General features: G+C 60.5%; 93 protein-coding genes, 4 pseudogenes and 1 riboswitch (2 of these 98 running past the window's edge). Of the genes and pseudogenes, 48 read left to right on the top strand and 49 right to left on the bottom strand.

Annotated features, from left to right (window positions below):
• The 3 genes from gltB to hemE form a co-directional block, all read left to right on the top strand.
• Positions 1-4,273, top strand: partial view of a glutamate synthase large subunit gene (gene gltB / locus I5961_RS02070; RefSeq protein WP_227234188.1) — the 3' portion only. Its footprint begins 173 nt before the window's first position; the window shows 4,273 of its 4,446 coding nt (coding positions 174-4,446); its start codon lies off the left edge, out of view; its stop codon occupies positions 4,271-4,273.
• A gap of 33 nt (positions 4,274-4,306) precedes the next feature.
• The gene (locus I5961_RS02075) at positions 4,307-5,725 is read left to right on the top strand and encodes an FAD-dependent oxidoreductase (protein ID WP_007909438.1); all 1,419 of its coding nucleotides are present in this window, start codon (positions 4,307-4,309) and stop codon (positions 5,723-5,725) included.
• A 253-nt stretch (positions 5,726-5,978) separates the two neighbouring features.
• On the top strand, positions 5,979-7,046 hold the full coding sequence (gene hemE, locus I5961_RS02080) for a uroporphyrinogen decarboxylase (protein ID WP_227234190.1): 1,068 nt from the start codon (positions 5,979-5,981) through the stop codon (positions 7,044-7,046).
• 71 nt (positions 7,047-7,117) lie between these two features.
• On the opposite strand, the gene I5961_RS02085 is transcribed toward hemE, so the two are convergent.
• The 3 genes from I5961_RS02085 to I5961_RS02095 all read right to left on the bottom strand — a co-directional run bounded on the left by I5961_RS02085 (position 7,118) and on the right by I5961_RS02095 (position 10,382).
• On the bottom strand, positions 7,118-7,762 hold the full coding sequence (locus I5961_RS02085) for a retron system putative HNH endonuclease (protein WP_085701107.1): 645 nt from the start codon (positions 7,760-7,762) through the stop codon (positions 7,118-7,120).
• On the bottom strand, positions 7,759-9,027 hold the full coding sequence (locus tag I5961_RS02090) for an AAA family ATPase (protein WP_085701106.1): 1,269 nt from the start codon (positions 9,025-9,027) through the stop codon (positions 7,759-7,761). Before I5961_RS02090 ends, I5961_RS02085 begins: the two co-directional genes overlap by 4 nt.
• A gap of 77 nt (positions 9,028-9,104) precedes the next feature.
• Positions 9,105-10,382: an MFS transporter gene (locus I5961_RS02095; protein WP_085704949.1), complete on the bottom strand. Its 1,278-nt coding sequence runs from the start codon at positions 10,380-10,382 to the stop codon at positions 9,105-9,107.
• 114 nt (positions 10,383-10,496) lie between these two features.
• On the opposite strand from I5961_RS02095, the gene I5961_RS02100 reads away from it, so the two are divergent.
• Positions 10,497-11,393 carry a LysR family transcriptional regulator gene (locus I5961_RS02100; RefSeq protein ID WP_085701104.1) on the top strand — a complete coding sequence of 299 codons (897 nt, stop codon included), beginning with the start codon at positions 10,497-10,499 and terminating at the stop codon, positions 11,391-11,393.
• Here the strand turns inward: I5961_RS02100 and I5961_RS02105 are convergent, their stop codons facing one another.
• Positions 11,394-11,831: an excinuclease gene (locus I5961_RS02105; protein ID WP_085704951.1), complete on the bottom strand. Its 438-nt coding sequence runs from the start codon at positions 11,829-11,831 to the stop codon at positions 11,394-11,396. It abuts the gene before it with no gap.
• 209 nt (positions 11,832-12,040) lie between these two features.
• Here I5961_RS02105 and I5961_RS02110 point away from each other — a divergent pair, with 209 nt between their 5' ends.
• A complete protein-coding gene (locus tag I5961_RS02110) occupies positions 12,041-12,424 on the top strand; it encodes a type II toxin-antitoxin system PemK/MazF family toxin (RefSeq protein ID WP_085704953.1) in 384 nt (127 codons plus the stop codon).
• Between the two features lie 202 nt (positions 12,425-12,626).
• Here the strand turns inward: I5961_RS02110 and I5961_RS02115 are convergent, their stop codons facing one another.
• Positions 12,627-12,905 carry a hypothetical protein gene (locus I5961_RS02115; RefSeq protein ID WP_085704954.1) on the bottom strand — a complete coding sequence of 93 codons (279 nt, stop codon included), beginning with the start codon at positions 12,903-12,905 and terminating at the stop codon, positions 12,627-12,629.
• Positions 12,906-12,978: 73 nt separating this feature from the next.
• A complete protein-coding gene (locus tag I5961_RS02120; protein WP_085704956.1) occupies positions 12,979-13,308 on the bottom strand; it encodes a DUF6124 family protein in 330 nt (109 codons plus the stop codon).
• 340 nt (positions 13,309-13,648) lie between these two features.
• Between I5961_RS02120 and I5961_RS02125 the strand changes: the two genes are divergently transcribed.
• Entirely contained in the window at positions 13,649-14,251 is a 603-nt protein-coding gene (locus I5961_RS02125) for a helix-turn-helix domain-containing protein (protein WP_085704958.1), read from the top strand.
• Positions 14,235-15,114: pseudogene (locus I5961_RS02130) on the top strand (queuosine precursor transporter). The gene I5961_RS02125 and the pseudogene I5961_RS02130 overlap by 17 nt, the downstream one beginning before the upstream one ends.
• 52 nt (positions 15,115-15,166) lie before the next feature.
• On the opposite strand, the gene queC reads toward I5961_RS02130, so the two are convergent.
• From queC to I5961_RS02240, 22 genes are all read right to left on the bottom strand, one after another.
• Positions 15,167-15,865, bottom strand: a complete 699-nt coding sequence (gene queC, locus I5961_RS02135; RefSeq protein ID WP_227234192.1) for a 7-cyano-7-deazaguanine synthase QueC — start codon at positions 15,863-15,865, stop codon at positions 15,167-15,169.
• 180 nt (positions 15,866-16,045) lie between these two features.
• Entirely contained in the window at positions 16,046-16,849 is an 804-nt protein-coding gene (locus I5961_RS02140) for a hypothetical protein (protein ID WP_085704961.1), read from the bottom strand.
• 25 nt (positions 16,850-16,874) lie between these two features.
• Positions 16,875-18,101 carry a beta-ketoacyl-ACP synthase gene (locus I5961_RS02145; RefSeq protein ID WP_085704963.1) on the bottom strand — a complete coding sequence of 409 codons (1,227 nt, stop codon included), beginning with the start codon at positions 18,099-18,101 and terminating at the stop codon, positions 16,875-16,877.
• Positions 18,101-18,829, bottom strand: a complete 729-nt coding sequence (locus I5961_RS02150; RefSeq protein WP_085704965.1) for a 3-ketoacyl-ACP reductase FabG2 — start codon at positions 18,827-18,829, stop codon at positions 18,101-18,103. The genes I5961_RS02145 and I5961_RS02150 overlap by 1 nt, the downstream gene beginning before the upstream one ends.
• A 4-nt stretch (positions 18,830-18,833) precedes the next feature.
• Positions 18,834-19,301 (bottom strand): hotdog family protein, encoded by a 468-nt coding sequence (locus tag I5961_RS02155; RefSeq protein WP_227234193.1) that lies wholly within the window; start codon positions 19,299-19,301, stop codon positions 18,834-18,836.
• Complete coding sequence (locus I5961_RS02160) at positions 19,298-20,494, bottom strand: beta-ketoacyl-[acyl-carrier-protein] synthase family protein (protein ID WP_085704969.1); 1,197 nt, start codon at positions 20,492-20,494, stop codon at positions 19,298-19,300. The genes I5961_RS02155 and I5961_RS02160 overlap by 4 nt, the downstream gene beginning before the upstream one ends.
• Positions 20,491-21,087 (bottom strand): hypothetical protein, encoded by a 597-nt coding sequence (locus I5961_RS02165; RefSeq protein WP_227234195.1) that lies wholly within the window; start codon positions 21,085-21,087, stop codon positions 20,491-20,493. The genes I5961_RS02160 and I5961_RS02165 overlap by 4 nt, the downstream gene beginning before the upstream one ends.
• Positions 21,087-21,812 carry a class I SAM-dependent methyltransferase gene (locus tag I5961_RS02170; protein ID WP_085704971.1) on the bottom strand — a complete coding sequence of 242 codons (726 nt, stop codon included), beginning with the start codon at positions 21,810-21,812 and terminating at the stop codon, positions 21,087-21,089. Before I5961_RS02170 ends, I5961_RS02165 begins: the two co-directional genes overlap by 1 nt.
• Entirely contained in the window at positions 21,809-23,056 is a 1,248-nt protein-coding gene (locus tag I5961_RS02175; RefSeq protein WP_227234196.1) for an NAD(P)/FAD-dependent oxidoreductase, read from the bottom strand. The genes I5961_RS02170 and I5961_RS02175 overlap by 4 nt, the downstream gene beginning before the upstream one ends.
• On the bottom strand, positions 23,043-24,203 hold the full coding sequence (locus tag I5961_RS02180) for a sodium:proton antiporter (protein ID WP_085704975.1): 1,161 nt from the start codon (positions 24,201-24,203) through the stop codon (positions 23,043-23,045). Before I5961_RS02180 ends, I5961_RS02175 begins: the two co-directional genes overlap by 14 nt.
• Positions 24,200-26,539: an MMPL family transporter gene (locus tag I5961_RS02185; protein ID WP_085704977.1), complete on the bottom strand. Its 2,340-nt coding sequence runs from the start codon at positions 26,537-26,539 to the stop codon at positions 24,200-24,202. The genes I5961_RS02180 and I5961_RS02185 overlap by 4 nt, the downstream gene beginning before the upstream one ends.
• Complete coding sequence (locus I5961_RS02190) at positions 26,523-27,125, bottom strand: outer membrane lipoprotein carrier protein LolA (RefSeq protein WP_085701093.1); 603 nt, start codon at positions 27,123-27,125, stop codon at positions 26,523-26,525. The genes I5961_RS02185 and I5961_RS02190 overlap by 17 nt, the downstream gene beginning before the upstream one ends.
• Entirely contained in the window at positions 27,122-27,547 is a 426-nt protein-coding gene (locus I5961_RS02195) for an acyl-CoA thioesterase (protein ID WP_085685400.1), read from the bottom strand. The genes I5961_RS02190 and I5961_RS02195 overlap by 4 nt, the downstream gene beginning before the upstream one ends.
• Entirely contained in the window at positions 27,540-29,084 is a 1,545-nt protein-coding gene (locus I5961_RS02200) for an HAL/PAL/TAL family ammonia-lyase (protein WP_227234198.1), read from the bottom strand. The genes I5961_RS02195 and I5961_RS02200 overlap by 8 nt, the downstream gene beginning before the upstream one ends.
• Positions 29,065-30,012 (bottom strand): glycosyl transferase, encoded by a 948-nt coding sequence (locus I5961_RS02205; protein ID WP_227234200.1) that lies wholly within the window; start codon positions 30,010-30,012, stop codon positions 29,065-29,067. Before I5961_RS02205 ends, I5961_RS02200 begins: the two co-directional genes overlap by 20 nt.
• Positions 30,009-30,743 carry a glycosyltransferase family 2 protein gene (locus I5961_RS02210; RefSeq protein ID WP_227234201.1) on the bottom strand — a complete coding sequence of 245 codons (735 nt, stop codon included), beginning with the start codon at positions 30,741-30,743 and terminating at the stop codon, positions 30,009-30,011. Before I5961_RS02210 ends, I5961_RS02205 begins: the two co-directional genes overlap by 4 nt.
• The gene (locus tag I5961_RS02215) at positions 30,736-32,415 is read right to left on the bottom strand and encodes an acyl-CoA synthetase family protein (RefSeq protein ID WP_227234203.1); all 1,680 of its coding nucleotides are present in this window, start codon (positions 32,413-32,415) and stop codon (positions 30,736-30,738) included. The genes I5961_RS02210 and I5961_RS02215 overlap by 8 nt, the downstream gene beginning before the upstream one ends.
• The gene (locus tag I5961_RS02220; protein WP_227234204.1) at positions 32,412-32,957 is read right to left on the bottom strand and encodes a hypothetical protein; all 546 of its coding nucleotides are present in this window, start codon (positions 32,955-32,957) and stop codon (positions 32,412-32,414) included. The genes I5961_RS02215 and I5961_RS02220 overlap by 4 nt, the downstream gene beginning before the upstream one ends.
• Positions 32,954-33,208, bottom strand: coding sequence for an acyl carrier protein (locus I5961_RS02225; RefSeq protein WP_007947135.1), 255 nt, complete (start codon positions 33,206-33,208; stop codon positions 32,954-32,956). The genes I5961_RS02220 and I5961_RS02225 overlap by 4 nt, the downstream gene beginning before the upstream one ends.
• Before the next feature lie 9 nt (positions 33,209-33,217).
• Positions 33,218-33,478: a phosphopantetheine-binding protein gene (locus tag I5961_RS02230; RefSeq protein WP_085701087.1), complete on the bottom strand. Its 261-nt coding sequence runs from the start codon at positions 33,476-33,478 to the stop codon at positions 33,218-33,220.
• Positions 33,459-34,268 carry a lysophospholipid acyltransferase family protein gene (locus tag I5961_RS02235; RefSeq protein ID WP_085704983.1) on the bottom strand — a complete coding sequence of 270 codons (810 nt, stop codon included), beginning with the start codon at positions 34,266-34,268 and terminating at the stop codon, positions 33,459-33,461. The genes I5961_RS02230 and I5961_RS02235 overlap by 20 nt, the downstream gene beginning before the upstream one ends.
• Positions 34,244-34,969, bottom strand: coding sequence for a beta-ketoacyl synthase chain length factor (locus I5961_RS02240; RefSeq protein WP_085704985.1), 726 nt, complete (start codon positions 34,967-34,969; stop codon positions 34,244-34,246). The genes I5961_RS02235 and I5961_RS02240 overlap by 25 nt, the downstream gene beginning before the upstream one ends.
• Before the next feature lie 370 nt (positions 34,970-35,339).
• On the opposite strand from I5961_RS02240, the gene I5961_RS02245 reads away from it, so the two are divergent.
• Positions 35,340-36,110, top strand: a complete 771-nt coding sequence (locus I5961_RS02245) for a ParA family protein (protein ID WP_064382864.1) — start codon at positions 35,340-35,342, stop codon at positions 36,108-36,110.
• A 7-nt stretch (positions 36,111-36,117) separates the two neighbouring features.
• On the opposite strand, the gene trxC is transcribed toward I5961_RS02245, so the two are convergent.
• The 6 genes and pseudogenes from trxC to I5961_RS28750 form a co-directional block, all read right to left on the bottom strand.
• Positions 36,118-36,552 carry a thioredoxin TrxC gene (gene trxC / locus I5961_RS02250; protein WP_011332109.1) on the bottom strand — a complete coding sequence of 145 codons (435 nt, stop codon included), beginning with the start codon at positions 36,550-36,552 and terminating at the stop codon, positions 36,118-36,120.
• A gap of 81 nt (positions 36,553-36,633) precedes the next feature.
• The gene (gene selO, locus I5961_RS02255) at positions 36,634-38,097 is read right to left on the bottom strand and encodes a protein adenylyltransferase SelO (RefSeq protein ID WP_227234206.1); all 1,464 of its coding nucleotides are present in this window, start codon (positions 38,095-38,097) and stop codon (positions 36,634-36,636) included.
• 48 nt (positions 38,098-38,145) lie between these two features.
• Positions 38,146-41,499 carry a mechanosensitive channel MscK gene (gene mscK, locus I5961_RS02260; protein ID WP_085701082.1) on the bottom strand — a complete coding sequence of 1,118 codons (3,354 nt, stop codon included), beginning with the start codon at positions 41,497-41,499 and terminating at the stop codon, positions 38,146-38,148.
• Positions 41,500-41,533: 34 nt separating this feature from the next.
• Entirely contained in the window at positions 41,534-43,276 is a 1,743-nt protein-coding gene (locus I5961_RS02265) for a potassium/proton antiporter (protein ID WP_085701081.1), read from the bottom strand.
• A 301-nt stretch (positions 43,277-43,577) separates the two neighbouring features.
• On the bottom strand, positions 43,578-44,450 hold the full coding sequence (locus I5961_RS28745) for a methyl-accepting chemotaxis protein (protein WP_371850982.1): 873 nt from the start codon (positions 44,448-44,450) through the stop codon (positions 43,578-43,580).
• Positions 44,433-45,311, bottom strand: a pseudogene (locus I5961_RS28750) (MCP four helix bundle domain-containing protein); the annotation flags it as partial. The gene I5961_RS28745 and the pseudogene I5961_RS28750, both read right to left, overlap by 18 nt.
• Before the next feature lie 172 nt (positions 45,312-45,483).
• Here I5961_RS28750 and I5961_RS02275 point away from each other — a divergent pair.
• The 4 genes and pseudogenes from I5961_RS02275 (at position 45,484) to I5961_RS28760 (ending at position 48,050) form a co-directional block, all read left to right on the top strand.
• Positions 45,484-45,714, top strand: a complete 231-nt coding sequence (locus tag I5961_RS02275; RefSeq protein WP_085685455.1) for a hypothetical protein — start codon at positions 45,484-45,486, stop codon at positions 45,712-45,714.
• Positions 45,711-46,013 (top strand): cell division protein ZapA, encoded by a 303-nt coding sequence (locus I5961_RS02280; protein ID WP_227234209.1) that lies wholly within the window; start codon positions 45,711-45,713, stop codon positions 46,011-46,013. Before I5961_RS02275 ends, I5961_RS02280 begins: the two co-directional genes overlap by 4 nt.
• Positions 46,014-46,157: 144 nt before the next feature.
• Positions 46,158-47,183 (top strand): annotated as a pseudogene (locus tag I5961_RS28755) (cache domain-containing sensor histidine kinase); the annotation flags it as partial.
• A gap of 135 nt (positions 47,184-47,318) precedes the next feature.
• On the top strand, positions 47,319-48,050 hold the full coding sequence (locus I5961_RS28760) for a methyl-accepting chemotaxis protein (RefSeq protein WP_413541594.1): 732 nt from the start codon (positions 47,319-47,321) through the stop codon (positions 48,048-48,050).
• Between the two features lie 161 nt (positions 48,051-48,211).
• Here I5961_RS28760 and I5961_RS02290 read toward each other — a convergent pair whose 3' ends face one another.
• Together I5961_RS02290 and putA are read right to left on the bottom strand one after the other, a co-directional pair.
• Complete coding sequence (locus I5961_RS02290) at positions 48,212-50,014, bottom strand: acyl-CoA dehydrogenase (protein WP_227234212.1); 1,803 nt, start codon at positions 50,012-50,014, stop codon at positions 48,212-48,214.
• 276 nt (positions 50,015-50,290) lie between these two features.
• Entirely contained in the window at positions 50,291-54,244 is a 3,954-nt protein-coding gene (putA, locus tag I5961_RS02295; RefSeq protein WP_085685356.1) for a trifunctional transcriptional regulator/proline dehydrogenase/L-glutamate gamma-semialdehyde dehydrogenase, read from the bottom strand.
• Between the two features lie 456 nt (positions 54,245-54,700).
• Here putA and putP point away from each other — a divergent pair, with 456 nt between their 5' ends.
• The gene (gene putP, locus I5961_RS02300; RefSeq protein WP_085701076.1) at positions 54,701-56,185 is read left to right on the top strand and encodes a sodium/proline symporter PutP; all 1,485 of its coding nucleotides are present in this window, start codon (positions 54,701-54,703) and stop codon (positions 56,183-56,185) included.
• A gap of 129 nt (positions 56,186-56,314) precedes the next feature.
• Here the strand turns inward: putP and I5961_RS02305 are convergent, their stop codons facing one another.
• Complete coding sequence (locus tag I5961_RS02305) at positions 56,315-57,262, bottom strand: IS110 family transposase (protein WP_227234178.1); 948 nt, start codon at positions 57,260-57,262, stop codon at positions 56,315-56,317.
• A 451-nt stretch (positions 57,263-57,713) separates the two neighbouring features.
• On the opposite strand from I5961_RS02305, the pseudogene I5961_RS02310 reads away from it, so the two are divergent.
• From I5961_RS02310 to I5961_RS02330, 5 genes and pseudogenes are all read left to right on the top strand, one after another.
• A pseudogene (locus I5961_RS02310) lies at positions 57,714-59,720 on the top strand (type VI secretion system tip protein VgrG); the annotation flags it as partial.
• A gap of 1,429 nt (positions 59,721-61,149) precedes the next feature.
• A complete protein-coding gene (locus tag I5961_RS02315; protein ID WP_227234213.1) occupies positions 61,150-61,539 on the top strand; it encodes a hypothetical protein in 390 nt (129 codons plus the stop codon).
• Between the two features lie 27 nt (positions 61,540-61,566).
• The gene (locus tag I5961_RS02320; protein ID WP_227234215.1) at positions 61,567-62,289 is read left to right on the top strand and encodes a DUF4123 domain-containing protein; all 723 of its coding nucleotides are present in this window, start codon (positions 61,567-61,569) and stop codon (positions 62,287-62,289) included.
• 333 nt (positions 62,290-62,622) lie between these two features.
• The gene (locus I5961_RS02325; RefSeq protein ID WP_227234216.1) at positions 62,623-62,943 is read left to right on the top strand and encodes a hypothetical protein; all 321 of its coding nucleotides are present in this window, start codon (positions 62,623-62,625) and stop codon (positions 62,941-62,943) included.
• A 240-nt stretch (positions 62,944-63,183) separates the two neighbouring features.
• Positions 63,184-64,023 carry a 23S rRNA (adenine(2030)-N(6))-methyltransferase RlmJ gene (locus I5961_RS02330; protein WP_085701073.1) on the top strand — a complete coding sequence of 280 codons (840 nt, stop codon included), beginning with the start codon at positions 63,184-63,186 and terminating at the stop codon, positions 64,021-64,023.
• 146 nt (positions 64,024-64,169) lie between these two features.
• On the opposite strand, the gene msrA is transcribed toward I5961_RS02330, so the two are convergent.
• The 5 genes from msrA to aceE form a co-directional block, all read right to left on the bottom strand.
• Positions 64,170-64,835, bottom strand: coding sequence for a peptide-methionine (S)-S-oxide reductase MsrA (msrA, locus tag I5961_RS02335; protein ID WP_227234218.1), 666 nt, complete (start codon positions 64,833-64,835; stop codon positions 64,170-64,172).
• Between the two features lie 192 nt (positions 64,836-65,027).
• Positions 65,028-67,724 carry a putative bifunctional diguanylate cyclase/phosphodiesterase gene (locus I5961_RS02340; RefSeq protein ID WP_085701071.1) on the bottom strand — a complete coding sequence of 899 codons (2,697 nt, stop codon included), beginning with the start codon at positions 67,722-67,724 and terminating at the stop codon, positions 65,028-65,030.
• Positions 67,725-67,963: 239 nt separating this feature from the next.
• The gene (locus I5961_RS02345) at positions 67,964-69,361 is read right to left on the bottom strand and encodes an alkaline phosphatase D family protein (protein WP_227234219.1); all 1,398 of its coding nucleotides are present in this window, start codon (positions 69,359-69,361) and stop codon (positions 67,964-67,966) included.
• Positions 69,362-69,641: 280 nt separating this feature from the next.
• Positions 69,642-71,603: a dihydrolipoyllysine-residue acetyltransferase gene (gene aceF, locus I5961_RS02350; protein WP_227234221.1), complete on the bottom strand. Its 1,962-nt coding sequence runs from the start codon at positions 71,601-71,603 to the stop codon at positions 69,642-69,644.
• 11 nt (positions 71,604-71,614) lie between these two features.
• Positions 71,615-74,260 (bottom strand): pyruvate dehydrogenase (acetyl-transferring), homodimeric type, encoded by a 2,646-nt coding sequence (aceE, locus tag I5961_RS02355; protein WP_085701068.1) that lies wholly within the window; start codon positions 74,258-74,260, stop codon positions 71,615-71,617.
• Between the two features lie 384 nt (positions 74,261-74,644).
• On the opposite strand from aceE, the gene glnE reads away from it, so the two are divergent.
• From glnE to I5961_RS02420, 13 genes are all read left to right on the top strand, one after another.
• Positions 74,645-77,584, top strand: a complete 2,940-nt coding sequence (gene glnE, locus I5961_RS02360; protein WP_227234223.1) for a bifunctional [glutamate--ammonia ligase]-adenylyl-L-tyrosine phosphorylase/[glutamate--ammonia-ligase] adenylyltransferase — start codon at positions 74,645-74,647, stop codon at positions 77,582-77,584.
• Positions 77,585-77,635: 51 nt separating this feature from the next.
• On the top strand, positions 77,636-78,670 hold the full coding sequence (waaF, locus tag I5961_RS02365) for a lipopolysaccharide heptosyltransferase II (RefSeq protein ID WP_011332131.1): 1,035 nt from the start codon (positions 77,636-77,638) through the stop codon (positions 78,668-78,670).
• Between the two features lies 1 nt (position 78,671).
• Complete coding sequence (gene waaC / locus I5961_RS02370; protein ID WP_085701066.1) at positions 78,672-79,733, top strand: lipopolysaccharide heptosyltransferase I; 1,062 nt, start codon at positions 78,672-78,674, stop codon at positions 79,731-79,733.
• Entirely contained in the window at positions 79,733-80,854 is a 1,122-nt protein-coding gene (locus I5961_RS02375) for a glycosyltransferase family 4 protein (RefSeq protein ID WP_085685321.1), read from the top strand. Before waaC ends, I5961_RS02375 begins: the two co-directional genes overlap by 1 nt.
• Positions 80,855-81,661: a lipopolysaccharide core heptose(I) kinase RfaP gene (gene rfaP / locus I5961_RS02380; RefSeq protein WP_227234225.1), complete on the top strand. Its 807-nt coding sequence runs from the start codon at positions 80,855-80,857 to the stop codon at positions 81,659-81,661. It abuts the gene before it with no gap.
• Positions 81,661-82,395 carry a lipopolysaccharide kinase InaA family protein gene (locus I5961_RS02385; protein ID WP_227234227.1) on the top strand — a complete coding sequence of 245 codons (735 nt, stop codon included), beginning with the start codon at positions 81,661-81,663 and terminating at the stop codon, positions 82,393-82,395. Before rfaP ends, I5961_RS02385 begins: the two co-directional genes overlap by 1 nt.
• Positions 82,392-83,144 (top strand): lipopolysaccharide kinase InaA family protein, encoded by a 753-nt coding sequence (locus I5961_RS02390; RefSeq protein WP_085701062.1) that lies wholly within the window; start codon positions 82,392-82,394, stop codon positions 83,142-83,144. The genes I5961_RS02385 and I5961_RS02390 overlap by 4 nt, the downstream gene beginning before the upstream one ends.
• A complete protein-coding gene (locus tag I5961_RS02395) occupies positions 83,144-84,595 on the top strand; it encodes a lipopolysaccharide kinase InaA family protein (protein ID WP_227234229.1) in 1,452 nt (483 codons plus the stop codon). Before I5961_RS02390 ends, I5961_RS02395 begins: the two co-directional genes overlap by 1 nt.
• A 159-nt stretch (positions 84,596-84,754) precedes the next feature.
• Complete coding sequence (locus I5961_RS02400; protein ID WP_085701060.1) at positions 84,755-85,090, top strand: YceK/YidQ family lipoprotein; 336 nt, start codon at positions 84,755-84,757, stop codon at positions 85,088-85,090.
• A 5-nt stretch (positions 85,091-85,095) separates the two neighbouring features.
• Positions 85,096-85,887, top strand: a complete 792-nt coding sequence (locus I5961_RS02405; protein ID WP_227234230.1) for a DUF3800 domain-containing protein — start codon at positions 85,096-85,098, stop codon at positions 85,885-85,887.
• A 225-nt stretch (positions 85,888-86,112) separates the two neighbouring features.
• Positions 86,113-87,867 (top strand): carbamoyltransferase, encoded by a 1,755-nt coding sequence (locus I5961_RS02410; protein WP_085701059.1) that lies wholly within the window; start codon positions 86,113-86,115, stop codon positions 87,865-87,867.
• Entirely contained in the window at positions 87,860-88,768 is a 909-nt protein-coding gene (locus tag I5961_RS02415) for a glycosyltransferase family 2 protein (protein WP_085701058.1), read from the top strand. The genes I5961_RS02410 and I5961_RS02415 overlap by 8 nt, the downstream gene beginning before the upstream one ends.
• A gap of 55 nt (positions 88,769-88,823) precedes the next feature.
• Positions 88,824-90,284 (top strand): hypothetical protein, encoded by a 1,461-nt coding sequence (locus I5961_RS02420; RefSeq protein ID WP_227234231.1) that lies wholly within the window; start codon positions 88,824-88,826, stop codon positions 90,282-90,284.
• A gap of 3 nt (positions 90,285-90,287) precedes the next feature.
• On the opposite strand, the gene I5961_RS02425 is transcribed toward I5961_RS02420, so the two are convergent.
• The gene (locus I5961_RS02425) at positions 90,288-90,941 is read right to left on the bottom strand and encodes a lipopolysaccharide kinase InaA family protein (RefSeq protein WP_085701056.1); all 654 of its coding nucleotides are present in this window, start codon (positions 90,939-90,941) and stop codon (positions 90,288-90,290) included.
• 126 nt (positions 90,942-91,067) lie between these two features.
• Between I5961_RS02425 and msbA the strand changes: the two genes are divergently transcribed.
• The 7 genes from msbA to I5961_RS02460 all read left to right on the top strand — a co-directional run bounded on the left by msbA (position 91,068) and on the right by I5961_RS02460 (position 99,275).
• Positions 91,068-92,888 (top strand): lipid A export permease/ATP-binding protein MsbA, encoded by a 1,821-nt coding sequence (msbA, locus tag I5961_RS02430; protein ID WP_085701055.1) that lies wholly within the window; start codon positions 91,068-91,070, stop codon positions 92,886-92,888.
• Positions 92,882-93,778: a GNAT family N-acetyltransferase gene (locus tag I5961_RS02435; protein ID WP_085701054.1), complete on the top strand. Its 897-nt coding sequence runs from the start codon at positions 92,882-92,884 to the stop codon at positions 93,776-93,778. The genes msbA and I5961_RS02435 overlap by 7 nt, the downstream gene beginning before the upstream one ends.
• A 4-nt stretch (positions 93,779-93,782) precedes the next feature.
• Positions 93,783-95,183: a PIG-L deacetylase family protein gene (locus tag I5961_RS02440; RefSeq protein WP_085705256.1), complete on the top strand. Its 1,401-nt coding sequence runs from the start codon at positions 93,783-93,785 to the stop codon at positions 95,181-95,183.
• Positions 95,184-95,247: 64 nt separating this feature from the next.
• Positions 95,248-96,669 (top strand): bifunctional D-glycero-beta-D-manno-heptose-7-phosphate kinase/D-glycero-beta-D-manno-heptose 1-phosphate adenylyltransferase HldE, encoded by a 1,422-nt coding sequence (gene hldE, locus I5961_RS02445; RefSeq protein ID WP_085701052.1) that lies wholly within the window; start codon positions 95,248-95,250, stop codon positions 96,667-96,669.
• Positions 96,670-96,799: 130 nt separating this feature from the next.
• A complete protein-coding gene (locus I5961_RS02450; RefSeq protein WP_085705254.1) occupies positions 96,800-97,774 on the top strand; it encodes a glycosyltransferase in 975 nt (324 codons plus the stop codon).
• Entirely contained in the window at positions 97,775-98,461 is a 687-nt protein-coding gene (locus I5961_RS02455) for a hypothetical protein (protein ID WP_227234233.1), read from the top strand.
• Between the two features lie 13 nt (positions 98,462-98,474).
• Positions 98,475-99,275, top strand: a complete 801-nt coding sequence (locus tag I5961_RS02460) for a hypothetical protein (protein WP_227234235.1) — start codon at positions 98,475-98,477, stop codon at positions 99,273-99,275.
• Positions 99,276-99,279: 4 nt separating this feature from the next.
• On the opposite strand, the gene I5961_RS02465 is transcribed toward I5961_RS02460, so the two are convergent.
• The 4 genes from I5961_RS02465 to I5961_RS02480 all read right to left on the bottom strand — a co-directional run bounded on the left by I5961_RS02465 (position 99,280) and on the right by I5961_RS02480 (position 102,709).
• Complete coding sequence (locus tag I5961_RS02465) at positions 99,280-100,245, bottom strand: metal ABC transporter ATPase (protein WP_085701048.1); 966 nt, start codon at positions 100,243-100,245, stop codon at positions 99,280-99,282.
• 31 nt (positions 100,246-100,276) lie between these two features.
• Positions 100,277-101,089, bottom strand: a complete 813-nt coding sequence (locus I5961_RS02470) for an aldo/keto reductase (RefSeq protein WP_227234237.1) — start codon at positions 101,087-101,089, stop codon at positions 100,277-100,279.
• The gene (locus tag I5961_RS02475) at positions 101,086-102,261 is read right to left on the bottom strand and encodes an NAD(P)/FAD-dependent oxidoreductase (RefSeq protein WP_227234238.1); all 1,176 of its coding nucleotides are present in this window, start codon (positions 102,259-102,261) and stop codon (positions 101,086-101,088) included. Before I5961_RS02475 ends, I5961_RS02470 begins: the two co-directional genes overlap by 4 nt.
• Positions 102,262-102,376: 115 nt before the next feature.
• Positions 102,377-102,709 carry a DMT family transporter gene (locus I5961_RS02480; RefSeq protein ID WP_085701045.1) on the bottom strand — a complete coding sequence of 111 codons (333 nt, stop codon included), beginning with the start codon at positions 102,707-102,709 and terminating at the stop codon, positions 102,377-102,379.
• Between the two features lie 102 nt (positions 102,710-102,811).
• Between I5961_RS02480 and I5961_RS02485 the strand changes: the two genes are divergently transcribed.
• Both I5961_RS02485 and waaA read left to right on the top strand, forming a co-directional pair.
• Positions 102,812-103,714, top strand: coding sequence for a LysR family transcriptional regulator (locus tag I5961_RS02485; protein ID WP_085701044.1), 903 nt, complete (start codon positions 102,812-102,814; stop codon positions 103,712-103,714).
• An 11-nt stretch (positions 103,715-103,725) separates the two neighbouring features.
• Entirely contained in the window at positions 103,726-105,006 is a 1,281-nt protein-coding gene (waaA, locus tag I5961_RS02490) for a lipid IV(A) 3-deoxy-D-manno-octulosonic acid transferase (RefSeq protein WP_227234240.1), read from the top strand.
• A 30-nt stretch (positions 105,007-105,036) separates the two neighbouring features.
• On the opposite strand, the gene I5961_RS02495 is transcribed toward waaA, so the two are convergent.
• Positions 105,037-106,470, bottom strand: coding sequence for a TolC family outer membrane protein (locus I5961_RS02495; RefSeq protein ID WP_085701042.1), 1,434 nt, complete (start codon positions 106,468-106,470; stop codon positions 105,037-105,039).
• A gap of 15 nt (positions 106,471-106,485) precedes the next feature.
• Between I5961_RS02495 and I5961_RS02500 the strand changes: the two genes are divergently transcribed.
• The 3 genes from I5961_RS02500 (at position 106,486) to cytX (ending at position 110,241) form a co-directional block, all read left to right on the top strand.
• Complete coding sequence (locus I5961_RS02500) at positions 106,486-106,659, top strand: hypothetical protein (protein WP_227234241.1); 174 nt, start codon at positions 106,486-106,488, stop codon at positions 106,657-106,659.
• A 7-nt stretch (positions 106,660-106,666) separates the two neighbouring features.
• Positions 106,667-106,772: riboswitch (TPP riboswitch) on the top strand.
• Positions 106,773-106,918: 146 nt separating this feature from the next.
• Positions 106,919-108,808 carry a phosphomethylpyrimidine synthase ThiC gene (thiC, locus tag I5961_RS02505; RefSeq protein ID WP_227234242.1) on the top strand — a complete coding sequence of 630 codons (1,890 nt, stop codon included), beginning with the start codon at positions 106,919-106,921 and terminating at the stop codon, positions 108,806-108,808.
• 140 nt (positions 108,809-108,948) lie between these two features.
• Positions 108,949-110,241: a putative hydroxymethylpyrimidine transporter CytX gene (cytX, locus tag I5961_RS02510; RefSeq protein ID WP_227234243.1), complete on the top strand. Its 1,293-nt coding sequence runs from the start codon at positions 108,949-108,951 to the stop codon at positions 110,239-110,241.
• Here cytX and I5961_RS02515 read toward each other — a convergent pair.
• Positions 110,210-110,956: an RsiV family protein gene (locus I5961_RS02515; RefSeq protein WP_085701039.1), complete on the bottom strand. Its 747-nt coding sequence runs from the start codon at positions 110,954-110,956 to the stop codon at positions 110,210-110,212. The genes cytX and I5961_RS02515 overlap by 32 nt on opposite strands.
• A 228-nt stretch (positions 110,957-111,184) precedes the next feature.
• Between I5961_RS02515 and I5961_RS02520 the strand changes: the two genes are divergently transcribed.
• The 5 genes from I5961_RS02520 to parE all read left to right on the top strand — a co-directional run.
• Positions 111,185-111,802 (top strand): NUDIX domain-containing protein, encoded by a 618-nt coding sequence (locus tag I5961_RS02520; RefSeq protein WP_085701038.1) that lies wholly within the window; start codon positions 111,185-111,187, stop codon positions 111,800-111,802.
• Positions 111,793-112,245 carry a DUF1249 domain-containing protein gene (locus I5961_RS02525; protein ID WP_227234244.1) on the top strand — a complete coding sequence of 151 codons (453 nt, stop codon included), beginning with the start codon at positions 111,793-111,795 and terminating at the stop codon, positions 112,243-112,245. The genes I5961_RS02520 and I5961_RS02525 overlap by 10 nt, the downstream gene beginning before the upstream one ends.
• 105 nt (positions 112,246-112,350) lie before the next feature.
• Entirely contained in the window at positions 112,351-113,166 is an 816-nt protein-coding gene (gene cpdA, locus I5961_RS02530; protein ID WP_227234246.1) for a 3',5'-cyclic-AMP phosphodiesterase, read from the top strand.
• 96 nt (positions 113,167-113,262) lie between these two features.
• Positions 113,263-113,871: a YqiA/YcfP family alpha/beta fold hydrolase gene (locus tag I5961_RS02535; protein WP_085705238.1), complete on the top strand. Its 609-nt coding sequence runs from the start codon at positions 113,263-113,265 to the stop codon at positions 113,869-113,871.
• Positions 113,872-113,913: 42 nt separating this feature from the next.
• On the top strand, positions 113,914-115,343 hold the 5' portion of the coding sequence (parE, locus tag I5961_RS02540; protein WP_085701034.1) for a DNA topoisomerase IV subunit B. It continues 478 nt past the right edge of the window; the window shows 1,430 of its 1,908 coding nt (coding positions 1-1,430); its start codon is at positions 113,914-113,916; its stop codon lies off the right edge, out of view.

Below are 115,343 nucleotides of genomic sequence, written 5' to 3' on the forward strand. Positions count from 1 at the left end.
CGGTCTGCTGATTCAAAAGCCCGACGTGTTCCTGCGTGCCATTGCCCAGGAAACCTTCAGCGTCGAGCTGCCCAAGCAATATGCCGTGGGCATGGTTTTCTTCAATCAGGATCCGGCCAAGGCCGAAGCCGCTCGCGAGAACATGAACCGCGAGATCCTGGCCGAAGGCCTGCAACTGATCGGCTGGCGCAAAGTGCCAATCGACACCAGCGTCCTCGGCCGCCTGGCCCTTGAGCGCCTGCCGCAGATCGAGCAGGTGTACATCGGTGGCGAAGGCCTGAGCGATCAGGACATGGCGGTCAAGCTGTTCAGCGCCCGTCGTCGTTCTTCCGTGGCCAACGCTGCCGATACCGACCACTACATCTGCAGCTTTTCCCACAAGACCATCATTTATAAAGGCCTGATGATGCCGGCCGACCTGGCCGCGTTCTATCCGGACCTGGGTGACCAGCGCCTGCAAACCGCAATCTGCGTGTTTCACCAGCGCTTCTCCACCAACACCCTGCCGAAATGGCCGCTGGCCCAGCCATTCCGCTTCCTCGCCCACAACGGCGAGATCAACACCATCACCGGCAACCGCAACTGGGCCCAGGCCCGCCGCACCAAGTTCACCAACGATCTGATGGATCTGGAAGAACTCGGCCCGCTGGTCAACCGTGTCGGTTCCGACTCCTCGAGCATGGACAACATGCTCGAACTGATGGTCACCGGCGGCATCGACCTGTTCCGTGGCGTGCGGATGATCATTCCGCCAGCGTGGCAGAACGTCGAAACCATGGACCCGGACCTGCGTGCGTTCTACGAGTACAACTCGATGCACATGGAGCCGTGGGACGGCCCGGCCGGCGTGGTAATGACCGACGGTCGCTACGCGGTGTGCCTGCTCGACCGTAACGGTCTGCGCCCGGCGCGCTGGGTCACCACCACCAACGGTTTCATCACTCTCGCGTCGGAAATCGGCGTGTGGGACTACAAGCCTGAAGACGTGATTGCCAAAGGCCGTGTCGGCCCGGGCCAGATCTTCGCCGTGGACACCGAAACCGGGCAGATCCTCGACACCGACGCGATCGACAACCGTCTGAAATCCCGTCATCCGTACAAGCAATGGCTGCGCAAGAATGCCCTGCGCATTCAGGCGACCATGGAAGACAACGATCACGGTTCGGCTTTCTACGACGTCGATCAACTCAAGCAATACATGAAGATGTATCAGGTCACGTTCGAAGAACGCGATCAGGTACTGCGTCCGCTTGGCGAACAAGGCTATGAAGCCGTTGGTTCGATGGGCGACGACACGCCGATGGCCGTGCTGTCCCAGCGCGTGCGCACGCCGTACGACTATTTCCGCCAGCAGTTTGCGCAGGTGACCAACCCGCCGATCGACCCGCTGCGTGAAGCGATCGTGATGTCGCTGGAAATCTGCCTCGGTGCCGAGCGCAACATCTTCCAGGAATCGCCGGAACACGCCTCGCGCGTGATCCTCAGCTCGCCGGTCATTTCCCCGGCCAAGTGGCGCTCGCTGATGAACCTCGACCGCCCGGGTTTCGAGCGGCAGATCATCGATCTCAACTACGATGAAAGCGTCGGTCTCGAAGCGGCGATCCGCAACGTCGCCGATCAGGCTGAAGAAGCCGTGCGTGCCGGTCGTACCCAGATCGTCCTGAGCGACCGCCATATCGCGCCGGGCAAGCTGCCGATCCACGCCTCGCTGGCCACCGGCGCGGTGCACCATCGCCTGACCGAAAAAGGCCTGCGCTGCGACTCCAACATCCTGGTTGAAACCGCCACTGCACGCGATCCGCACCACTTCGCCGTACTGATCGGTTTCGGCGCCTCGGCGGTCTATCCGTTCCTGGCGTACGAAGTGCTGGGCGACCTGATCCGGACCGGTGAAGTGCTGGGCGACCTCTACGAGGTGTTCAAGAACTACCGTAAGGGCATCACCAAGGGTCTGTTGAAGATCCTGTCGAAGATGGGCATCTCGACCATCGCGTCGTATCGCGGTGCTCAGCTGTTCGAAGCCATCGGCCTGTCCGAGGAAGTCTGCGAGCTGAGCTTCCGTGGCGTGCCGAGCCGTATCAAGGGTGCGCGTTTCGTCGACATCGAAGCCGAGCAGAAAGCTCTGGCCACCGAAGCCTGGAGTCCGCGCAAGCCGATCCAGCAGGGCGGTCTGCTGAAGTTCGTCCACGGTGGCGAATACCATGCCTACAACCCGGACGTGGTCAACACCCTGCAAGCCGCGGTGCAACAGGGCGACTACGCCAAATTCAAGGAATACACCTCGCTGGTGGACAACCGTCCGGTGTCGATGATCCGCGACCTGTTCAAGGTCAAGACCCTCGACAAGCCACTGGACATCAGCGAAGTCGAGCCGCTGGAATCGGTACTCAAGCGCTTCGACTCCGCCGGCATCTCGCTGGGCGCCCTGTCGCCGGAAGCTCACGAAGCCCTGGCCGAAGCCATGAACCGCCTCGGTGCGCGTTCCAACTCCGGCGAAGGCGGCGAAGACCCGGCGCGCTACGGCACCATCAAGAGCTCGAAAATCAAACAGGTCGCGACCGGCCGTTTCGGCGTGACCCCGGAATACCTGGTCAACGCCGAAGTGCTGCAGATCAAGGTTGCCCAGGGCGCCAAGCCGGGTGAAGGCGGTCAACTGCCGGGCGGTAAAGTGAACGGGCTGATCGCCAAGCTGCGTTACGCAGTGCCGGGCGTGACCCTGATTTCGCCACCGCCGCACCACGACATCTATTCGATCGAAGATTTGTCGCAGCTGATCTTTGACCTGAAACAGGTCAACCCGAATGCGCTGGTCTCGGTGAAACTGGTGGCTGAAGCGGGCGTCGGCACCATCGCCGCCGGTGTGGCCAAGGCCTATGCGGACTTGATCACCATCTCCGGCTACGACGGCGGCACCGGTGCCTCGCCGCTGACTTCGATCAAATACGCCGGTGCGCCGTGGGAACTCGGCCTTGCCGAAACCCACCAGACCCTGCGCGGGAACGACCTGCGCGGCAAGGTCCGGGTGCAGACCGACGGCGGCCTGAAAACCGGCCTCGACGTGATCAAGGCAGCGATCCTCGGCGCCGAAAGCTTTGGCTTCGGCACCGCGCCGATGATCGCTCTGGGCTGCAAATACCTGCGTATCTGCCACCTGAACAACTGCGCCACCGGTGTCGCCACCCAGAACGAGAAGTTGCGCAAGGATCACTACATCGGCACCGTCGACATGGTGGTGAACTTCTTCACCTACGTCGCCGAAGAAACCCGTGAGTGGCTGGCCAAGCTGGGCGTGCGTTCCCTCGAGGAGCTGATCGGCCGTACCGATCTGCTGGAAGTCCTCGAAGGCCAGACCGCCAAGCAGCATCACCTGGATCTGACCCCGCTGCTGGGCAGCGATCACATCCCGGCGGACAAGCCTCAGTTCTGCGGCGTCGAGCGCAACCCGCCATTCGACCAGGGCCTGCTGGCCGAGAAAATGGTCGAGATGGCGACATCGGCGATCAACGACCTCAGCGGCGCCGAGTTCGATCTGGACATCTGCAACTGCGACCGTTCGATCGGCGCACGGATCTCCGGCGAAATCGCGCGCAAGCACGGCAATCAGGGCATGGCGAAAGCGCCGATCACCTTCCGCTTCAAGGGCACTGCGGGTCAGAGCTTCGGCGTGTGGAACGCCGGCGGTCTGAACATGTACCTGGAAGGCGACGCCAACGACTACGTCGGCAAAGGCATGACCGGTGGCAAGCTGACCATCGTGCCGCCGAAAGGCAGCGTCTATAAGACTCAGGAAAGCGCCATCATCGGCAACACCTGCCTGTACGGCGCCACCGGCGGCAAGCTATTCGCCGCCGGCACCGCAGGCGAGCGTTTCGCCGTGCGCAACTCCGGTGCCCACACGGTTGTGGAAGGCACCGGCGATCACTGCTGCGAGTACATGACCGGTGGTTTTGTCTGCGTTCTGGGCAAGACCGGTTACAACTTCGGCTCTGGCATGACCGGTGGTTTCGCCTACGTGCTCGACCAGGACAACACCTTCGTTGACCGGGTCAACCACGAACTGGTGGAAATCCAGCGGATCAGCGGCGAGGCGATGGAAGCCTATCGCAGCCACCTGCAGAACGTGCTGAACGAGTACGTCGCGGAAACCGACAGCGAGTGGGGTCGTGAACTCGCCGAGAACCTCGATGACTACTTGCGTCGTTTCTGGCTGGTCAAGCCGAAGGCTGCCAACCTGAAGTCGTTGCTTTCCAGCACCCGTGCCAACCCGCAGTGATATGCGCCTGAAGAGTTTGATGAGGTTTTAACAATGGCTGAACGTCTGAATAACGACTTCCAGTTCATCGATGTCGGGCGCAAGGATCCGAAGAAGAAACTGTTGCGTCAACGCAAGAAAGAATTCGTGGAAATCTACGAACCGTTCAAACCCCAGCAGTCGGCCGATCAGGCCCACCGCTGCCTGGGTTGCGGCAACCCGTATTGCGAATGGAAGTGCCCGGTGCACAACTTCATTCCGAACTGGTTGAAACTGGTAGCCGAGGGCAACATCCTCCAGGCCGCCGAGCTGTCGCACCAGACCAACACCCTGCCGGAAGTCTGCGGCCGGGTGTGCCCGCAGGATCGTCTGTGCGAGGGTGCGTGCACCCTTAACGACGGCTTCGGTGCGGTGACCATCGGTTCGGTCGAGAAGTACATCACCGACACCGCGTTCGCCATGGGCTGGCGCCCGGACATGTCCAAGGTCAAACCGACCGGCAAGCGTGTCGCGATCATCGGCGCGGGCCCGGCGGGCCTCGGTTGTGCCGACGTGCTGGTGCGCGGCGGCGTGACCCCTGTGGTGTTCGACAAGAACCCGGAAATCGGCGGTCTGCTGACCTTCGGCATCCCCGAGTTCAAGCTCGAGAAGACCGTGCTGAGCAATCGCCGCGAAGTCTTCACCGGCATGGGCATCGAATTCCGCCTCAACACCGAGGTCGGCAAGGACGTGACCATGGAGCAACTGCTCGCCGAATACGATGCCGTGTTCATGGGCATGGGTACCTACACCTACATGAAGGGCGGTTTTGCCGGTGAAGATCTGCCAGGCGTGTATGACGCGCTGGACTTCCTGATCGCCAACGTCAACCGCAACCTGGGCTTTGAAAAGTCGCCGGAAGATTTCGTCGACATGAAAGGCAAGAAGGTCGTGGTGCTGGGCGGCGGCGACACGGCGATGGACTGCAACCGCACGTCGATCCGCCAGGGCGCCAAGTCGGTGACCTGCGCCTATCGTCGTGACGAAGCGAACATGCCCGGCTCGCGCAAAGAGGTGAAGAACGCCAAGGAAGAAGGCGTGAAATTCCTCTACAACCGCCAGCCGATCGCCATCGTTGGCGAGGACAAGGTCGAAGGCGTGAAAGTGGTCGAGACCCGTCTCGGCGAACCGGACGCCCGTGGCCGTCGCAGCCCCGAGCCGATTCCGGGCTCCGAAGAGATCATCCCGGCCGACGCCGTGGTCATCGCTTTCGGTTTCCGCCCGAGCCCGGCGCCTTGGTTCGAGCAGTTCGAGATCCAGACCGACAGCCAGGGTCGCGTCGTTGCGCCCGAGCAAGGTCAGTACAAGCACCAGACCAGCAACCCGAAAATCTTCGCCGGTGGCGACATGGTGCGCGGGTCCGACCTGGTGGTGACGGCAATCTTCGAAGGCCGTAATGCGGCGGAAGGGATCCTGGATTATCTGGGCGTCTAAACCCGGATCCTGAAACAAAAGCAATAACTCTGTGGGAGCGAGCTTGCTCGCGAAATCGGCCTGTCAGTCAACTTCAATGTTGGATGTACAGGCCTATTCGCGAGCAAGCTCGCTCCCACAGTTGTTTCTCGCTGTTGCTGATGCCCCGTATTTATTGCGACAAATTGACCCGATAGACAAAAGGCTGACCTGCATCCGTGCCTTTTGCGTCGCGCTCTGAGAAAATGCCCGCACTTTTTTTCCGGATGCCGACATGACTGCCCTGAAGAACGACCGTTTCCTCCGCGCCCTGCTCAAGCAACCCGTAGACGTCACCCCTGTGTGGATGATGCGCCAGGCCGGCCGCTACCTGCCGGAATACCGCGCCAGCCGCGCCCAGGCCGGTGATTTCATGAGCCTGTGCATGAATCCGGAATTCGCCTGCGAAGTCACGCTGCAACCCCTCGACCGCTATCCGCAACTGGACGCGGCGATCCTGTTCTCCGACATCCTCACCATTCCCGATGCCATGGGCCAGGGCCTGTACTTCGAGACCGGTGAAGGTCCGCGCTTCAAGAAAGTCGTCAGCACCCTGGCCGACATCGAAGCCCTGCCGATCCCGGATCCACACAAAGACCTCGGCTACGTGATGGACGCGGTCAGCACCATCCGCCGCGAACTGAACGGTCGCGTGCCGCTGATCGGTTTCTCCGGCAGCCCGTGGACCCTCGCCACCTACATGGTCGAAGGCGGCTCGTCGAAAGACTTCCGCAAGACCAAGGCGATGCTCTACGACAACCCGCAAGCCATGCACCTGCTGCTGGACAAGCTGGCGCAGTCGGTGACTGGGTACCTCAACGGCCAGATCCAGGCCGGTGCGCAAGCGGTGCAGATTTTCGACACCTGGGGCGGCAACCTGTCGGCGGCGGCGTATCAGGAATTCTCCCTGGCCTACATGAAGAAAATCGTCAGCGGCCTGATCCGCGAGCACGACGGTCGCAAAGTGCCGGTGATCCTCTTCACCAAGAACGGCGGCCTGTGGCTGGAAAGCATCGCCGACGCTGGCGCCGATGCGCTGGGTCTGGACTGGACCTGCGACATCGGCAACGCCCGCGCCCTTGTTGGTGACAAGGTTGCGCTGCAAGGCAACATGGACCCGACCGTGCTCTATGCCAAACCTGAAGCGATCCGCACTGAAGTCGGGCGCATCCTCGCCAGCTACGGCAAGGGCAGCGGCCACGTGTTCAACCTCGGCCACGGCATCACGCCGGAAGTTGATCCTGAGCATGCGGGTGCGTTCTTGCGTGCCGTACATGAGTTGTCGGCGCAGTATCACCAGTGATCGGCGCTCAGCTCTAATGGTAGAAAACAAAAACGCCCGGCTTATGCCGGGCGTTTTTGTTTGCGATGGGTTTAGCGTCCAAGGAGCTGTTCGGCGTAGCGGGCGATGATGTGGTCGAAGGTTTTTTGATCGGGAATCGCGGTATTTCGGATCGCCGTCACCAACCGCTCAAGTTCTTCCTCGCTGACTTGCATGACAAACTCATCATCGAAGAGGCGGCGGATTGTGTCCTGCCGTCGATTTTTGAGGTAGGCGATGTCTAGCGCCAATACCTCGATCATCTTTGTGGCGGGAAGGTCGTCAGAATCTTTTGGCTGGATTTCGCCGGTTCGCAGATATCGGAAGCGCTGTTCACAGTTCTCGTCGGTGGGAGAAATATGTTGGTTTTCGTCGAACCAGTTGCCCTTCTTATGGCCGCAGTGCAACGGATTGCCGGGCTTGGTTTCTCGCAGGCAGGAGGCATGAAGGTTGTGAAACTCCAACGCCAACTCTTCGAAATGCTCTTGAGGTCTGAAGTGCTCGATATGGCTGGTCGAGGCATCTATTTCCCGGCCGCAATAACAGCAGAAGAAGCCTTGCTCCTTAAGCAGGGCATTATGCAAATCCCGTTTTTGCGGGTTTTGTAGCGTTGGGTAAGTTGGGCTCCACTCGTCGTTCGCCGAGTTTTTCCAATCTGTAAATGAAGCGGGTTCAGTTCCTTTGAGCACTCGCTTCATTTGCCGAGAATCTCCTTGCGCCTGATCAGTGCTTCGGCGCCGGCGAATTCCGGTAGGTCGGGAGCTTTCTTTTTCAGCGCCTCAAGTTGTGATTTTGCCTTTTCGAGGTCGTTGTCTTCCAACGTGGAAAAAAGCTCGGACAGCAGATCTTCGATTTCTGGTTCGCGCTGCGTAACGCCCATTACCTCTTCAAGCACGCTGCTGGAATCCAGACCGTAGGTGACCCGCGGATGAGTCGGATCCCCGTTGTGCAACAGGATTACTTCTTCAGGTTTCAGGCTGCCGATGATTTGTGGGGAGTGGCTTGCGGCGATGAATTGGACTTTGGGAAAAGCCTGTCTCAATGCAGGCACGATGCTGCGTTGCCAGGCCGGGTGAAGGTGGATATCCAGTTCGTCGATGATGACCACGCCTGAGGTGTTTTTCAGGACATCTTTGCCCATGTGGGGGTTGAGGATGCACATGCGGCGGGCGATATCGGCGAACAATGCAATCATCCCGCGTTGACCATCACTTAGATTGCTGAACTTCGAAGTGGCGTTGCCGCCCATTTCAACAATCAAGCTCGCAAGTTCGACGTCGTAATAAAGTCCACTTGAGCCCGGTAACATCACTTGCAAGGCAGAATTTACCAGTGAAAGCTCATCGTAAAACTCAGTTACTGGCTTTGCAGACCGGAAAGCTTTTTGCAGTTGCTCCAATGTCTTTTTAACGAACCAACTTTCAAAGTCTTGCAGATTGGTGGCTGTGTTCGACCAATTCTTATAACCATCAAGTCGCGACAGTTTCAGTGATGCAGCCTGTTCGGTAGACGTGTTGGCGATAGTCCAGCGGCGGTCTGCTCGATAAAAGGCGATCAGCGGAAGGTCAATCTTGCCTGCGAGCGCAGAGGATGAGTTGAGAGCGTTGATGTCCACCACAGGTATAGGAGGAATCGAACCGTGTGAAGGTTGATGTTTTGCCCGAGCCCAGGATGAAGATTGAAACGCTTTGCCGTGGCCCTCTAAAACCAGCGGAAAAACCCTTTCGAATCGGTTTCCATTTTCGTGATGGTTGATGACCGTGCGCACATCTTCATCGTCGGAAAGCGTCATAGGATGGCCGACTGAACCGAAGATATCGTTAAAGCTTTGTGCTACAGCATTCAGCAGCGACGTCTTCCCGCTCCCATTAACCCCCACCACCAGATTGAATCCCGGCTGAAAGTCGAACGTGGCATCTTCGTAGCAACGAAAATTCTTAATGTGGAGACGGTCCAGGCGCATTCTGGCTTCCTTTACCAAAGCAGACGAATGCCGTCAGTGTACCTTGGCCCGCCGTTACTGCTAGGGCGCAGTTGTGGCTAAACCTTTTCGCCACCACCCAAAGGCGGCAACTTCGCCAGCTTCAACGCCACCAACAGCGCCACCAGCAATAGCGCGCCGTTGAACAAACCAATACCGTTCCAGCCGCCAAGGTGCCAGAACACCCCGCCTGCCGTCCCGGCGATACTCGACCCGGCGTAATAGCTGAACAGGTACAGCGACGACGCCTGGCCCTTGGCCTTGAGCGCCCGGCGGCCGATCCAGCTGCTGGCCACCGAGTGGGCGCCGAAGAAGCCGAAGGTGAAAACCAGCATGCCGACGATCACCAGTGGCAGCGGCGTGAACATCGTCAGGGCGAGGCCGGCGAACATCAGGGCAATGATGGCCCACAGCACTTTGCGGCGGCCCAGTTTGTCGGCCAGCGAACCGATTTTCGCCGAGCTGTAGATGCCCGACAGGTACACCACCGACAACAGCCCCACGAACACTTGATCCAGGTGATACGGCTCGGCCAGCAGGCGATAACCGATGTAGTTGAACAGGGTGACGAACGCGCCCATCAGCACGAACGCTTCGAGGAACAGCAGCGGCAGGCCGGCATCGCGAAAGTGCATGGTGAAGCCGTCGAGCAGGCTGCGTGGGTGCAGCGAGCGGGAACGGAAGTTGCGCGACTCCGGCAGGATTTTCCAGAATACCGCCGCCGCGATCAGCGCCAGACCACCGATCACCATCATCGCCGTGTGCCAGCTGACGAAGTCGATCAGCACGCCGGTGATCAGACGCCCGCTCATCCCGCCGATCGCGTTGCCGCCGATGTACAAACCCATTGCCAGACCGATGTGCTGCGGGTGAATTTCCTCGCTCAGGTACGTCATTGCCACCGCCGCCAGACCACTCAACGACAACCCGATCAGCGCACGCATGATCAGCACGCCGTGCCAGCTCGGCATCATCGAACTGGCGACGGTGCACAACGCAGCGGCAAACAGTGCGGCAACCATCACCGGTTTGCGCCCGATCCGATCGGAAATCGGGCCAGTGATCAGCAGACCGAACGCCAGCATGCCGGTGGCCACCGACAGGATCAGGCTGCTCTGCGCCGCGTTGATCGAATATTCGTGGGACAGCAACGGCATCATCGGCTGCACGCAGTACAGCAGGGCGAACGTCGCGAAGCCGCCGCTGAACAGCGCAAGTACCGTGCGCATGAACGCGGGCGTGCCTTTCTCGATGTAGATCTCTTGCAGTTCGGTCAGCACATCGTCCGCCGCAGCGGGCGGAACTTCATGGGCCAGTGGAGCGACGGCGGTTTTCACATCGGACCTCGGAGGGTGCGGGCAGGCAGTGAAAAAATCATATAGCTGGCTAATGTTTCTATCCAATATATTGTTCGACCTGTTTGATAGTTTTAACGACCTAATGGAGTGTTCATGGAATTGCGTCATCTGCGCTACTTCATCGCCGTGGCCGAAGAACTGCACTTTGGCCGCGCCGCACAGGTGCTGGGTATCTCCCAGCCACCGCTGAGCCAGCAGATTCAGGCACTGGAACAGGAAGTCGGCGCGCGGCTTTTCGAGCGTACCAATCGTCGGGTCGAGCTCAGCGAGGCCGGGCGACTGTTTCTGGAGGAAGCGCGGCTGGTGCTCGCGCAAGTCGATAAAGCAGCCGACGTGGCCCGCCGCGCGCAACTTGGCGAGCTGGGTGAACTGAAGATCGGCTTCACCTCGTCGGCGCCATTCAACTCGACCATTCCCCAGGCGATCTTCTCGTTTCGCCAACGCTTCCCGGCCGTGCATCTGAACCTGCGGGAGATGAGCAGCACTCAGGTGGCAGATGCGCTGGTGGACGAGTCGATCGAGGTCGGCATCATGCGGCCGCTGGGTTTGCCGGATTCGCTCAGCGTGGTCGAACTGATGCGCGAGCCGCTGGTGGCCGTGCTCAGCTCCAAACATCCGCTGGCGCAGGGCTCTGAAGAGGGGCTGTTCCTCTCGGCACTGGCCCTCGAACCGTTTGTGTTTTTTCCGCGCAGCTACGGCAGTGGTTTGTACTCGCAACTCATCAACCTGGCCCGAGATGCCGGATTCAGTCCGCATTTTGCACAGGAGGCGGGCGAAGCCATGACCATCATCGGTCTGGTAGCGGCGGGTTTGGGCGTGTCGGTGCTGCCGGCGTCCTATCAGCGGATGCGCATCGATGGCGTGGTTTATCGACCCTTGCTCGATCCTGAAGCGATTTCGGCCGTGTGGCTGGTGCAGCGCAAGGACCAGAAATCACCGATGGCCAAGGCATTCGTCGAGTTGCTCACGCGCAAGGTTGAAGCCGGTTGATCAGGGCAGCCGCACCAGATCCCCCTTCAATGCCACGCGCGTCACAAACACCCCGGCGCGACATTCGTAAGTATTCAGATCCTTGCGTACGTGCTGGTCGTAGTAGCTGACGATATTGGTCACCGCATTCGCCCCGACACGCTTGGCTTCGGCCTGCAACGCAATCAGATTCGACTGCAGCACCCACTCGCACGAGTCGTGATCGCTCTTGTTGAAGCCGTTGGTCTTCAAGTCACTGACCACTCCGCGCTGCAACAACCGCTGAGTGCCCTGAGGCCCGTTGCCGACCAGATAAAACTTCACACTGCCATCCAGCCGCCCGGCACGCATCGCATCCGACACGACTGTTTCGAACGGCATGTACATCAGATTGGTGGCGTGGCTGGCGCTGGGGAGCAGGCCGATAAGGGTGGCGGTGATCAGGGCTTTCGCTTGCATGGTCATCTCCTTGACGGTGAAAGAGAACCGCGAGTGATCAACCGGGCTCGCCGTTCCGGCAGGCGTAGTGTGTCGACCTGTTTGAGCGAGTGTAGTTGTGGTGAACAGGTTTGGTTGGCTCGACTCCGTACATTTCGAGAAACGGAACTGTCTTAGGGAATATGGCCGTTGTTGCGCAAAATCAGTTCTTTTTCAAACGAGTGTCACGGATGCCACTTCGATATCAGCCTAAGGAGGGCAGCGTTTTGATTTGCGATTTCAGGGGTTATGAAGTCCCCGAGATGGTCAAAGTCAGACCTGTTGTTGTGATACGTAAACATCGAACCAACAGCCTGTTGGTAACAGTAGTGCCGTTGAGTACCACCGCCCCTGATTGTTTGCTTGGGCACCATCTTGAACTTGCAAGTCACCTTCAGGGGGCCAGTCCGACTTGTTGGGCAAAGTGCGACATGATTGCCACGGTCAGCCTTTCGCGGCTTGATCGGATCAAAAGCCGGGATCGGCAAGGCAAGCGCATTTACCTGATCTCACATCTTGCAACAGACGAGTTTCACGCCATTAAAACTGCGGTCAGACGGGCGTTGGGACTGTGATGGCAACGGAAGTGGCGCATCGAAGCCAAATGCCAGCCGTTGCTCGACATGAGGTTTCAGGCAATACTGCCGGCGTTCCCGAAAGGGGCTTGTGAGACTCTGAGGATCCTGGGCAACCAGCCATCGCAGAGCCAGACAGGTGACAGGCGATGACAAGCCAACCTGTTTGTGAAAGGGCGCCGAAAGGCGCCCTTTGTCATTTTCAAAGGTTTGATTGCATTACCTCCTGAGTCGAAGTTTCATCCTGCAATCTGCGCCCGATCACATCCAACAAGTCACAGCCATCGCGCAACGATGTGACCAATACCTTCGCCAACTCACTGTAAATGCCCTCGCTGAACGCCAGATTTTCAAGAAACTGTGTCGCAGTGCGTATGCGATAGGCGGCTATTTCGTGAAGTACGTCCAGTGGTGCTTGAGTGTCGATCAGGAGTGAAGGTATTTCGCAGTCAATTCCGGTGATAGGCCTGTATCGATCCATGACAGAAGAACTCCATTAGGTAATAGGTGCGGATACTCGGTAGTCAGCGTTCAGTGAGTTTGCAGGCTCTTTTTCAAGGAGGATCCAGGTTGTCCAGCGCCCGATTCACCAGCAACTCGCTCAGGACGGTGAGCTGCTGAATAGCCAACGTTACGTTCCGCTGCGGCCCTTCCACCTCGCCCGCGAGATTCGTAGCCATGATATTGAGCGAAGCGAGGTTTTCGGACGCATGGCAAAGCAATGACTCAGTGTCGACCTCCGGAAGGATTGTGAAAATGTGGCTAAGCGTTTCCGGTTTAAGCGAGAGGTGGGAGGTGACGCGGACAGTGGTCTCGAGTTGGTCGGGCGTGGCTGGATTACTTGTACCTAGCGATTGCGTGGGGTAGGAATCAATTTTTTTCATTTCGGAACTCCTTCTGGTTTTTTATGAGTAGTGACATCCACTTCCAGTTATTCATAGGTGCTCAGCGAAGGGCGTGGAAAGCGGATGTATTTATAACTAATAATTTCGCTTCTATTAATCAAATAATTGAACGTTTGTGTAATTAAATGATTCTTTGCGGATGCCTGTGGGTAACGTCTTTCAATATTGTGGGATTTATCTTCTATTCGATGTTTAGTATTCAACGTTGATTTAAACATGCTGCTGTGGCTGTACAATTCATCAGCGTTTGGCAGCAATCTGCAACATTCCAACAAGTAGCGGATGAGCTTCAACCTATAAAATGATTGGCAGATATTTAATGCATAAGAAAGAAAAAACAGAAAAGCTAAAAAGGAATATTAAGTACCTGATAGAAAGCCGAGGTGAGACGAGAATTTCACTGTGTAACTCCAGTGGGTTAACCAGGACAACTATCTATAATATTCTGGAGGGTAGAGTGGTTAACGTGCAGCAATCTACGATCCGGAAGATATCGGATTTTTTCGGGGTATCTTACAAGGAGATTGAAACTGTTGATTTTGAAGAGCGGGAAATAATTGAATCCACTGTTTCTTTGCACGGGAATATGAATCCAGCCGCAGTTCCGATCATCAAAGAAAGCTTGCTGCTTCAGAGTTTGGATAAAAGGATCGGCGAGTTGGCTATATCGCATCCTTTGACCTACTACTTCGGAGCGGCGAGTAATCTAATAGGCGTGCTTTTGGAGAGTGAGATAGTCGGGGCCAATGAGGTGGGTGACCTTCTGATAGTTAGAAAAGGCGTATCGATTAGCAAGAATGAAAAGCTTGTATATGACGAGCGTACCAGAAAATTCATAATTGTCACCGGCTCAGAGTTCGATGTTGGTGTACGTATCATAGGAGATTTGATAGAGGAAAGGTTTAATGTCGGAAACTATTGAAGTTATGAGAGATAAGTATAAGCTTGTGGGTTTTGAGTCGGATAAGAAGCTGGCTGTAGTCATGATTGTTTCAACTGGCAAGCTGATTAAGCTTAAATTGGCGGAGCTTCTAAAAAGTGATTTGATTGATGATCTCAGCAGGGCCGAGGTCAAAAGTATATACAGGAAATATTATTCTACGAGTGCAGCCGTGACCGCCTATGATTTGGCAGACCGTCATGAACGATCCTGGATGGTCTATGTTGTATTAAACCTGTTGCTCTTGGTGTTGTATGTGTTCTCGAATATTGGCGCGACAAAGCTGATCTATATCGAGCAATTTGACGTCGTTCTGACACCCGGGGTTTTTCTCTATCCTCTGACCTTTCTCGTAGTCGATATGTTGAATGAGTTGTATGGGTTCAAGCTGGCCAGAAGGGCAATTTTTTTTTGGATTTCTGAGCAATGCGCTGATTATCTTATTGTTGAGTGCGGCAAAAATGATGCCGGGAGTGGCGGATTGGAAACTTGATGAACCTTATGGTGAAGTGGTATCGCATGTTTCCTCGGTGTTGTTGGCCTCATCGGTTTCGTTTCTGTTTTCCGAATACATTAATTCATACCTCTTGTGCAAAATTAAGCAGTTGACAAATTCTAGGTATCTCTTCCTGCGTGTCTTTTTTAGTACGTTTTTTGCAGTTCTGATCGATAGTGTACTTTTTTGTTTTATAGCTTTTTATGGTGTGCTGGAGAGTGATGAAATATTGTCAATCGTGATGGTGCAAATCACCATAAAAATGTTTTTTGCATTTTTCAATGTTTTTCCCGCGTACGGAGCAAGGTCGCTTTTTAGAAGGTTTGTTGCGGAGAGTAAGGTCGCATAGCAGGCATCGGGGGAGGGGCGTTATTACGCTCCTCCTCCTGTTCGTTGGGGAGTTAACTTAAGCTCAATCGATATCTCAAACTGTTTGTGAATTTTTTCTTGTTTTTCAGGAACTCGTCTAGTCCCTTGGAGCGAAGAGCACAAGCATCACATTCCTCACAGCCACCAGCCTTTATCCCGTTATAGCAAGACAGTGTATGTTCGCGAACAAAGTCGAGCCGATCATGATAACTGGCCAGCGCCCAGATTTCGGCCTTGGTCAACCACATCAGTGGCGTTTCTAGCCGCAGTTCATATTCCATGCCTAAGTTGATAGCTTCATTTAGCGTTTTAACGAAATCATCACGACAATCCGGGTAGCCAGAAAAATCTGTTTCACAGACACCTGTAATCACAGTCTGAGCCCGAATTTGATACGCATAAACCGACGCGAGCGTTAAAAACAGAATGTTTCTTCCAGGTACGAATGTGTTGGGCAAATCGCTTCCGGATGAATTGGCGGACGGTATGGGGATGTTGTGACGCGTCAGGCTGCTGACGGTCAAGTCGTTGAGTACCTTCACGTCCATCACGCTGTGCGCAGTCACACCCAGTTCTTTCGCCAGTCGACGTGCTACGTCGATTTCTTCGCGATGGCGTTGTCCGTAATCAAACGTGACGCAGTGAATCTCGTCGTACTTTGACAAGGCATGGATCAAACAAGTCGTGGAATCCTGCCCGCCGCTGAAAACGATTACCGCTTTTTTACGCATTTTTTCGTCCTTGAGGTGTGCCGCTTGATCGCGGCACCACTGACCTTACAGAGTAGAAAATGCGCTGAATGTGGGACTTTTCCGAATAGAAACGCTGAGCTTTCCTTGTGTGCAGTTTTTTGTGCAATAGATGGAAAAAAGGGCGCCGAATGGCGCCCTTTGTCGTTTCCGACGGCTCAATCAATCCACGTGCGCCAGATCCCCGCGCAACGCCACACTCGACACCACCAGCCCGGCGCGGCACTGGAATTTTTCGGTGTCTTTGTACAGGTCGCGCTGGTCGACGCTGGCGATGTTGATTACCGCATTCGCATCGGCTTTCTTCGCCGCTGCCTGCAAGGTCGCGAGGGCCGATTGCAGCGCCCAGAAGCAGGCGTCGGCGTCGGATTTGTTCGAACCGTTGGTCTTGCGGCTACTGCTGACGGTGTCGAGTTTGCGCACCTGGTTGGGCAGCACTTCGCCGGCCAGGTAGAACTTCACGCTGCCGTCGAGCAGGCCGGCGTCGGTAGCGCGTTTGACGCCTTCACGGAAGCTCAGGTAAGTCGGCTCATCGGCGCCTTGCTTGATGATGCCCAGGTTATTGACGGCTTCGATGTCCGGGTTGATCGACAGCTCTTTGAGTACGTTGTCACGCAGACGATTGACCCAGCGATTGTAGTTACCGTGGATCTTGCCGTCCTTGGCGTCCAGGCCGTAGCTGCTGCGGTAGTCGATCTCGAACGAAGTCGCGCTGAACGGAATGTCGACTTCGGCGTGATGGCGGCCGCGCACAGTGATGGCGGCTTTGATCATGCCCGGACGTACCGATTGCACGACCCACTGGCGGTCATTCAGCGCCGTGACAATGGCACGGCTCATCTGCGCGTCGGTGAAGCCCAGGTTGCTGGAAAACTCTTCCTTTGCGTTGTATACCGGTTTGCTGGTGCAACCGCCGAGTACGAAAGCCAGGGCCAGGATGGCGGCGATGCGGTGAAACTGAGTCATTCCCTTCACTCCAGAAATGTTGCGGTCAGTGCCAGCGGCGGAAAATCAACGAAGTGTTGACGCCACCAAAAGCGAAATTGTTGTTCATCACGTATTCGTGGCTCATCTGGCGGAACTCGCCGCGCAGGTAATCAAGCTTGCCGCAGTGCGGATCGACCTCATCGAGGTTGAGCGTGTGCACGTACAGGTCACGGTTGAGCATCTCGATGCTGAACCACGATTCCAGCGCCCCGCAGGCGCCGAGGGTATGGCCCAGGAAGCTCTTTTGCGAACTGATCGGCATGCGTTCGCCGAACAGGGCACTGGTGGCCAGGGTCTCAGCGACATCGCCCTGTTCAGTGGCGGTGCCGTGGCCGTTGACGTAGCCGATGACGTCCGGCGCAAGGCCTGCGTCTTCCAGCGCCAGTTCCATCGCCCGGCGCATGGTGACTTGTTCGGGGCGGGTGGTGTGCTGGCCGTCGGCGTTGCTGCCGAAGCCGACGATTTCGGCGTGAATGTGTGCTCCGCGGGCAAGGGCGTGCTCCAGCTCTTCAAGCACCAGCATGCCGCCGCCTTCACCGATCACCAGACCGTCGCGGCCCTTGTCGTACGGGCGTGGCGAGGTGTGCGGTGCATCGTTTTTCAGGCTGGTGGCGTACAGCGCGTCGAACACCATGGCTTCGGTCGGGCACAGCTCTTCGGCGCCACCGGCGAGCATCAGCGGCAGACGTCCGAACTTGATCGCCTCGTAGGCGTAGCCGATACCCTGGCTGCCACTGGTGCAGGCGCTGGAGGTCGGGATCAAACGGCCGGTGAGGCCGAAGAAGATGCTGATGTTCGCCGCCGTGGTGTGCGGCATCATCCGCACATAGGAGTTGGCATTAAGGCCTTCGGCCACCGAGTTGAGCAGCATGTTGCCGAACGCCTTGATTTCGTCGGTGCTGCCGGTGGACGAACCACAGGCCACGCCCATGCGCCCGTCCTTGATCGACTCGTCGCCAAGCAGGCCGGCATCGGCCAGCGCTTTTTCCGCCGCGCAGACGGCCAGGCGTGAAACCCGGCCCATGCTGCGCAGCTGCTTGCGGGTCCAGTGCGCCGGTACCTGGAAATCATCGATGGGCCCGGCCAGGCGCGTGTTGAGCTCGCTGAAACGATCCCACTCGTCCATCCGGCGGATGCCGCTGCGGTTGGCGGCGAAATTGCCGGCGATGGTGTCCCAGTCGCTGCCCAGCGAGGTAATGCCGGCCATGCCGGTGACGACAACGCGCTTCATCAGCACAAGCCTCCGTTGACCGCCAGCACCTGGCGGGTGATGTACGACGCTTCCGCCGACATCAGGAAATTCACCGCACCGGCCACCTCTTCAGGCGTGCCCATGCGTTGTGCGGGGATCATTTTCATCAGTTCTTCCACCGGCACGTTTTCATCGAGCATCGCCGTATCGATCAGGCCCGGCGCAACGCAGTTGACCGTGATCTTGCGCTTGGCCAGTTCGATCGCCAAGGCTTTCGCGGCGCCGATCACGCCGGCTTTCGAGGCGCTGTAATTGACCTGGCCGCGATTGCCGATCAGTCCCGAAACCGAGGTGATGCAAACGATGCGACCAGCGGCGCGGCGGCGGATCATCGGCATCATCACCGGGTGCAGGACGTTGTAGAAGCCGTCGAGGTTGGTGCGCAGCACCACGTCCCAGTCGTCGTCGCTCAGGGCCGGAAAGGCGCCGTCGCGGGTCAGGCCGGCGTTGAGCACCACGCCGTAATAGGCGCCGTGGGCTTCAACATCGGCTTCGAGGATGGTTTTGCAGCTTTCGCGGTCAGCCACGTCGAATTGCAGGATGCGCGCGTTGCGGCCGAGCGCTTCGACTTCGGCTTTCACCGCTTTTGCTTCGCTCACGCCGCTGCGGCAATGCAGGACGATATCGTGGCCGGCGCTGGCCAGACGCAGGGCGATGGCGCGACCGATGCCACGGCTGGAGCCGGTGACCAGTATTGATTCAGTCATCGTTCTACTCCTTGTTGGTTTCGTTGCGGGTTTGTTCCAGATAGTCCGCCGCCTGCGGCGGGCGGAACACGTTCAGCCGGGCGCTGGCCTCGATGCCGGGCGCGTTGATATGGCATTCGAATACCCCCATGCCGTTGTCGTCTTCCAGCGAGCGCAGGCCATGGATGGTCAGTTCGCTGCCGACCGGAAAGGCCGCGACATTGCATTCGAACTTGCGTGTGCCGAGCAGAAAACCCAGCTCCACCGGATTGCCTTTCTGTCGTGCATGGCAGCCGGCGAACGCGGCGACGCTTTGCGCCATCAGCTCGACGCCGACCCAGGCCGGCAGGCTGCCGTCGGGCAGGCTGAACAGGCCGCCGGGCCGGACGGTGAGGGTGGTGTGGATCTGTTCGTCGTCAAAGCTCAGGATCCGGTCGATCAGGATCATGTCGCCAGCGTGGGGCAGCAGTTCGGCGAGCGGCCAGTGGGTCATGGGGCGTCTCCGATAATCAGGCTGACGTTATTGCCACCGAAGGCAAACGAATTGCTCATCAGGTAGCGGGGTGCAGTGGACGCCAGGCGTTCGCTTGCGGTCACCCACTTCAACGCTGGCAGTGCCGGGTCGGCCTGGCCGTCCCAGATGTGCGGCGGCAAGGCGTGGTCGGGATTGTCGGCACTCAGGCTCAACCAGCAGAACGCCGCTTCCAGTGCGCCGGCGGCACCGAGAGTGTGGCCGGTCATCGGTTTGGTCGAGGAACACGGCACGCCGTCGACAAACAGCGCGGCGACGGCCAGGCTTTCCATGGCGTCGTTGTGTTGAGTCGCGGTGCCGTGCAGGTTCAGGTAGCTGATATCGCCGGCTTGCAGTTGGGCCTGATCGAGGGCTTTCTGCATCGATTGCCGCGCGCCACGGCCGGTCGGCTCCGGCGCGGAAATGTGGTGCGCGTCGGAGCTGGCGCCAGCGCCGAGCAGGGCGATGCCCGGCCCTGCGCCGCGTTCTTTGCTCATCACGAACAGCACCGCCGCTTCGCCGATGTTGATGCCGTTTCGGTTGGCGGAAAACGGATTGCAGCGCTCGTCCGACACGGCTTCCAGCGCACTGAAACCATTGAGGGTCAGCTTGCACAGGCTGTCGACACCGCCGCACAGCACTGCGTCGCACAGGCCCAGATCAAGCAGGCGCCGGGCGCTCATCAGTGCGCGTGCGCTGGAGGTGCAGGCAGTTGAAATCACATAGGTCGGGCCGCTCAGTTGCAGCCAGTCGGCGAGGAAATTCGCCGGAGCGCCGAGTTCCTGTTGCCGGTAGTCGTAATCGGCCGGGAACTGGTGGTCCCGAATGTAGTGCGCCAAGCCGCGACTGGCCTCGTCGATACCCGAAGTGCTGGTGCCAAGCACCACGCCGATGCGATCACGACCGTAAGTCTGGATCGCCTGCTCGATGTCATCGCGAATCTGCAACGCGGCTTCCAGCAACAGTTGGTTGTTGCGGCTGCGCTGGTCGGCCAAGGCATCTGGAATCGGCGCCAGATCGCCGTGCACAGCGGCCACCGGCAGCTCGCGCTCCGGCACCCAGCCGGACTCGCGGCGCATGCCCGAGCAGTCGCCGGCAAACAGGTTGCGTGCCACGGCTTGCTTGTCGCGCCCCAGGGCGCAGATCACGCCGAGGGCATTGAGGTAGGCGGTCATGACGTCGGTTCACCGAGTGGCGTTACGCGATAGTGCGGGCCTTGGGGCAGATTCAATTCGAAGCTCAAGGGTTGGGTGTAACGGATGTCCCAGCGCGCCGGCAGGGAACGTTGGCCGCCCTGTTGCTGCGCGTCGGGGTAGTTGCGCGACAGTTCGCCCGATGGGGTCAGGGCGAACAGCAGCGCGGCGAACAGTTCCCGGGCTTCCGGGTTGGGCGGCAGCAGGCCGTCAGCCTGCCAGTGCCCGTCGATCAACTGCTGACGCGCCTGGGGAATGCCCAGTGGATCCATCATCGACCAGCGGATGCCGGGGCCTTCGCGCTGGATCACCAGCAACCAGTCTTGCTGTTGCCCGGCCAGATGCCGCTCGATATGCAATTGCATCGGCAGCGCCAGGTTCGGGTTGCCAACCGGCAGCGGCGCCCGACTGGCGCAGGCACTCAAGAACAGTACAACGACGAGCACAAAAAAACGGCATACATCGGACACTGTGGGAGCGAGCTTGCTCGCGAATACGATCTCACATTCAACCTTTCTGGTGTCTGAAATACCGTTTTCGCGAGCAAGCTCGCTCCCACATGCGATGTGTGGCATCAGTTATCACCTTGCAGCGGTTTGCGGGCCACCACGTTGACCAGGGTTTCTTCCCGTTGGCCAAAGGGCTTGGGCTGGCGCAGGCCAAAACGTTCGAGCAAACCGAAATCCTTCGACCGGCTCCACCACAGATACGGGTACGAAACGTTCTGTTCGCCGAACTCGAAACCCTGCTGGCGAATCATCTCCAGGTACTGCGCCGCACTCTTTTGTACGTGCATCGGATGGCGGAACAGCCAGCGAATCACCCACGTATCAATGTAAGCCTCGGTGGACTCGGCGAACAGCAGATAACCGCCCGGCTTGAGCACTCGATAGAACTCGGCGAGGGCTTTTTCCTGCTCGACCAGATGATGGAAGGTCTGGTGACAGAACAGCAGGTCGACGCTGGCGTCCGGCACATTGAGCGTCGCGCAGTCGCTGCCGATCAGCTCGACGTCGAAGCCCTGACGCGCGGCCTCGGCGGCGCTCAGTTCAAGGCTGTGCGGATCGGCATCGACGCCGATCAGGCGCTGTGGCGCGAAGGTCTGGCGCAGATGGCCGAACGACTTGCCCTGGCCGCAACCGGCATCCAGCAGCACCGGGTTGGCTGGCAACGATTCGCTGAACAGCCCGCGCAGATCGTTGATCGCCACGCGCAGCACATGGTGTTGCCAGGTGTGGCTGCGCAGGAACCAGAAGCCGAAACGGGTTTCCTCGACGTAGTTGTCGCTCAAGTAATTCATGTGTCGTCCCTTGCACAGAGTTCGGAGATCGTCTTCAACCGACGGCGCGCTTCACTGACGAACGGGTTGCGTTCGTCCCAGGCGTAACCGGCGAGGATCGAGCAGATCATGCGGCGGATTTCCGGCGAGCCTTGCTCGTGGAAAATCACGTCCTGGAAAGTGCCGGCGTACCAGCCTTCGACGTAACAGCGGAAGGTGTCGACCCCGCGTTTCAGCGGCTCGGCGAACTCCCGTTGCCAGTCCACCGCTTCGCCCTGCAACTGCCGGTGCAGCACAGCGGCGGCCGTGCTTGCCGAACGCATGGCAATGGTCACGCCGGAGGAGAACACCGGGTCGAGAAATTCCGCCGCGTTGCCCAGCAGCGCGAAGCCCGGGCCGTGCAGGGTTTTGACGTTGGCTGCATAGCCGCCGAGGGTGCGTGCCGGTGTATCCCACACGGCGTTGTTCAGCACTTTGGCCAGGCTCGGGGTTTCGGCGATGAATCCGCGCAGGCAGGCGTCGAGGTCGGTATCGCGACCTGCGAAATGTTCGGCGGCAGCCACCACGCCCACCGAGCAGCGCCCGTTGCTGAACGGGATCGACCAGAACCAGATATCGCGGTGCTGCGGGTGGGTGGTGATGAGAATCTTCTCGCGGTCGAAGCCGGGATGATCGATGTGGTCTTCAACGTGGGTGAACACGGCTTGGCGAACCGGGAAATTCGACGGCGCTTCCAGGTCGAGCAGGCGTGACAGCACGCGGCCGTAGCCGCTGGCATCGAGGACAAAATCGGCTTCGACGCGGTATTCGCTGCCGTCCTCGCGACGCACATTCAGCTGCGGGCGCGGGCGTTCGAAATCGACGCTGACAATCGCGTCGCCGTAGCGGATTTCCGCACCCTGCAACGCCGCCTGATCGGCCAGCAACTTGTCGAAGTCGGCGCGTTGTACCTGCAGGGTCGTCGGTTTGCCGGCGGTGAAGGTGTCACCAAAATCGAAGGCGCTGTAACGCTCGCCCCAAGCGAATGCCGCGCCGTTCTTGCGCTGGAATCCGGCGGCATTCACCGCCTCGAGCATGCCGGCTTCTTCGACGAAATCCAGGCAATGGCAGAGCAGGCTTTCACCGATGGAAAACCTCGGGAAGTGCTGGCGCTCGATCACCAGCACGTCGTGTCCCTTGCGCTTGAGCAATGCGGCGGCGATGGCGCCGGAGGGGCCGGCGCCGATGATCACGACCTGACGGGATTCCATTTCAACGATTGGCACGCGAGCTCCTGGGTACGGCAATAGGATTCAGTGACGCCCGGTGCAGGCCGATGAAAGCCGGCAACAGCGTCGCGATCAGACCCATCAGCATCAGCGCAAAGTACAGCGCCGGGCTGATGAGCTGTTGTTGCAACAGCAGATTGAGAAAGACGATTTCGCTCAAGCCGCGAATGTTCAGCAGCACGCTTTCGCGCCAGCGGCTGGCGCCCGCGAACGACGCGCCGGCCCAGCCGAGGCCGAGCCAGTTGCCCACGATTTTGCTAACGACCGGCAGCAGCAGGAGCGCTGCCCATTGCACAGCGCCAAGGCTGGCGAGGGCGCTGTGCACATCGATCTGCACGATGCCGAAAGTGAGGATCAGCGGAATCGCGACCCACGTCTGCAAGCGGTTCATCCAGTGCGCCGGCAGCGGCAACACCAGCGGCACCTTGAGCGCGGCCATGCACAACAGATAGCCGATGCCGAAAATCAGCGCGTTGAGTTTGTAGTGTTCGGCCAGCACCAGCAGCGCAAAGAAACCGAGGCTGTAGGTCAATGGCCGGCGTATGCCGCACACCCGCAGCAGCACCGGCACGCAGGCCAGCCCCAGCGGCAACAACAGACTGCTCAGGTGCAGGCTGCCCTGAGCGAGGCCGAACAGAGTCCAGCAGGTCAGGTCGATCAGGATCGCGGTCTGCACCAGGCGCCGGGTGGCGGCAGGCGGATAGTCGATATGGCGCAGGTACAGGTAAAGCACCGGGATCGCGGTGATGGCGAACACCAGGCCGATGGCCAGCGAGTTGATCCACGGCTGCGTCGGCAACAGCCAGTACGCCGTCGCCAGGCCGCAGGTGAACGGCACGGCGAAACTCGGCAGGGCGATCTTCACGCTCTGACGGTCCAGGCGCAGGTCGATCACGTCGCTGAGGATGTGCCCCAGCAACAGGGCGAAGCTCAGGCTGTAGAGGTTTTTCAGCCAGCCCGGCGCAATCAGTTCGGCGCCGTTGAGTTGCCAGCCCGGTTCGATCCAGAAGTACATCAGCAGCGGCAGGCCGAAGCTGGCCAGCAGCAATTGACTGACGATCGGGATCAGCCCGAAATGCCGGCCGACCCGGGTGGCGACGAAGAACAGCGCCAGGGCCATCAGCCAGAAAATCCACACCATCACGCTGAACGCTCCGTGACGGCAACCGCATGGGCCTGACGCCCGGCCCACGGCGCGAGCATGAAGCTGAAGGCCAGACCGAGGCTCACCGACAGACCGAAGTTGCTCACCGCTGGCGTACTCGACACCGCCAGCAGGCCGAACGACAGCCAGGTGGTGGCGGCCGCAAGCAAGGTGCCGAGCAGGCTGACGGCCGCGCCGCCGACCTGCTCGCGCATGAGGATTGCGTAGTCGACGCTGATCGCCGTCACCAGCAGCAGGCCGAACAGGCTGAACAGGGTCAGCGGCTGGCCGAGCCAGCCCAGGCTGGCGAGGCTGCACAGCGCAGCAAGCAGCGGCAGGGCGACGATCCGCAGGGCGCCACCGAGACCGAACGGCAGCATCAGCACCAGCACGATCAACACGCAGGAGGCGAGTTTCAGTTCAGCGGCGCTGATCTGGGTCTGGGCGAATACCTTGTTCAGATCACCGAGCCGGTCCACCAGCATCACACCCGGCAGGTCCAGCGCCTGCACCCGCAGCAGCGACGGATTGTTCAGGCCTTGCAGGCTGACCATTGCCGCCACGCCGTCCTCGGTCCGTCCCAGCCACAACGTGCGGTAGGGCTCGCCGAGCGGGCCGGCCAGCGCGGCATCGATGTCTTCGGCGGGCAGGGCCTGCAACTGTTGCAGTTCGTTCTGCAGCGCCGCCAGCGGCACCCCGACCTCCAGCAACGGCTGCCAGAACGGCGGCAACTTGTTCAGCGCTTCACGAACTTGTTGTTGCTGAGCCGGCGGGCTGACCAGTTGATTGAGCGCCAGATAACCTTGCAACTTGTCGAGGTTGACCAGTTGATCCAGCCGCTCGCTCAAAGCCGCTTGCCGCTCCAGCAATTGCTGCTGGTCGGCGGCGCGCACCAGGAAGAACTGGCTGGTCGGCTGATAACCGGTAATCCGCGCAATGGTCTGCGCCTCATCGGTCAGGCGTTGCGGGGCACCGACCCACTGGCGAATGTCGTTCTTGCTCTCCAGTTGCAGCAGACCACCGACGCAGAAGGCGATCAGCAGGGCCAGCAACACCGGAGTCCTGACGTGTTCGAGCAGATTTTCCCGCAGTCGCACCAGACGTTCGGCAAGCCGCAGCGGCCATTGCGCCGGGCGCAGTTCGACGTTTTTCAGCAGCGCCGGCAACAGGCACACCGCCGACAGGTAGGCGCCGAGCAAACCGGCGGCGGAGAACACCGCGATCTGGGTCAGTGCCGGGAAAGGCGTCCAGGCCAGCGCCAGATAACCGATGGCGCTGGTGATCAGGCTCAACGTCAGCCCGGACAGGGTCAGGCGCAGCGCCGGCCAACTGCGCCACGGCTTGAGGCTCCAGCTCTTGGACAGATAGTGCAGCGGGTAATCCACCGCCACTCCGATCAGGCTGGAACCAAGCACCAGGGTCATCACATGCATGTGCCCGAACAGCGCAACACAGGCCACAGCCCCGAACAGCATGCCGACCAGCACCGGAATGAACGCCAGCAGCACCCGCCAGCGGCGGAAGGCGAGCAGCAACAGCAACAGGATGCCGACGGTGGCGCCACCGCCGACCCAGGTCATTTCCCGGGTCGCCTGTTGCTGACCGTTGGCGGCGTAAAGCAGGCCGCTGGCGGCCAGCAATTGCACGTTGGCGCTCGCTGCCAGCTCACGGCTGTGTTGCAGCAGAGCGGCGACTTGCAGCGGCTGATTCATGTCGAAGGCGCTGCCGGTGGTGCGTGCGCGCAGCAGCACCCAGCTCTTGCCGTCGGCATCGGCGATCAACGCGCCGCTGCCGATGTCCAGTTGCACCGCGCCATGTTGCGGCTGGCTGTTCTGGATGCGCCCGGTCAGGCCCAGCCAGTCGTCCTGGCTCGGCACCAGACTGAATCCGGTGAACGGGTCGAACAGCGCCTGCACCCGTTGCTGGATGAAGGCGTCGGGATGTTTGGTCAAAAGTTGCCGGTCATCCGCCGAAAGCATCGCCAGCCGCCCTTGCAGCAGTTGCGTGCGCAGGGCCGGCAGGTCGGCTTGCAGGTTCCACTGGACCTTTTCGAACAGGCCGCTGGCCTGCCATTGCTCGCCCAGGGTCTGGGCCATCGCGACGGCTTGCTGACGATCGGCGTGACCGACCAGCACCAGCATGTCGCGGTTGAGCGGCTCCTGCATGCGTTGTTCGGCGCGCACTTCGAGGGCGTCCGGGTGGGTGCCGGGCACCAGTTCCATCAGGTTCGCCGACAGCGGCGCGCCGTCGCGCCATTGCCAGGCGCCCAGTGCGACGACGGCCAGCAGCAGGATCAGGAACAGCCAGGGCAGCCTGCGTTCACTCGGCAAAGTCATGTTGCTCCGCGTCGCTCAGAGGTTGGCCGGCGGTGCTGTCCTGCATGCGCAGCACGGTGCTGTCGCCCTGGGTTTCCAGCAGTTCGATGGTGTTTACCAACGCGCCGCCGCTGATGTTGATCTGATTGAAGACCTGCTTGAGCAGCACCGAACGCGGGCTCAGGGTCAGTTGCCATTGCTGCGCGTCGCCGCTCAGGGCCAGTTCGAAATCCCGTTGCAGGCCGCTGCTGTCGCCTTGCAGCACGGCGAGGAACAAACGGTTCTGCTCGGCGCCGGCGCTCTTGTTCGGCAGCTGTTGCCAGCCGCTGGCATCACGTCGGGCGATGCCCTTGGCACTGATGCGGTAGTCCTGCTGCAGCGGCGTTTTCAACAGCCACAGCAGGCCATGGTTTTTCGCGAGGACGAAACTGCCCTTGCTGATCAGCGGCTGTGGCAGGGCGCGCAGGTGCTTTTCCTGGGTGAACTGGCCGTGGATCACGTCCGGTTTCGCCAGCTGCTCGCTCAACTGTTGCAGGTCGAAGGCGTTGGCCAGCGACGACAGCGTCAGCAGCGCCAGGGCTCCGAGGGATTTCACCAACACATTCATCGCAGCATCCTTTCCACGGCATCGGTGAAGACTTTCGGCGACGCCAGTTGCATCTCGCGGCTGCTGACTTCGACGGCAACCTGCACCGAGCTGGCGCGAGTCAGGCGTTCGCCGGTCTCGGCGTCGGTGATCAGGTAGTGAATCTTCAGGCGGTTTTCCCATTCCACCAGGCTGGCGCGCACGTTCAGCCGTTGACCGAACACCGCGCCGCGCACGTAGCGCAATTGCAGGTCGATCACCGGCCAGGCGTAGCCCGAGTCGACCATCTGGTTGTAGTTGTGGCCGATCTTGTCGAGCAATGCGCACCGCGCCACTTCCAGGTATTTCACGTAATGGCCGTGCCAGACGACGTGCATGGTGTCGACGTCAAAGAACGGCACGAGGATTTCTGTATCGGCGTGAAGCACTCCGGCACTACGCATGCAGCCTCCAGTGTTGCTCGGCGATGCGTTGCAGACACAGGCGCAGTTCGCCTTCCAGGGCGCGGTCTTCGATGACTGGCGGGAAGTCCTGGGCCAGCGCTTCGTGCATCGCGGCAAGGGACGGAGGCAGCGGACGCGCGTCTGCATCGCGACCGCGCAGCCACACGCCTTGATTGGCGGCGAGCAGCGTGGCGGCGGCGACCTGTTCGGTCAGCTCCAGCACACGAATGGCGTCGCGGGCGGCGATGGTGCCCATGCTCACCTTGTCCTGGTTGTGGCATTCGGTGGAGCGCGAGAACACGCTGGCCGGCATGGTGTTTTTCAACGCTTCGGCAGTCCAGGCGCTGGCGCCGATCTGCACAGCCTTGAAGCCGTGGTTGAGCATCGCGCGGTCGGCGCTGGCGCCGGACAGATTGCTCGGCAAACCGTGGTTGTAACGCTCGTCCACCAGCAGCGCGAGTTGTCGGTCGAGCAGGTCGGCGACGTTGGCCACGAGGTTTTTCAGGCTGTCCATGGCGAACGCGATATGCCCGCCGTAGAAGTGCCCGCCGTGCAGCACGCGCTCGGCTTCGGCGTCGATGATCGGGTTGTCGTTGGCGCTGTTGAGTTCGGTCTCGATGAACGAACGCAGCCAGTTCAGGCTGTCGGCCAGCACGCCCAGCACGTGCGGTGCGCAGCGCAGCGAGTAGCGATCCTGCAAGCGGTGCAGCGGCGCGGTCGGCGCGTCGATCGCCAGATCCTTGCGCAGCCACGCGGCCACCTGCATCTGGCCCGGATGCGGCTTGGCGGCGAACAGGCGCTCGTCGAAGTGTTCCGGATTGCCTTGCAGCGCCACCACGTTCAGCGCGGTGATGCGGGTGGCCAGTTGCAGCAGGTAATCGGCGCGGGCGTAGGCGAGGCAGGCCAGTCCGGTCATCACGGCGGTGCCGTTCATCAGTGCCAGCGCTTCTTTCGGACGCAGCACCAGCGGCGTCCAGCCCAGTTCACGGTGTACGTCGGCAGCCTGGCGGCGCTCGCCACGGAACATCACTTCACGCTCGCCGGACAGGGTCGCGGCAACGTAGGACAGCGGCGTCAGATCGCCGCTGGCGCCCACCGAACCTTCTTCGGGGATCAGCGGCAGAATGTCGTGTTCAAGAAACGCATGCAGGCGTTCCAGCAACTCGATGCGCACCCCGGACACGCCGTGGCACAGCGACTGCAAACGCGCCGCCAGTACCGCGCGCGTGGCCGGGGCGTCGAGCAGTTTACCCAGCCCGCAACCGTGGAACGTGTAGAGATGACGCGGCAGCGCCTCGACGTGATGCAGCGGCACCGCGACCACGCAGGAATCACCGTAACCGGTGGTCACGCCGTAGATCACGCCTTCCTTGTCCAGCAGCGAATCGAGGAACCGCGCGCCCTTGGCGATGCGTTCGCGATAAGGCGCGTCGCTCTGCAACTGCACGGGCGCCTGACGGTTGGCCAGGGCCAGCACGTCTTCGATGCGCAAAGGGCGTTCGCCGAAGGTGACCGGCTCAGGAGTTGGCGTTGTCATCGGTTTTCCAGAATGGGTAAAAGTTGAACCATTGGCACGGTGCTTCGAGGCAATAGTGACTCAGGCGTTGCGCATAGCGGGTGGCCCACTGATGAATGACCTGTTCGCGCTCGCGGCGTGACCACACCACGGCGTCGGCGAAGGGTTCGAGGGTCAGGCGATAGTGGCCGTCGGGCTGTTTCAGGCACATCAGCAGGTTGACCGGGCATTTCAGCAGGCCGGCCAGCAGCCACGGCCCTTGCGGGAACGGCGCCGGGTGGCCGAGAAAGTCCACGGTCACGCTGCGCCCGCCATGCAGTGGCACGCGGTCGCCGGCAATCGCCAGCCACTCGCCGCGCTCCAGGCGTTCGTGCAGTTGCAGCATGATCACCGGATCCAGCTCGCTGACCTGGATCAGCCGCAAATTGGTTGCTCCGGCTTCGCCCAGCAGGCGATTGAATTGCTCGGCGTGCTTGGTGTGCACCAGCACGTTCATCGTGACCTTTTCGCCCAGCTCCGCCAGCGCCCGGCACACTTCGAGGTTGCCCAGATGCGCGCCCACCAGCATTTGCCCGCGACTGCCGCGCAACTGATTGCGCAGCAGCGCCGGGTCGATGATTTCGATCTGCTCGATCTTCAGCTTGCCGTTCCACACGTCGAGCTTGTCGAGCAGCGAATCGGCGAATGCCATGAACTGGCGGAACACCCTCCAACGGGTCGGACGCAGTTCGCGGCGACCGCTCCAGTCAGCGAGGCGCTGTTGATACTGCCAGGCACTGCGCCGCGCCGTGCGGCCGAACAGGAAAAAGTACAGAACGATGCCGTACAGCAACGGGCTCAGCAGGCGTCGGCCAAGGACTTTGGCGGCGAACGCGGTGAGTTTCATCAGCAGGAAACTGCCGCGCTCTTCGCGGTCGGCCCAATGCTTCTTGTCGGTCTCGACGGTCATGGGCGCCACCGTCGCCAGAGGATCACGGGCAGGCGCAGCAACATGCCGAAGAACAGGCGCGTGTGCATGCTCGAGATCAGCACGTTGTCATGGAACAGGCGAAAGTGCGACACGCCGTTCAGCGGGTAATGCACGCTGGTCTGCAACCAGCGCATCGGCTGATTGCGCCACGCCAGGCGCACCAGAATGTCCGAGTCGAAATCCATGCGCTTGCCGATCCGCGCCGAATCGATCACGCCCAGCGTCGGTTCCAGCGGATACACCCGGAAGCCGCACATCGAATCGCGAATCTGCAGCGACAAGGTGTTGATCCACACCATCACATGGGTCAGGTAACGCGCATACAAACGGCCCTTGGGCACGCTGGCGTCATACAGCGGATAGCCGCAGACCAGCGACTCGGGGTGAGCGCGGGACTCTTCGATGAAACGCGCGACATCCTGCAAGTCGTGCTGACCGTCGGCGTCGACCTGCAAGGCATGGCTGAAGCCCAGACGCGCGGCTTCACGCAGGCCGGTCATGACCGCGCCGCCCTTGCCCTGGTTGGCGGTGAGGCGCACCAGATAAACCCGCTCGCGCTCGGCCAGCGCGTCCAGCACCGCGGCGCAGGATTTGCTGCTGGCATCGTCCACCAGAATGCATGGCAGATCTTCGGCGAGCAGGGCGTCGACCACCGTGCCGATGGCGGTTTCGTGGTTGTAGACCGGGATCACTGCGCAAGGGTTATGCATCGCCAGTCCCCAGCAGAATCCGCCCGCTGGAACAGGTGGCGGTGTCGTTGCGGTAGGCGAAATACAACTTGCCGCGCTCCGGGTCGAAACGCAGGTGCAGCTGGATTTCATCGCCGGGGCGCACCAGTTGCTGGAATTTCAGCACTTCCATGCCGGCGAACGTGCCGGGCAGGTTCAGCAGTTGCCGACCCAGGTTCAGCGCCCATTCGACCTGCACCACGCCGGGCAGCACCGGGGCCTTGGGGAAGTGGCCGCTGAAGTAGGCCAGATCCGGCGGAACGCTTAATTGCAGGTTCCATTCGCCCTCGGTTTCGGCCTGTTCCAGAATCTCCGGCGCCTTTGGCCGTGGCGCCAGCAGCAAGGCTTCGACGTCGGCCTGAGGCAACTTGCCCTGAGTGTTCAGCGGCAGTTGTCGCAGCAGGCGCCAGCGGCGGGGCAGGGCCAGGGCTTCGCAATGGTCGCCGAGATAACGGCGCAGGGTTTCGGTCAGGCTGCGCCGGCCATGTTCGCGCAGGGCAAACAGGCCGGATTCGCTGAGCACCAGCAGCGCGCCGAGGGACGCACGGTTTTCCTGCACCACGCCCAGACGTGCTTCGGCGACCCAGTCGTGAGCCACCAGCGCCTGTTCAAGCATTGGCAGGGAAATACGTTTTTCTTCGAGTTTGACGATCCGGTCGAGCCGTCCGAGCAATTCAAAGCGGCCATCGCCCTGAATGCGCGCCGCATCGGCGGTGTGTTCGACATGCCCGGCGGGCAGATACGGCGAAGCGATCAGCAAGGCGCCGTCACTGTCCTGACTCAACTCGACGCCGGCAAACGGCTGCCACAACGATTCGCCCTGACGCCAGGCGATGCCGCCGGTTTCCGAGCTGCCGAGGATTTCTGTCGGCCATTGTCCCAGACGTTGATGCAGGCTTTGCGCGGCGTCTGCCGGCAGTGCGCCACCGGATGAAAACACCCGGCGCACGACGCTCAGCGCTGGCCAGTCGAGGTTGTCGCCCATGCGCTTGAGGAGCGCCGGGCTGGCGACCCAGGCAAAGGCCGGGTGCTCGCGGCTGGCGCGTTGCAGGTCTTCCGGGAAGGCCAGTTGCTTGCGAAGGAACGGACGCCCGGCGCACAACGGCCACAGCACGCGGAACAGCAAGCCGTAGATGTGTTGGGTGGCGACGCTGCCGAGGATGCAGGCCTCACCCAGATCGGCGCCCCACAGTTGCTCAAGGGCTTCGACTTCGTTGGCCAGTTGCCGCAGGGATTTGTCGATGCGCTTGGGCTCGCCGCTGGAGCCGGAGGTGCACAGGCTCAGACGGCACTGGTCGAGATCCAGTTCGGCAGCGGGCAGAGGAGGTTGCAGCAGATCGCTCAGGCGAGCGTCATCGGCCTGATCGGTGAGCCACAGATCGACTTCGTTCGACCAGCGCTGTCGGGTCTGCGCTTGCAGATCCGAAGGCAGCAACACACTGATGCCGGCGCGCCAGGCACCGAGCAGGGCGATGGCAAGCTCGGCGGCATCTTCCAGATGCACTGCCAGACGCTTCACGCCGCGGGCCTGCAGACCGGCGGCCAGACTCAGGGCTTGCTCGCGCAGGTGTGCGTGATCGAGTGCCGGCGCGACGGTGATTGCGCGCTGCGGCAGATCCTTGAGCAACAGCTGCTCAAGTTTTATCCAGTTCATGGGCGACCTCTTACCCTTTGTCGTATCAGCCATTCAATGGCAAACATCAGGCCGATCAATCCGTAGGAGATCAGGCCGGTGTACAACATCCACCAGTTCAGCGGCGCCCAGAGTGTCAGCAGGGCGGCGCACAAACCGTTGCAAAAGAAAAACACGCTCCAGGCCACGGTGACCTGGCGGGTGTAACGAATCGCCTTGGGCGGCAGTTGCGGCTCACGCAGGCGCGCCAGACGCTCAACCATCGGCGGCCCGTATTTCAGGCTCAGGCTGAACAGCACCAGCATGAAGCCGCTGATCAGCACCGGGTACCAGCGCAACAGCAAAGGGCTGTCGAACACCGCCAGCAGCAGGCAGAACACGATCGCCACGCAGGCCATCCACAGACTGCCGGGCTTGCGTTCGCCGGTCAGCGCCCGGGCCAGCCACAGGCCGCCCAGCAGCAGGCCGAACTGCCATGGCGCGAAATGCTCCATGCCGAAATACACCGCAAAGGGATACAGCAGGCCCGCCAGCAGCAGGCCGAGGCCGAACAGTCGGCTCATGCGGCCGGTTGAACCAGACGGTAGACCGCCTCGACCACGTCGCTGACGGTACGCACCGACTTGAATTCCTCGGCGGCGATTTTCTTGCCGGTCTGGCGTTTGATGTGATCGATCAGGTCGACGGCGTCGATGCTGTCGATTTCCAGATCCTGATACAGGTTGGATTCCAGGCTCACGCGAGCCGGGTCCAGTTCGAACAGCTCGACCAGGGCATCGCGCAGGGTGTTGAAAATGTCGTCACGAGTTTGCATGGTCCGGTCTCAAGCTGCCTGTTTTGCAGTGACGAACGCCGCAAGGCTCGCCACGTTGGTGAAATGGTTGCGGGTGTCCTTGGCGTCGGCGTCGATCTTGATGCCGTACTTTTTCTGAATCGCCAGGCCGAGCTCCAGAGCGTCGACGGAGTCCAGGCCCAGGCCTTCGCCGAACAGTGTCTGGTCGTCGCCGATGTCCTCTGCGCTGATGTCTTCGAGGCCCAGGGCGTCGATGATCAGCTCTTTGATGTCACGGTTTAGATCGCTCATCTTCGGCGAGCTCCTTGATAAAGAATTGGTGCAAATAGTCATTGAGCTTGCGCGAGGCCTGCGGGGCAGGTCCCTGCGCGGCAAAAGTCTGTGGGTCTATATCGGCCCCGACGCGAAAACTGAAGTGCACGCGGCGACTGGGGATGCGATACCAGGGTTCGGCCTTGGTCAGGGTGGTCGGACTGACCTGGATGACCACCGGGGTGACGATTTTCGCACCGCGCAGTGCAATGGCCGCTGCGCCCCGATGAAAGGCTGGCGCCTGACCCGGTTGGGTGCGGGTGCCTTCGGGAAAAATGATCAGGGTCTGGCCGCTTTGCAGCGCGTTGGCGGCGGCATCGAGCATGTCCATGCTGCCGTCGTTGCTGATGTATTCGGTGCTGCGCAGCGGGCCACGGGTGAAGGGGTTTTCCCACAGGCTTTTCTTCACCACGCAGTTGGCCCGACGCACCAGGCCGATCAGGAACACCACATCGATCAGCGACGGGTGATTGGCGATGATCATCTGCCCCGGACGGCCCAGACGTTCGGCGCCCTGGATGTCGTAGGTCAGCACGCCGGTACGGGCCATGAACCGAACGAAAAACCAGAACAGCCGGCTGACGGTCTGGCGCGCCCGCTCGCGATGCGCAATGGCGTCGCCCGGCAGGCAACCGAGCAATGGGAATACCAGCAGGCGCAGGCACAGGCCACCGAGCCCGAACAGGGCGAAGCTGGTGGCGGTGGCCAGCAGACGCCAGTAATAGGCATCGCGGTTTTTTCCGATTACAGGTTGCGTTGCCAGGTCCATAGACGAGTCTTCCAGGCATGTTGGCAATGGGGTTGCTGACCGAGCAGGGTTCGCAGCAGATTCAGTGCATGGGGCCACTGCGGTTTTGACACTGCTTGCGGGGCGCTGTTCAGGGTCAGCCGCCAGTCGGTACCGGGGGTGAGCAACAGCCCGACCGCATAGGGAAACGGAACGTCGTCGACCCACGTCGAATAGGCTTCGGGCGGTTGTTCCTCGGTGATCACCAGCAAAACTGCCGGGGCGCCTTCGTTGAGCAATGTGGCGGCTTCGAGCATGCCGTGTTCGAGGCCGTCGCCGGCCGCGGCGAGGGCGGTCATTTCGCTGGTTTCGCCGCGCATGATCGACCACAGGCCGATGATCGCGTTGTGCACCGACAGGCTGAACTGGGTCGGCGACAGCGGCTGTTCGTTAGCCAGATCGCTGAGGATTTCAAAGGTGCGCGGGGTTTCGCCATGCCGGGAGACAAAGACCAGCGGCAGATTTTCCCGACCGTCGGCCAGCGGCCAGCCGACGCTGAACGCCATCCGCGCCAGACGGCTGAGACGACGGCGCTGCATGGCCGGCAGAAACGACACATCGGGTGCGGCATCGCTGCTTTCGAGCACGACCGGTTGTCGGCTCCAGGCCTGCCAGGCTTCCACGCTGTCGAGCCCGGGAGCCCAGGCGCGCCATTGGGCGATGTTGAAGTTGATCACGGACATTTATCCCGCCCCTGCGGGCCGATTTGACGCGGTTTCGCCAACGTCGCCGCTGAGCTGATTTAGCCTGAAATGGCATGGCGCGTGGCGCCGGGTGGCGCGCATTATCCCGGTGCGACGAGTGTGTAGCAAATGCTGGTTACATTTTGCGCAGTGAAATGGACCGAATGGTACGCAGCAGAAAACTGTCACTTGGCCATTATCCAGATTGTCGGGTGTCTGTCTGTCGGGCGAATCGGCGATCAACGGGTGTCTTTGCCCCGTATTCATTGGGATATTGGCGCCTGACTCTGTAGTCCGTATCCATCGAGGTAGCGAACCGGCACCGGGCACCACTACACTCGGTCATTCTTTGATACACGGAGGTTTTGTCATGCGGCGCGTGGTGTTCAATCAGAAAGGTGGCGTGGGCAAATCCAGCATTGCCTGCAATCTGGCGGCGGTGAGCGCCAGCGAGGGTTATCGCACGCTGTTGGTGGACCTCGATGCCCAAGCCAACTCCACTCAGTATCTGACCGGGCTCACGGGTGATGACATTCCGATGGGCATTGCCGACTTCTTCAAGCAGACCCTGTCTTCCGGGCCGTTCTCGAAAAAGAATCAGGCGGATATCTACGAAACGCCGTTCGACAACCTGCACATCATCACCGCCACCGCCGAACTGGCCGACTTGCAACCCAAGCTCGAGGCCAAACACAAGATCAACAAGCTGCGAAAGCTGCTCGACGAATTGTCGGAAGATTACGACCGGATCTATCTGGATACGCCGCCGGCGCTGAATTTCTATGCGGTCTCGGCACTGATTGCCGCCGATCGGGTACTGATTCCCTTTGACTGCGACAGCTTCTCGCGTCAGGCCCTCTACGGTCTGATCGCCGAGATCGACGAGTTGAAGGAAGACCACAACGAAGGCCTGGAAGTCGAAGGCATTGTGGTCAACCAGTTCCAGGCCCGGGCCAGCCTGCCGCAGCAGATCCTCGACGAACTGATCGCCGAGGGCCTGCCGGTATTGCCGGTCTACCTCGCCAGCTCAGTGCGCATGCGCGAATCGCATCAGGCCAGTATGCCGCTGATCCATCTCGACCCGCGGCACAAGCTGACGCAGCAGTTCGTGGAACTGCACAACCTGCTCGAAGACGCCTGAAGCCTTGTCAGATGCCCTGGCTGCGCAGCCAGGCCATCAACTGCGGCAACGGGAAGGCCCCGCTCTGACGGGCCACTTCCCGGCCGTTGCGCAACAGAATCAGGCTCGGAATCGAACGAATCCCCAACTGCGCCGACAACTGCTGATTGGCCTCGCTGTCCAGCTTGGCCAGCCGGCACTTGCCTGCCAGCTGCGCAGCCGCCTGCTCGAACACCGGCGCAAACGACTTGCACGGCCCGCACCAGTCCGCCCACACGTCCACCAGCAACGGCAGATCGCCCTTGATCTGACTGGCGTAATCGCCTTGCTTGAGTTCAAACGGCTTGTTCAACAGCACTTCGGACTTGCAGCGGCCGCACTTCGGATGATCGTTGAGGCGCTCGGCGGGGATGCGGTTGAGGCCGTTGCAGGAGGGGCAGGGGATGAGGAGTGGGTCGGTCATGATCAGCTCAATGAATAAAACGGGATCGTACGACTGATCTGGAGCCGTACGGATCGATTATCAAGGTGCAGTCGTTCCCGCTTACGACGAACAACTGATCTCCAGATGCTTGCCCCACTCCGGCGGCCGTTCCGCATAGCTTTCCATTCCAGGCTGTTCCTCGAATGGATTGCTCAACACCGCATGCAGCCGCCGTACCTCGGAGTAGTCACCCTGCTCGGCCGCATCAATCGCCTTCTGCGCCAGATAATTGCGCAGGATGTACAGCGGGTTCACCGCATGCATCCGCGCACGGCGCTGTTCCTGATCGGTCGCGCCGTCGCGTGCGACACGGGCGACATAACGCTCGCCCCAGGCATCGAAACCTTTGATATCGACGAAGTCATCGCGCAGGCGAGCGACGGCCCGCTCGGCTGACTCTTCGCCCAGGCGGCGGAAGAACAGCGTGTAGTCGACGCCGCTGTTCTGCATCAGTTGCAGCAGTTGCTCCAGCAACTGCTGGTCGTCGTCCTCGGCGGTGATGAAGCCGAAACGGCGGCGCATCAGGTCGAGGTAGTGCGCCTGGAACAGTGGCAGGTACAGGCCGAGCGTTTCGCGCAGGGCTTCGACGCTGATGAACGGCGTCAGGGCCTGGGCCAGGGCGCTGAGGTTCCACTGGCCGACCGGCACCTGATTGCTGAAGGAGTAGCGCCCCTGATCATCGGAGTGGTTGCAGATGAAGTTCGCGTCGAAATCGTCGAGGAAGGCGAATGGACCGAAGTCGAAGGTAATGCCGAGGATCGACATGTTGTCGGTGTTCATCACCCCGTGGCAAAAACCGTAGGCCTGCCATTTGGCGATCAATTCGGCGTTGCGCTCGACGATCTCGCGGAACATCGCCAGATACGGTTCCGGCTGTTCCAGGCATTCGGGGTAGTGCATCGCCAGCACGTGCTCGCCGAGCTGCTTCTGCTGTTCGGGACGCTTGGTGTAATAGAAATATTCGAAATGGCCGAAGCGAATGTGGCTCGGCGCCAGGCGCAGCACCATCGCGGCGCGCTCCTGTTTCTCACGCCAGACCGGAGTGTCGGAGCCGATCACGCAGGCGGCGCGTGACGAGGGGATATTCAGCGCATACAGCGCTTCGGAGGCGAGAAATTCACGAATCGAGGAGCGCAGCACTGCGCGACCATCGCCCATGCGCGAGAACGGCGTCTGCCCGGCGCCCTTCAAATGCAAGTCCCAGTGCTCGCCGGCTTCGTTATAGACCTCGCCCAGCAATAGCCCACGACCATCGCCCAGTTGCGGCGTATACCCGCCGAATTGATGCCCGGAATAAACCATCGCCCGTGGCTCGGCATCGGCCCACAACTTGTGGCCGCCGAACAATTCAGCGAATTCCCGGGTGTCAGCCGCCGCCGGTTGCAGATCCAGCAGCGCGAGGGCCGCCGGGCTGGCGACCACCAGTCGCGGATTGTCGATCGGTTCGGGCAGCACATGGGCCGAGAACGCGTCGCCCAGGCGGGCGAAGCGGTTGTCGAAGGTCAGTTCGTCGAGGGCTTTCAAGGGCCGGCTCCAGCAGAATGTCCGAGCATTCTGCTGGGATTAGTCCGGTTAGTCGAGTTTGGCGGGCGGCGGCTCTTGCAGCGGTTTTTGCTCGTCGCTGACCGGGACGATGGTTTTGGTTTCCGGCTCGATCGGCACCATCTTGTATTCCTGGCCGTGCAGGTTCTTCAGGTACACCTCCATCTGCCGGAACGAGATGTTGATGTGCTGCTTCTTGAACTCACGGTTGATGAAGCGGTTGACCTCGTCGAGCACCGGGTTGCGGTCACCGAGGTCGCGCACATGCATGCGCAGTTCATGATCGAGAGTGCTTTCGCCGAAGTTGAGGAAGTACACGTGCGGCTCGGGTTCCTTGAGCACGCGCGGGTTTTCCCGGGCGGCCTTGAGCAGCAGTTCCTTGACCAGATCCAGATCCGAACCGTAATCCACGCCGAGTTTGAGGGTCACCCGGGTGATGGTGTCGGTCAGCGACCAGTTGATCAGTTGCCCGGTGATGAACGTCTTGTTCGGGACAATGATGTCCTTGCGGTCGAAGTCGGTGATGGTCGTGGCGCGGATGCGGATCTTGCTCACCGTGCCCGACAGGTTGCCGATAGTGATGGTGTCGCCGATCCGCACCGGGCGCTCGAACAGGATCATGATGCCGGAGATGAAGTTCGCGAAGATCTCCTGCATGCCGAAACCGAGGCCCACAGAGAGCGCCGCCACCAGCCACTGCAACTTGTCCCAGCTCACGCCGAGTGTCGACAGGGTCGAGACGAAACCGACCCCGGCGATCACGTACGACAGCAGCGTCGTGGTCGCGTAGGCACTGCCCTGGGCCAGATTGAGTTTCGACAGTACGAACACTTCCAGCAGGCCCGGCAAGTTGCGGGCGAGCGCAAAGGTAATGCCGATGATGATCAGCGCGCCGAGCATGTCGCCGATGCTGATCGGCACCATGCTCATGTTGGCGCCGGTGCCGCTGGTGTATTCGTAGAGGGTGATGTTGTCGAGGTACGAGAACACGGTGATCAGGTCGGCCCAGACCCAGTACAGCGCGGCGATGAAACCGCCGAGCAGGGCCAGGCGGATCAGGCGCAGGGACTGTTCGTTGACCTTCTCGATGTCCAGGGTTGGCTCTTCGATCACCGCTTCGCCATCGCCGGCTTCCTTCGCAGCCTGACGTTTGGCCAGGGCGCGCTGGTAAGCCAGGCGGCGGGCCGCGACCGCCAGACCACGGACGAAAGTGGCCTCGATCACCAGCCAGAACATCAGCAGATACAGCGTGTTGATCAAACGGTCGCTGAGCTTCAGCGCGGTGTAGTAGTAGCCGAAGCACACAGCGACGAACAGCGCGATAGGCAGCAGGGTGAACATCACGCCTACGGCCTTGCGGAACAGCGAAGCGTTTTCGTGGGTCGGGCTGCTGATCAGCAGGCGGCTGAGCAGCCATGCCATCAGGGCGTAGCAGGTCAGCACCACCGGCATGCCGATGACATCGTCGGCCAGCGCCGCCGGTTGCAACTCGGCAACCGCCACCACCGCCACCAGTGCCATGACCACCAGTCCGAGGCGACGGACCCAGCCTTGCAGGAATTCGACCTGCGGCTTTTCCCAGCGGAAGTGCAATTCGGCCACGCCACCCGGCGCGAGGATCCGGTAAGCGGTGTAGAACACCAGCCATGCCTGGGCCATTTGCAGCAGCGCCGCGCCCATGTTGGCGTTCTGCCCGCGGGCGTCGATCTGCAACGCCAGCCCGCACAGGGCCAGGCCCAGCGCCACCGGCATCGCCAGCAAAATATTGATCAGAATCGCCTGCGGCGTGTGCCACTGGCTGTCACGTTTGAAGTGACCGATGTCCTGGTGAACCTTGTTCAGGCGCGAATACAACTGCTTGCGGCGCCACAGCAACGCGCCGATCAGCAGCGCCAGCGGCAGGAACAACAGCGGTCGCTGGGTCAGGCCGTCGGTCAGTTCACTGAAGCTTGAGGCCAGTGGCAAGGTGTCGATCTGACGCTTGAGGCGTTCCGGCACGCCGCGCATCCATTCGGCGTCCAGTGGCTTGTTGCTCGGAATCCAGAACATCTGCTCGTCGAGCGTCGCACGCAGGCTCTGCGCGGTGCTCAGCAGTTGTTTCTGGTTCAGTTGCAGGGTGATCGACTCGTTGAGCATCGCGCTCAATTCGCGGTTCAGACGCTCCAGCAGGTCGGCGCGGGTGTTGGCCAGTTCCAGCAGGCTTTTGCGCAGTTGCGGCGTGACTTGCTCCGGCGGCTGGGTGGACAGCAGGTTGTCGACGTAAGCCGTCGGGTTGCTCAGCAGTTCTCGCTGCTGGCTGACTTCGAACTGATACAGACGAATATCGGCGATCTGGTCCGCCAGGTCGCGATCGACCTTGAGGCGTGGCAGGGCCTGTTTCTGTTTATAGAGAATCTTCGACAGCAGCAGGCTGCCCTTGAGCACGTTGATCTGCTCGTCGAGGGCCGAATCGCTCTGGGTCACGCTGTCCAGTTGCTGTTTGGTCTGCAGGTTCTGCTGGGTGACTTCGTTGAGGCGGTCGGTGCTCTTGAGCAGATAGTCGGAGAGCTTGAGGTTGGCCGCGCTTTCGGTGGCGAGCAGGGTGCTGCTGCCGGACTTCTGCGCCTCGATCGATTGCTGGGTCACGGTCTCTTGAGACAGGGCCAGACGCTTCTGGTTGATCAGGGTTTGCAGTTCCTGGATCTCGCGGTCCAGGCGGTCGGATTTCTCCGAGAGCAGGTCATGCTGACTGTTGCCCAGATCCTGCAACTGGTTGTTGCCGGCCAGTTCCTGCCGACGCAGCGGGATCAGCGCGTTCAGGGCGGCCAGCTCGGCGTTGAGCTGGTCGCGTTGCTCGGCGCTCAGGGGCTTGCCGCCGTCCTTGCCGGTCTTGAGGATGTTGTTGATCTGCTGGATGCGCGTCTGGCTGCTGGAGATCTCGGCCTGGGCGCGCTCGGGGCGGGTCTGGGCGGTGATGATCAGGCTGTTGGCTTCGGCCAGGGCCTTTTGCAGATCGCTTTGCTGGGTCGAGCGCTCGGTGAGCATCTGCTCCAGCTGCTGGATGTTTTCCTTGGGGAAGCGCTGCGCCACCGGCACCACGGCGCTGGCCTTGAGGCGGGTCAGTTCGCGGGTGTTCTCGATGGTTTGCTTCGGTGCCGAGGCCAGTTGCTGCTTGAGATCGATCAGCTTCTGCTCGTAGTCACGCCGGTTATTGAGCTGGTTCAGCGTGTTTTGCAGGACCGTTTGCAGGGTCTTTTTATCGGCGTCGGGCAGTTTGCTGTCGGCGATCTTGTCCAGACTGGCCTGCACGGCTTCGCTGGACGGCGGTTCGGCGGCTTGCAGCGGGCCGACAGTAAGACTCAGGCCCAGCAGGGCCGCGACGAAAAAGGAGCGCAGGGTAGGCATAGAGACCGGTCAAGCAAGTTGGAGTGGACGCAGTTTAGAGGAAGAGCCCGGGGCCTGGGCGACTTCCTTCGGGGAATCTGACGCCCACTTTGCCGATCTTGTTCCCGTCCATGACCGCAACCGTCCAGTGGGTGTTGTTCCATTCCACCTGGTCGCCAACGATCGGTGCACCGCCGACTTTCTGAGCAATGAAGTGGCCCAGAGTCATGTCCGGGTCGATGCCTTCGGCGGGCAGGCCGTACAGGGCGGCAACCGCTTTGAGCTGCGCGTCTCCTTCAAGTACGAAGTCGCCGAAGAAGCGCAGATCGAGGCCGCGTTGCGGCGCCTGGCTGAACAGTTTTCCGAGGGCCGGAAGGTTGTGTTCATGGCCGATAACACACAGCAAATCATCGACTTCCAGCACCGTACTACCCGACGGATGGAGCAGTTGCTGGCCGCGAAACAGGGCTGCGATACGGGTGCCTTCGGGCATTTTCAGTTCGCGCAGGGGCGAACCGATGCACCATTTTTCCGCGCCGAGCTTGTAGACGAACAGTTCCCACTCGCTGGTGACGTGTACTTCGAGGGCGGCGCGGGAGATTGGTGCCGGCTCCGGCGGTACTGTCACCTTGAGCAGCTTGGCCACCCACGGCAGGCTCGTGCCCTGCACCAGCAGCGACACCAGCACGATGAAGAAGGCGAGGTTGAAGTACAGCTGCGCATTCGGCAGCCCGGCCATCAGCGGGAACACCGCCAGAATGATCGGCACCGCGCCACGCAGGCCGACCCAGGAAATGAAGGCTTTTTCGCGGCCATGGAAGGCCTTGAACGGCAGCAGCCCGACTACCACCGACAGCGGCCGTGCGAACAGGATCATCCACAGCGCCAGGCCCAGGGCAGGCAAGGCGATCGGCAGCAGATCGTGCGGAGTGACCAGCAAACCCAGCACCAGAAACATGCCGATCTGCGCCAGCCACGCCATGCCGTCGAGCATGTGCAGGATGCCGTGACGGCTGCGCACCGGGCGGTTGCCGATCACCAGGCCGCACAGGTACACGGCGAGGAAGCCGCTGCCGTGCAGGGCGTTGGTCAGGGCGAACACCACCAGACCGCCGGCGATCACCAGAATCGGATACAGGCCGGCAGCCAGATTGATCCGGTTGACCAGTTGCAGCATCAGCCAGCCGCCGCCGAGGCCGATCACGCCACCGATGCCGAACTCGCGGATCAGGTGGGTCAGCAGGCTCCAGTGCAGGCCGGTCTGGCCGCTGGCGAGCATGTCGATCAGGGTCACGGTGAGGAACACTGCCATCGGGTCGTTGCTGCCGGACTCGATTTCCAGACTGGCGGTCACCCGCTCGTTCAGGCCCTTGCCGCCGAGCAGCGAGAACACCGCCGCGGCGTCTGTGGAACCGACGATGGCGCCGATCAGCAGGCCTTGGATCAGATTAAGGTCGAACAGCCACGCGGCGGCCATGCCGGTGAGGCCGGTGGTTATAAGGACGCCGACCGTGGCCAGCGACAAGGCCGGCCACAGGGCCACGCGGAAACTCGACACCCGGGTGCGCAAGCCGCCGTCGAGCAGGATCACTGCCAGTGCGAGGTTGCCGACCAGATAGGCCGTCGGGTAGTTATCGAAAATGATGCCGCCGCCATCGACCCCGGCAGTCATGCCGACTGCAAGGATGATCACCAGAATCGGGATGCCGAGACGGGAGGAAAGGGAGCTGACAAGAATGCTTGCGCCTACCAGCAACGCGCCGATCAAGAACAGGCTGTTGATGGTCGTCGCATTCAAAGGCAGTACTCCAGAAGCGGAAAGACGGGCACAAACTGACCATGCAGTCTGCGTGCCAGCGATTCTAACCTGTTGAAATGTGATGCTGTCAAAAAGGTTTTGTACCAGAGGAGGCGATCGTTCCCACGTCGAGGCGTCGAACCGTCCGCGTGGGAATGCTTCAATGGACAGCTCTGCGTCCGCTTCTGGGACGCGGAGCGTCCCGGGCTGCATTCCCACGCAGAGCGTGGGAACGATCAACGCGGAGGGCGACTGTATTCCCACGCAGACGGTTCGACGTGGGAACGATCGATGCAGAGGCTTAGAGGCTAAACCGCCCAACCATATTGTTCAGATCCAGCGCCAGACGCGACAGTTCGTTACTCGCCGCACTGGTCTGATTCGCGCCGGTCGCCGATTGCACCGACAGATCGCGGATGTTCACCAGGTTGCGATCCACTTCCCGCGCCACTTGCGCCTGTTCTTCGGCGGCGCTGGCGATCACCAGATTGCGCTCGTTGATTTCCACGATGGCGGTGTTGATGGTGTCCAGCGACAGGCCGGCGCCACGGGCGATGTTCAGGGTCGACTCGGCGCGCTCGGTGCTGTTGCGCATCGAATCCACCGCGTGTTCGGTGCCGCTCTGGATGCTGCCGATCATGCGCTCGATTTCACTGGTCGACTGCTGGGTGCGATGCGCCAGGGCCCGCACTTCGTCAGCCACCACGGCAAAACCACGACCGGCCTCACCGGCACGGGCCGCTTCAATCGCAGCGTTGAGTGCCAGCAGGTTGGTCTGGTCGGCCAGGCCGCGAATCACGTCCAGCACCTTGCCGATATCGCGTGATTCGTTGGCCAGATCGCCGATCAGGGTCGCAGTGCTCTGCACGTCGGCGCTCATGCGTTCGATGGCGCTGACGGTTTCCTGCACCAGATCGCGGCCGTCGCCGGCGGAGGTGGTGGCATTCTTCGAAGCTTCGGACGTGCTGACGGCGTTGCGCGCGACCTCTTCAACAGCGCTGGTCATTTCGTTGACCGCCGTGGCAGCCTGCTCGATTTCGTTGTTCTGCTGGGTCAGGCCACGGGCGCTTTCGTCGGTGACGCTGTTCAGCTCTTCGGCGGCGGACGCCAGTTGCGTAGCCGAGCCGGAAATCCGCTGCAGGGTATCGCGCAGTTTCGACTGCATCTTGGCCATGGCCGCCAGCAGGCGTCCGGCTTCGTCGCTGCCATCCACATGGATCGGCTGGGTCAGGTTGCCTTCGGCGATGGTTTCCGCGGCATCCAGTGCCTTGGCGATCGGCTTGGTGATGCTGACGGTCAGCAGCCAGGCGAACAGCAAGGTCAGGCCGGTGGCAATCACCAGCAGCGTCACCACCAGATTGAACGACATCGAATACTGATCAGTGGCGCCCTGATTGGTCTCGGCGATCTGTTGGGTGTTGATCTCCAGCAAACGCGCGAGGGCGGTATTCACCGCTTCGGAGTTGGCGAGCAAATCGGTGTTGAGCATCTGACGCAATTCGTCGACCTGATTGTTGCGCGACAGAGTCTTCATGCGGTCTTCGAGTTGACGGTACTGCGCCAGCAATTGCACGTACTGATCGTAAGCCGCGCGTTCTTGCGGGCCTTCGATCAGCGGCTCGTAGGCGCGTTGCGCGTCGGCGATCTGCCGGTTGCGCAAATCGAACAGCTCGATGGTTTTTTGCTGGACGTCCGGCTCACGGTTGATCAGCAACCGATACGACAGCACGCGCAGGCGCAGGGTCAACTGGGTGAATTCGTCCAGGGCCTTGATCGAAGGCACGCTGGCGGTGGCGATGTCTTCGCCTGCTGCGCGGATCTTGCTCATCTGGTTCAGGGCGAATATGCCGAGAATCAGCATCAGGCCGCCGATCAGGGCAAAACCGGTGAACGCCCGGGGGGCGATGTTCATATTGCGAAGGGACATGGAGGCGGATACCAAAGAAGGGCCGCATCCGTGCGGGCTGAGACTGCTGTTGGGTGACTTATCGGTCATACGACTAAAGTCTTGAGTCGGTGTGCGTATTTGTCGCATCCGCACGCAAGCGACGAAGTGCAGGAACCAGATCGGCAGATCACAGTCTCTAAGACTCGCGAGAACGGTCGAGCCGCCAGGAAAATCAAGGCCTTGCGCCGGTTTAATCCTGGCATCCACGACGACTTTTCTTTATCGTACGCGCCCTTTGAAAAACGCTTGGAATATCAAAATGTTGGAAGCATCCCTCAGCCAATTGGAACAGCTCGTCAGCGATCTGGTGCAACAGAACCAGACCCTGTCGGAAACCAACCAGACCCTGTCCACGGAACTGGCCCGGGCCAAGGATGAAAACGAAAGCCTGCAACTGAGCCTGATGGAACAGGAAGAAAAGCACGGCGCCACCGCCGCACGCATCCAGGCCCTGGTTGATCGCGTCAACGCCGGTCCTGTCAGCGCATGAACCACGGCACAGTAGGGGTAAAAGTCATCTCCATCATGGGGGAGGACTATTCGATCAAGGCACCGGCCGGGGAAGAACAGACCCTGCTGGACGCCGCCTTGATGCTCAAGGCCGCACTGGCCGACACCAAGCGCAAATACCCGACTCTGATCGGCGACCGCCTGCTGGTGCTGGCGGCGATGAATCTGTGTTCGCAGCAGATTGAAATGAAGAAGCAGCATCAGGAAGAACTCGAGCGTTACCAAGAGCAAGTCAGCGCCACGGTCGAGACCATCGCCAAGACCATCAATCAGGGTTGATGGGGTTGCGCACAATCAAAGAATAAGATTGTCGATTGAGCTGTATACAATCGGCACGGCTGTTGCAGTGTTTCAGCCTCTTATTCTTTGGGGTGCTCCATGCAGTTCTGGCGTCGCAGTATTCAATGGCAGCTGATCCTCGGCATGGGCACCGCTCTGCTGGTCAGCATCTTGATCGTGGTTGGCATTTATACCCTGGTGGTCAACCGCCTCGCCCAGAGCTATCTGGTCGAACAGGCGTTGCCGTCGAGCATCGAAGCGACGCGCAACGACATCGAACGTATCCTCGTTCAACCCCTCACCGCCGCCAAAGACATCGCCAGCAACACCATGGTCCGCGACTGGCTGGCCAATGGTGAAGACTCCGGCAAAACGGCCGGCTTCGCGCAGTATCTGGAAGGTATCCGCGCCGAACACAAGGCTTTCACGGCGCTGATCATTGGCACCGAATCCAATCACTACATCACCGAAAAAGGTCTGGATCGCACCCTCAGTCGCGACAAGCCGGCCGATGCGTGGTTCTACTCGTTTCTCGACAGCAACCAGCCTCGAACTCTCAACATCGACAACGACGGAGCTACCGGAGAGCTGGCGCTGTTCATCGACTTGAAGGTGGAGCAGGCCGGCAAAGTGGTCGGCGTTGCGGGGCTCGGGCTGAGCATGAAAGAGCTGTCCGAGTTGATCCACAACTTCAGTTTCGGCGAACGCGGCAAGGTCTATCTCGTGCGTTCCGACGGTTTGATTCAGGTTCATCCCGAGGCACAGTTCAGCGGCAAACGCACCCTCACGGAGCAGATCGGCGCCAATGCGGCGCAAGCGGTCATGGGCCACAAAGTAGCGACCAACAGCAGCTTCCAGCGCGATGGCGAAGACTTCCTCGCCTTCAGCCTGCCTTTGCGCGACCTCGGCTGGACCCTGGTGGCCGAAGTGCCACAGTCGCAGATCTACGCCGAAGCCCGCCGGGCGATGTGGATGAGCAGCGGTATCGGTCTGGCCGTGGCGGTTGTTTGTCTGGCGCTGGTGATCTGGCTGGCCCAGGGATTGGTGCGACCGATTCGTCAGGTAACAGCGGCACTGGTAGCAATCGGTAGCGGTGGTGGAGATTTGACTCACCGGTTAGATTCCAGCCGCGCCGATGAACTGGGCGACCTCGCTCGGGGCTTCAACCGTTTCCTCGACAGCCAGCGCGGGATGATCGGCGAAGTGTTGACCACCAGCGAGCGTCTGCGCGTTGCCGTCGGCCAGGTGGCCAGGGTTGTGGATAACACCGCCGAACGCTCGGGTCGCCAGCAGGAAATGACCGATATGGTCGCCACCGCCGTCCACGAAATGGGCCTGACCGTGCAGGAGATCGCCCAGAATGCCGGTAACGCGGCGCTCGCCTCGCAAACCGCCCGCGATGAAGCGATGCAGGCGCGGGAAGTGGTCGGCGGGTCGATTCGCCATATAGAAAGCATGTCCGATGAAATCGGCGTTGCTGCCGGCGCGGTAGGTGAACTGGCGCATCAGGTGGCGTCGATCGATCAGGTGCTGGCGGTGATTCGCGGGGTGTCCGAGCAGACCAATCTGTTGGCGTTGAACGCGGCGATCGAGGCGGCGCGGGCCGGCGATATGGGGCGTGGTTTTGCGGTGGTGGCAGATGAAGTGCGGACGCTGGCGCGCCGCACTCAGGCGTCTACCGACGAGATTCAGCAGATGATCGGCAGCCTCAAGCAGGGGGCGGAGAATGCGGTGTCATCGATGCGCACCGGCCAGGCCGCGACGGGCACCGGCGTTGAATCGAGTCAGCGTACCGGGGTTTCACTGACCGCGATTACCGGGCAGGTCGAGCGTATCAGCGACATGAACCATCAAGTCGCGACGGCGACAGAGGAGCAGTCGGCGGTGACCGAAGAGATCAACCGCAATGTGCAGGGGATTTCCGATCTGGCGCGGGCCACGGCGGGCGAGGTTCGCGCTTGTCGTGAGGATTGTCAGATGTTGCAGCGGTTGGCGGATGATCTGGCGCGGCAGATGGGTGGGTTCAAGCTGAGCTGACTGATCGTTCCCTGTCGAGGCACTGATCGTTCCCACGCTCCGCGTGGGAATGCAGCCCGGGACGCTCCGCGTCCCCTCAAGATCGTGACGCAGAGCGTCAGAGTAGGCATTCCCACGCAGACGGTTCGACGCCTCGACGTGGGAATGATCATGGTGAGGGGTTAGAACCATGCATCCTGCATTGCCAGGCACGTGTCATCCCGGGTCTCCAGCAACGTCAGCTCATGCTGACACCCCGGCACTTCCCACGTCAGGAAATACCGCGCCGCCTGCAACTTGCCGTTATAGAAGTCGGCATCCGCCGCATTGCCCTTGGCCAACCCTTCCTCGGCGCGAAGCGCCTGCTCCAGCCAGCGCCAGCCAATCACCGCATGCCCGAACACCTTCAGGTACAACGCCGAGTTCGCCAGGCTGCTGTTGACCTTGCCCTGGGCCAGGTCGGTAAGCAGACCAATGGTCACGCTCTGTAGGCGCGCCACCAGTTTCTCCAAAGGCTCACGCAGTGCGGTCAACGATCCATACGCCGTCGCGCGTTCGGCGGTGTCGGCGATCAGGCGCATCAGTTGCTTGAGTCCGGCGCCACCGTTCTGCGCCAGTTTGCGTCCCAGCAAGTCGAGCGACTGAATGCCGTGGGTGCCTTCGTGGATCGGGTTCAGGCGGTTGTCGCGGTAGTACTGCTCCACCGGGTATTCGCGGGTGTAACCGTGGCCGCCGAGAATCTGGATCGCCAGTTCGTTGGCTTTCAGGCAGAACTCCGACGGCCAGGATTTGACAATCGGCGTCAGCAAATCCAAAAGCTCGTGAGCCTGTTTGCGCTCGGCTTCGGTTTCCAGCGTGGTGGTGTCATCGAACAGTCGCGCCGCATACAGGCCGAGATCGAACGCACCTTCGACGTAGGATTTTTGCGTCAGCAGCATGCGTCTGACATCCGCGTGCTGAATGATCGCCACCGGCGCCGTCGTCGGGTCCTTGCTGTCCGGTACCCGGCCTTGCGGACGTTCGCGAGCGTATTCCAGCGAGTACAGATAACCGGCATAACCGAGCATCACCGCGCCCATGCCGACGCCGATCCGCGCCTCGTTCATCATCTGGAACATGTAGCTCAAACCGTGATGCGGCTTGCCAACCAGATAGCCGACGCATTCGCCGTTATCGCCGAAGTTCAGCGCAGTCGAGGTCGTTCCGCGCCAACCCATCTTGTGAAACAGCCCGGCCAGCAGCACGTCGTTGCGCTTGCCGAGGCTGCCGTCATCGTTGACCAGGAATTTGGGCACGATAAACAGCGAAATCCCCTTCACCCCGGCCGGCGCATCCGGCAGCTTGGCCAGCACCATGTGCACGATGTTTTCCGAGAGCGGGTGATCGCCGCCGGAAATGAAGATCTTGTTGCCCTTGAGTCGATAAGTTCCGTCGGACGCCGGCTCGGCACGGGTACGAATATCCGACAGCGACGAGCCTGCATGGGGTTCGGTCAGGGCCATGGTGCCGAAGAAGCGGCCGTCGATCATCGGTTGCAGGAAGCGCTGCTTCTGCTCTTCGGTGCCGAAACTTTCGATCAGGTTGGCCGCGCCCATGGTCAGGAACGGATAGGAGGTCGAAGCGGCGTTGGCCGACTGAAAGTGAGCGAAGCAGGCCTGGGACAGCAATGTAGGCAGTTGCATGCCGCCGGCGTCGAAACTGCGCGCGGCGTTGAGGAATCCGGCTTCGAGGAAGGCATCCACCGCCGGTTTCACCTCGGGAATCAGAATCGCCTGACCGTTCTCGTAGCGCGGCTCGTTCTCATCGCCCTTGCGGTTGTGCGGTGCGAAGTACTTCTCGGCGATGTTGCGCGCCGTGCCGATGGCGGCATCAAAGGTTTCGCGGTTGTGCTCGGCAAACCGCTCACGCCGGGTCAGGCCCTCGGCATCGAGGACTTCGTACAGCTCGAAAGCCAGATTGCGGGAACTGAGCAGCGTCTCGGACATGGCGGCCTACCTTTTTTGGAATGGGCCGAGTCTAGGCGTGCGAATAAAGACTGAACAGGAAGATTGATGACGGTGATGGAGAGGCCAAAAAAATGGGCGCCGGTGAGGGCGCCCATTTCTATATTGGTGTGCGATCGTTCCCACGCTCTGCGTGGGAATGCAGCCCGGGACGCTCCGCGTCCCATCGGTGCCAGACTTGAAATTGGCAGCGCGGCTGGAACGCGGAGCGTCCCTTGAGGCATTCCCACGCGGAGCGTGGGAACGATCGCGCGAGGATTAGCCGATGGTCATCAGGCTGGCGTTACCACCCGCTGCCGCGGTGTTGACGCTCAGCGCACGCTCGATCACCAGACGCTCCAGCGCAATGTTGGTCTCGCCCTGGGACAGGCCCTGAACCCCGACGATGGCGCCGGCACGCTTGGCGATCTGCTGGCAGACCGCCCGCAACTGGTCGGAGTGGCCGTGATGCAGAACCGCATCGAACACCACATCGTCCTTGTTCCAGTCGGAAACCAGTTTGATCCGCGCCTGAATCTCCTTCGGCAGGCGTGCGAACAATGCCTTGCTGGTGTCGGATTCCGGCCAGACAGCCGAACCACCCACCGCCAGTACCGCCGCGAGTTGAGTCAGCAGATCACCTTCGATGTCCGCCAGGCACAGCACGTGTTCGCGCGGCAGGATCGCGTAGCTGTTCTTTTCGCCGGTCGGGCCGGCCAGCACGCGGGTGATACCGCTTTGCGACTGCGCTGCGTACTGCACGCACAGGGTGCTCAGGTCGGCGAACTTGTTGCTGTCGGCCCAGGCTTTCAGGGCAGTCAGCGGTTTGCTCATGGCGTCACGCAGACGAACGTCCGGCGCCACGGCAGCATCACCGCGAGCGAAGGATTGTTCGATGGCGTCGGTAGGACGCGTCGACAGCAGACGGTACAGGTACAGCGGGCCACCGGCTTTCGGGCCGGTACCCGACAAGCCTTCGCCACCGAACGGCTGGACGCCGACCACGGCACCCACAATGTTGCGGTTGACGTAGACGTTACCGGCGTTGACGTTGTCGATCACCTTGGCGATGGTCTCGTCGATGCGGGTATGCACGCCGAGGGTCAGGCCGTAGCCGGAGGCGTTGATCTGGGCGATCAACTGGTCGATCTCTTTACGCTTGTAGCGCACCACGTGCAGCACCGGGCCGAAGATCTCGCGCTGCAGCTCGTCGAAGCTTTCCAGCTCGATCAGGGTCGGCATGACGAAGGTGCCGCGTTTGACTTCCTCGGCATCGGCGATGGCCACCTGGTACACGTTGCGACCTTTGTCGCGCATGCTCTGGATGTGCTTCTCGATGCCAGCCTTGGCTTCGGCGTCGATCACCGGGCCGATGTCCACCGACAGACGCTCCGGGTTGCCGAGACGGCTTTCAGCCATCGCACCTTTAAGCATTTCGATGACGCGATCAGCGGAATCTTCCTGCAAGCACAGGACACGCAGGGCCGAGCAACGCTGACCGGCGCTGTCGAAGGCCGACGACACCACATCGATCACTACTTGTTCGGTAAGAGCCGAAGAGTCGACGATCATCGCGTTCTGGCCGCCGGTTTCGGCGATCAGCGGGATCGGACGGCCCTGGTTGTCGAGGCGGCCGGCAATGTTGCGTTGCAGCAGGCGCGCGACTTCGGTGGAACCGGTGAACATCACGCCCTTGACGCGCTCGTCACCCACCAGACCGGCGCCGACGGTTTCACCGCGACCCGGCAGCAGTTGCAGCACGCCTTCCGGAATCCCGGCTTCGAGCAGCAGGCGCACGGCTTGTGCGGCGACCAGTGGAGTCTGTTCGGCCGGTTTGGCCAGCACCGGGTTACCGGCAGCCAGTGCGGCAGCAACCTGACCGCTGAAGATCGCCAGCGGGAAGTTCCACGGGCTGATGCAGACCACCGGGCCCAGTGGGCGGTGGGCGTCGTTGCTGAAATCGTTGCGTGCCTGCACCGCGTAATAACGCAGGAAGTCGACGGCTTCGCGGACCTCGGCGATGGCGTTGGCGAAGGTCTTGCCGGCTTCGCGGGCCAGCAGGCCCATCAGCGGCTGGATCTCGCCTTCCATGAGGTCAGCGGCGCGTTCCAGAATCGCGGCGCGTTCGGCCGGCGGGGTCGCCTGCCAGATCGGTGCGGCGTTCAGGGCGCATTGAATGGCGTTGTCGACGTCTTCGACCGTGGCTTCCTGCACATGGCCGACCACGTCACGCAGATCGGACGGGTTCAGGACGGGAACCGGCGCTTCGTTGCTGGAGGCGCAACCGAGCATCGGCGCGGCTTTCCAGTCGTTGTGCGCGGTGGCCAGCAGGGCACAGGACAGCGATGCCAGACGATGTTCGTTGGCCATGTCGATGCCGCTGGAATTGGCGCGCTCGGAACCATACAGGTCACGCGGCAGCGGAATGCGCGGATGCGGCAGGCCGAAACCACCTTCCACGGTTGCCATCTGCTCGATCTGCGCAACCGGGTCGGCCACCAGTTCCTGAATCGAAATCGACTGGTCGGCGATGCGGTTGACGAACGAGGTGTTGGCGCCGTTTTCCAGCAGACGACGTACGAGGTACGCCAGCAGGGTTTCGTGGGTACCGACCGGAGCGTACACGCGGCACGGACGGTTCAGCTTGCCTTCGGAAACTTTGCCTACAACCTGCTCGTACAAAGGTTCGCCCATGCCGTGCAGGCACTGGAATTCGTACTGGCCCGGGTAATAGTTCTGACCGGCAATGTGATAAATCGCCGACAGCGTGTGGGCGTTGTGCGTGGCGAACTGCGGGTAGATGACTTCCGGTACCGACAGCAGTTTGCGGGCGCAGGCGATGTAGGAAACGTCGGTGTACACCTTGCGGGTGTAGACCGGATAGCCTTCCAGGCCTTCGACCTGGGCGCGCTTGATTTCGCTGTCCCAGTACGCGCCTTTCACCAGACGGATCATCAGACGATGACGGCTGCGGCGAGCCAGGTCGATCACGTAGTCGATCACATACGGGCAGCGTTTCTGATAGGCCTGGATCACGAAACCGATGCCGTTCCAGCCAGTCAGTTGCGGCTCGAAGCACAGGCGCTCAAGCAGATCCAGCGACAGCTCCAGGCGGTCGGCTTCTTCGGCGTCGATGTTCAGGCCGATGTCGTATTGCTTGGCCAGCAGGGTCAGCGACAGCAGGCGCGGATACAGCTCGTCCATCACGCGCTCGTACTGGGCGCGGCTGTAACGCGGGTGCAGGGCCGACAGTTTGATCGAGATGCCCGGACCTTCATAAATCCCACGGCCGTGGGACGCTTTGCCGATCGAGTGAATGGCTTGTTCGTACGAGGCCAGGTACTTCTGGGCGTCGTGTTCGGTCAGCGCCGCTTCACCGAGCATGTCGTAGGAATAACGGAAACCCTTGGCTTCGAACTTGCTCGCGTTGGCCAGGGCTTCGGCGATGGTTTCGCCAGTGACGAACTGCTCGCCCATCAGGCGCATGGCCATGTCGACGCCCTTGCGGATCATCGGCTCGCCGCTCTTGCCGATGATGCGGCTCAGGGATGAAGTCAGGCCGGCTTCGTTGTGGGTGGAGACCAGTTTGCCGGTCAGCAGCAGGCCCCAGGTCGCCGCGTTGACGAACAGCGACGGGCTGTTGCCCAGGTGCGGCTGCCAGTTGCCGGTGCTGATCTTGTCGCGGATCAGCGCATCGCGAGTGCCCTTGTCCGGGATACGCAGCAGCGCTTCGGCCAGGCACATCAGCGCCACGCCTTCTTGGGACGACAGGGAAAATTCCTGCAGCAGGCCCTGAACAATGCCTGCACGACCACCGGCACTCTTCTGGTTACGCAGTTTTTCCGCAATGGTTGCAGCGAGTTTGTTGGTGGCTTCGGCCATCGGTGCCGGCAGGCGAGCCTGCTCGATCAGCATCGGCACCACTTCCGGCTCGGGGCGACGGTAAGCGGCGGTGATCGAGGCGCGCAGCACCGATTGCGGCAGGATGCTTTCGGCGAATTCGAGGAAGCATTGGTGAGCGTGATCGGTGTGGACTTCGCCCGCGTCGTCGGCGTCCTTGGCGGTCAAACCGTTCAGCTCGGTCAGGGTTGCACCACCCTCGAGTTTTTCCAGGTAATTGAAAATTGCCTGCTTGATCAGCCAGTGCGGTGTGCGATCAATCGAGGTTGCGGCAGCCTTCAGGCGCTCGCGGGTCGGGTCGTCAAGTTTGACCCCAAGGGTGGTGGTAGCCATATTTTTATCCTCATAGGTGCCGCAGTTGCGCGACAACAGCTGGCGGCAAGATTAGCCGCGAGCCGAAAGAGGTGCAACCGGGTGCAACCCTTTTTTGTCGGAATATTCTGCAACTCGTCAGGAAATAATTTCTGGTACGAAAGTGCTGCTCCTGCTTGGTGCTTTTGCTTCTAGAAAAGCGCTGTGACTGCGTTAAAAGGGAGCAAAAAGCGACTTTCGCAGGATAAATCCGACTGAGTGCAACTTATTCTCCAGAAACTGGTTGCACCTATTTTACTTTGTTGCATAGGATTCGCGCCCAAGGTGCAACCGGGGAAACCCTGCGCACCGGCCAATGGCTTTCCTGGGGAAACATTGGTCCTAAATGCGTGGCCGTGCGAATCGTCTGTCAGACGTCAGTCTGCAAACGGTGCAACCGCCGCCGCTACATAAAAACAAAGCCAGGGCACGTACGTAATGAGCGCAAGCAATCCAACCCTGATCACGTTCGTGATCTACATCGCAGCAATGGTGCTGATCGGCTTCATGGCCTATCGCTCCACCAACAACCTTTCCGATTACATTCTGGGCGGCCGCAGCCTGGGCAGTGTGGTGACGGCATTGTCCGCCGGCGCTTCCGACATGAGCGGCTGGTTGCTGATGGGCCTGCCGGGCGCCATCTACATGTCCGGCCTGTCCGAAAGCTGGATCGCCATCGGCCTGATCGTCGGTGCCTACCTGAACTGGCTGTTCGTCGCCGGTCGTCTGCGTGTTCAAACCGAACACAACGGCGATGCGCTGACCCTGCCGGACTATTTCTCCAGCCGTTTCGAAGACAAGAGCGGTCTGCTGCGGATCATTTCCGCAGTCGTGATTCTGGTGTTCTTCACCATCTACTGCGCTTCCGGCATCGTGGCCGGCGCCCGCCTGTTCGAAAGCACCTTCGGCATGTCCTACGAGACGGCGCTGTGGGCCGGTGCTGCGGCGACAATTGCCTACACCTTCGTCGGCGGTTTCCTCGCGGTCAGCTGGACCGACACCGTGCAAGCCACCCTGATGATCTTCGCGCTGCTGCTGACCCCGATCATCGTGCTGCTGGCTACCGGTGGCGTGGATACCACGTTCCTGGCCATCGAGGCGCAGGACCCGAGCAACTTCGACATGCTCAAGGGCACCACTTTCATCGGCATCATCTCGCTGATGGGTTGGGGTCTGGGCTACTTCGGCCAGCCGCACATCCTGGCGCGCTTCATGGCCGCTGATTCGGTGAAATCCATCGCCAACGCCCGTCGCATCTCCATGACCTGGATGATCCTGTGCCTGGGCGGCACCGTGGCCGTGGGCTTCTTCGGTATCGCTTACTTCTCGGCGCACCCGGAAGTGGCGGGTCCAGTGACCGAAAACCACGAGCGCGTATTCATCGAACTGGCGAAAATCCTGTTCAACCCGTGGGTTGCGGGCGTGCTGTTGTCGGCGATTCTCGCGGCAGTGATGAGTACCCTGAGCTGCCAGTTGCTGGTGTGTTCCAGCGCCTTGACCGAAGACTTCTACAAGGCTTTCCTGCGCAAGAGCGCTTCCCAGGTTGAACTGGTGTGGGTCGGTCGTGCGATGGTGCTGCTGGTCGCCCTGGTCGCCATCGCTCTGGCCGCCAATCCGGAAAACCGCGTGCTGGGTCTGGTGTCCTATGCCTGGGCCGGCTTCGGTGCAGCCTTCGGCCCGGTAGTGCTGATCTCGGTGATCTGGAAAAAGATGACCCGAAACGGCGCACTGGCCGGCATTCTGGTCGGCGCGATCACCGTAATCGTGTGGAAGCATTTCGAACTGTTGGGTCTGTACGAAATCATCCCGGGCTTCATCTTCGCCAGCCTGGCAATCTACCTGGTCAGCCTGATGGGCCAGCCGAGCGTTGGCATGGTTCAGCGCTTTGAAGCGGCCGAGAAGGATTTCCATCTGAACAAGTGATGGGAATGAGCTGAAGCTCACAAAAAAACGGCCCGTTTCCTGCCAGGAAACGGGCCGTTTTTTATTGTCTGCAAGTTCTTTGAAAACACCGAGAGCCCTGTGGGAGATTCTATGGTTTAGGGGAAACCCTCAACTTGCTTTCGGCTGGTATTCGCTCTGCCCCTTTAGTAGTGCGAATACGACCCGAGCAAGTTTACGGGCCAGAATCACCAGTGCCTGAGTGGTGCTGAACCCTTTAGCTCGTTGCTCTTCATAAAAACCTTTCCAGGTCGCTGTTCGGCTGGCCGACATGGCTGCATTGTGCAAAAGTCGGCGCGCCTCCGGATCACCTCGTTTTGTCAGACTGCGACGACCGTCCTTCTGCCCCGACTGTGAAACCCGTAAGTCCATCCCCAAAAAAGCGATGAATGCGTCAGCGTTTTTAAACTCGCCCCGTTGAAACGCCGCGATCAGGCGAGCTCCAGTCAAAAAGCCTATGCCTTCAACTTTCATGCAGCGCCTTAGATGGACAAGTAAACCGGCCTCTTTAAGGAGGTCGTTGATCATCTTCTCGACCAGCACTTCAAGCCTCTGCATTGAGGCTATTTGCTCGGCAAAAGCGGCTTTGAGCAGCGGCTCATTTGCCCAGCTCTGTACCAGGCCAACTCGTGCCTGAACCAGCGCGGCGCGCCGGCGGAAAAGGCTCAAGAGCTGACGATACAGCGGCGATGGTGGAGTCCATGGGTGAAGCTCTTCATATTCGTTTTTCAGATAACGGGCGAGCAGCTTTGCATCCAGCGCGTCGGTTTTGGCGCGAACCTTCACACCTTTGCGGTAGTGGCTTAGTTCATAGCCACCGACCATGTAAATCGTGCAGCCGGCATCATGGGCCAGATCGGCGAATTCCAAGTGATAGATATTGGTCGACTCAATTGCTATGTCGACCGGTGCCGGCAAGGTTTTCAGCCATTTCTTGATGGCTGGCTTGTTATTGGGAAGCGTTTCCAGCAGATCCAGTTCGGTCTGGTAGATCACCAGCTCATCTTTGGCGACATCCACGCCCACGATTGGCTTGGAAACAGAAACCGACATTGCCATTGAACACCCCCCGAGATATGGTTTTGAGCACTTGAAGGGCTCACCCAGAGGCGCAGGCTTGTTCCTATCGTCGGTCTAGCCAGATGCATTCTTTATCGGCGCTTGGGTGAAAGGAGGAGGGGAGAAATCTCCCACGGATCTGTACTGCGCCAACAGTCAGAATCGAGCCTTGTCCCTCCTCCTCCCTTCAAGTACCAGCATACAAGCGAGCTTGCTCGCGAAGGCGTCCTGTCATTCAAATCTGTTTTTCTGACACACCGCATTCGCGAGCAAGCTCGCTCCCACAGGGATTGGTGATGTTGTTGAGGGAAATGTCTGTAGTTGAAAGCGCCAATTTTTGAAGGGGAAAGTGAAGTTTCAAGTAGGGAAAATCTGATTTTTCAGTCACCCAACCTGCACTAGTTGCCCCTCATGCAGAATCGCCCGCCCTCAATCTGCAGAGAGACATCGGATGTTCGCGCCTGCCAATCAACCGCGTTTCACGTTGACCGTCGAAGGCGCCCAATTTGACCTCAAAGTCCTTGAGTTCACGGGCAAGGAAGCCATCAGCCAACCCTTTCGCTTTGACCTGGAACTGGTCAGTGAACGGCCGGATCTGGATCTGGAAAGCCTGCTGCACTGTCAGGCGTTTCTGAGTTTTGATGAAGGCGGTTCCGGTATCCACGGTCAGATCTATCGGGTCGGGCAGGGGGATTCCGGCAAGCGTCTGACCCGCTACCACGTCAGCCTTGTTCCGCGCCTGGCCTATCTCGGTCACCGGATCAATCAGCGAATCTTCCAGCACCAAAGCGTGCCGCAGATCGTGACGCAGATCCTCAAGGATCACGCGATCCTGCGCGATGCCTTCGAATTTCGCCTCGGCAGCGATTATCCGCCCCGTGAATATTGCGTGCAGTACGCCGAGAGTGATCTCGCCTTCATTCAGCGCCTGTGTGCCGAAGTGGGCATTCATTTCCATTTTCAGCACAGCCCGGACGGGCATCTGATGGTGTTCGGCGACGATCAAACGGTGTTTCCGCGTCTGGCCGAGCCGACCCTGTACCTGCCGGGCAGCGGCATGGCTGCGGCGGCACCGGCGATCAAACGCTTCACCGTCCGCGTGGAAACCCGCACCAGCGTGGTCACCCGGCGTGATTACGACTTCACCAAGCCCCGGCTGGCGCTGCAAAGTCGCGCCGAGAGCGAACAGCGCCCGGTACTCGAGGATTACCACTTTCCTGGCCAGTTCACCGAGCGCGAAACCGGCAGGCAGCAGGCCCAGCGCACGCTTGAGCGACATATCGCCGACTACCGTCAGGCCGAGGGTCGCAGCGATCAATCCTCCTTGGTCAGCGGACATTTCCTGCAACTGACCGAGCATCCGCGCCAGGATTTGAATGACCTCTGGCTGCTGACCGCTATCGAACACCATGGAAGACAGCCGCAAGTGCTGGAGGAATCGGTCACCAGCGATGGCGACGAATTCCAGGGTTACCGTAATACCTTTCTGGCCACGCCGTGGGACGTGTTCTTTCGCCCGCCGATGGGCCCGGAAAAGCCTCGGATGCTCGGCTATCAACCGGCCGTGGTAACCGGCCCGAAAGACAGTGAAATCCATTGCGACGAGTACGGTCGGGTCAAGGTGCAACTGGCCTGGGATCGCGACGGCGAACTGAACGAGCATTCCAGTTGCTGGCTGCGGGTCGCCAGCGGTTGGGCCCATGACCGTTATGGCAGCGTGCTGATTCCGCGGGTCGGCATGGAAGTACTGGTGGGGTTTATTGATTCCGATGCCGACAAACCGTTGGTCATGGGTTGCCTGCCGAACGCCGAAACACCCGTGCCGCTGGACCTGCCGGCCGACAAGACCCGCAGCATTTTCCGCAGTCAGAGCAGTCCGGGTGGTGGCGGTTACAACGAATTGCGCATCGAAGATCGCAAAGGCGCCGAGGAAATCTACCTGCGCGCCCAGCGAAACTGGACCCAGCATGTGCTGAACGATCAGCAGGTGCAGGTGGATAACCAGCGCAGTGTCGTCGTCACCGGTCTCGCCAAGCATGAACATAAAGCCGATGAGCAACGCATCACCCACGGTCAGCGCCAGACCGAAGTGAAGCAGGACGACCACCTCACGGTGGCCGGCGATCGGCACATCCGCGTGAGTAATCAGGCGATCCACGCCAGCGCTCAATTCCACGTCAGCGCCGGCCAGCAAGTGGTGATCGACGGTGGGGCGAGCGCGACGATTCAGGCGGGCGGGCAGTGGATCAACATTGGCCCCGGCGGGATTTTCAGTAGCGTGCCGATTGTGGTGGGTGGTGCGCCGATGGCGGCGATGAGCGCCGCGCCGACCGTGCCGGGGTTGCCGGAAAAACTGGTGGCAGCGCCGGCTGCGATTCTGACTGCCGCGCAAATCATGAGCCTTAAGGGAGACGCGCCGTTCTGTGAAGAATGCGAGCGCTGTAAGGAGGGTGTGTGCCCAACTCCGACTCTGCCCTCGAACAGCTTGACTCACTCCCCAAAGCCTTCGGCCCGGCCAACGCCTTCCAGCGTTGAGCCGGGCTTTCATATTGTTGAACAGGGAATGTCTCGGGCAGCGCTTGAATCAATGTTGTTCCCGCAGCCGGATTCTGCCGTGCTGGATAAATTCCGCAGTCTTAATCCACAACTCACTCAATACGCAAAACCCGGTCAACTTATTGTCCTGAGTGATCCACGTAATACGCAGTGCACGCGCGAAGAAGCCTTATTGATGGAGGCGGCGCAGAAGGTTGATGCGGCGCTGGCGCCAATGAGTGATGCGGAGGCTGAGTTTATGGCGCGGCATCACGGTGAGATTCAGTCGTTTTTATCTCAGGGTTCGACGGCCGTGGGGATCGGCTCGGCGATGTTCAGTAATCATCTGGACAATCTTGGCAAGACGCTGAAAGAGCTGGAGATACTGCATAAGCAAACCTTCGAAAAACACGGAAAACTTCAGGGCGCTGATTTCTTTTCCAGGCGCAAACAGTTGATGGCGCAACTGGATAACAGCCTCAGCCCACTGATGCGCAAAATGGTCGGTTTACCCGACCACCCGGACCTTAGAAGTGCGTTGGGTATTTCCAGTCGCAACTTGGTTCATCACTGGAGAAAAGCTGGCAGTTCCGTCGGAATTCCGGGCTATGCGACGCATATTGAAGGGGTAAGCAAAGCCAGTAAGGTGATGAAATTGGGCGGCTGGATTGGAATTGGTCTGGGCGCGGCTGCTTCAGGAGTCAAGGTAAAAGATACTTGCCAGGCGGGGGCGGCAGAGGCTGCAGAAAGGTAAAAATTACTGAATCAGGGAAATTAGGGGGGAATGTTGCTGGAGGTGCTATGGGGGCTTGGGCGGGAGCCGGTACATGCGTTGTCATCGGTATTGGAACTGCGGGGTTCGGTGGCCTTGCTTGCGGAATTGTATTACCCGGTGTTGGATCATTGGTAGGTGGAGAGGTTGGTGCCGCAGTTGGTGAGTGGGCGGGCGAACTTATATATGAGGTTACGGAGTGAAATTCGGATTGGTAGATCCATACGTTTGGGTCGTGTTGACGCTGGTTGGATTATTTTTGGTTAACTTTTCTTTGATGCTCTACCTCGCATACTTTCGTATGAAAGAGGTGTTGGGACATTTAAGCAATTCTCCCGCAGTGATGCACAGATCACTGAGGTCTGATCGGGGCATCCTTGGTAGGCTTTCATTGCTGGGTTATGTGAGTATGATGCTAACTTTCCCTCATCGCGCCATAAATAAAGGGCTTTTGGATGCCGAGGACTACGAGCAATTTCCAAGGCACCTGAAATTAATAGTTAAGTTCTCCAACTGCTTTATGTGGTCCCTTTCTGCGCTGCTTGCAGTTATGTACGTTTTGTATCGTTGATACTCGCACATGACCAATGAAGAAGAGGTTTTGTTCGTTTTGACTTTTGGCGGAATGTTCTTTGGGTTTGCTTTCATATCTGTTGTCGGTCAGTTCTATCTCGTTCTATTCAGAATGGAGGCGATTTTTCGTTTTCTCAGTAATTCGCAAGGCGTGTTAGTTCGTAAGCCTTTGAGTGGTGGGGTTACAGGTGCTTATTTCATGTTGGCGTGCATCGGCTCGTACCTGCTCATGCCATCTCGGGCAATCAAGGGGGGGGCGTTGGATGAGAGTGACTTACTGAATTTTCCGAAGGGTTTGTTGCGTTTGATTCGCTTTGTGTATTTATCAGCAATTGGAAGCTTCGTAGCGATGGTTGTTTTTTTATTGGTTGCGAACTTTATGGGGTGGCTTGAATGAAATTGAATGGCAGGCAGTTATAGGTTTATGAGAGACGATTCCGTTAGAAATTGGCTTCAAGCCCACCCCGTTGACAGTGCTGAACAACTCTTCGCCATCTTCTGCAATGCGAGCAGTGCCGAGCCGTTCAAAGTTTGGCAACGCTCGAAGTTTGCGTCGGCACCCAGCCCTGTTTGGGCGGAAACGAACTATGCCGAGTGGGATGCGGTGATGCCCTATGTGGGAATCGTCGACGCGGGCAGTGAGTTTCTGGATTGGGTGGCGACCACGGAGTCTCGCGACTGGGGCTGGCTGGCGGTCTCTTCGGCGGGGCTTGAGGCGGTGGTCGAGCACTTTCGCAGTTTGACCCAAGTGCTGATGCCGGACGGGAAAGCGGTGTTCTTCCGGTTTTGGGATGGGCGGTTTTTGTTGCCGATACTTGAGTCGTCCGAAGTGGAGGCCGGGCAATTGCTGCCGGTTCTCACGCGAGGCTTGATCAACGGTCAGGCTGTCGAGATCGGGGGCAGGGCGCGGGTCTCGGGGCGGGAGTTTCCTTGGTGGACGGTGCCGGAAAAGCTGCTGGCGCAATTTGGCGATGAAGCCCGGATCAACAACGCCTTGCAGTGGTTGAGCGAGGAGCAGCCGGCGTTGTTCGAGGCGTTTCCCGCCGATGTCTTGCGCTGCAAGGTTGTCAGATTTTTTGCGGTTACGGCGTCGGACGAATCGTCGGCTTCGGCATTGCTGGACTACTTGCGGGACGAGTCAGAGTGAAATTTCCGGGCAAAGGCTTCGGACGTTTCCTGCGAGTTGCGGCGGTTTGCGTGAACTGGTGGGCGCGGTGGTGCGGGGATAGTCTTTTGGCTGTCACTGCGAGAGTGGTGACAGGGTGTAGGAACCCTTGGAAAACTCGCCGTGCATTCGCTCTGCTCTTTGATTGCGGCACTTGAACGTGCCCATGACATTGTTCGCGGCGGCTGTGCGCGGGAACGCTTCGGCGTAGCTGAGTTTGGTGGGTTCCTCAGTTTCCTACTCTCGCGTACAGCTGCCACCCAAACCTGTAGGAAGGTCGTTGGCAGCTTCACTTAACCTGCCGAGGTGCAATAAATGTCGACGTTAAAACCCGATCCACCGTACGAGCCCTTCATCCCCCACCCCAACAACCGCCTCATGGCGCTGACCAGCAACTGCAACGACATGCCCACACTGTTCATCGACACCCACGCCCCGCTCGATGTGCTGATGGACGCCGCCAACTACCGTATCCGCGCGGTCATCCAGGTTCTCGAAAACATGTGCATGCGCGGCTCGGTCGAATGCGACTCGGTCATCCTCAGCGACTTCGCCCAACTCTGTGTGATTCCGCTGCGTGACGGCTGCGATGTCTTGGATGTGATTGGCAAGCGACTACGCGCCATGCCGTTCTGACTCGATCGTTCCCACGTCGAGGCGTCGAACGGTCCGCGTGGGAATGCTTCCAGGGACGCTCCGCGTTCCAGGCGTCCACCGCAGTTGGGGCTGATACCCCATGCGACGCGGAGCGTCACGGGCTGCATTACCACGCAGAGCGTGGGAACGATCATCAGCACAGCGGGACGCCACTCAGCTGCGAGCCCCTGACTTGCCGCCCGGTAAAAGGTAAACTTCACGGCCCTCGCAGGAGCAGCCATGAATTATCGTCACGCCTTCCATGCCGGCAATCACGCCGATGTGTTCAAACACCTGACCTTGACCCGTCTCATCGCCTTGATGTCGCGCAAGGAGCAGCCGTTTGCCTATCTCGACAGCCACGCCGGCATCGGTCTGTATGACCTGCAGGGCGATCAGGCCAACCGTACCGGCGAGTACCTGGAAGGCATCGCGCGGTTGTGGGATCAACCGGATCTGCCGGCGCTGACCGCCGACTACATGAATGTGCTGCGCGAGATGAACCCGGATGGCCAGTTGCGCTACTACCCGGGTTCGCCGGAGCTGGCGCGGCGTCTGACCCGTTCTCAGGATCGGGTGTTGCTCAACGAGAAGCACCCGGAAGACGGCGTGCTGCTCAAGGACAACATGAAGGGCGACCGTCGTGTGGCCGTGCATCTGGGTGAGGGCTGGCATGTGGCGCGGGCGTTGTTGCCGGTGGCCGAGAAACGCGCGGTGATGCTGATCGATCCGCCGTTCGAGAAACTCGACGAGATGCAGCGTTGCGCGGCCTCCTTGAAAGAAGCGATCTCGCGGATGCGCCAGACCGTGGCGGCCATCTGGTATCCGGTGAAGGACCAGCGCGCATTACGTCGTTTCTATCAGGATCTGGCCGGCACCGGCGCGCCGAAGTTGCTGCGGGTCGAGTTGCTGGTGCATCCGCTGGATACGCCGAACAGCCTGAACGGCTCCGGGCTGGCGATTGCCAATCCGCCGTGGGGGCTGGAGGAAGAATTGCGTGAGCTGCTGCCGTGGCTGTCCAAGAAGCTGGGCCAGACCCAGGGTGGGTGGCAGATGGATTGGTTGATCGCCGAGAGCTGATCGCTGACCGATTGTTCCCACGCTCTGCGTGGGAATGCAGCCCGGGACGCTCCGCGTCCCAACAGCGGACGCAGAGCGTCCATTGAGGCATTCCCACGCGGAGCGTGGGAACGATCAGGCGTAGCGCGGGAGCGATCAGGGCGGGCTTAGTTACCCGCCAGGCTCGGAGGCATGCAAACGCCGGTGCCGCCAATCCCGCAATAGCCTTCCGGATTTTTCGCCAGATACTGCTGGTGATAGGCCTCGGCGAAGTAAACGGTCGGGGCCTGTTCAATCTCGGTGCTGATTTCACCCAGACCCGCCTTCGACAGCTCGGCCTGATATACGGCCTTGCTCTTCAGCGCTGCTTCCAGTTGCTCCGGCGTGGTGGCATAGATCACCGAGCGGTACTGAGTGCCGATGTCATTGCCCTGGCGCATGCCCTGCGTCGGGTTGTGCAATTCCCAGAACATCGCCAGCAGCTCTTCGTAGCTGACCTTGGCCTTGTCAAACACCACCAGAACGACTTCAGCGTGACCGGTCAGGCCCGAGCAGACTTCTTCGTAGGTCGGGTTCGGCGTGTAGCCGCCGGCGTAGCCGACCACGGTGCTGACCACACCTTCGCGCTGCCAGAAGCGACGCTCGGCACCCCAGAAGCAACCCAGACCGAAAATCGCGAAGTCGACGTCTTCGAAAAACGGGCCCAGCAGCGGCGTGTCTTCGAACACAAAGTGTTTTTCAGGCAGGGCCATCGGAGTTTCGCGGCCAGGCAGAGCTTGTTCTTTAGTCGGTAGCACGTTTTTGTTCACCAGAATTTCCGAGCGCAGAACCATGATCGTTCCTCTCAGTCAGGATGGGATGTAAATAAGCAGACCACCAGTGTGCCCAATGATGCCCGTTTTCGCACTATTCAAATGTGGGAGCGAGCTTGCTCGCGAAGGCGGCGATCCATTCAACATTTGCAGTGACTGACCCAGCGCTTTCGCGAGCAAGCTCGCTCCCACAGGGTTGGGGGATTATGGGATTTAGAGGCAGAGCGGGCCGCGCGGGTAGCGCTTGAGTGCCTGGATCAGCTCGCCGCCCGGAATCGGCCGGTCGAACAGATAGCCCTGGCCGACGTCGCAGCGGTGGCGACGCAGGAACGCCAGTTGCTCGGCGGTCTCGATGCCTTCGGCCACGACCTTGAGCTTCAGGTTGTGGGCCATGGCGATCACGGCGGAGGTGATTTCCATGTCGTCCTGGTTGTCCGGGATTTCATGGATGAAGCTGCGATCGATCTTGATGATGTCGATCGGGAATTTTTTCAGGTAGCTGAGCGACGAGTAGCCGGTGCCGAAGTCATCCATCGCCAGGGTCAGGCCCAGGCGCTTGAGCTGATCGAGCTGCAGGTGAGTGTCTTCGGTGGCCTCCAGCAGCAGGCCTTCGGTCAGTTCCAGCTCCAGCAGATTGGCCGGCAGGGCTTCTTCCTTGAGGATGTTGGCGATCGAGGCCACCAGATCCGGGTCGGAGAACTGCTTGGGCGACAGGTTGATCGCCACTTGCAGTTTGCCCATGCCGGCGGCGGTCAGCGCTTTGCTCATGCGGCAGGCCTGGCGGGCGATCCATTTGCCGATCGGAATGATCAGGCCGGTTTCCTCGGCGACGCTGATGAACTGGTCCGGGCGGATCATGCCGCGTTCCGGGTGATTCCAGCGCAGCAGCGCTTCCATGCCCAGCAACCGACCGCTGCGCAGGCACAGCTTGGGTTGATAGAACACGTCCAGCTCGTTCTGGGTCAGGGCGCGGCGCAGGTTGTTCTCGACGAACAGTTTGTAACTGGCTTCGGCGTTCAGCGCTTCGGTGAACACCTGCACCTGATGTTTGCCGTTGGCCTTGGCCTTGTGCAGGGCGAGGCCGGCGTTGCGCATCAGGGTCTGCGGGTCGCGGCCGTGCAGCGGCGCGCAGGCCAGGCCCACGGAGCCGGTGACGCTGATGAGCTGGTTGTCGACGAACATCGGTTTGTCGAGGGTCATCAGCAGCTGGCTGGCGATCTGTTGGCCGGTCTCCAGGTCCGTGTCGTCGAGCAACACCGCGAATTCATTACTGGCGAACCGCGCCAGGCTGCCGCTGGAGCTCAGGCTGTTGCGCAGGCGCCGGGCCAGGCTGATCAACAGTTTGTCGCCGGTCTGGTGACCGAGGCTATCGTTGATCCGCTTGAAGTTGTCGATGTCCACCAGCAGCAGGCTGATCGGGGTATCGCTGTCCCGGGCGAAGCGTTCATCCAGGTTGCGGATAAATGCAGGCCGGTTACCGAGGTTGGTCAGGTTGTCGGTATACGCCAGACGTTCGATACGCTGCTGCGCCAGTTTGGACTGGGTGATGTCTTCGTAGATGCCGATGTAATGCGTCAGCTCACGGTTGTCGCCGTACACCTTGGAGATCGATAACTGGCCCCAGTAGGGTTCGAGGTTTTTCCGGCGGCTCTTGAATTCGCCCTGCCAGCTGTTGCTCTTGGCCAGCGCCGAGGGCGCGTCGAACAACAGTTCGCTGAGGTTTTCCAGGGCCGGCAGCTCCGCCAGGCGCTGGCCGTGGACTTCCTCGGTGGTGTACTGGGTGATCGCGGTGAAGCTCGGGTTGACGTACTCGACCACGCCGTCGCAATTGACCAGCAAAAAGGCGTTGGCGCTTTGCTCGACCGCGCGCTGGAACAAGTGCAGGGCGCTGGTGGCGGTGCGGCGGTTGTGATTGTTGATGACTTGGGCGAACTGGTCGGCCAGTTCACCGGCGAAGGCGATTTCGTCGGACTGCCAGGCGCGGGTGACGCCGGTCTGCTCCAGGCACAGCACGCCGACCACCTGGCCGTCGACGCGGATGCTGGCGTCGAGCATGGCGTTGACGTCACGGGGGCGCAGGGCCTCGGCCATCTCCCGGGTGCGCGGGTCGCGCATCGCGTTGTTCGCGTCGATGGCGCGACTGCTGTGCAGCGCTTCCATGTAATCGGGGAAGCCGCTGACGTCGATGGCCTCCGGCAGAATGTATTCCTGAGTGGCGCGGTGGTAGGCCGAGATCGGCACCAGTTTCTGGCCTTCCAGATTCCACAGGCTGGCGCAGTCGATTTCATAGATGTCGCAGGCGCAGCGTGTGATCAGTTCGGCGGCTTCTTGCAGGGAATTCTGGCTGCTGTAGCGCTGGCGGGCCAGCAACAGGATCAGATCCTGCTGGGCGCGCACCCGCTCCAGATGCTGCAGTTGCTCCTGCTGGGCACGCTGGTTGAGCTCAAGGGCGATTTGCAGGCGCGAGTTCTGGGTTTCCAGGTCGACGGACGGCAGCGCTGGTGCTTCGTCGAACACGTTGTCGACCGCCAGCAGGTAACCGCGCAGCAAGTGACGGTTGTGCTGTTTGTAGGCCTCACCGAGTTCAAGAATGCTCAGGGCGCCGGCGGCGGTGTGCAGGGTGTAGCGCACCAGATAATGCGGACTTTGGCCGAGTTGCTGCTGGATCGTGTCATGCAGCTGATAGCGCGCTTCGGGCTCCATCAGGCTGGCGTAGGGCGAGCCGACCAGGGCGCAGAGTTCGACGGCGGGCTGGCCGAACTGACGTTCGCAGTTGGGATCGAGAAACAGCATCGCCCAGCTGGCTTCATTCAAGCGCTCGAAACGCAGCATGCCGAGCCGCGAGGGCACAGGCAACTGCGTCACTACCTCGGCCACCATACGGCTGGCGGCATCGGGTTGGCTCTTCATGAAGGGAACTCGCTTGGAAATTTGCTGAACGCGCCGGGCTCTCGCCCTCTTTACTGTTGCCTGCGGCAAGGTTGCATCATTGCGGCACTGACTGACAAGAGACATGAAGGCCAAGTGCTATAAGAATATGTCGGCTGCAGTGAACATTTCTCCAGCGCTTGCCGGAAACTAATGCTTTCAAGCGTGGTGATGCCCGTTCCAGAGCCTTCTGGCATCCGGAACGGTCGTTGCCGCTGGATTCACCGCAACGGAATATCGATCGATTGCAGAGGCTTGCCATCGCGGTCGTGGTAGTTGACCTGGATCCGCCCGGCCTCGACCACCATGTGCGCGAAGTTGTCCTGGCTGATGACCTGACTGGTCAGCGCGTGCCGGTATTCGCCTGACTCGGTCTGTGCCAGTGGCGAGTCGAGCCTGAAGGTCGCGGCGGTGGCGTAGGGCAGCAGTTTGCTGTTGCTCAGCGGCGAGGAAACGACGGTGTGTACTTCAAAGTCCGGGTCTTCGCTGTGGCTCAGGCGACTGGTCAGCGAACCATGCACATCGCCGGAAATGAACACAACGTTTTTGAGCCGATGCTTGCGGATGGTCTCCAGCAGGCGCAGGCGCTGTTCGGGGAAGCCCGCCCAGGCATCGTTGCCGTTCAGTTTGCGGTCGGGGTAGAACATGACGCTGGTGACCACGAACTTGACCCGCGCCGGGCTGTCGACCAGCCACTTGCACAAGGCCTGTTCCTGTTCTTCATCGAGGATGCGGCGGTTGTCGTTCGACAAGTTGCGGCGAGTTCGGCTGTCCGTTACAAACCATTCGATATCGCCGTCACTGAATTGATACCAGTAGTGCGTCAGAGAGGTTCGATCGATAGTGCCGTTAGTTGTTGTTGAACAGATCGGGCTATGGCTGGCTTGATAAATATCGTAAGCCGCCATTGCATTGCGATAGAGAGTTTCATCGGACTTGTTGGCGTTCATGGGCCAGTTATCTTCTATTTCATGATCATCAAGAATCATGTAAGTCGAAGTCTCCGACATCAGTCGTCGAATATTGGGCAGGGAAAACGCCGCACGATACTTTGCAATGATCTCGTCATAGTCGCGGTCAGGAGCGAGCAGGTTCAAATCATCGGCGTAGATCTGATCGCCACACATCATGATTGCGCTGACTGCCGGTTGTGCTCCCTCGATCAATTGGCTGATGGACGCGAAGATCCGGTCGCCCAGATGCGGGAGGACAGGGATGCCGGAGGTCATGCGCAGGTAGCGACAGGAACCAAGGATGTAGGCACGCGGCTGTAACGGCTGATGGCTGCGGGTGCGCAGGCGATACGTTTCTCGTGGCCATTGCAGCGGCAGCTCCGCCACGCTGTGGACGGTGTGGACGGGGCTCATCGGGCTGAACCAGCCGGTCTGGTATTCATATTCGGTGTCGGCTTGCAAATGATCGAGTACCAGCACCTCAGTCATGTCGCGAGTTGAATCAAGCTTTACAAACCGGCCCGTTTGCCATTGTTTGGAATCCAATGGCCGGTAACGAATGCCGGCAAATACGGCCGTGTTATGTTGCAGTCCGCCGCGAATAAAGATTCGCGCCTGATGAGTTGTTGTGTGGCCAACGATCGGGCCGACAGTAGGTTTCAGCATGTTCGAATCCATTCGAATAGAAGTTGGTGATGAACAAAGTTGCCCCGTTTTATTGGTGCAACTTTAATACGCCAAGGTTAGTTGCCTGTTGCTGAAAAATATCAACAGGAAGTGGACTTGAGGTGTGGCTTATATCAGCACGAGTTGTGGGAAAAAGTTCGGGCGGAAGTTATTTCAGGCAAAAAAAAGCCCCGCCAAACTGACGGGGTTGAGGTACGAGCGTGTGGCGCTCGAAAACGTGGGACACGGTCGGCCCTCCGTTGCCGGAGGGCCGAGCGCTTTACAGCAGGATGGTGCGGATGTCCGCCAGCAGGTCGCTCAGACGCTTGGTGAAGCGTGCGGCAGCGGCGCCGTTGATCACACGGTGATCGTAGGACAGCGACAGTGGCAGCATCAGTTTCGGCTGGAAGGCTTTGCCGTCCCAGACTGGCTGGATGGTTGCCTTGGAAACACCGAGGATCGCCACTTCCGGCGCGTTGACGATCGGCGTGAAACCGGTGCCGCCAATGTGGCCGAGGCTGGAAATGGTGAAGCAGGCGCCTTGCATCTCGTCCGACGAGAGCTTCTTGGTCCGGGCTTTCTCAGCCAGGGAAGCGGCCTCGGCGGCCAGTTGCAGCAGGCTCTTCTGGTCGACGTTCTTGATGACCGGTACCAGCAGGCCATCCGGGGTGTCGACGGCGAAGCCGATGTTCACGTATTTCTTGCGGATGATCGCCTTGCCGCTTGGGGCCAGCGAGCTGTTGAAGTCCGGCAGTTCCTTGAGCAGGTGGGCGCAGGACTTGAGCAGCAGCGGCAGGATGGTCAGCTTGACGCCGGCCTTCTCTGCGACAGCTTTCTGTGCGGTGCGGAACGCTTCCAGCTCGGTGATATCCGCCGAGTCGAATTGCGTCACGTGCGGCACGTTCAGCCAGCTGCGGTGCAGGTTGGCAGCGCCGACCTGCATCAGGCGGGTCATCGGCACTTCTTCGATTTCGCCGAAGCGGCTGAAGTCGACGGCCGGAATCGGCGGGATGCCCGCGCCACCGGTTGCGCCAGCGGCAGCGGCCGGTGCTTCCTTGGCCTTCTGCATCATGGCTTTGACGTATGTCTGAACGTCTTCTTTCAGGATGCGACCGTGCGGACCGCTGGCGCCGACAGCGCTCAGCTCGACGCCGAATTCGCGAGCCAGTTGACGCACGGCAGGGCCGGCGTGAACTTTCGCACCCGGCTTGGCTGGAGCAGCAACCGGAGCGGCGGCAGCAGGTGCAGCGGCAGCCGGAGCAGCAGCGGCTGGCGCCGGAGCGCTCGGAGCAGCGGCGGCAGCTGGAGCCGGGGCAGCAGCCGGAGCGGCGCCTTTGACTTTCAGCTTGAGGATCAGATCGCCGGTGCCGACTTCGTCGTCCAGCTTGATGGAAACGCTTTCCACCACGCCAGCGGCAGGCGACGGGATTTCCATGCTCGCCTTGTCGGATTCCAGGGTGATCAGCGACTGATAGGCTTCAACGCTGTCGCCAGCCTTGACCAATACTTCGATGATCTTGGCCTTGCCGGCCGAACCGATGTCCGGAACGTGGATGTCCTGAACGCTGTCGGCAACCGGTGCGGCTGGCGCGGCGGCAGGCGCCGGCGCTGCGGCAGCGGCTGGAGCAGCAGCCTGGGCCGGAGCGGCGGCAGCAGGGGCCGCAGCACCCGCCACTTCCAGATCCAGAATCAGGTCGCCAGTGCCGACTTCGTCGTTCAACTTGACGCTGATGGCCTTGACCACGCCAGCGGCAGGCGACGGGATTTCCATGCTGGCCTTGTCGGATTCCAGGGTGATCAGCGACTGATCAGCCTCGACCTTGTCGCCGACCTTGACCTGGATCTCGATGATCTGGGCCTTGCCCGACGAACCGATGTCCGGCACGTGCACTTGTTGAACCGAAGCGGCAGCAGGGGCAGCGGCTGGCGCGGCAGCAGGCGCGGCAGCCGGTGCAGCTTCAGCCTTGGCAGCAGGAGCGGCAGCCGGAGCAGGGGCCGCTTGCGCGGCGCCCTCGACTTCCAGTTCCAGCAGTTCGTCGCCTTCTTTCAGGCGATCACCCAGCTTCACTTTCAGGCTCTTGATGACACCGGCCTTCGGGGCCGGCACTTCCATGCTGGCCTTGTCCGATTCCAGAGTCAGGATGCTCTGGTCGGCTTCGATACGGTCGCCGACCTTCACAAACAGTTCGATTACTTCACCTTCACCGCTGCCGATGTCAGGTACGCGAATGAGTTCGCTCACAGAGTTTCTCCTCAGCAGTCCAGTGGGTTGCGTTTTTCCGGGTCGATACCGAACTTGGTAATGGCCTCGGCCACGACTTTAGGTTCGATATCACCACGGTCAGCCAGTGCTTCCAGGGCTGCCAACACCACGAAATGACGGTCGACTTCGAAGAAATGACGCAGTTTCTTGCGGCTGTCGCTGCGGCCGAAACCGTCGGTGCCCAGGACTTTGAATTCCTTGGACGGTACCCACTGACGGATCTGCTCGGCGAACAGTTTCATGTAGTCGGTAGAGGCGATGACCGGACCTTTACGGCCGCTCAGGCACTCTTCGACGTAGCTGCGCTTAGGCTTCTGGCCTGGTTTCAGACGGTTGCTGCGCTCTACGGCCAGCCCGTCGCGACGCAGTTCGTTGAAGCTGGTAACGCTCCATACGTCGGCACCGATGTTGAACTCTTCACGCAGGATCTTCGCCGCTTCACGGACTTCACGCAGGATGGTACCGGAGCCCATCAGCTGTACGTGGTGCGCCGCGTCGCGGGTGTCTTCTTCGAGCAGGTACATGCCTTTCTTGATGCCTTCTTCGGCACCGGCCGGCATGGCTGGCTGCTGGTACGACTCGTTCATCACGGTGATGTAATAGAAGATGTCCTGTTGCTCTTCGGTCATCTTCTTCATGCCGTCCTGAATGATCACCGCCAGCTCGTAGCCGTAGGTCGGATCGTAGGTGCGGCAGTTCGGGATGGTGGCAGCCAGCAGGTGGCTGTGACCGTCTTCGTGCTGCAGGCCTTCACCGTTCAGGGTGGTGCGGCCGGCGGTGCCGCCGATCAGGAAGCCACGGGTGCGGCTGTCGCCGGCAGCCCAGGCCAGGTCGCCGATACGCTGGAAGCCGAACATCGAGTAGAAGATGTAGAACGGCAGCATTGGCTGGTTGTGGCTGGAGTACGAAGTACCGGCAGCGATGAAGGAGCTCATGGCGCCCGCTTCGTTGATGCCTTCTTCAAGGATCTGACCTTTCTGGTCTTCCTTGTAGAACATCACCTGGTCTTTATCGACTGGCTCGTAGAGCTGGCCGACGGACGAGTAGATGCCCAGCTGACGGAACATGCCTTCCATGCCGAAGGTACGGGCTTCGTCCGGGATGATCGGAACGATGCGCGGGCCGATTTCCTTGTCCTTGACCAGCTGGGCGAGGATCCGCACGAAGGCCATGGTGGTGGAAATTTCGCGGTCGCCGGAACCGTCGAGGATTGCCTTGAGGGTGTCCAGGTCCGGAGTCGGCACACTGAAGCTCTGCGCACGACGCTGCGGAACGAAACCGCCCAGTGCGGCACGACGCTCGGCCAGATAACGGGCTTCGGCGCTGCCTTCTTCCGGCTTGAAGAACGGCAGGTGTTCCAGGTCGGCATCCTTGACCGGGATGTCGAAACGGTCACGGAAGTGTTTCAGGCTTTCGACGTCGACTTTCTTGGTGTTGTGCGCGGTGTTTTTCGCTTCGCCGGCACCGGTGCCATAACCCTTGATGGTCTTGGCCAGAATGACGGTAGGCTGGTCCTTGTGGTTGACCGCCTGGTGGTACGCCGCGTAGACCTTGTACGGGTCGTGGCCGCCACGGTTGAGTTTCCAGATCTCGTCGTCGGACAGGTCGGCAACCATCGCCTTGAGTTCAGGCGTGTTGAAGAAGTGCTCGCGAACGAACGCGCCGTCTTTGGCCTTGTAGTTCTGGTACTCGCCGTCGATGACTTCGTCCATGCGACGTTGCAGGATGCCGTCGACGTCCTTGGCCAGCAGTGGGTCCCAGAAACGGCCCCAGATGACTTTGTTGACGTTCCACTGGGCACCGCGGAACACGCCTTCGAGTTCCTGGATGATCTTGCCGTTGCCGCGAACCGGGCCGTCGAGGCGCTGCAGGTTGCAGTTGATGACGAAGATCAGGTTGTCCAGCTTCTCGCGGCCGGCCAGGGAGATGGCGCCCAGGGATTCCGGCTCGTCGCACTCGCCGTCGCCCAGGAAGCACCAGACTTTCTGTTTGCCCGGCTGGATGAAACCGCGGTGTTCCAGGTACTTCATGAAGCGAGCCTGGTAGATCGCCTGGATCGGGCCCAGACCCATCGAAACGGTCGGGAACTGCCAGAAGTCAGGCATCAGCCAAGGGTGCGGGTAGGACGACAGGCCCTGACCGTCGACTTCCTGGCGGAAGTTGTTCATCTGGTCTTCGGTGATGCGGCCTTCCATGAACGCACGGGCGTAAACGCCTGGCGAGGTATGGCCCTGGAAGTAGATCAGGTCGCCGCCGTGTTCATCGGTCGGGGCCTGGAAGAAGTAGTTGAAGCCGATGTCGTACAGGGTCGCACTGGAAGCGAAGCTGGAGATGTGACCACCCAGGTCAGAATCTTTCAGGTTCGTACGCATTACCATGGCCATCGCGTTCCAGCGTACCAGCGAGCGAATGCGGCGTTCCATGAACAGGTCGCCAGGCATGCGTGCTTCGTGGGTAACGGGGATCGTGTTGCGGTAAGGCGTGGTGATGGCGTAAGGGAGCTGCGAACCGCTGCGGGTCGCCAGTTCACCCATACGGGTCATCAGATAGTGAGCACGGTCTTCGCCTTCTTTGTCGAGAACCGATTCCAGGGCGTCCAGCCATTCCTGGGTTTCGACGGGATCGAGGTCTTGCATGGCTTGCTCCAGGGCGGAAAGGCTTCCAGAATCGGTTGCCTGAGTTTGCGACTGGCCTTGTGGGCAGACGATTTAAAATTCTTGGATTGCCGACAGGTTGTTCCGGCGGCGTGTAGTTTTACTACAAATCATCCGGCATTTCAGCCTTTCGAATGTATAGACGAGTAGTAAAACTACAGATGAAAGGCTTGTGGCCTCCGACTGCGTTGTGAGAATAATCGTTAAGGTTGGTCTTTAGCCATCCGAAAAAGGTGAAAGTTTGATGTTGGCTGCCAAAGAAAAAGAAATTTCAGCTATTTCTCACTTTTGTTCGACAGTCCTTCGCGTAGCGGTTTTTCAATCATCACTACAAGCGGCCATTTACACGCCGATCAAGGATAGACCATGACCCTGCCCGCGCTTGCCGAACTGCCCGCCATTCTCCTGCCGTTGGTCAGCCGATCGGAGCAGTCGTTCCGTGCGGCTGTCGGTCAGCTGGAAGACGATCACGGCTTCTCGTCCTGGACGCCGGAACGCTGGGCGCAGTTCGCCCGCGTCAGCGCCGCCAGCGATTTTGTCATTGAACAGAGCGTTCGTGACCCTTTGATGTTGTTGTCGCTGGTGCAGTCCGGCGAGCTGGACCGGCCGTTCGCCCCCGGCGAGTTGTGCGGGCAGATTGCGGCTGCGGTCAGCAGCGCACAGACCGAAGATGAACTGGGCCGCGTCCTGCGCCGTCAGCGCACCCGGCATCAGGTGCGGATCATCTGGCGCGATCTCAATCGCCAGGCCGATCTGGTGCAGACCTGCCGCGACCTCTCGGACATGGCCGACGCCAGCATCGATCAAGCCTATCAATGGTTGTACCGCCGCCATTGCGACCAGTTCGGCACGCCGACCGGCCGGCGCAGCGGCGAACCGCAGCAGATGGTCATCCTCGGCATGGGCAAGCTTGGCGCGGTCGAGCTGAACCTGTCTTCGGACATTGACTTGATCTTCGCCTACCCCGAAGGCGGCGAAACCGTCGGCGTCAAGCGCCCGCTGGATAATCAGGAGTTTTTCATCCGTCTCGGCCAGCGCCTGATCAAGGCTCTCGACCCGATCACCGTCGACGGTTTCGTGTTCCGCGTCGACATGCGCCTGCGCCCGTACGGCTCGTCCGGCGCGCTGGTGCTGAGCTTCAATGCACTGGAGCAGTATTACCAGGACCAAGGCCGCGACTGGGAACGCTACGCGATGATCAAGTCGCGGGTGGTGGCTGGCGATCAGGTGGCGGGTGAGCAGTTGCAGGAGATGCTGCGGCCGTTCGTTTACCGTCGCTATCTGGACTTCTCGGCGATCGAAGCGCTGCGCACCATGAAGCAGTTGATCCAGCAGGAAGTGCGGCGCAAGAGCATGGCCGACAACATCAAGCTTGGCTCCGGCGGTATCCGTGAGGTCGAGTTCATTGCCCAGGCCTTTCAACTGATTCACGGCGGACGCGACCTGAGTCTGCAACAGCGGCCTCTATTAAAGGTGTTGGGCACGCTCGAAGGGCAGGGCTATCTGCCGCCGGCGGTGATCAGCGAACTGCGCGAAGGTTACGAATTCCTGCGTTACACCGAACACGCGATCCAGGCGATTGCCGACCGTCAGACCCAGATGCTGCCGGACAGCGCTCAGGATCAAGCGCGTATCGCGTTCATGCTCGGGTTCGCCGACTGGGAGGCGTTCCACGAGAAGCTGATGTTCTGGCGCGGCCGCGTGGCCTGGCACTTCGCGCAAGTGATCGCCGATCCCGATGAGGACGAAGGTGCCGAGAGCGAAGTGGTGGTCGGCGGTGAATGGCTGCCGCTGTGGGAAGAGGCTCAGGACGAAGAGGCGGCCTGTCGCCAGCTGGAAGAGGGCGGTTTCGCCGACGCAACCAAGGCCTTGAAAGCATTGGCGAGCCTGCGTGCCAGCCCGCAGTTGCGGGCGATGCAACGTCTGGGGCGCGAGCGTCTCGATGCCTTTATTCCGCGCCTGCTGGCTCAGGCGGTGGAACACGAAAGTCCCGATCTGGTGCTGGAGCGCGTTCTGCCGCTGGTCGAGGCCGTGGCCCGGCGCTCGGCTTATTTGGTCTTGCTGACGGAAAACCCCGGTGCGCTGCGTCGCTTGCTGACGCTATGTGCCGCGAGCCCGTGGATCGCCGAGCAAATCACCCGTTTCCCGCTGTTGCTCGATGAACTGCTCAACGAAGGTCGCCTGTTCAAGCCGCCGCTGGCGCCGGAACTGGCCGCCGAATTGCGCGAGCGCCTGACCCGGATTCCGGAAGACGACCTCGAACAACAGATGGAAGCCCTGCGTCATTTCAAACTGGCGCACCGCTTGCGCGTCGCCGCCTCGGAAATCGCCGGCAGCCTGCCGTTGATGAAAGTCAGCGATTACCTGACCTGGCTGGCCGAGGCAATTCTGGAGCAAGTGCTGGCCCTGGCCTGGCGCCAGACCGTGGCCAAGTACGGCACGCCGCTGCGCACCGATGGCACGCTGTGCGATCCCGGCTTCATCATTGTCGGTTATGGGAAAGTCGGCGGGATCGAGTTGGGGCATGGTTCGGATCTGGATCTGGTGTTCATCCACGATGGCGACCAGCAGGCCGAAACCGATGGGCCGAAGCCCATCGATGGCACGCAGTTCTTCACCCGGCTCGGCCAGCGGATCATCCACCTGCTGACGGCGCAGACCAACTCCGGTCAGTTGTACGAAGTGGACATGCGCCTGCGTCCTTCCGGGGCGTCGGGGCTGCTGGTCAGTTCGCTCGGCGCGTTTGCGCGCTATCAGGAAAATGAAGCCTGGACCTGGGAGCATCAGGCCCTGGTGCGGGCGCGGGTGCTGGTAGGCAGCAAGGATGTCGGGCAGGCCTTCGAGAACGTCCGGGCCCAGGTGCTGGGCAAGGCGCGGGATCTGACGAAACTGCAACAGGAAGTGAGCGAGATGCGTGCCAAGATGCGCGACAACCTCGGCAGCAAGAGCACCGCTGCCGGCACCGGGGCGAATGCCTTCGAGGCCACGGCGCCGTTCGACCTCAAGCAGGACGCCGGAGGTATCGTCGATATTGAATTTATGGTGCAATACGCGGCCCTGGCGTGGTCGCAGACCCACCCGCCGTTGCTGCGCTGGACGGACAATATCCGCATTCTGGAAGAGCTGGAGCACGAGGGGCTGATGCCTGCCGAAGACGCCAGCCTGTTGCGCGAGGCCTACAAGGCGTATCGTTCCGCCGCCCACCGGCAGGCCTTGCAGAAGGACGCCGGGGTGATACCGGGCGATCAGTTCGCGGACGAACGGCGGCAGGTGATGCGGATCTGGCATGAGCTGGGGCTAAGCTGATTCTCGAGACGGGGAGGCGTAAAGCCTCCCCGGTTCGTTTATGGAAACCACATGAATATTCTGATCGTTGGGCCCAGTTGGGTCGGTGACATGGTGATGGCGCAGACACTGTTTCAGTGTCTCAAGCAGCGCCACCCGCAGTGCGAAATCGACGTGCTGGCCCCCGAGTGGAGCCGGCCGATCCTCGAACGCATGCCCGAAGTGCGCAAGGCCTTGAGCTTCCCGCTCGGCCACGGCGCGCTGGAGCTGGCGACCCGTCGGCGGATTGGCAAATCCCTGGCAGGCCAGTACGACCAGGCGATCCTGCTGCCGAACTCGCTGAAGTCGGCGCTGGTGCCGTTCTTCGCCGGCATCCCGAAACGCACCGGCTGGCGCGGCGAATTCCGCTACGGCCTGCTCAATGACGTGCGCACGCTGGATAAAGAACGTTATCCGCTGATGATCGAGCGTTTCATGGCGCTGGCCTTTGAACCGAATGCCGAACTGCCGAAACCCTATCCGCGTCCGAGTCTGCAAATCGATCCGGTGACCCGCGAGGCTGCATTGGCCAAGTTCGGTCTGACCCTTGACCGCCCGGTGCTGGTGTTGTGCCCCGGCGCCGAATTCGGTGAAGCCAAACGCTGGCCGTCCGAGCATTACGCCAAGGTCGCCGAGGCGCGGATTCGCGAAGGCTGGCAGGTCTGGCTGTTCGGCTCGAAGAACGATCACGCCGTGGGCGAAGACATCCGCGCGCGGCTGATTCCGGGCTTGCGCGAAGAGTCCGTGAACCTCAGCGGCGGCACTTCGCTGGCCGAGGCCATCGACCTGATGTCCTGCGCCGACTCGGTCGTCTCCAACGATTCCGGCCTGATGCACGTGGCCGCCGCGCTGAATCGTCCTTTGGTGGCGGTCTACGGGTCGACCTCGCCGGGTTTCACCCCGCCGTTGGCCGAGCATGTGGAAATCGTCCGTCTGGGCCTCGATTGCAGCCCTTGCTTCGACCGCACCTGCCGTTTCGGCCATTACAACTGCCTGCGCCAGCTGATGCCGGACGCGGTCAACGATGCCTTGCAGCGTTTGCAGGGCTCTGTGGTCGAGGTTCATTAACTTGCGGGTATTGCTGATCAAGACTTCATCGCTGGGCGACGTGATTCACGCGTTGCCGGCGCTGACCGATGCCGCCCGGGCCATTCCCGGGATCAAGTTCGACTGGGTGGTGGAAGAAGGTTTCGCCGAGATTCCGACCTGGCACCCGGCCGTAGGCAAAGTGATTCCGGTGGCGATCCGTCGCTGGCGCAAAAACATCTGGCAAACCATCAAGAGCGGTGAGTGGAAACGCTTCAAGCAGTCCGTTCGGGCGAACAAATATGACTTGGTGATCGACGCTCAGGGCCTGCTGAAAAGCGCCTGGCTGACCCGCTATGTCAAAGCCCCGGTGGCTGGTCTCGACAAGGGCTCGGCCCGCGAGCCGATTGCCGCGCGCTTTTATGACCGCAAACTGGCGGTGGCCCGTGGTCAGCACGCCGTCGAGCGCGTGCGTCAGTTGTTCGCTATCGCCTTGGGTTACGACTTGCCCAAAGGCCTGGGCGATTACGGTCTCAACGTCGAGCGTCTGGTCGAGTTGCCGCGCAAGAATGCTTACGTGGTGTTCCTCCACGGCACCACCTGGGACACCAAGCACTGGCCGGAAGCCTACTGGCGCGAGCTGACCGAACGGGTCGGCTACCTCGGCGTCGGCATCAGGCTGCCGTGGGGCAACCCGCTGGAAAAGGCACGGGCCGAGCGTATCGCCGCCGGTTTCAAACATGCCGAAGTGCTGCCGAAGCTGAACCTGGCCGGGGTCGGCAAGGTGCTGGCCGGGGCCCAGGCCTGCGTTGCGGTGGACACCGGTCTCGGCCATCTGGCTGCGGCACTGGATGTGCCAACGATTTCGCTGTTCGGCCCGACCAACCCGGGCCTGACCGGCGCCTACGGCAAGCTGCAGATTCACCTCGGCAGCGATTTCCCGTGCGCGCCGTGCCTGCAAAAGAAATGTACGTATCAACCGACCGCGCAGGATGCCCGTCAGTTTGACCTGAAACGCGAGTGGCCCCTGTGCTTCACGCGTCTGAATCCCGAGCGTGTGGCCAGCCGACTGAGCACGTTGTTGATGGCTGAGGAGCTGCGCTGATGCAATTGGCTTTTGTCCTGTACAAATATTTCCCGTTCGGCGGTTTGCAGCGCGATTTCATGCGCATCGCTCTCGAATGCCAGAAGCGCGGACACCAGATCCGCGTCTACACCCTGATCTGGGAAGGCGACGTGCCGCCCGGCTTCGAAGTGCTGGTGGCGCCGGTCAAGGCGTTCTTCAATCATCGACGCAATGAAAAACTCAGCGCGTGGATGGAAGCGGACCTGGCCAAGCGTCCTGTGGATCGCCTGATCGGCTTCAACAAGATGCCGGGGCTGGACGTCTACTACGCCGCCGACGGCTGCTTCGAAGACAAGGCGCAGAACCTGCGCAATTCCCTGTATCGCCGCTGGGGCCGCTACCGCCACTTCGCCGAGTACGAGCGCGCGGTGTTCGCCAAAGACGCGAAGACCGAAGTGCTGATGATTTCCGAAGTGCAGCAGCCGCTTTTCATCAAGCATTACGACACGCCGCTGGAACGCTTCCACCTGCTGCCGCCAGGCATCGCCCAGGACCGTCGCCGTCCGGCGGATGCCGACCAGATTCGCGCCGGTTTCCGCGCCGAATTCAACCTCAAGGACGACGAGCTGCTGCTGGTGCAGATCGGCTCCGGGTTCAAGACCAAGGGCGTCGATCGCAGCCTGAAAGCGCTGGCCGCACTGCCTGCCGAGCTGAAGAAACGCACCCGGCTGTTTGTAATCGGCCAGGATGACCCCAAATTGTTCCAGATGCAGAGTGCAACACTGGGTCTGGGCGACAACGTGACGTTCCTCAAGGGGCGTAGCGATATCCCGCGTTTCCTGCTCGGCGCCGACTTGTTGATCCACCCGGCGTACAACGAAAACACCGGCACGGTGCTGCTTGAAGCGCTGGTCGCCGGGTTGCCGGTGCTGGTCAGCGCGGTCTGCGGTTATGCCCATTACATCGCCGAGGCCGATGCCGGGCGAGTGCTGGACGAACCGTTCGATCAGGCACAACTGACGCAATACCTGACTGACATGTTGAACGACGACGCTGCACGGGCGGCCTGGAGCCGCAACGGTCTGGCCTTCGCCGAGACGGCCGACCTGTACAGCATGCCGCAGCACGCGGCCGATGTGATTCTGGCGGAGCACGCTTAAATGAAGTTGATGCTGGCTGAACCGTTCAAGAGCCTGTGGGCTGGCCGCGATGCGTTCGTGGAAGTCGAGGGCTTGCAGGGCGAGGTGTACCGCGAGCTGGAAGCCCGCCGGACGTTGCGCACGGAAGTCGACGGCAATGGCTTTTTCGTCAAGATCCACCGGGGCATCGGTTGGGGCGAGATCTTCAAGAACCTGCTGACCGCCAAACTGCCGGTGCTCGGCGCGGGTCAGGAATGGAAAGCCATCCAGCGTTTGCAGGAAGTCGGCGTGCCGACCATGACCGCCGTCGCGTATGGCGAAAAGGGCAGCAACCCGGCGGATCAGCATTCGTTCATCGTCACCGAAGAGCTGGCGCCGACCATCAGCCTTGAAGACTTCAGCATCGACTGGGTCAAGCAACCGCCGCAGCCGAAACTCAAGCGGGCGCTGATCGCCGAGGTTGCGCGCATGACCGGCATGATGCATCGCGCCGGCGTCAATCACCGCGACTGCTACATCTGCCACTTTCTGCTGCACACCGACAAACCGGTGACTCCCGAAGATTTCAAACTCTCGGTGATCGACCTGCACCGTGCCCAGACCCGTCCGGCGATCACCCGGCGCTGGCGCAACAAGGATCTGGCGGCGTTGTACTTTTCCGCGCTGGACATCGGCCTGACCCGACGTGACAAGCTGCGTTTCCTCAAAGGTTACTTCCAGCAACCGCTGCGCCAGATCCTGGCCGAAGAGGCGCCGTTGCTGAGCTGGCTCGAAGGCAAGGCCAACAAGCTCTACGCGCGCAAGCAACGTTACGGGGATGCGCTCTGATGGCGGGTTGGAATCTGGAGCCTGAGTACAGTGAGCTTGCGCAGCATTTCGGTAGCCTCGAAGCGGTCTTTGCCCTTCAAGGCGAGCGCCTGACCCGCGATCCATTGTCCGAGGTCATTCGCGTGCAGTTCAATGGCGTCAACTATTACGTCAAGCGCTACGTCGGCGCCGGCAAAGGCTTGCGGCGTTATCTGGGCAAACCCCGGGTGAAGATGGAATGGCAGAACCTCAAACGCTTCGCCAAGTGGGGCATTCCTACCGCCGAAGTAGTGGCGTGGGGCCTGGAGCGCAATGGCATGGCTTACGATCGCGGGGCGATGATCACCCGTGAACTGCCGCGCACCGAAGACCTGTCGGCGCTGGCCGAACGCAACGATCCCAAGCTCAAGGATCGTGCCTGGGTTGACGGCGTCAGCCGGCAATTGGCCGGTTATACCCGCGTCATGCACGACCACCGCTTCACCCATAACGATCTGAAGTGGCGCAATCTGCTGATCGACGATCAGGCGCAGCTGTATCTGATTGACTGCCCGAACGGCGATTTCTGGCGCGGCTTCTGGCTCAAGTACCGGATCACCAAGGATCTGGCCTGTCTCGACAAGGTGGCCAAGTATCACCTGTCGAACACCCAGCGCCTGCGCTTCTACCTGCAATATCGTGGACGTGATCGGCTGAATGCCGCCGACAAGCAACGGATTCGCCACGTGGTGAGATTTTTCGAGGGACGCGAATGACTGATTTTCTGGCCACTGAAGACCGTGCGCTGCTGGAGCGCCACGGTCTCGGCACGTTCGATGCGCTGTGGTCCAAGCAGCTCGAGGCCGTGGATGAGCCCAACACCGACGGTGGCGGCTGGAGCAGCGTGTTCCGTCTGGAGCTGGAAGGGCATGCCTATTACCTCAAGCGCCAGTGCAATTACCTGACCCGCACGTTGCACGCGCCGTTCGGCGAGCCGACGTTCGCCCGGGAATTTCGCAACATCAGTCGTTACAACAAACTTGGTATTCCGGCGTTGCAGGCGGCGTTCTTCGGTGAGCGCAAGGTCAATGGCGAGGTCCGTGCGATCCTGCTGACCCGCGCGCTGGATGGCTGGGACGATCTCGACTCGTTGTTGAAGCGCTGGTCGGACCTCGATGCCGCGCAGCAATCGGCGATTCTCAAGTCTTGTGGCCTGTTGGCGCGTCATCTTCATGGTATGCGTCAGGTGCACGGCTGCTTCTATCCCAAGCACATATTCTTGCGCGCCGAAGGCGATGGCTATCAGGCGCAGTTGATCGACCTGGAAAAGACCCGGCCCCTGTGGTTCGGTATGCGTGACCGGGTCAAGGATCTGGAGCCGCTGCAGCGTCGTGCGCCAGAGTGGAGCGAAGCGCAATTGCGTGAGCTGCTGGCGGCGTATCTCGATCAATCGACAGACAGCTCGCTGGTCGACAGCTGGATCATGCGACTGACCGCGCGGCGCAGTCACAAGGAGACCCGTTGATGCAGCTGTCGGACTTGAAAAACGCCGGGCGCACGCCGAGCCTGCCGCTGACGGTGTCGCTGGCCGATGCGGCGGGCGCTGCCGATTTGCAATTGCTCAGTCTGCTGCGGGTGTTGCCGGGTCAGCGTTATGTGGGTGCCGGTGTGTGGCGCGGGCGTCCGGTGCTGGCCAAGTTGCTGGTCGGCAATAAGGCTGCGCGGCACTTTCAGCGTGAACTGGAAGGTGTGAAACTGCTCGCCGCTCAGGGCATGACCACGCCGTTGCTGCTGGCCGATGGGCTGAAGGACGGTGAGGGCGGCTGGCTGCTGTTCGAGTTCCTCGAAGGCGCCGAAAGCCTGGGCGATGCCTGGAACAAGGTCGAATCCTTGCCGGTGCTGGCCGACGAGCAATCGGCGGTGCTGGCCGAGGCCCTGGGCGCCATCGGTCAGTTGCACGGCAAAGGCCTGTGGCAGGAAGACCTGCACCTGGACAATCTGTTGCGCCATGGCGGCCAGCTGTATCTGATCGATGGTGCCGGCATCTGTGTGGAAACCGCCGGCCAGCCGTTGTCCCGGCAGAAAGTGCTGGAAAATCTCGGGGTGTTCTTCGCTCAGTTGCCCAAGTCGCTTGAGCCGTTCACCGAAGAATTGCTGGTGTATTACCTGTTGAGCAACAGCGAACACGCGCTGCCGCTGGAAGCCCTGCAAAAGCAGATCGACAAGGTGCGCGCCTGGCGCTTGAAGGATTACCTGATCAAGGTCGGTCGTGAATGCACGCTGTTCAGCGTCAAGCGTGGTGCATTTGGTCTGCGGTCGATTCGCCGCGAGGAAGAGCCCGCGATGCTGCCGGTGCTGGAGCAGGCCGATGCCCTGCTCGATCAGGGCCATCTTTACAAGACCGGTGGCGCGGCCAGTGTCGGCAAGGTCGAGGTTGCCGGGCGTACGCTGGTGATCAAGCGTTACAACATCAAGAATTTTGCCCATTGGCTCAAGCGCTTCTGGCGTCCGAGCCGCGCCTGGCATTCCTGGCGCGAAGGCAATCGCCTGGCATTCCTCGGCATCGCCACGCCCAAACCGCTGGCGGTGCTGGAAACCCGGTTTTTCTGGTTGCGCAGCAAGGCGTATCTGATCACCGAATACCTGGCCGGGCCGGACATCATCGAGCGCTTTGCGCCGTACGTCGAAAGCGGCGAGGCGCCGGAAGCCGAGTTGCAGGCGCTGGATCAGTTGTTTGCGCGGTTGATTGCCGAGCGCATCAGCCATGGCGACTTCAAGGGACACAACCTGTTCTGGCAGGAAGATCGCTGGGCGCTGATCGATCTGGATTCGATGTGCCAGCACGGCTCGGCGGGCAGCTTTGCTCCGGCCTATGCCCGGGATCGCGCGCGCTTCATGCGCAACTGGCCCGAGAGCAGTGCGTTGTATCGGGTGATTGATCAGCGTTTGCCCAAGGATGCATTGGACGCTGCGTGATTGTTTTCGCCTGAGCATAAGACATTTCTGTAATAAAAATCTGGCGAGGTTCGTGGTGACAAATCCTTGTGATTTCTCCTACAGCCTTGCCAGAACCCATGAACTACCCCTCGCAAAACCCCGGTGCTAGTTTGTCCCGACGTACCCGGAGGGCAAATCTTGACCATCGAAACCTCTATCGCTATCGGGGCATTTTCCCTGGCGCTGTCCGGCTGTGGCACCGCCGTTACGGTGTTGCGGGGCGACGAAGCCGCCACGCGCTGTCTGCGCAAACAGAAAACTTACTGTCAGTTAATTCCGCGCATCTACAGTGAACTCGCCCATGATTTCTGTCTGCTGCACGCGCCGCCCGATCCTACCGGCATTCTGGTGCCGGTCTTCCTGCTTGACCTGACTCTGTCCGGCGTCTTCGACACGGCTTGCCTGCCGTATACGATCTATCGCCAGGCGGTGGACGGGAATGTCGGTGTTTATTGGCGATCAGGCCGTGGGTAATCACGTTGTCCCCAATCAGTGAATACAGCGATATCATCGTTTATGTCGATGAGAGCGGTGATCACGGAATGCAGACACTGGATCCCAACTATCCAGTCTTCGTGCTCGCGTTTTGTGCCTTTCATAAAAGGCATTACTGCGAGAAAGTCATTCCTGCTCTACAGAAATTCAAGTTTGCACATATGGGGCACGATCTGATCGGTCTGCATGAACTCGAAATTCGTAAAGAAAAAGGATCGTTTTCTGGTCTCTTCATGTCCAGAGATCACAAAAATGCTTTTCTTGAGGAGCTGACTTGCATCATTGAAGCCAGCAACTTTGTTTTGATCAGTTGCGTCGTAGACAAGGCTTCCCTCCGCGAAAAACAAGGCACGGGACACAATCCTTATCACCTTGCTCTCGGCTTTTGTCTGGAAACGCTCTACGAGTTTTTGCAAGAGAAGAATCAGCAGGGGGCGCTGACGCATGTGATTTTCGAGCGTCGAGGAAAGCGAGAGGATAACGAGCTTGAGTTGGAGTTTCGCAGGATGTGTGGCGGGGCGAATCGATGGGGTATTCAACTGCCGTTAGACATCGTTTTTGCAACCAAACAGGTGAACTCCACCGGCCTGCAGCTAGCCGATCTTGTTGCGAGGCCCATTGGCATGAGCTTTTTGAGGGCGGGTCAGGGAAACCGTGCTTTTGACGTGCTTAAGCGCAAGTTCTATTGCAGCGGGGGGCGGAGCAAAGTTGGAGAGGGTTTCGAGAATTGGGGTTTGAAGCTTTTCCCATCCCCAGAAAGCGAAAAGCCCCGATGATCTCACCGAGGCATTAGCGCCGACCGGGATCTCCCAGTCCATTTGTGCTGGAGTCTATGTCGACGCTGCTTGAGTGTCAACGCACCGGCCGGCCAGTTCCGCTAGAGGTTTGTCGGCGCTTTTAAGCTATAATCCCGCCCTTTAGCTGTCTCTCGCCCGGTGCGGGGGCACATCATTTTTCAAGGCGCATCGCGCCTGAATGCAGACTAAAGAGGCTAGACCCCTGTGGCATTGACGATTCTTGGCCTGTCCGGCGCCCTTAGCCATGATCCTTCAGCAGCCTTGTACATCGACGGCAAGCTGGTCGCGGCGGCTGAGGAAGAGCGCTTCGTACGCGATAAACATGCAAAGAACCGCATGCCCTACGAATCGGCGAAGTTCTGCCTGGAGCAGGCTGGCATCAAGCCGTCCGACGTTGACGTGGTCGCGATTCCGTTCGCCCCGATCAGCATTTTCGGCAAGGCTCGCTGGCAATACGCCAAACGTTACTGGTACGCCCCGGATCGCGCGCTCGACGCGATCCTGATGGGCAACCGTCGCTACAAGCGCTATCGCAACAAGATCGTCTGGTGCCTGGAGCAACTGGGCTTCGATCCGAAGAAAATCAAGATCGAACCGGTGGAACACCACCTGGCCCACGCTTCCAGCGCCTACCACTGCTCGGGTTTCAAAGAGAAAACCGCGATCCTCGGCATCGACGGCAAGGGCGAGTACGCCACGACCTTCTTCGGTTATGGCGAAAACGGCAAGATCCACAAGATCAAGGAATTCTTCGATCCGGACTCCCTTGGCGGCCTGTATGGCGCGATCACCGAGTTCCTCGGGTTCGACATGCTCGACGGTGAGTTCAAGGTCATGGGCATGGCGCCATACGGCGACGCCAGCAAATACGATTTCTCGCGTCTGGCCTCGTTCGAGAACGGCGAGCTGGTGATCAACACTGACTACGCCAACGTGATCGGCCTGCGTCGCTATAAAGAGAAGGGCAAGGGTTACTATTTCTCGCCGAAGCTGATCGAGTGGCTGGGTCCGAAGCGCGAGGGCGACATCGCCGACGAGCCGTACATCCACTACGCCGCCAGCATTCAGGCGCTGTTCGAAAAAATCGCGCTGCAGATGATCGACTACTATCTGGGCGACGTGCTCAAGGAAACCGGCAAGCTGGCCTACGCCGGTGGCTGTGCGTTGAACGTCAAGCTCAACCAGAAAATCATCGCCCGTGACGACGTCAAGGAGCTGTTCGTGCAGCCTGCTTCCGGCGATGCCGGCACTGCAGTCGGCGCAGCAGCCTATGTGTCGAACGCCCGTGGCGTGCCGGTCGAGAAGATGGAACACGTCTACCTCGGCCCGTCGTACAGCAACGAAGACGTGATCGCCGCGTGCGCCCGTCACGAGAACAAGCCGACCTGGCGCAAGCTCGACAACATGCCGGAGCAGATTGCCAAAATCATGGTCGATGGCAACCCGGTGGCCTGGTTCCAGGGCCGCATGGAATTCGGTCCGCGTGCACTGGGTGGTCGTTCGATCATCGGTTGCCCGAGCGTGGCTGGCGTGGCTGATCGCATCAACCACCAGATCAAGTTCCGCGAGCGCTGGAGGCCTTTCTGCCCGTCGATGCTCGACACCGTTGCGCCACAGATGATCAAGATCGATCACCCGGCGCCGTTCATGACCTTCACCTTCGAAGTGGCGGAAGAGTGGAAGACCCGAGTGCCGGAAGTCGTCCACGAAGACGGTACGTCCCGGGCCCAGGTGCTCAAGCGCGAATACAACCCGCGCTACTACGACATGATGAAGGCGCTGGAAGTGCTGACCGGCAACGGCGTGTCCCTGAACACCTCGCTCAACCGCCGTGGTGAACCGATGATCTGCTCGCCGACCGATGCCCTGAACATGTTCTTCGGCTCGGATCTGCAGTACCTGATCATGGAAGATATTCTGGTCGTTAAAGAGGGTGTGAAGGGATACGGTCTTGACTGAGACACTGATCAGCGTCGTTATTCCGGTTTACAACTACGCACGAACGCTGCCTCGTGCAGTGGAGTCGGTGTTGGCGCAGTTGGATGAGGCTGCGGCGGATCTGTTGGTCATCGACGATGGGTCGACGGATGAGACGCCTGAGGTAGTGGAGAGGCTTCTGCTCGAGCATGGCGGGCGTTTTCGTGCGTTGCGCAAAAGCAATGGCGGGTTGTCTACCGTGCGCAATCGCGGGCTTGAGGAGACGAGCGGGCAATATCTGATTTTCCTCGACTCCGACGACGAAATGGCGCCCGGCGCGCTGGCTGCGCTTTCGGAGCATATTGCCAATAACCCTCAAACCATGATGGTCATTGGTGCCCATTGGTCGGTGTTTGCTGATGGCAGGCACAGCCTGCAGCCAGCCAAACCTCTGCCTTTAACCCCCCGGCAGCGATTACAGGGCTACCTGCTGGACAAGACCGTGTCGATTTCCAACGGGGCCTGCGCGATGCATCGCGAAGTGTTCGTTCCTGGCACGTATCCTGAGCATTTGCGCAACGTCGAGGATCTGCCAGTGTTTGCCCAAGTGCTGGCGCGTTTCCCGTGCAGCGTTCTGGACAAGCCTCTGGCCCTTATCTACAAGCACGCTGACAGCATGCGACATGATTTGCGTCAAAGCCTTGCCGCCGGTACAGAGCAGGTTGTGAGTGAAGTGTTCTCCAGTCGACGCATGCCTGAAGAGATGCTTGACCTGCGTCAGGCGTTTCTGGCGCAGCGCTGCCTGTCGTTGTTTCGTGATTGTTACTCTCACGGCGAATACGCTCTGGCCAAAGGGTTCTATTTTCAGGCGTTGCGTGCAGACTGGCGCACGTTCTCGCGCTGGTCATACACTCGCAAGGCTTTGCGGTTGCTGTTTCGGTAAATGGTTCGCGGTGAACAGGCGCGTACCTGGTAACGAGTGTCGATGAGGTGGCTGGGTGAAAGGTACGGGCAGTAAAGTGGGAACTCGAGTATCCAGAATCATCGACGAATACCCAGTTTGGCTGGCATTTTGGGGCAGTGTTCTGCTCTCGTTGATCGCAGTCATGGGTACTGCAACCGTCGGGCGTGATGCGGCGCTGTACATCGATATTGCGCAGCAAGTCACCGAGCATGGGCCCAATGTGGCGTGGGCAGCGTTCGATTGGCCCTGGTTTTCCTTACTTCTGGCAGGCACCCATGCCGTCCTGCATCTGCCACTGGAGCTGAGTGCCTATCTCTGGTGCGGACTGTTTTTTGCCGGCACCAGCGCGTTGATGGTTGATTGCATCCGCCAGCGTACCCCCCACATCACTCGCTGGGCTTGTCTGGTGGTGCTGGCAATGCCTGCGGTCAATGCCTTTCGTAACGACATCATTCGTGAGTGCGGTTTCTGGTTTTTTTGCACGCTTGCGCTGTGGCTCGCGTTTCGCTGGCAGACGCGAGGCGGCTGGTTGCGTGCTGCTCTCATTCATCTGGCGATTGTCGCGGCGGCGTTGTTTCGCCTGGAGGCGTTACTGATGGTGGTGGCATTGGGATTGTGGCAACTGCCCAATCTCTGGTCTTCGACTCGGCGCCTGCAATTCTTCCAGTTTTCACTGTTGCCGATCCTGGGTCTGCTGGTGATCTCGGTGTCCGGCGTGCTTCTGTCTGCCCGCGTGATGCTCTATCTGGACATGATTGAACCTCGTGGCGTGCTGTCGTCGTTTCAGATGCTATGCGACCAGTTCGCCAATTCACTCATCAACAAGTACTCCCAGGACGAAGCCGGGCGGATCATTTTCTTCGGCATCCTGGCGACCATGGCCATCACTTTCGTGAAGTTGATGGGGCCTTTTGCTGTGCCGTTCATATTGCGTCGCAACTGGGTGGTGCTGGGCATTTACTGGCGCGACTACCGTCCCTTCGCCTGGGCGGCGCTGTGTTACCTGCTTGTTCTGGTGCTGTTTTTCATCAAGCAGCAGTTCATGAATACACGCTACCTGAGCTTCCTGAATCTTCTGTTTGTGCCGGTGCTGGCGATGGGGCTGGCGGCGTTTGTCCGCGAGTTTCCGCGATGGGGCAAGGGGCTGGTGATCGTAGGGTTGCTGGTGATGCTGGCCAACGTCATTTCCACTGGGGCCGGCAAAACCCACTATGTCGAGGCGGGACGCTGGATGTCCTCCCACGTCGAGCCGGGTGCGCCGACTTACTTCGAGGATGGGCGGATCAGCTACTACGCCGGTCGCGGCTATGTAATGCCTGTTCTGACTCAGGAAGAAGCCATGTCGGCAGCTCATGCCAGTGACTTTCGTTATTTCGTCATTGAAGCAAAGGGTGACGAACCATGGCTGAACGAGTGGCTGGCGGCGCACAAGCTGCGCGTCATCGAGCATTTCGCCAATCGCAAAGGTGCCACGGTGGTGGTCATCGGCCGCTAAGGCTCAACCCAGCAGCGGGCGCAGGCGCGAGATCAGAGGTGCCTGCCGGTTGCTCGGCAGGGCCTGCCGGTAACCCTCGATAAACGTATCGCCGGCGTCTTCCCCCAGCAACCATTGCCGGTCTTCCTTGTAACGCAGCAAGTGGGCGAAGTTGCGCAGGCGTTTGCTGTCGCTGAGTGCGCGCTTCTGGCAGCGCAGGTCGGCGATATCGATCAGGCCCAATTGGTTGTCCGGGGTCAGCACGACGTTGCCGAAGTGCAGCGATCGGAAGTACACACCTTTCTCGTGCAATTGCGCGAAATACGCGCCCAGTTGAAATCTAAGTGTGTCCGTCCCTTCGCTGGAGCCTTGCAGCTGGCGCACGGTCTTGCCCGCCAGTGGACTGTAATAAACGCAGTCGCGCTCGATACTCGGGATGCGGTATACAGCGATGACTTTTGGGCAAAGAACGCCGCGCTGTTCCAGTGCTCTGGTGTTGTCGGCAAAGCGTTGTGCGTACGGATAGAACAGTGCCGAACTGAGCAGGCGTTTGCGACGGAACAGCTTGAGCATGCATCCATCGGCCAATCGAAGCACCTTGTCACCGGAGCCGTCGGCTTCCAGTACGTGTGCACCGGCGCGCAGTGCCTCGTAGGTGCTGTGATCAATCGATTGCATTATCGGGCTCCCCATCATTAGCGGCGTATCTTAACCGACTTGATCAAGGGCTGGCTTGAAGTCATGTTTATCGGGGTAAAAATGCGTGTGATATCATCCCCGCCTCACTGAATTGTGCGGATCACCATGAGCAGTCCTGAACCGAAAGCCCAGTCAACGCTGGCGATCTATTTCCGCCTTTTGGCTTACGTGCGGCCTTATGCCGGCCTCTTTCTTCTCAGCATCGTCGGGTTTCTGATCTTCGCATCGACTCAACCGATGCTCGCTTACATCCTCAAGTATTTCGTCGATGGTCTGGCCAATCCTGAAGCCAGTCTGTTTCCAGGCAACCCTTATCTGGGCAAATTGCAGTTGCTCGAAACCGTGCCGTTGATGATCGTGCTCATCGCGCTGTTACAGGGCGTGGGTTCGTACCTTGGCAACTTCTTCCTGGCCCGGGTTTCCCTGGGATTGGTGCATGACCTGCGGGTGGTGCTGTTCAACAAGCTGCTGGAGTTGCCTAACCGGTTCTTTGACAAGAACAACTCCGGCCATCTGATTTCCCGGATTACCTTCAACGTGACCATGGTCACCGGCGCGGCAACGGACGCGATCAAGGTGGTCATTCGCGAAGGCATGACCGTGATTTTCCTGTTCTTCACCCTGTTGTGGATGAACTGGAAGCTTACGCTGGTGATGGTGGCCATCCTGCCGGTGATCGGCATCATGGTGAACAGCACCAGCAAGAAATTCCGCAAGCAAAGCAAAAAGATCCAGGTGTCGATGGGCAACGTCACGCACGTTGCCTCCGAGACGATTCATGGTTATCGCGTTGTGCGCAGTTTCGGCGGCGAACTCTATGAAAAGACCCGCTTTCGCGAGGCCAGCCAGAGCAACACCGACAAGCAACTGACAATGACCAAGACCGGCGCGGTTTACACACCGATGCTGCAACTGGTGACTTACAGCGCCATGGCCGTGGTCATGTTCCTCGTGCTGTACCTTCGTGGCGATGCCTCACCGGGGGACCTGGTGGCATACATCACCATGGCTGGTTTGTTGCCAAAACCGATTCGCCAGCTCTCGGAAGTCAGCTCGACCATTCAGAAAGGCGTAGCCGGTGCCGAAAGTATTTTCGAGCAACTGGATGAACCGGCTGAAGTGGATGAGGGCACGGTCGAACAGGATCGCCTTGAGGGGCGTCTGGAAGTGCGCAACCTCAGTTTCCAATACCCGGACACCGACAAGCAGGTGCTCAACGACATCAGTTTTGTCGTTGAACCGGGGCAAATGGTCGCGCTGGTGGGGCGTTCGGGCAGCGGCAAGTCGACGCTTGCCGGTCTTATTCCACGCTTCTATCAGCATGAACAGGGCGAGATTCTGCTCGATGGCATCCGTGTGCAGGACTTTACCTTGCACAGTCTGCGTCGCCAGATTGCGCTGGTGACCCAGCAGGTCACGCTGTTCAACGATACGGTGACCAACAACATCGCTTATGGCGACCTGGCGGGTGCGCCGTTCGAGGAGGTCAAACGGGCCGCCTCCGAGGCCTATGCCGATGAATTCATCATCAAGATGCCGGAAGGTTACGAAACCCTGGTCGGTGAAAACGGCGTGTTGCTGTCTGGCGGCCAGCGCCAGCGCATTGCCATCGCCCGGGCGCTGCTCAAGGATGCGCCGCTGCTGATTCTCGACGAGGCTACGTCTGCCCTCGATACCGAGTCGGAACGGCATATTCAGGCGGCGCTGGATCACGTGGTGCAAAACCGCACGACCCTGGTGATCGCTCACCGCTTGAGCACCATCGAGAAGGCCGACCTGATTCTGGTCATGGATGAAGGCCGGATCGTCGAGCGCGGAACCCACGCGCAACTGCTGGAGCAGAACGGCTATTACTCCCGTCTGCATGCCAAGGAGTTTGAAGAAGGTGACGAGCTCCAGCCAGCCCACGCGACCAACGTATGCTGAAGGTGTTTCGCAGCATTCGTGAGCGTGGCTGGACGGAGATAGACCAGGATGCTTACGCCCGCGCCTGGCAGCGCTTCGGCGGCAGCTTTGCCACGCATCCCGAGGTGGTCGAGCGGCTGTCGATGTTCGTGGGCATCGAACTGCGTTATCTGGGCTGGGTCGTTGGCGACGAGGTAGTAGCTGCGATTCCTTGCTGGGGCCGTCATGTGGCCTTGTCCAAGGAAGTGCTCAAGCGCGAGGGCAAACGCGGATTGCTCGACATGGGTAATGCGGAAATCATTCTGCCGATCGCGCCGGATGTCGTCGTGCCGGTTCGCCAACGCATGGCCTATGTGTCCCAGCTCAATGCCGAGCAGATCAGTACCTTGAAAGTGCAGCCGGAGGGCTTGGCCCTGGCCCGGTTGCCGGAAGAGTATTCGAAGAAATTTCGCTACAACCAGCGTCGCGAGCAGCGCCTGCTGGAAGAGGCGGGTGGTTCGCTGGTGCCGATGTCGGACTTTACTGCGGCGCAGCAGGCGCAGACTTACAGTGATCTGTTCGAACGCCGCTGGGGCTTCGAAGTACCTGGCAGGGCCGGGCTCGTTGAGGTATTCACTCTGTTGCGTGAGTTCATGACCGGTTCCGTGGTCATGCTCGAATCGGCACCCGTGGCCATTCAGGTTTTGTACCGCGTCGAAGCGCCGCAATGGGTCTCGCTGGAATACATCAATGGTGGCGTCGACCCGCAGAGTCGCGAGTTCAGCCCCGGTAGCGTGTTGAGTTTCGTCAATACCCAGCAGGCCTGGGCAGACGCGCAGGCACTGGGTAAGCCTTTGCGTTATTCATTCGGTCGTGCCGACCGTGAGTACAAGGATCGCTGGTGCCACACGGTGCCGGTCTACAAGGTCTGAATTGATGAGCGCTCGCAAGCAACAGCTTCTCAAGGCACACCGACGCGGCAAGCGTCTGTTCCTCATCGCCTTCGTGGTTGCGCTGTTTCTGGTCGGCTTTCTGGTCGGCTGGTCGCTGGTGCCGCTGTTGCTGGTACTGGCCTGGGTTGCCCACGAAGCGTGGTTTGCCGATCACTTGTTTTACCGGCCGTCCGACGACTACCAATACGACTTTCCTGCGGACACCGCGCGACAGACTGTCAGTCTGGACGGCGGTGTGGTGCGTCTGAGCGAGCCGTTGGCGCCGGGCGAGACACTCATTCTCGAACTTGAATTGAAGGCTGGCTGGCTGGGTCGCTGGCTCGATCCCTACGTTGCGGTGGGGGATGATCGCCAGGACTTCGAGCGCGGGGTGAAAGGGCGGCGTTACCTAAACCTTTCCGGGCAGGCAGATGCTTTGGCGCAGGGCGTGCTGACCCTGCGCGGACGATATTGCACGGCGGGTACCATGGGCACGCTTTGGGTCATGGCGAACCCTGATTACAGCCGCCAGCGCGTTATGGTCATCGCTCCTCATGCCGACGATGCCGAGCTTGCGGCATTCGGTCTTTACAGCCGTAGTGAAGACGTCAGCATCGTCACCCTGACCCAAGGCGAGATCGAAGCTGAAGATTTCCAGCGTATGGGCCTTGATCAGGCCGCCGCAGCGCGGTTGAAGGGGCGTTTGCGCAGTTGGGACAGTCTGGTGATTCCTCTGTGGGGTGGCGTGCCGGCCGAACGTTGCGTGCAGCTGGGTTATTACTGCCTGCAATTGCCTGCGATGGCCGCTGAGCCGGCCACGGCTTTCGGTTCCCTCGAGTCGCAGGAAGGCGATGTGCGCACTGTGCGCCGTCACAATCCGCTGACCTTGCCCGCCGATGTTGACGGGCAGCCAACTTGGCAGAACCTTGTCGAAGACCTGACGGCGCTTCTGAAGCATTACCGTCCAGAGGTCGTCGTCACGCCGCATCCCGAGCTGGATCCACACAGCGATCACGTCGCCTCGACTCAAGCGCTGCTTGAGGCCGTTGGCCTGAGTAGCTGGAAGCCGACGACGATGTTGCTGTACGCCAATCATTTGCATGACAACGACCGCTGGCCAATGGGCCCTGCCGGTGGCGGGATCGCGCTGCCGCCAGCCATCGAACCATTGCCGGCCAACCGCTTGTGGAGTCCGGTGCTGTCGCCGGACGTGCAACTGGATAAGGCCATGGCGTTAGCCATGGAGCACGACTTGCAGGGCGGGCAAGTGTTCAAACGGCAATTGCGCCGCTGGATCCAGCAGGGACTGGCGGGGCGTCGCTGGCCTGTCACTGGCAGTAATGAGTTTTTCCGCAAGGCTGTGCGGCGCCACGAGTTGTTCTGGGTGCGCGACCTTTCAGATTGAGGCGGACGGCCCTTGACCCTGTGTTAATATCGCGCCCCTGTTCATTTTGTATGTGGGTTGCTCCATGAAGTTGTCCATGCCGCGATTCGATCAAGCCCCTGTCTTGGTGGTCGGCGATGTCATGCTCGACCGTTACTGGCATGGCGGTACCTCACGGATTTCCCCTGAGGCGCCGGTTCCTGTCGTTAAAGTCGAGCAAATCGAAGACCGCCCGGGCGGTGCCGCCAACGTTGCCTTGAACATTGCCGCGCTGGGTGCGCCGGCGTCGCTGGTCGGTGTGACCGGTGACGACGAAGCCGCCGACAGCCTGAGCAACAGCCTCAAGGGTGCGGGCGTGCGAGCCTTGTTCCAGCGCATCGCGCACCAGCCGACCATCGTCAAGCTGCGGGTCATGAGCCGGCACCAGCAATTGCTGCGTATCGACTTCGAAGAACCGTTCGCCACCGACGCCCTGGCCCTCGGCGCGCAGGTCGATGACCTGCTTGAAGGCATCAAGGTGCTGGTGCTGTCCGACTACGGCAAAGGCGCCCTGAGAAACCATCAGGCGCTGATCCAGGCCGCCCGTGCCAAAGGCATCCCGGTGCTGGCCGACCCGAAGGGCAAGGATTTCTCGATCTACCGGGGCGCGAGCCTGATCACCCCGAACCTCAGCGAGTTCGAAGCAATCGTCGGCGGTTGCGCCGATGAGCACGAGCTGGTGACCAAGGGCGCGAAGCTGATGCACGACCTGGATCTCGGCGCATTGCTGGTGACCCGTGGCGAGCACGGCATGACACTGCTGCGTCCGGATCATCCGGCTTTGCATTTGCCTGCGCGGGCCCGTGAAGTGTTCGACGTGACTGGTGCCGGCGACACGGTGATTTCCACCCTTGCGGCGGCGATTGCTGCCGGTGAGGAACTGCCACACGCGGTGGCGCTGGCCAACCTGGCGGCGGGCATCGTCGTTGGTAAGCTCGGTACGGCGGCGATCAGCGCTCCGGAGCTGCGTCGTGCCATTCAGCGTGAGGAAGGTTCCGAGCGCGGCGTGCTGGGTCTGGAGCAACTGCTGCTGGCGGTGGCCGATGCCCGTGCACACAACGAAAAAATCGTTTTCACCAATGGCTGCTTCGACATCCTCCATGCAGGTCATGTGACCTACCTGGAGCAGGCGCGGGCTCAAGGCGATCGTTTGATTGTCGCGGTCAACGACGATGCTTCGGTCAGCCGCCTCAAGGGGCCTGGCCGTCCGATCAACAGTGTCGATCGGCGCATGGCTGTGCTGGCGGGGCTTGGGGCGGTGGACTGGGTCATCAGCTTCCCTGAAGGCACGCCAGAAAACCTGCTGCGTGAGGTCAAGCCGGACGTGCTGGTCAAGGGCGGGGATTACGGGATTGACCAGGTGGTCGGCGCCGACATCGTGACGGCTTATGGCGGCACCGTGAAAGTGCTGGGACTGGTGGAAAACAGTTCAACCACCGCGATTGTCGAAAAAATCCGCAGTCGTTGATCAGATGGAACTTTATTGTTTTGGACTGCGTGTGAACGGATTTTGCCTTGGGGATCTAACCGTTTCCGTTGATGTTGGCAGGTTTGAATCCGCTGCGCTTGCCTGCCTACATCGTGTGGTCATTTAACCTATGAAAGTCATGCTCCTGGTGATGAACGAACAGCGGGTCATTCTCGACCGGCTCTACGACATCGTGCAGCAGAACTGTGATGAATGTGTCATCTATCGGCTCAGCAAACAGCAACAGATGAACCTGGGGCCTTTTTTGGCCTCGGTTGATTACCAGACCTTTGATCGTGTCGTTATCTTCTCCAGGGTCAAGCGCCTGGTCTCGCAACTGCGGGTGCTCAAGTGCATTCCCGGGCTGGTCTTTCTCGAACACGATGCCTACCAGAACTACATGCCCGCCAGTAAATATCGTGGCGTTTATTCGCGTCTCTACAAGCGCCTGCCGAGTTGCCGGGCGCTGGTTTCCGGGGCGGTGGTCGCACGCAAGATGCTCGCTGAAGGCATCGACACGGTGTTCGTCTCCAAGGGTTACGACGAGCAGATGCTGCGCAACACCGGGTCCGAGCGCGACATTCCCATCGGTTTTCTCGGCAGCCTGAAAAGTACCGAGTACGCCCAGCGCAAGGCACTGCTCGAATCGCTGGCGCAGCGTACCGGTATGCTGGTGACCCGCACCCGCTCCGGCTCCGAATACCTGGAAACGCTCAATCGCATCAAGATTTTCGTCAGCGCCGACATCGGCATGAACGAGTTCATGATCAAGAACTACGAAGCCATGGCCTGCGGTTGTGTGCTGCTGGCCTGGAGTCAGGGCGAAGAAGACAAGTTGCTTGGCTTCGAAGACATGCACAACACCGTGTTCTATCGCAGCGAAGACGAGGCGGTGGAAAAGATCAAGCTGTTGCAGGGCGATCCGGAGCTGTCGCAGCGTATTGCCAGCAATGGTCAGGCCTTTGCAGAAAGTCGCTATTCCTTCGCCCGTGTCGGCCAGGCCCTCGCCACTGAAATACAGCGCGAGATGCGCCCATGGCAGCCGCCGTCAGCATTCACGCGGTTCTGGGTGAAACTGCGTTTCGGCATGAAGGTGCCGGTCTGAATGAAGGATGAACATATGGCGCTGGATGCGCTCCCCGGCGGTGACCAGTCGGTGTTGGATGCGTTGCCCGAGCCATTGCGCGAATGCCTGAGCCGCGCGCACCGGGTCATCCTGATCGCGAATAATCCGGCCATCACGGCGGCGGATTTTCAGGCGCTGAATATCAGCGCCAATGACGTCGTCGTCAGTTTCAACACCTGCATCAAGGCGCCGCTGCTCAACGAGCACAGCTTGAACGTCTTCGTGCATGGCTATAACGCGCCGGACGCCTATTTTTTTGGTCTGCCTTACGGCCCGGACGTGCAACGGTTGTTCGAGCATGCGGGCGAGCGTTGTTTCACCATGCTGGTCGGCTGCGCCGCACCGATGTGTCCGTTGCCACGGGTGGCCATGTATTGGGATCGTATCCCGCTGCCGGCTCTGTGGAACTATCCCGTCGACCGTCCGGGCGGCAAGCGCTACGTTGGGCCATCTACCGGTTTCAATACGCTGGTGGTTTTAGACTGGTTGCGCGGTCACGCCGGTTATTCCTATCAGCTCATGACCCTGGGGTTTTCCAACGAAGCGGGGAAACTGTGGGGTGGGCATGCCTGGGATTACGAGCGCGACTGGCTGCAGCAGTCGGACGTCATTGTGGTGCCTTTGCAGCCGCGTCACTGGTGGCAAAAGCTCTTTTGCCAAAAATAGAAGGTGCTGTTGAGTGTTGAAAATTGCCGTCGCTTTTTTCGGGATCCCGAGAAATTCGCAGATTTGCTTCCCTTCCATTGAACAGAACGTTCTGGCGCAGTTTCCGGCGGGCAGCGACGTACAGTGCTTCTATCATTTGTACAAAATCGATGAAGTACAGAACTTCCGCTCAGGCGAAAAAGGCGAGTTGGGGGCTGACAACTATCAGCCATTCGAGCCGATGATCGGGGCCCTGACTTCGACTGACGGGGTACTGGAGCGTTGGGATTTCGAGCAGGTCAAAGCGCAGGGCGATACTTGGGCCGATGACTATGCGTCGCTGCGCAACCTGATCTATCAGCTCAATTCACTGCACACAGTGACCAGCATGATCGAAACCTTCAATCCCGATTTCGTCGTGTTCGTGCGCCCGGACAATTTCTTCCACAATCCGCTGCCCGCCTATGTGTTCAATCATTCAGAGGCCCGGAGGCACTTTGCCTACATTCCGGACTGGCAGTGGTGGGGCGGGTTGAACGACCGCTTTGCCATTTGCGGGCGCGATACCTATGTTGCCTATGGCAAGCGGATCGAGCGCATTTTCCAATTCTGCAAAGCCACGGGAAGAAAGCTGCACTCCGAGCGCTTGCTCAAGTACGCACTACAGCAGGCCGGTGCCAAAGTCTGCACGCTACCGACCCAAGCCTCTCGGGTGCGAATCACCGGCGCTTTTGCCGAAGAGTCGTTTTCGCCCAAGCGCGGCATGGGCAAGCGTGAAAACCGCTATTTCCATTTCTTCGCGACCTTGCGCACCTGGATGGATCGTCGGCGCTAGTCGGCTATTTGCTCGCGCGTTTCTTGCCGATGCCAACCAGACGCAGCGCCTTCAGACTCAATTGCTTGAGTCCCGCGCGAGGCGGCTTCGCCGGTTGCAGGCCCTGTTGCACGACCCAGTCTTTCCAGCGAATCCGCTCTTCACGCACGACCCAGCCCGTCTGGGTCGCAAAGCTTTCGGCCAGATAAAGCCCGCGGGTGCCGGCCGGCAGGAGCTTGTCGCGCTTGAGGGTATACAACTCGGCCAAGGGCGCGCCGTCCTTGAGCGGCATCAGGTAGAGATCGGGGCGCTTGCGGTCCAGCCGGGCCACCAGTTGATCGCCTTCCAGTCGTTCATCGACATGGAACAGGCTGAGGCTCTTGGCTTCCTTGGGTACATCCAGCCGCAGGTCGTAGATCAATTGCAGTGACGCGGTCGGCAAGTGCACGTAAGCCCGTGGCCGTTCAAGCAATTGCAGATTGGCGCAGCGCACCGGCCTGGCTGAACCGGACAGCGGCGTCAGGCGAAAGGGCAGGGCCTCGCGATAATGCAGCGCCGAAGCGTATGGCGCCGGCAGCCAGGTGTCGTTGAAGCGCCCGCCGAGCCAGCCTTCCGGGGTTTCCAGCAGGCATTCCTCGGCGATCTCCTGGATCGCCGTGTGCAGCGGAATATTCAGTTCATGGGCTGGCACGTAACCGGAAATCAACTTGAGCACGACGTCGCCGCGATCCTGCCGCCGCTGACGCACCAGCACCCAGTAATCGCGATTCTGCCAGTGCAGGGTCAGACGCACCGAAACACCAAGGTTGGCCAGCTCCAGCGCAAAGCGCTCGGCGTCAGCCACGTTGACCGGTTTACGCCGCTGAAGGGTCTGGGTGAAATTCAGCGGCATGCCGACGCTCTGATAGGTCAGGCCTTCCGGCGTGGCTTCGACGAACAGCGGCAGCGTCTTGAAGTTGCTCGGGTTCTTTCTGATGAGCGTACGCGGCATGTCGGCTCCTGCTTAAGGCCGCGAGGCGGCGTCAGTGACCACGAAGGACCTGGGCAACGGTCGCAACGTTATGGGCGAGGTGCAGCGGATTGATGGTCCCGACAATGGCACTGGCCACGCCGGGCTGGGCGAACAGCAACTCGAAGCTGGCGCGCACCGGATCCACGCCGGGACTCAGGCACACATGACCGCTGGCCAGCGCCTTTTTCACCAGAATGGCTTTGCCGTGGGCAGCAGCATAGTCAATGACCGCCTTCTCGTTTTGTTCGTTCAGATTGTAGGTGACCATTGCGCAGTCGCCTTGCTCCAGTGCCTTGAGGCCACCGTCGACGGTTTTGCCGGAGAAGCCGAAGCCGCGAATCTTGCCTTCGGCCTTCAGCGCCGCGAGGGTTGCGTAGACTTCGCTGTCGTTGAGGATCGCCAGGTCGTTACCGTCGGAGTGCACCAGCACCAGGTCGATAAAATCCGTTTCCAGACGTTGCAGGCTGCGCTCCACCGACATCCGGGTGTGAGCGGCGCTGAAATCGTGGGTCGATTGGCCGTCGACAAATTCTTCGCCGACCTTGCTGACAATCACCCAGTCCTGACGCTCACCACGCAGCAGTGGGCCGAGGCGTTCTTCGCTGCGGCCATAGGCCGGTGCGGTGTCGATCAGGTTGATGCCCAGTTCCCGCGCCTGCCTGAGCAGCATGCGCGCGGCGACGTCGTCGGGGATCTGGAAGCCGTTGGGGTATTTCACGCCCTGGTCGCGGCCGAGTTTGACGGTGCCCAGGCCCAGTGGCGAAACCAGCAGGCCGGTGCTGCCCAGCGGGCGATGCAGGTCGTGCAGGGTCGGCAGGCTCATGGCAGCAGTTGCTCCCAGGCGGGAACGCCCATCGGTGGTTTTGGCAGTTCTGGCAGCGGGGTCGCATGGCTCGGCTGGATGCCGTCGCGTTGAAGTGATGCCATCACCCGGTCAGCAAAGTCCGGCGCCAGGGCCAGTTTGGTCGGCCAGCCGACCAGCAGGCGTCCTTCTTCAGCGAGGAAGGCGTTGTCCGGGCGGGTCAGGCCGGTTTGCAACGGTTCGGCGCGATCCACGCGCAGGGTGGCCCATTGCACCGTGCTCAGGTCGATCCATGGCAATAGCTGACCGAGTTCTTTCTGGGCGGTGGCGATTTGTTCGGCCGGTTCACGGGCCACGCCTTCGGATTCGGCAATGTCGCCGCCCAGATACCAGACCCACTGGCCGTCGGCGGCCGGGTGCGTGGTTACGGTGATGCGCGGTTTGGTGCCGCCACCGAGGCAGTGCGCATATAGCGGCTTCAGGCCCGGGCCTTTGGCGATGATCATGTGCAGCGGCCGGCGTTGCATGGCCGGATGGGTCAGGCCCAAAGCAGTCAGCAGATCGGCAGTACCGGCACCGGCGCTGAGGACGATGCGCTGGGCACGAATCTCACGGCCGTCGACCTTCAGGCCAACCAGCACGCCGCTTTCCAGCAACGGCTCGATGTTTTGTCCGGCGAGCAGACCGTTACCGGACAGGTCGGCCAGACGCTGGATCAGGCTCGGCACATCGATCACCAGTTCGGCGAGGCGGTAGACCTTGCCCTTGAAGCGTTTGTCTTGCAGGGCCGGCGGCAGCTGATCGCCCTTGACCTGATCGACCCGGCCACGCACGGCTTTACTGGCGAAGAAACTGGTGAGGTTGCCGGCCAGGGTGCCCGGCGACCACAGGTAATGGGCTTCGGACAGCAGGCGCACGCCGGTCAGATCCAGTTCGCCGTTGCCGGCCAGAGCTTCACGCCAGCGACGCGGCATGTCGGCGATGGCTTCCGAGGCGCCGGTGAGCGCCCCGTGCAACGCGTATTTGGCGCCGCCGTGGATGATGCCCTGGGACTTCACACTCTGTCCGCCACCAAGGCTGGCGCTTTCCACCAGCACGGTCGAGAAACCTTGGCGACGCAGACGCGCGTTCAGCCAGAGACCGGCGACACCCGCGCCGACAATCAGCACGTCGGTGGAAATTGGAGATGGCATGCAACGACCTCAGGGTTTGAAGAAGTCGCAAGTTTCAAGCTTCAAGCTGCAAGCTGCAACCCGAAGCTGTAAATCGGTCGAGCTTGCAGCTTATGGCTTGATGCTCGTCAGTGTTTCAATGGCCGGCGGTTTTCGAGAACAGCTGAATCACCACCACGCCGAGCACGATCAGCGCCATCCCGAGCATCGCCGGGAGATCCAGCTTCTGCCCATAGATGAACAGCGCCGCGACGCTGACCATCACGATGCCCATGCCGGCCCACACCGCGTAGGCCACGCCCACCGGTACGCTGCGTACCACCAGGGTCAGCATCCAGAACGCGATGGCGTAGCCGACGATGACCAGCACCAGTGGCAGTGGCGTGCTGAAGCCTTTGACGGCTTTCATCGAAACGGTCGCGATCACTTCGGCACAGATGGCGATGGCCAGGTAGACGTAAGCGTTCATGTTCAATTCCTCATGTGAAGCATTGCTTTCTGAGGCGGCATTCTAGTGACTCCCCAGATGGGGTAAAGTCATTACCTATCTGTATAAAAGATGGGTTGGTCAATGAGCATGCAGTGGAATCTGGAGCAGTTGCGGGTGTTCGTTGCGGTGGCCGAGCAGCGTTCGTTTTCCGCTGTGGCGCGTCAGCAGCGCAAGGCACAGTCGGCGATCAGCAGCGCGATCGCGATGCTGGAGGACGATCTCGGAGTCAGCCTGTTCGAGCGTAGCAGCGGTCGTCAGCCGAGTCTGACCGAGGCGGGGGAGGCATTGCTGGAGGAGGCGCGCGAAGTGCTGCGTCAGTGCGAACGCCTGAACGGCCGGGCCGTGGCCATGATGCGCGGGCAGGAGGCGCAATTGCGGGTGGCGCAGGACGAGGCAATGCCCTATCAGGCGCTGGTGGAAAGTTTTGGTGCGCTGGCCGAGCAGTTCCCGAGTCTGGAGGTGCAACTGACCAGCGCCGCCCAGGGCGAGGTTTCACGCAAACTGGTGGAGCGCCGGGCCGATCTCGGGCTGCTGTTCTATCACGACGAAATTCCCGAAGCGCTGGAGCGCCGGGTGCTGGGCAGCGTGGAGATGGTCACGGTCTGCGGCGTCAATCATCCGCTGGCCGCGCAGTCCCGGGTCAATTGCCAGCAACTGGCCCAGCATCGGCAGCTGCTGATGTCGACCCAGACCAGCGTCTACCCCGGCAGCGAACCGGCCAGCCCACAGGTGTGGCGCGCCGACAGTTTCTACGTGATGGCCGAATGGCTGGTGCGCGACCTTGGCTGGGCCTGGCTGCCGCGCCATGTGGTGCAGTACTCGGCGTATCAGGGCCTGATGGTGGAGCTGGACAGCGAATGGACGCCGCCGGCACTGGTGGTGGAACTGGTCTGGCGCCGTGACGAACCATTGGGGCCGGCAGCTCGTTGGCTGGCGGAGCGATTTGCCATACACCTGCGGGCGATCGGCGGCAAAAGCCGATAAACTCCGCCGCCATGAATAGAACTCTCTACACCGCGCTGTTTTATCTGGGGCTGCCATTGGTGGCGATTCGGCTGTGGCTGCGCTCGCGCAAGGCGCCGGCGTATGCCCAACGGATTGGCGAACGTTTCTCCTACGGGATGCCGACATTGCAACCCGGTGGTATCTGGGTCCACGCAGTGTCGGTGGGCGAAAGCATCGCCGCCGCGCCGATGATCCGCGCGCTGCTGCAACGCTATCCGACGCTTCCGATCACCGTGACCTGCATGACGCCAACCGGTTCGGAACGTATCCATGCGCTGTTCGCCAACGAGCCACGCATCCAGCACTGCTATTTGCCGTATGACTTGCCCTGTGCCGCCGCGCGTTTTCTGGATCGCGTGCAGCCGAAACTGGCAGTGATCATGGAAACCGAACTGTGGCCCAACCACATTCACCAATGTGCCAAGCGCGGGATTCCACTGGCGTTGGCCAATGGACGACTGTCCGAGCGTTCCGCCAAGGGCTATGGCCGGTTCAGCAAACTGACCGCGCCGATGCTCGCCGAGATGAGCCTGTTCGCCGTACAGACCGAAGCCGAAGCCCAGCGCTTCCGTGATCTCGGTGCGCGCCCGGAGACAGTCGAAGTCACTGGCTCGATCAAGTTCGACCTGACCATCGACCCGCAACTGCTGCAACGCGCCGCTGAGCTGCGCAGCCAGTGGCAGGCTCAGGAGCGCCCGGTGTGGATCGCCGCCAGCACCCATGAAGGCGAAGACGAAGTGGTGCTGAATGCTCACCGTCGCTTGCTCACCAACCATCCCGATGCGTTGCTGATTCTGGTGCCGCGTCACCCGGAGCGTTTCAACTCGGTGTTCGAGTTGTGCCAGCGTGAAGGCTTTGCCACGGTGCGTCGCTCCACTGGCGCGAGCGTCGATGCGCAGACTTCGGTGCTGCTTGGCGACACCATGGGCGAGCTGCTGTTTCTCTATGCCCTGGCTGACAGCGCGTTCGTCGGCGGCAGCCTGGTGCCCAACGGCGGGCACAATCTGCTGGAACCGGCAGCCTTGGCGAAACCGGTGATCAGCGGCCCGCACCTGTTCAACTTCCTCGACATCGCCGCGCAACTGCGCAGCGCCGGGGCATTGGCCGAGGTGGATGACGCTGAAGGTCTGGCGACAGAAGTGCAGCGTCTGTTTGAACTGCCGCGCGACGCACAGCGCATGGCAGAAAACGGGCTGAGCGTGATGCGCCGCAATCAGGGCGCGTTGCAGCGCTTGCTCGATGGACTGGGAAGGTTGATCGACCGCCCATAAAAAACGCAGCCTCAGGGCTGCGTTTTTTGTTTAAGGCCGAGCCTTGAGCTGGGCTTCGGCAGCCTTGGCCAGATCCGGGGGCAGGAAGTCCTTGTCCGGGTTGTAGTCGGCTTTCAGGTAGCGGGTCAGATCCTGCAGGTCGCCCGGGTTCAACGTCCCCGCCGCCTGCTTCAGGCGCAGGTTGTCAAGGATGTAGTCGTAGCGGGTGTTGTTGTAATTGCGCACCGAAGTATAGAGCTGACGCTGGGCGTCAAGCACGTCGACGATGTTGCGCGTCCCCACCTGATAACCGATTTCCGTGGCTTCCACTGCGCTCTGGTTGGAAATGATCGACTGGCGGCGCGCCTGTACCTGTTCGACGTCGGTGTTCACCGCGCGGTGCAGGTTGCGGGTGTTTTCGACGATCTGCCGGCGCAGGCCTTCACGTTGCTGTTCGGTCTGGTCCAGCTGCGCATAAGACTGACGCACCTGGGAGCTGGTCAGGCCGCCGCTGTAGAGCGGGATGTTCACCTGCAACGCCAGGGTGCGCTGTTCGACGTTGCCGCCATACGGCGTGCCGAAGGCATTCGGGTTGCTGAAACCGAACGAATCGTTATCGCCTTTCTCGTACTTCGCCACGGCGTCGAGGGTCGGCAGGTGGCCGGCCTTGCGCTGTTTCAAAGTCTGTTCGGCAGAGCTGACCGCGAAGTTGCTGGCCAGCAGATTGAGGTTCTGTTTCGCGGCGGTATCGACCCAGGCCTTGGCGTCGTTCGGCGCCGGCGGCAGGATCGGCAAGGTGTGGACGATGCCCTGGATCGAGTTGTACTGACGGTTGGTCAGGGTGACCAGCGCTTGGAACGCATCATCGACCTGACGCTGGGCGACGATCCGGTTGGCGCGCGCGGTGTCGTAACTGGCTTGCGATTGCAGCACGTCGGTCTTGTCCGACAGGCCCACGTCGAAGCGCTCGTTGGACTGGTCGAGCTGGCGCTTGAACGCGGCTTCTTCGGCCTTGGTCGAGGCCAGGTTGTCCTGGCTGCGCAGCACGTTGAAGTAGCTTTCGGCGGTTTGCAGGATCAGGTTCTGCTCGGTGGCCGAAAGTTGCAGCGCGGCCTGCTCGTTGACGTCCTTGGCGGCCTGGTACTGGAACCAGCGGTCGGCGCGGAACAGCGGTTGCGCCAGGGTCGCCTGATACGACTGGGCACTGCGGTTGGCGACCGCCGACGGCTGATCGATGTCGGTGCGCACATTGGCCACCTGGGCGCCACCGGACAGGTTAGGCAGCAGCCCGGCGCGGGCCTGGGGCACGACTTCTTTCTGCGCACCGTACTGGGCGCGGGCGGCGGCCAGGTCGGCGTTGTTGTCGACGGCTTCCTGATAGACGCTGACCAGATCCGTTCTGGTCGACAAAGGCGCTTCTGCTGCCCATACCGTTGCGGTGGACGCACAAGACACGGCGACAGCCAGTGAGAGTTTGCGCAGCATGAGGCGATCCCTAGCATGAATATTATGGAAATAATCCGGGCGCCAAAGGTAAGGCGCAGCCCATGCAGCGTCAAGGCGCAGCATGGCGTAGCGAGTGTAGTTGCGCAGGCGGAAGGCAACAATCTGCCAATTGCGCCATTCATCATGGTGTTTGCAGCGGTGTTGGCGTTCTTTGCCGGTTGTGTCTAGACTGGCCGGGTTCTTGTCGGGGTGCCTTGCTATGAGGCTGAGATCGAATAATTTCGGATCCCGTTGAACCTGATCAGGTTAGCGCCTGCGTAGGGAACAAGATTTCTCGTCACCCGGCGAGTCCTCTTGTGCTTCGTCCGGGAAATTGTTCGACAATCGAACGCTCGACGACGAGGCACAGCACCAGTCCTGGTGCGTCCGTGCCTTTCAGGTTCTGCTCCGACAATCCACTGCCTGGATGCTGTCTGGAGAGCCCGTGATGACTACAAAATCTAAAAACGCGATCAACCTGAGTGACTCGGCCAAGGTCGATGAACAGTCGGTTCAACCGTTCACCCGTTCGCAAAAAGTCTACGTTCAGGGCTCCCGCCCGGACATCCGCGTGCCGATGCGCGAAATCACCCTCGATGTGACCCCCACCGACTTCGGCGGCGAAATCAACGCGCCGGTCACCGTCTACGACACCTCGGGCCCGTACACCGACCCGAACGTGGTGATCGATGTGCGCAAAGGTCTGGGTGACGTGCGTTCGGCATGGATCGACGACCGTGGCGACACCGAGCGCCTGCCGGGCCTTAGCTCGAATTTCGGTCAGGAGCGCCTGGCCGATCCGGAACTGACCAAGCTGCGTTTCGCCCACGTCAACAACCCGCGCCGCGCCAAGGCCGGGGCCAACGTCAGCCAGATGCACTACGCGCGCAAAGGCATCATCACCGCCGAGATGGAATACGTCGCCATCCGCGAAAACATGAAACTGCAAGAGGCCCGCGCTGCCGGTCTGCTGAATCAGCAGCACGCCGGCCACAGCTTCGGCGCGAGCATCCCGAAAGAAATCACTCCTGAATTCGTGCGCGAAGAAATCGCCCGTGGCCGCGCGATCATTCCGGCCAACATCAACCACGTCGAACTGGAACCGATGATCATCGGCCGTAACTTCCTGGTGAAGATCAACGGCAACATCGGCAACAGCGCGCTGGGTTCGTCCATCGAAGAAGAAGTGGCGAAACTGACCTGGGGCATTCGCTGGGGCTCGGACACCGTGATGGACTTGTCCACCGGCAAGCACATCCACGAAACCCGCGAGTGGATCATCCGCAACTCGCCGGTTCCGATCGGCACCGTACCGATCTATCAGGCGCTGGAAAAGGTCAATGGCGTGGCCGAAGACCTGACCTGGGAGCTGTTTCGCGACACGCTGATCGAGCAGGCGGAGCAGGGCGTCGACTACTTCACCATCCACGCCGGCGTGCTGCTGCGCTACGTGCCGCTGACCGCCAAACGGGTGACCGGCATCGTTTCCCGTGGCGGCTCGATCATGGCCAAGTGGTGCCTGGCGCACCACAAAGAGAACTTCCTCTACACCCACTTCGAGGAAATCTGCGAAATCATGAAGGCCTACGACGTCAGCTTCTCGCTGGGCGACGGCCTGCGTCCGGGCTCGATTGCCGACGCCAACGACGAAGCGCAGTTCGGCGAACTGGAAACCCTCGGCGAGCTGACCAAAATCGCCTGGAAGCACGACGTGCAATGCATGATCGAAGGCCCGGGCCACGTGCCGATGCAGTTGATCAAAGAGAACATGGACAAGCAGCTGGAGTGCTGCGACGAGGCGCCGTTCTACACCCTCGGTCCGCTGACCACCGACATCGCACCGGGTTACGACCACATCACTTCCGGCATCGGTGCGGCGATGATCGGCTGGTTCGGTTGCGCGATGCTCTGCTACGTGACGCCGAAGGAACACCTGGGCTTGCCGAACAAGGATGACGTGAAGACCGGGATCATCACCTACAAGATCGCCGCTCACGCAGCGGACCTGGCCAAGGGGCATCCGGGCGCACAGATCCGCGACAACGCCTTGAGCAAGGCGCGTTTCGAATTCCGTTGGGAAGACCAGTTCAACCTCGGTCTGGATCCGGACACCGCCCGCTCGTATCACGATGAAACCCTGCCGAAGGATTCGGCGAAGGTCGCGCATTTCTGTTCGATGTGCGGGCCGAAATTCTGCTCGATGAAGATCACTCAGGAAGTCCGCGAATACGCGGCCAACCAGCGGATCGACGCGGTCGACGTGGATGTCGCCCAGGGCCTGGCGGAACAGGCCGAGCGGTTCAGGAAGGAAGGCAGTCAGCTGTACAAGAAGGTTTGATCTGACCTGAAAGGGTGGGGCCTGTAATGGCCCCTTCGCGAGCAAGCTCGCTCCCACATTTGAATGCATTCCAAAGTGGGGGCGAGCTTGCTCGCGAATACGGTCGACACAACAACAAATGTCCCTCTGAGATAACACCCTTGAGCATTCAACCCGGTACTTATTCCCCCGACCTCGCCGTGCCCGCCAGCCAGCGTGTATTCGGCGGTCGCGATCTGTTTTCCCTGTGGTTCTCCCTCGGCATCGGCCTGATGGTCTTGCAGACCGGTGCACTGCTGGCGCCGGGGCTGGGCCTGTCGGGAGCGCTGCTGGCGATTTTCCTCGGCACCCTGGTCGGCGTCTTGTTGCTGGCCGCCGTTGGCGTGATCGGCAGCGACACCGGCCTGTCGTCGATGGCCGCGCTGAAACTCAGCCTCGGCAGCAAAGGCGCGAGCCTGCCGGCGCTGCTCAACCTGCTGCAACTGATCGGTTGGGGTTCTTTCGAAATCATCGTCATGCGCGATGCGGCCAGCCTGCTCGGCACTCGTGCATTCAGCGAAGGTTCGCTGTGGGCCAGTCCGATGTTGTGGACCCTGTGCTTCGGTGCGCTGGCGACGTTGCTGGCGGTCAGCGGGCCGTTGACGTTCGTGCGCAAGATCCTGCGCAAGTGGGGCATCTGGCTGATTCTGGGCGCGTGCATCTGGCTGACCTGGAACCTGTTTGCCAAGGCCGATCTCGCCGCCTTGTGGGCACAGGCCGGGGATGGCTCGATGCCGCTCGCCGTGGGCTTCGATATCGCCATCGCGATGCCGCTGTCGTGGCTGCCGCTGATCGCCGACTACTCGCGCTTCGGGCAGCGGGCGAAGAACGTATTCGGCGGCACAGCGATCGGTTTCTTCATCGGCAATTTCTGGCTGATGAGCCTGGGCGTGGCCTACACCCTGGCCTTTGCGCCGAGCGGTGAGGTCAACGCGCTGCTGCTGGCGCTGGCTGGCGCAGGTCTGGGCATTCCGCTGTTGCTGATTCTGCTGGATGAGTCGGAAAACGCTTTCGCCGACATTCACTCGGCGGCGGTTTCCAGCGGGATTCTGTTGCGTCTGAAAGTCGAGCATCTGGCGTTGGCCATCGGTGTGATCTGCACCCTGATCGCCTTGCTCGCGCCATTGGCGCAATACCAGAACTTCCTGTTGCTGATCGGTTCGGTGTTCGCACCGCTGTTCGGCGTGGTACTGGTGGATCACTTCATCCTGCGCAAGCGCAGTGCCCAGGTGTCATCGGCCGCGTTGCGCTGGCCGGCACTATTGGCCTGGCTGGGTGGCATCAGCACCTATCACTTGCTGGCCAACCTGTATCCGGATGTCGGCGCGACCCTGCCGGCGCTGGTGCTGGCAGGGCTGCTGCAACTCGTGCTCGGCCGAGCTTTCAGTTACGGCCGGGAAAAAGCTCGGGCTTGAGAATGCCATTCAGGCGCGGGTAAGGGATTTTCAGTTCGACGTGGCCCAGCGCATAAGGCGCGATGGTGGTCACGTCGTACTTGAGGATCACGCCGCCGTAGGTCAGCGCCACGTTAGGGGTTTTGACGAACGGCCAGCTCTTCACGAACTCCGGTTCCTGATCGAGCTTGGTACTGATCAGCCAGCTGTTGTGGGCCACTTGCGCGGCTTTCCAGAACGCCTCTTCCTGACCCGGCAGCAACATGTCCGCCAGGGTCAGCACCTTGTGCTGCTGACGCGAATAGTTGATGAAACCGCGTCCCGGTGTACCGTGGGCACCGCCGGTGTCCAGGTAGCTCGACGTTTCGATGATCACCAGACCGTCATGCTGCTCGCGTACTTTCGCCTGCAAATAGCTGCTGTTGCGCGGGCCGGCGTTGGCCAGGAATTGCTCGCGATACGCTGCCAGCGTCGGCGCCACCGGGGCGTTCGGTGCGGTGCGGGTCATTTGCAGCAGGCGTTTTTCGATGATGCCGTCCAGAGCCGGTTCTGCCGGAAAGCGCAACGTATCGATGTTCACCAGCGGGCAGTCCGGGTTGGAGCAACCGGGTTTCAGCGTTTCCGAGGCGTCGCGGGTGGTTTCCAGCGGCGTGCGGTAGTTGGGCTGGAACAGGCTGGCGCACGCGCCCAGGGTCAGGGCGATGGCGGCCACGGAGGCAATTTTGAAAAGCGACATGGGCGTCCTTTCTGAAGCAGGGGAAGGCAAAAAGTTACCGCTTCGACTCTCAACGAAGCGGTCAGTTCGCCACTAAGCTAATTAGAGTGGGTTTCGCCTTCACCGTCCATCCCGCTGACAGTAAAGGGGCTGCATCAAATGTCACGGGCGCGTTAGGATGGCGCGAAGTCGAGGTCGCCATTAGAAAGACGAACCTCGTATTGGAATCTGCAGTAGACGAGGATGCCCATGACCGATTTTGCCAATGCCATTCCAACCGCCGTCGATATCGTGCAGCGGGTGCAATGCTACGAGGGCTTCTACAAGCTCGATCGCGTGCATTTGCGCCATGAACTGTTCGCCGGTGGCATGAGCCGCGAAATCAATCGTGAAGTGTTCGTGCGCCATGATGCCGTGTGCATGCTGCCCTACGATCCGCAGCGCGATGAAGTGGTGCTGATCGAGCAGTTTCGTGTCGGCGCCATGGGCAAGGCCGACAACCCGTGGCTGGTGGAACTGGTCGCCGGTCTGATCGACAAGGATGAACAGCCGGAAGAAGTTGCTCACCGCGAAGCGCAGGAGGAAGCTGGGCTGGACATCAAGGCCCTGTGGCCAATGACCAAATACTTTCCATCGCCGGGCGGCAGCAACGAATTCGTGCATCTGTACCTGGGGCGTTGCAGCACGGAGGGCGCAGGCGGCCTGCATGGTCTGGAGGAAGAAGCCGAAGATATCCGCGTCACGGTCTGGGCTTTCGAAGATGCCTTGCAGGCTGTACGCGACGGACAGATTGCCAATGCGGCGAGCATCATCGCCTTGCAGTGGCTGGCGCTCAACCGCGCCGAAGTGAGGGGGCTATGGTCGTAAACAAGTTGCGCGATCGCTACCGCGTCGACCTCGTGGGGCTGCAAGCCGCCTGCGAGGCCAACTACGCGCGCCTGATGCGACTGTTGCCGGACATGCGCAACGACCCGCAGGCCCGGCGCATTGCCGTGACCCAGGGCGACCAGATGCTCGGCGTTCTGGCGCTCGAGGTGCTGCAGACCTGTCCGTACACCACGACCCTGCAAGTGCGCCAGGAACACAGCCTGCCGTGGCTGCCGGTGCCGCAACTGGAAGTGCAGGTCTATCACGACGCGCGCATGGCCGAGGTGATCAGCGCCGAGCATGCGCGACGTTTTCGCGGCGTCTATCCTTACCCGAATGCGGCCATGCATCAGCCGGACGAAAAGGCCCAGCTCAATCTGTTCCTGGGCGAATGGCTGAGTCACTGCCTGGCGTGCGGACACGAATACGCGGCGGTCCGATAACCACCGCAAGTTGTGAACTGCGTCCGTTTCGCCGGTTTCTCTTTACGCTGTCCCCCCGCATAATTGCCGCACCTATCCAGTCCCGCGATCCCGGGGGAGAACGCCTTGCCGAGCGTATCGACTTTGACCACCGCCGACATGGCGTTGCTGGTGCAACTCTCTGACAGTCATCTGTTCGCCGAGGCGGACAGAACGCTGCTGGGCATGAATACCCGCGAGAGTCTGCAAAAAGTCATCGAGCTGGTGCTTGAACAGCAACCGCGGATCGACCTGATCGTTGCCAGCGGCGACTTGTCCCAGGACGGCACGCTGGAGTCCTATCAGCAATTCCGCCAGATGACGGCGCAGATCGATGCGCCGGCCCGCTGGATCCCCGGCAACCACGATGAACCCCAGATCATGGCTCAGGCGACGGTCAAGAGTGCGTTGCTGGAGTCCGTGGTGGATGTCGGCAACTGGCGCGTGACCCTGCTCGATTCGGCGGTGCCCGGATCGGTGCCGGGGTATCTGCAGGACGACCAACTGCAATTGCTCGCCAGCTCCCTGAGCGAAGCGCCGGATCGCCATCATCTGGTGTGCTTGCACCACCATCCGGTGTCGATCGGTTGCGCCTGGATGGAGCCGATCGGCTTGCGCAATCCGGAAGCGTTTTTCGAAGTGCTCGACCGTTTCCCGCAGGCCCGCGCCGTGCTGTGGGGGCATGTCCATCAGGAAATCGACCGCGAACGCAACGGCGTAAGGTTGATCGCCTCGCCGTCGACCTGCATCCAGTTCGAGCCGGGCAGCGAAGATTTCAAGGTTGGCGAACAGGCGCCGGGGTATCGCTGGTTGCGATTGCTGCCGGACGGGCGGATCGAGACTGGCGTGGAGCGTGTCACTGATTTCCGGTTCACTGTCGATTACGGCTCCGACGGTTACTGATTGACGGGCACAGCGCTGATTTCCTCGGGTGCTGGCCCAACACCCCTCGACTCCCTGTAAACTCCGCTATCTTCAGCCGACGCCCAGGGAGCTCAAATGTCCGGTTCGATTCTCTATATCCATGGTTTCAACAGCGCGCCGGCTTCGAAAAAGGCCTGTCAGCTGGTCGAGGTGATGGAGCGGCTGGGTTTGAGCGATCAACTGCGTGTCCCCGCGCTGCATCACCACCCGCGCGAAGCCATCGGTCAGCTGGAACAGGCAATTGCCGAACTCGGCCGGCCGTTGCTGGTGGGAAGTTCGCTCGGCGGCTACTATGCGACTCACCTGGCCGAGCGCCATGGCCTGAAAGCCCTGCTGGTCAACCCGGCCGTCAGTCCGCACCGGATGTTCGACGGATACCTGGGCACCCAGAAAAACCTGTACACCGACGAGACCTGGGAACTGACCCACGACCACGTGACGGCCCTGGCCGAGCTGGAAGTGCCGGCGCCACAGGATCCGCAGCGTTATCAGGTATGGTTGCAGACCGGCGATGAAACACTGGATTATCGCCTTGCCCAGCAGTATTACCGGGCCTGTGCCTTGCGCATCCAGGCTGGCGGCGACCACAGTTTCCAGGGATTTGTTACACAATTGCCGGCATTGCTCAGCTTTGCCGGGATTGGCGCCGATATCTATCAGGCAGTCGATTTCACCGCACTGTGAAGTCTTGCCCCATTTTCATTGAATCACTGACGACGAGACCCTATGGCCACTCCCAGCGCTAGCTCCTATAACGCCGACGCCATCGAAGTCCTCTCGGGCCTCGACCCGGTGCGCAAGCGCCCCGGCATGTACACCGACACCAGTCGGCCGAACCACCTTGCCCAGGAAGTCATCGACAACAGTGTCGACGAAGCCCTGGCCGGCCACGCCAAATCGATCCAGGTCATCCTCCACGCCGACCATTCGCTGGAAGTCTGCGACGACGGCCGTGGCATGCCGGTCGACATTCACCCGGAAGAGGGCGTGTCGGGCGTCGAACTGATCCTCACCAAGCTCCATGCGGGCGGCAAGTTTTCCAACAAGAACTACCAGTTCTCCGGCGGTCTGCACGGGGTGGGTATTTCCGTGGTCAACGCCTTGTCGACCCAGGTGCGGGTGCGGGTCAAACGTGACGGCAACGAATACGAAATGACCTTCGCCGATGGCTTCAAGGCCACCGATCTGCAAGTCATCGGCACCGTTGGCAAGCGCAATACCGGGACCAGCGTGTACTTCGCGCCGGACCCGAAATACTTCGATTCGCCGAAATTCTCCATCAGCCGCCTCAAGCACGTGCTCAAGGCCAAGGCCGTTCTCTGCCCGGGGCTGCTGATCAGCTTCGAAGACAAAGGCACCGGCGAAAAGGTCGAGTGGCACTACGAAGACGGCCTGCGCTCCTATCTGGTGGATGCGGTCAGCGAATTCGAGCGTCTGCCGGACGCGCCGTTCTGCGGCAACCTGGCCGGCGCCAAGGAAGCGGTCGAGTGGGCCCTGCTGTGGCTGCCTGAAGGCGGTACTTCGGTCACCGAAAGCTACGTCAACCTGATTCCGACGGAGCAGGGCGGTACCCACGTCAACGGTCTGCGTCAGGGGCTGCTCGATGCGATGCGTGAGTTCTGCGAATTCCGCAGCCTGCTGCCGCGTGGCGTCAAACTGGCCCCGGAGGACGTCTGGGAACGCATCGCTTTCGTCCTGTCGATGAAGATGCAGGAACCGCAATTTTCCGGTCAGACCAAGGAACGTCTGTCGTCCCGTGAAGCGGCGGCATTTGTCTCCGGCGTGGTCAAGGATGCGTTCAGCCTGTGGCTCAATGCCAACCCGGAAACCGGTCTGGCGCTGGCAGAACTGGCGATCAGCAACGCCGGCCGTCGTCTGAAGGCCAGCAAGAAAGTCGAGCGCAAGCGCATCACCCAGGGGCCGGCATTGCCGGGCAAACTGGCCGATTGCGCGGGGCAGGACCCGATGCGTTCCGAGCTGTTCCTGGTGGAAGGTGATTCCGCCGGCGGTTCGGCCAAACAGGCGCGGGACAAGGAATTCCAGGCGATCCTGCCGTTGCGCGGCAAGATCCTCAATACCTGGGAAGTCGACGGCAGTGAAGTGCTGGCCAGCCAGGAAGTGCACAACATCGCCGTGGCCATCGGTGTCGATCCGGG

It is taken from the genome of Pseudomonas sp. IAC-BECa141 (assembly GCF_020544405.1).
GTDB lineage: Bacteria > Pseudomonadota > Gammaproteobacteria > Pseudomonadales > Pseudomonadaceae > Aquipseudomonas.

What these genes read in the sequence shown, in the direction of transcription:
- I5961_RS02120 (WP_085704956.1), bottom strand. Translation starts at nt 13,308, where the DNA reads ATGAAAAAAATTGATTCCTACCCCACGCAATCGCTAGGTACAAGTAAT.
- I5961_RS02280 (WP_227234209.1), top strand. Translation starts at nt 45,711, where the DNA reads ATGAACCACGGCACAGTAGGGGTAAAAGTCATCTCCATCATGGGGGAG.
- I5961_RS02140 (WP_085704961.1), bottom strand. Translation starts at nt 16,849, where the DNA reads ATGACTCAGTTTCACCGCATCGCCGCCATCCTGGCCCTGGCTTTCGTA.
- I5961_RS02465 (WP_085701048.1), bottom strand. Translation starts at nt 100,245, where the DNA reads ATGCCGCGTACGCTCATCAGAAAGAACCCGAGCAACTTCAAGACGCTG.
- I5961_RS02150 (WP_085704965.1), bottom strand. Translation starts at nt 18,829, where the DNA reads ATGACTGAATCAATACTGGTCACCGGCTCCAGCCGTGGCATCGGTCGC.
- I5961_RS28760 (WP_413541594.1), top strand. Translation starts at nt 47,319, where the DNA reads ATGGTCGCCACCGCCGTCCACGAAATGGGCCTGACCGTGCAGGAGATC.
- I5961_RS02155 (WP_227234193.1), bottom strand. Translation starts at nt 19,301, where the DNA reads ATGACCCACTGGCCGCTCGCCGAACTGCTGCCCCACGCTGGCGACATG.
- I5961_RS02520 (WP_085701038.1), top strand. Translation starts at nt 111,185, where the DNA reads ATGACCGATTTTGCCAATGCCATTCCAACCGCCGTCGATATCGTGCAG.
- I5961_RS02450 (WP_085705254.1), top strand. Translation starts at nt 96,800, where the DNA reads ATGAAAGTCATGCTCCTGGTGATGAACGAACAGCGGGTCATTCTCGAC.
- I5961_RS02495 (WP_085701042.1), bottom strand. Translation starts at nt 106,470, where the DNA reads ATGCTGCGCAAACTCTCACTGGCTGTCGCCGTGTCTTGTGCGTCCACC.
- msrA (WP_227234218.1), bottom strand. Translation starts at nt 64,835, where the DNA reads ATGGTTCTGCGCTCGGAAATTCTGGTGAACAAAAACGTGCTACCGACT.
- I5961_RS02340 (WP_085701071.1), bottom strand. Translation starts at nt 67,724, where the DNA reads ATGAAGAGCCAACCCGATGCCGCCAGCCGTATGGTGGCCGAGGTAGTG.
- hldE (WP_085701052.1), top strand. Translation starts at nt 95,248, where the DNA reads ATGAAGTTGTCCATGCCGCGATTCGATCAAGCCCCTGTCTTGGTGGTC.
- I5961_RS02160 (WP_085704969.1), bottom strand. Translation starts at nt 20,494, where the DNA reads ATGACCGCCTACCTCAATGCCCTCGGCGTGATCTGCGCCCTGGGGCGC.
- I5961_RS02320 (WP_227234215.1), top strand. Translation starts at nt 61,567, where the DNA reads ATGAGAGACGATTCCGTTAGAAATTGGCTTCAAGCCCACCCCGTTGAC.
- thiC (WP_227234242.1), top strand. Translation starts at nt 106,919, where the DNA reads ATGACTACAAAATCTAAAAACGCGATCAACCTGAGTGACTCGGCCAAG.
- putP (WP_085701076.1), top strand. Translation starts at nt 54,701, where the DNA reads ATGAGCGCAAGCAATCCAACCCTGATCACGTTCGTGATCTACATCGCA.
- I5961_RS28745 (WP_371850982.1), bottom strand. Translation starts at nt 44,450, where the DNA reads ATGGCCAAGATGCAGTCGAAACTGCGCGATACCCTGCAGCGGATTTCC.
- I5961_RS02485 (WP_085701044.1), top strand. Translation starts at nt 102,812, where the DNA reads ATGAGCATGCAGTGGAATCTGGAGCAGTTGCGGGTGTTCGTTGCGGTG.
- I5961_RS02225 (WP_007947135.1), bottom strand. Translation starts at nt 33,208, where the DNA reads ATGCAAACTCGTGACGACATTTTCAACACCCTGCGCGATGCCCTGGTC.
- I5961_RS02245 (WP_064382864.1), top strand. Translation starts at nt 35,340, where the DNA reads ATGCGGCGCGTGGTGTTCAATCAGAAAGGTGGCGTGGGCAAATCCAGC.
- I5961_RS02330 (WP_085701073.1), top strand. Translation starts at nt 63,184, where the DNA reads ATGAATTATCGTCACGCCTTCCATGCCGGCAATCACGCCGATGTGTTC.
- I5961_RS02315 (WP_227234213.1), top strand. Translation starts at nt 61,150, where the DNA reads ATGACCAATGAAGAAGAGGTTTTGTTCGTTTTGACTTTTGGCGGAATG.
- I5961_RS02170 (WP_085704971.1), bottom strand. Translation starts at nt 21,812, where the DNA reads ATGAATTACTTGAGCGACAACTACGTCGAGGAAACCCGTTTCGGCTTC.
- hemE (WP_227234190.1), top strand. Translation starts at nt 5,979, where the DNA reads ATGACTGCCCTGAAGAACGACCGTTTCCTCCGCGCCCTGCTCAAGCAA.
- I5961_RS02075 (WP_007909438.1), top strand. Translation starts at nt 4,307, where the DNA reads ATGGCTGAACGTCTGAATAACGACTTCCAGTTCATCGATGTCGGGCGC.
- I5961_RS02195 (WP_085685400.1), bottom strand. Translation starts at nt 27,547, where the DNA reads ATGCGTAGTGCCGGAGTGCTTCACGCCGATACAGAAATCCTCGTGCCG.
- I5961_RS02200 (WP_227234198.1), bottom strand. Translation starts at nt 29,084, where the DNA reads ATGACAACGCCAACTCCTGAGCCGGTCACCTTCGGCGAACGCCCTTTG.
- I5961_RS02085 (WP_085701107.1), bottom strand. Translation starts at nt 7,762, where the DNA reads ATGAAGCGAGTGCTCAAAGGAACTGAACCCGCTTCATTTACAGATTGG.
- I5961_RS02480 (WP_085701045.1), bottom strand. Translation starts at nt 102,709, where the DNA reads ATGAACGCTTACGTCTACCTGGCCATCGCCATCTGTGCCGAAGTGATC.
- waaA (WP_227234240.1), top strand. Translation starts at nt 103,726, where the DNA reads ATGAATAGAACTCTCTACACCGCGCTGTTTTATCTGGGGCTGCCATTG.
- I5961_RS02325 (WP_227234216.1), top strand. Translation starts at nt 62,623, where the DNA reads ATGTCGACGTTAAAACCCGATCCACCGTACGAGCCCTTCATCCCCCAC.
- I5961_RS02230 (WP_085701087.1), bottom strand. Translation starts at nt 33,478, where the DNA reads ATGAGCGATCTAAACCGTGACATCAAAGAGCTGATCATCGACGCCCTG.
- I5961_RS02190 (WP_085701093.1), bottom strand. Translation starts at nt 27,125, where the DNA reads ATGAATGTGTTGGTGAAATCCCTCGGAGCCCTGGCGCTGCTGACGCTG.
- I5961_RS02210 (WP_227234201.1), bottom strand. Translation starts at nt 30,743, where the DNA reads ATGCATAACCCTTGCGCAGTGATCCCGGTCTACAACCACGAAACCGCC.
- I5961_RS02500 (WP_227234241.1), top strand. Translation starts at nt 106,486, where the DNA reads ATGAATATTATGGAAATAATCCGGGCGCCAAAGGTAAGGCGCAGCCCA.
- I5961_RS02290 (WP_227234212.1), bottom strand. Translation starts at nt 50,014, where the DNA reads ATGTCCGAGACGCTGCTCAGTTCCCGCAATCTGGCTTTCGAGCTGTAC.
- I5961_RS02435 (WP_085701054.1), top strand. Translation starts at nt 92,882, where the DNA reads ATGCTGAAGGTGTTTCGCAGCATTCGTGAGCGTGGCTGGACGGAGATA.
- I5961_RS02390 (WP_085701062.1), top strand. Translation starts at nt 82,392, where the DNA reads ATGACTGATTTTCTGGCCACTGAAGACCGTGCGCTGCTGGAGCGCCAC.
- I5961_RS02125 (WP_085704958.1), top strand. Translation starts at nt 13,649, where the DNA reads ATGCATAAGAAAGAAAAAACAGAAAAGCTAAAAAGGAATATTAAGTAC.
- I5961_RS02115 (WP_085704954.1), bottom strand. Translation starts at nt 12,905, where the DNA reads ATGGATCGATACAGGCCTATCACCGGAATTGACTGCGAAATACCTTCA.
- I5961_RS02475 (WP_227234238.1), bottom strand. Translation starts at nt 102,261, where the DNA reads ATGCCATCTCCAATTTCCACCGACGTGCTGATTGTCGGCGCGGGTGTC.
- I5961_RS02215 (WP_227234203.1), bottom strand. Translation starts at nt 32,415, where the DNA reads ATGAACTGGATAAAACTTGAGCAGCTGTTGCTCAAGGATCTGCCGCAG.
- waaF (WP_011332131.1), top strand. Translation starts at nt 77,636, where the DNA reads ATGAATATTCTGATCGTTGGGCCCAGTTGGGTCGGTGACATGGTGATG.
- rfaP (WP_227234225.1), top strand. Translation starts at nt 80,855, where the DNA reads ATGAAGTTGATGCTGGCTGAACCGTTCAAGAGCCTGTGGGCTGGCCGC.
- aceE (WP_085701068.1), bottom strand. Translation starts at nt 74,260, where the DNA reads ATGCAAGACCTCGATCCCGTCGAAACCCAGGAATGGCTGGACGCCCTG.
- I5961_RS02470 (WP_227234237.1), bottom strand. Translation starts at nt 101,089, where the DNA reads ATGAGCCTGCCGACCCTGCACGACCTGCATCGCCCGCTGGGCAGCACC.
- I5961_RS02515 (WP_085701039.1), bottom strand. Translation starts at nt 110,956, where the DNA reads ATGTCGCTTTTCAAAATTGCCTCCGTGGCCGCCATCGCCCTGACCCTG.
- I5961_RS02105 (WP_085704951.1), bottom strand. Translation starts at nt 11,831, where the DNA reads ATGCAAGCGAAAGCCCTGATCACCGCCACCCTTATCGGCCTGCTCCCC.
- I5961_RS02240 (WP_085704985.1), bottom strand. Translation starts at nt 34,969, where the DNA reads ATGTCCGTGATCAACTTCAACATCGCCCAATGGCGCGCCTGGGCTCCC.
- msbA (WP_085701055.1), top strand. Translation starts at nt 91,068, where the DNA reads ATGAGCAGTCCTGAACCGAAAGCCCAGTCAACGCTGGCGATCTATTTC.
- I5961_RS02185 (WP_085704977.1), bottom strand. Translation starts at nt 26,539, where the DNA reads ATGACTTTGCCGAGTGAACGCAGGCTGCCCTGGCTGTTCCTGATCCTG.
- I5961_RS02220 (WP_227234204.1), bottom strand. Translation starts at nt 32,957, where the DNA reads ATGAGCCGACTGTTCGGCCTCGGCCTGCTGCTGGCGGGCCTGCTGTAT.
- I5961_RS02205 (WP_227234200.1), bottom strand. Translation starts at nt 30,012, where the DNA reads ATGACCGTCGAGACCGACAAGAAGCATTGGGCCGACCGCGAAGAGCGC.
- putA (WP_085685356.1), bottom strand. Translation starts at nt 54,244, where the DNA reads ATGGCTACCACCACCCTTGGGGTCAAACTTGACGACCCGACCCGCGAG.
- I5961_RS02165 (WP_227234195.1), bottom strand. Translation starts at nt 21,087, where the DNA reads ATGCCACACATCGCATGTGGGAGCGAGCTTGCTCGCGAAAACGGTATT.
- I5961_RS02440 (WP_085705256.1), top strand. Translation starts at nt 93,783, where the DNA reads ATGAGCGCTCGCAAGCAACAGCTTCTCAAGGCACACCGACGCGGCAAG.
- I5961_RS02100 (WP_085701104.1), top strand. Translation starts at nt 10,497, where the DNA reads ATGGAATTGCGTCATCTGCGCTACTTCATCGCCGTGGCCGAAGAACTG.
- I5961_RS02425 (WP_085701056.1), bottom strand. Translation starts at nt 90,941, where the DNA reads ATGCAATCGATTGATCACAGCACCTACGAGGCACTGCGCGCCGGTGCA.
- I5961_RS02275 (WP_085685455.1), top strand. Translation starts at nt 45,484, where the DNA reads ATGTTGGAAGCATCCCTCAGCCAATTGGAACAGCTCGTCAGCGATCTG.
- I5961_RS02090 (WP_085701106.1), bottom strand. Translation starts at nt 9,027, where the DNA reads ATGCGCCTGGACCGTCTCCACATTAAGAATTTTCGTTGCTACGAAGAT.
- I5961_RS02375 (WP_085685321.1), top strand. Translation starts at nt 79,733, where the DNA reads ATGCAATTGGCTTTTGTCCTGTACAAATATTTCCCGTTCGGCGGTTTG.
- trxC (WP_011332109.1), bottom strand. Translation starts at nt 36,552, where the DNA reads ATGACCGACCCACTCCTCATCCCCTGCCCCTCCTGCAACGGCCTCAAC.
- queC (WP_227234192.1), bottom strand. Translation starts at nt 15,865, where the DNA reads ATGCGTAAAAAAGCGGTAATCGTTTTCAGCGGCGGGCAGGATTCCACG.
- I5961_RS02145 (WP_085704963.1), bottom strand. Translation starts at nt 18,101, where the DNA reads ATGAAGCGCGTTGTCGTCACCGGCATGGCCGGCATTACCTCGCTGGGC.
- I5961_RS02345 (WP_227234219.1), bottom strand. Translation starts at nt 69,361, where the DNA reads ATGCTGAAACCTACTGTCGGCCCGATCGTTGGCCACACAACAACTCAT.
- I5961_RS02455 (WP_227234233.1), top strand. Translation starts at nt 97,775, where the DNA reads ATGAAGGATGAACATATGGCGCTGGATGCGCTCCCCGGCGGTGACCAG.
- I5961_RS02385 (WP_227234227.1), top strand. Translation starts at nt 81,661, where the DNA reads ATGGCGGGTTGGAATCTGGAGCCTGAGTACAGTGAGCTTGCGCAGCAT.
- I5961_RS02235 (WP_085704983.1), bottom strand. Translation starts at nt 34,268, where the DNA reads ATGGACCTGGCAACGCAACCTGTAATCGGAAAAAACCGCGATGCCTAT.
- I5961_RS02305 (WP_227234178.1), bottom strand. Translation starts at nt 57,262, where the DNA reads ATGGCAATGTCGGTTTCTGTTTCCAAGCCAATCGTGGGCGTGGATGTC.
- I5961_RS02525 (WP_227234244.1), top strand. Translation starts at nt 111,793, where the DNA reads ATGGTCGTAAACAAGTTGCGCGATCGCTACCGCGTCGACCTCGTGGGG.
- mscK (WP_085701082.1), bottom strand. Translation starts at nt 41,499, where the DNA reads ATGCCTACCCTGCGCTCCTTTTTCGTCGCGGCCCTGCTGGGCCTGAGT.
- I5961_RS02395 (WP_227234229.1), top strand. Translation starts at nt 83,144, where the DNA reads ATGCAGCTGTCGGACTTGAAAAACGCCGGGCGCACGCCGAGCCTGCCG.
- I5961_RS02110 (WP_085704953.1), top strand. Translation starts at nt 12,041, where the DNA reads ATGCCACTTCGATATCAGCCTAAGGAGGGCAGCGTTTTGATTTGCGAT.
- I5961_RS02535 (WP_085705238.1), top strand. Translation starts at nt 113,263, where the DNA reads ATGTCCGGTTCGATTCTCTATATCCATGGTTTCAACAGCGCGCCGGCT.
- glnE (WP_227234223.1), top strand. Translation starts at nt 74,645, where the DNA reads ATGACCCTGCCCGCGCTTGCCGAACTGCCCGCCATTCTCCTGCCGTTG.